Annotated in this window: 92 protein-coding genes, 2 tRNA genes, 1 other RNA gene and 1 pseudogene; 84 read left to right on the top strand and 12 right to left on the bottom strand. The window is 44.4% G+C overall.

The genetic code is table 11. The annotated features are described in order from the left end of the window. Positions 1–106: 106 nt before the first annotated feature. Positions 107–958: an Rpn family recombination-promoting nuclease/putative transposase gene (locus NBH03_RS11925; RefSeq protein WP_250799719.1), complete on the bottom strand. Its 852-nt coding sequence runs from the start codon at positions 956–958 to the stop codon at positions 107–109. 338 nt (positions 959–1,296) lie between these two features. Between NBH03_RS11925 and NBH03_RS11920 the strand changes: the two genes are divergently transcribed. From NBH03_RS11920 to larE, 3 genes are all read left to right on the top strand, one after another. Next, the gene (locus NBH03_RS11920; protein ID WP_015513131.1) at positions 1,297–1,515 is read left to right on the top strand and encodes a cation transporter; all 219 of its coding nucleotides are present in this window, start codon (positions 1,297–1,299) and stop codon (positions 1,513–1,515) included. Positions 1,516–1,634: 119 nt separating this feature from the next. Next, entirely contained in the window at positions 1,635–3,503 is a 1,869-nt protein-coding gene (locus NBH03_RS11915; protein WP_215690456.1) for a heavy metal translocating P-type ATPase, read from the top strand. Between the two features lie 188 nt (positions 3,504–3,691). Continuing rightward, a complete protein-coding gene (gene larE, locus NBH03_RS11910) occupies positions 3,692–4,501 on the top strand; it encodes an ATP-dependent sacrificial sulfur transferase LarE (RefSeq protein ID WP_250799718.1) in 810 nt (269 codons plus the stop codon). Between the two features lie 75 nt (positions 4,502–4,576). Here the strand turns inward: larE and NBH03_RS11905 are convergent, their stop codons facing one another. Continuing rightward, on the bottom strand, positions 4,577–6,694 hold the full coding sequence (locus tag NBH03_RS11905) for a PTS sugar transporter subunit IIABC (RefSeq protein WP_250799717.1): 2,118 nt from the start codon (positions 6,692–6,694) through the stop codon (positions 4,577–4,579). 311 nt (positions 6,695–7,005) lie between these two features. Between NBH03_RS11905 and NBH03_RS11900 the strand changes: the two genes are divergently transcribed. The 9 genes from NBH03_RS11900 to NBH03_RS11860 all read left to right on the top strand — a co-directional run bounded on the left by NBH03_RS11900 (position 7,006) and on the right by NBH03_RS11860 (position 16,381). Further along, positions 7,006–7,950, top strand: coding sequence for an alpha/beta fold hydrolase (locus tag NBH03_RS11900; protein WP_250799716.1), 945 nt, complete (start codon positions 7,006–7,008; stop codon positions 7,948–7,950). A 14-nt stretch (positions 7,951–7,964) separates the two neighbouring features. After that, positions 7,965–8,621, top strand: a complete 657-nt coding sequence (locus NBH03_RS11895; RefSeq protein WP_250799715.1) for a CatA-like O-acetyltransferase — start codon at positions 7,965–7,967, stop codon at positions 8,619–8,621. Between the two features lie 258 nt (positions 8,622–8,879). Further along, positions 8,880–10,670, top strand: coding sequence for a Na/Pi cotransporter family protein (locus NBH03_RS11890; protein ID WP_250799714.1), 1,791 nt, complete (start codon positions 8,880–8,882; stop codon positions 10,668–10,670). Between the two features lie 11 nt (positions 10,671–10,681). Further along, positions 10,682–11,365 carry a response regulator transcription factor gene (locus NBH03_RS11885; RefSeq protein WP_015513136.1) on the top strand — a complete coding sequence of 228 codons (684 nt, stop codon included), beginning with the start codon at positions 10,682–10,684 and terminating at the stop codon, positions 11,363–11,365. Between the two features lie 6 nt (positions 11,366–11,371). Then, positions 11,372–12,712 (top strand): sensor histidine kinase, encoded by a 1,341-nt coding sequence (locus NBH03_RS11880; RefSeq protein WP_227082401.1) that lies wholly within the window; start codon positions 11,372–11,374, stop codon positions 12,710–12,712. Positions 12,713–12,859: 147 nt separating this feature from the next. After that, positions 12,860–14,311, top strand: coding sequence for a L,D-transpeptidase family protein (locus NBH03_RS11875; RefSeq protein ID WP_250799713.1), 1,452 nt, complete (start codon positions 12,860–12,862; stop codon positions 14,309–14,311). Between the two features lie 15 nt (positions 14,312–14,326). Further along, positions 14,327–14,923, top strand: a complete 597-nt coding sequence (locus tag NBH03_RS11870) for a hypothetical protein (RefSeq protein WP_250799712.1) — start codon at positions 14,327–14,329, stop codon at positions 14,921–14,923. A 159-nt stretch (positions 14,924–15,082) separates the two neighbouring features. Next, a complete protein-coding gene (locus NBH03_RS11865; protein WP_117528466.1) occupies positions 15,083–15,787 on the top strand; it encodes a hypothetical protein in 705 nt (234 codons plus the stop codon). After that, complete coding sequence (locus NBH03_RS11860; protein WP_250799711.1) at positions 15,788–16,381, top strand: hypothetical protein; 594 nt, start codon at positions 15,788–15,790, stop codon at positions 16,379–16,381. 40 nt (positions 16,382–16,421) lie between these two features. On the opposite strand, the gene NBH03_RS11855 is transcribed toward NBH03_RS11860, so the two are convergent. Then, a complete protein-coding gene (locus tag NBH03_RS11855) occupies positions 16,422–16,682 on the bottom strand; it encodes a hypothetical protein (RefSeq protein WP_015513142.1) in 261 nt (86 codons plus the stop codon). Positions 16,683–16,908: 226 nt separating this feature from the next. On the opposite strand from NBH03_RS11855, the gene NBH03_RS11850 reads away from it, so the two are divergent. Then, entirely contained in the window at positions 16,909–17,691 is a 783-nt protein-coding gene (locus NBH03_RS11850; protein ID WP_015513143.1) for an alpha/beta hydrolase, read from the top strand. Between the two features lie 3 nt (positions 17,692–17,694). Continuing rightward, positions 17,695–18,624: an AEC family transporter gene (locus NBH03_RS11845; RefSeq protein ID WP_015513144.1), complete on the top strand. Its 930-nt coding sequence runs from the start codon at positions 17,695–17,697 to the stop codon at positions 18,622–18,624. Positions 18,625–18,781: 157 nt separating this feature from the next. Here NBH03_RS11845 and NBH03_RS11840 read toward each other — a convergent pair whose 3' ends face one another. Continuing rightward, positions 18,782–19,366: a DJ-1/PfpI family protein gene (locus NBH03_RS11840; RefSeq protein WP_250799710.1), complete on the bottom strand. Its 585-nt coding sequence runs from the start codon at positions 19,364–19,366 to the stop codon at positions 18,782–18,784. Positions 19,367–19,952: 586 nt separating this feature from the next. Between NBH03_RS11840 and tadA the strand changes: the two genes are divergently transcribed. From tadA to NBH03_RS11790, 10 genes are all read left to right on the top strand, one after another. Continuing rightward, the gene (tadA, locus tag NBH03_RS11835; protein ID WP_015513150.1) at positions 19,953–20,435 is read left to right on the top strand and encodes a tRNA adenosine(34) deaminase TadA; all 483 of its coding nucleotides are present in this window, start codon (positions 19,953–19,955) and stop codon (positions 20,433–20,435) included. Beyond that, positions 20,426–21,268, top strand: coding sequence for a histidinol-phosphatase HisJ family protein (locus NBH03_RS11830; RefSeq protein WP_250799709.1), 843 nt, complete (start codon positions 20,426–20,428; stop codon positions 21,266–21,268). The genes tadA and NBH03_RS11830 overlap by 10 nt, the downstream gene beginning before the upstream one ends. Positions 21,269–21,488: 220 nt before the next feature. Next, positions 21,489–22,712 carry an LL-diaminopimelate aminotransferase gene (locus NBH03_RS11825; RefSeq protein ID WP_250799708.1) on the top strand — a complete coding sequence of 408 codons (1,224 nt, stop codon included), beginning with the start codon at positions 21,489–21,491 and terminating at the stop codon, positions 22,710–22,712. A 198-nt stretch (positions 22,713–22,910) separates the two neighbouring features. Next, positions 22,911–23,690: an inositol monophosphatase family protein gene (locus NBH03_RS11820; RefSeq protein WP_250799707.1), complete on the top strand. Its 780-nt coding sequence runs from the start codon at positions 22,911–22,913 to the stop codon at positions 23,688–23,690. A gap of 101 nt (positions 23,691–23,791) precedes the next feature. After that, positions 23,792–24,640, top strand: coding sequence for a DegV family protein (locus NBH03_RS11815; protein ID WP_250799706.1), 849 nt, complete (start codon positions 23,792–23,794; stop codon positions 24,638–24,640). A gap of 1,356 nt (positions 24,641–25,996) precedes the next feature. Then, the gene (locus NBH03_RS11810) at positions 25,997–26,395 is read left to right on the top strand and encodes a hypothetical protein (protein ID WP_330621076.1); all 399 of its coding nucleotides are present in this window, start codon (positions 25,997–25,999) and stop codon (positions 26,393–26,395) included. Between the two features lie 77 nt (positions 26,396–26,472). Continuing rightward, entirely contained in the window at positions 26,473–27,240 is a 768-nt protein-coding gene (locus tag NBH03_RS11805; RefSeq protein WP_033121505.1) for an ABC transporter ATP-binding protein, read from the top strand. Continuing rightward, a complete protein-coding gene (locus NBH03_RS11800) occupies positions 27,230–29,302 on the top strand; it encodes an ABC transporter permease (RefSeq protein ID WP_250799705.1) in 2,073 nt (690 codons plus the stop codon). The genes NBH03_RS11805 and NBH03_RS11800 overlap by 11 nt, the downstream gene beginning before the upstream one ends. Positions 29,303–29,321: 19 nt before the next feature. Beyond that, entirely contained in the window at positions 29,322–29,999 is a 678-nt protein-coding gene (locus NBH03_RS11795) for a response regulator transcription factor (protein WP_085531196.1), read from the top strand. Further along, on the top strand, positions 29,996–31,021 hold the full coding sequence (locus tag NBH03_RS11790; RefSeq protein WP_250799704.1) for a sensor histidine kinase: 1,026 nt from the start codon (positions 29,996–29,998) through the stop codon (positions 31,019–31,021). Before NBH03_RS11795 ends, NBH03_RS11790 begins: the two co-directional genes overlap by 4 nt. A 49-nt stretch (positions 31,022–31,070) precedes the next feature. Here NBH03_RS11790 and NBH03_RS11785 read toward each other — a convergent pair whose 3' ends face one another. Beyond that, the gene (locus NBH03_RS11785; protein WP_250799703.1) at positions 31,071–31,319 is read right to left on the bottom strand and encodes a DUF6061 family protein; all 249 of its coding nucleotides are present in this window, start codon (positions 31,317–31,319) and stop codon (positions 31,071–31,073) included. 1,832 nt (positions 31,320–33,151) lie between these two features. Between NBH03_RS11785 and NBH03_RS11780 the strand changes: the two genes are divergently transcribed. The 41 genes from NBH03_RS11780 (at position 33,152) to thiW (ending at position 85,739) form a co-directional block, all read left to right on the top strand. Continuing rightward, a complete protein-coding gene (locus NBH03_RS11780) occupies positions 33,152–33,571 on the top strand; it encodes a YbjN domain-containing protein (protein ID WP_250799702.1) in 420 nt (139 codons plus the stop codon). A 125-nt stretch (positions 33,572–33,696) separates the two neighbouring features. Then, positions 33,697–37,047, top strand: a complete 3,351-nt coding sequence (locus NBH03_RS11775) for an AAA family ATPase (RefSeq protein ID WP_250799701.1) — start codon at positions 33,697–33,699, stop codon at positions 37,045–37,047. A 133-nt stretch (positions 37,048–37,180) separates the two neighbouring features. Continuing rightward, entirely contained in the window at positions 37,181–37,498 is a 318-nt protein-coding gene (locus NBH03_RS11770; protein ID WP_250799700.1) for a hypothetical protein, read from the top strand. Then, on the top strand, positions 37,498–38,742 hold the full coding sequence (locus NBH03_RS11765; RefSeq protein ID WP_250799699.1) for a hypothetical protein: 1,245 nt from the start codon (positions 37,498–37,500) through the stop codon (positions 38,740–38,742). The genes NBH03_RS11770 and NBH03_RS11765 overlap by 1 nt, the downstream gene beginning before the upstream one ends. Positions 38,743–38,798: 56 nt before the next feature. Continuing rightward, complete coding sequence (locus tag NBH03_RS11760; RefSeq protein WP_015513162.1) at positions 38,799–38,996, top strand: hypothetical protein; 198 nt, start codon at positions 38,799–38,801, stop codon at positions 38,994–38,996. Between the two features lie 343 nt (positions 38,997–39,339). Then, positions 39,340–40,116, top strand: coding sequence for a hypothetical protein (locus NBH03_RS11755; protein WP_250799698.1), 777 nt, complete (start codon positions 39,340–39,342; stop codon positions 40,114–40,116). A gap of 119 nt (positions 40,117–40,235) precedes the next feature. After that, the gene (locus tag NBH03_RS11750; protein ID WP_250799697.1) at positions 40,236–41,627 is read left to right on the top strand and encodes a VirD4-like conjugal transfer protein, CD1115 family; all 1,392 of its coding nucleotides are present in this window, start codon (positions 40,236–40,238) and stop codon (positions 41,625–41,627) included. A gap of 177 nt (positions 41,628–41,804) precedes the next feature. Beyond that, a complete protein-coding gene (locus NBH03_RS11745; RefSeq protein ID WP_250799696.1) occupies positions 41,805–43,046 on the top strand; it encodes a PDDEXK family nuclease in 1,242 nt (413 codons plus the stop codon). 57 nt (positions 43,047–43,103) lie between these two features. Beyond that, entirely contained in the window at positions 43,104–43,580 is a 477-nt protein-coding gene (locus tag NBH03_RS11740; protein ID WP_250799695.1) for a hypothetical protein, read from the top strand. A 1-nt stretch (position 43,581) separates the two neighbouring features. Further along, positions 43,582–43,737, top strand: coding sequence for a hypothetical protein (locus NBH03_RS11735; RefSeq protein WP_250799694.1), 156 nt, complete (start codon positions 43,582–43,584; stop codon positions 43,735–43,737). 228 nt (positions 43,738–43,965) lie between these two features. Next, positions 43,966–46,626: an AAA family ATPase gene (locus NBH03_RS11730; RefSeq protein WP_250799693.1), complete on the top strand. Its 2,661-nt coding sequence runs from the start codon at positions 43,966–43,968 to the stop codon at positions 46,624–46,626. 26 nt (positions 46,627–46,652) lie between these two features. Then, positions 46,653–47,456: a YbjN domain-containing protein gene (locus NBH03_RS11725; RefSeq protein WP_250799692.1), complete on the top strand. Its 804-nt coding sequence runs from the start codon at positions 46,653–46,655 to the stop codon at positions 47,454–47,456. A 36-nt stretch (positions 47,457–47,492) separates the two neighbouring features. Further along, entirely contained in the window at positions 47,493–48,413 is a 921-nt protein-coding gene (locus NBH03_RS11720; protein ID WP_250799691.1) for an ATP-binding protein, read from the top strand. 82 nt (positions 48,414–48,495) lie between these two features. Next, on the top strand, positions 48,496–50,268 hold the full coding sequence (locus NBH03_RS11715; RefSeq protein ID WP_250799690.1) for a hypothetical protein: 1,773 nt from the start codon (positions 48,496–48,498) through the stop codon (positions 50,266–50,268). A gap of 15 nt (positions 50,269–50,283) precedes the next feature. Then, complete coding sequence (locus NBH03_RS11710; RefSeq protein ID WP_250799689.1) at positions 50,284–53,403, top strand: P-loop domain-containing protein; 3,120 nt, start codon at positions 50,284–50,286, stop codon at positions 53,401–53,403. Between the two features lie 33 nt (positions 53,404–53,436). Continuing rightward, positions 53,437–54,366: a hypothetical protein gene (locus NBH03_RS11705; protein WP_250799688.1), complete on the top strand. Its 930-nt coding sequence runs from the start codon at positions 53,437–53,439 to the stop codon at positions 54,364–54,366. 11 nt (positions 54,367–54,377) lie between these two features. After that, the gene (locus tag NBH03_RS11700) at positions 54,378–54,632 is read left to right on the top strand and encodes a hypothetical protein (RefSeq protein WP_215690251.1); all 255 of its coding nucleotides are present in this window, start codon (positions 54,378–54,380) and stop codon (positions 54,630–54,632) included. Between the two features lie 239 nt (positions 54,633–54,871). After that, entirely contained in the window at positions 54,872–56,533 is a 1,662-nt protein-coding gene (locus NBH03_RS11695; RefSeq protein ID WP_250799687.1) for an anti-phage protein ZorA-like protein, read from the top strand. A gap of 69 nt (positions 56,534–56,602) precedes the next feature. After that, entirely contained in the window at positions 56,603–57,391 is a 789-nt protein-coding gene (locus NBH03_RS11690; protein WP_215690253.1) for an OmpA family protein, read from the top strand. Further along, entirely contained in the window at positions 57,388–59,535 is a 2,148-nt protein-coding gene (locus tag NBH03_RS11685; protein ID WP_250799686.1) for an FtsW/RodA/SpoVE family cell cycle protein, read from the top strand. Before NBH03_RS11690 ends, NBH03_RS11685 begins: the two co-directional genes overlap by 4 nt. Then, entirely contained in the window at positions 59,525–64,675 is a 5,151-nt protein-coding gene (proA, locus tag NBH03_RS11680; RefSeq protein ID WP_250799685.1) for an anti-phage protein ProA, read from the top strand. The genes NBH03_RS11685 and proA overlap by 11 nt, the downstream gene beginning before the upstream one ends. A 15-nt stretch (positions 64,676–64,690) precedes the next feature. Continuing rightward, positions 64,691–66,226: a hypothetical protein gene (locus NBH03_RS11675; RefSeq protein ID WP_250799684.1), complete on the top strand. Its 1,536-nt coding sequence runs from the start codon at positions 64,691–64,693 to the stop codon at positions 66,224–66,226. A gap of 20 nt (positions 66,227–66,246) precedes the next feature. Then, positions 66,247–67,794 (top strand): hypothetical protein, encoded by a 1,548-nt coding sequence (locus NBH03_RS11670; protein ID WP_250799683.1) that lies wholly within the window; start codon positions 66,247–66,249, stop codon positions 67,792–67,794. Next, positions 67,782–69,836, top strand: coding sequence for a hypothetical protein (locus NBH03_RS11665; RefSeq protein WP_250799682.1), 2,055 nt, complete (start codon positions 67,782–67,784; stop codon positions 69,834–69,836). The genes NBH03_RS11670 and NBH03_RS11665 overlap by 13 nt, the downstream gene beginning before the upstream one ends. Before the next feature lie 18 nt (positions 69,837–69,854). Continuing rightward, on the top strand, positions 69,855–70,364 hold the full coding sequence (locus NBH03_RS11660; RefSeq protein ID WP_227082537.1) for a hypothetical protein: 510 nt from the start codon (positions 69,855–69,857) through the stop codon (positions 70,362–70,364). Positions 70,365–70,378: 14 nt separating this feature from the next. After that, complete coding sequence (locus tag NBH03_RS11655; protein ID WP_250799681.1) at positions 70,379–72,007, top strand: penicillin-binding transpeptidase domain-containing protein; 1,629 nt, start codon at positions 70,379–70,381, stop codon at positions 72,005–72,007. Beyond that, positions 72,000–73,586 (top strand): protein kinase domain-containing protein, encoded by a 1,587-nt coding sequence (locus NBH03_RS11650; RefSeq protein WP_250799680.1) that lies wholly within the window; start codon positions 72,000–72,002, stop codon positions 73,584–73,586. The genes NBH03_RS11655 and NBH03_RS11650 overlap by 8 nt, the downstream gene beginning before the upstream one ends. A 26-nt stretch (positions 73,587–73,612) precedes the next feature. After that, complete coding sequence (locus NBH03_RS11645) at positions 73,613–74,407, top strand: vWA domain-containing protein (RefSeq protein WP_250799679.1); 795 nt, start codon at positions 73,613–73,615, stop codon at positions 74,405–74,407. 9 nt (positions 74,408–74,416) lie between these two features. Next, on the top strand, positions 74,417–74,971 hold the full coding sequence (locus tag NBH03_RS11640) for a hypothetical protein (RefSeq protein ID WP_250799678.1): 555 nt from the start codon (positions 74,417–74,419) through the stop codon (positions 74,969–74,971). 11 nt (positions 74,972–74,982) lie between these two features. Further along, entirely contained in the window at positions 74,983–76,323 is a 1,341-nt protein-coding gene (locus NBH03_RS11635) for a TRAFAC clade GTPase domain-containing protein (protein WP_250799677.1), read from the top strand. Beyond that, entirely contained in the window at positions 76,320–77,222 is a 903-nt protein-coding gene (locus NBH03_RS11630; RefSeq protein ID WP_250799676.1) for a hypothetical protein, read from the top strand. Before NBH03_RS11635 ends, NBH03_RS11630 begins: the two co-directional genes overlap by 4 nt. Before the next feature lie 4 nt (positions 77,223–77,226). Beyond that, positions 77,227–77,997: a hypothetical protein gene (locus NBH03_RS11625; protein ID WP_250799675.1), complete on the top strand. Its 771-nt coding sequence runs from the start codon at positions 77,227–77,229 to the stop codon at positions 77,995–77,997. A gap of 144 nt (positions 77,998–78,141) precedes the next feature. Then, positions 78,142–78,404, top strand: an RNA gene (gene ffs, locus NBH03_RS11620) — signal recognition particle sRNA large type. Between the two features lie 303 nt (positions 78,405–78,707). After that, positions 78,708–79,247, top strand: a complete 540-nt coding sequence (locus NBH03_RS11615) for an RNA polymerase sigma factor (protein ID WP_250799674.1) — start codon at positions 78,708–78,710, stop codon at positions 79,245–79,247. Beyond that, a complete protein-coding gene (locus NBH03_RS11610; RefSeq protein WP_250799673.1) occupies positions 79,244–80,509 on the top strand; it encodes a DUF4349 domain-containing protein in 1,266 nt (421 codons plus the stop codon). Before NBH03_RS11615 ends, NBH03_RS11610 begins: the two co-directional genes overlap by 4 nt. A 244-nt stretch (positions 80,510–80,753) precedes the next feature. Then, on the top strand, positions 80,754–81,296 hold the full coding sequence (locus NBH03_RS11605; protein ID WP_250799672.1) for a hypothetical protein: 543 nt from the start codon (positions 80,754–80,756) through the stop codon (positions 81,294–81,296). Between the two features lie 69 nt (positions 81,297–81,365). Next, entirely contained in the window at positions 81,366–82,529 is a 1,164-nt protein-coding gene (locus NBH03_RS11600; protein ID WP_250799671.1) for a CapA family protein, read from the top strand. A 98-nt stretch (positions 82,530–82,627) separates the two neighbouring features. Continuing rightward, positions 82,628–82,700, top strand: a tRNA-Thr gene (locus tag NBH03_RS11595). A gap of 393 nt (positions 82,701–83,093) precedes the next feature. Then, entirely contained in the window at positions 83,094–84,437 is a 1,344-nt protein-coding gene (locus NBH03_RS11590) for an ATP-binding protein (RefSeq protein WP_227083651.1), read from the top strand. A gap of 39 nt (positions 84,438–84,476) precedes the next feature. Next, positions 84,477–84,965, top strand: coding sequence for a hypothetical protein (locus tag NBH03_RS11585; RefSeq protein ID WP_250799670.1), 489 nt, complete (start codon positions 84,477–84,479; stop codon positions 84,963–84,965). Positions 84,966–85,208: 243 nt separating this feature from the next. Continuing rightward, the gene (thiW, locus tag NBH03_RS11580; RefSeq protein ID WP_331476125.1) at positions 85,209–85,739 is read left to right on the top strand and encodes an energy coupling factor transporter S component ThiW; all 531 of its coding nucleotides are present in this window, start codon (positions 85,209–85,211) and stop codon (positions 85,737–85,739) included. Here the strand turns inward: thiW and NBH03_RS11575 are convergent. Together NBH03_RS11575 and NBH03_RS11570 are read right to left on the bottom strand one after the other, a co-directional pair. Further along, positions 85,736–86,608: a hypothetical protein gene (locus NBH03_RS11575; RefSeq protein WP_250799668.1), complete on the bottom strand. Its 873-nt coding sequence runs from the start codon at positions 86,606–86,608 to the stop codon at positions 85,736–85,738. The genes thiW and NBH03_RS11575 overlap by 4 nt on opposite strands. Before the next feature lie 125 nt (positions 86,609–86,733). Beyond that, positions 86,734–88,092 carry a C-GCAxxG-C-C family (seleno)protein gene (locus NBH03_RS11570; RefSeq protein WP_250799667.1) on the bottom strand — a complete coding sequence of 453 codons (1,359 nt, stop codon included), beginning with the start codon at positions 88,090–88,092 and terminating at the stop codon, positions 86,734–86,736. Between the two features lie 175 nt (positions 88,093–88,267). On the opposite strand from NBH03_RS11570, the gene NBH03_RS11565 reads away from it, so the two are divergent. Together NBH03_RS11565 and NBH03_RS11560 are read left to right on the top strand one after the other, a co-directional pair. Continuing rightward, a complete protein-coding gene (locus NBH03_RS11565) occupies positions 88,268–88,741 on the top strand; it encodes a pyridoxamine 5'-phosphate oxidase family protein (RefSeq protein WP_250799666.1) in 474 nt (157 codons plus the stop codon). Positions 88,742–88,768: 27 nt separating this feature from the next. Beyond that, a complete protein-coding gene (locus NBH03_RS11560; protein WP_250799665.1) occupies positions 88,769–90,796 on the top strand; it encodes a molybdopterin-containing oxidoreductase family protein in 2,028 nt (675 codons plus the stop codon). A 148-nt stretch (positions 90,797–90,944) separates the two neighbouring features. Here NBH03_RS11560 and NBH03_RS11555 read toward each other — a convergent pair whose 3' ends face one another. The 3 genes from NBH03_RS11555 to NBH03_RS11545 all read right to left on the bottom strand — a co-directional run bounded on the left by NBH03_RS11555 (position 90,945) and on the right by NBH03_RS11545 (position 92,515). Then, entirely contained in the window at positions 90,945–91,193 is a 249-nt protein-coding gene (locus NBH03_RS11555) for a spore coat protein (protein ID WP_117539378.1), read from the bottom strand. 18 nt (positions 91,194–91,211) lie between these two features. Further along, entirely contained in the window at positions 91,212–91,397 is a 186-nt protein-coding gene (locus NBH03_RS11550; protein ID WP_015513177.1) for a hypothetical protein, read from the bottom strand. Between the two features lie 167 nt (positions 91,398–91,564). After that, positions 91,565–92,515: an AEC family transporter gene (locus NBH03_RS11545; protein WP_250799664.1), complete on the bottom strand. Its 951-nt coding sequence runs from the start codon at positions 92,513–92,515 to the stop codon at positions 91,565–91,567. 134 nt (positions 92,516–92,649) lie between these two features. On the opposite strand from NBH03_RS11545, the gene NBH03_RS11540 reads away from it, so the two are divergent. From NBH03_RS11540 to NBH03_RS11530, 3 genes are all read left to right on the top strand, one after another. Continuing rightward, entirely contained in the window at positions 92,650–93,219 is a 570-nt protein-coding gene (locus tag NBH03_RS11540; RefSeq protein ID WP_250799663.1) for an N-acetylmuramoyl-L-alanine amidase family protein, read from the top strand. Between the two features lie 177 nt (positions 93,220–93,396). Further along, entirely contained in the window at positions 93,397–94,374 is a 978-nt protein-coding gene (locus tag NBH03_RS11535) for an aldo/keto reductase (protein WP_250799662.1), read from the top strand. Between the two features lie 70 nt (positions 94,375–94,444). After that, positions 94,445–94,663 (top strand): response regulator, encoded by a 219-nt coding sequence (locus NBH03_RS11530; RefSeq protein ID WP_250799661.1) that lies wholly within the window; start codon positions 94,445–94,447, stop codon positions 94,661–94,663. Positions 94,664–94,788: 125 nt separating this feature from the next. Here NBH03_RS11530 and NBH03_RS11525 read toward each other — a convergent pair whose 3' ends face one another. Next, entirely contained in the window at positions 94,789–96,138 is a 1,350-nt protein-coding gene (locus NBH03_RS11525; protein WP_227083401.1) for an AI-2E family transporter, read from the bottom strand. A gap of 341 nt (positions 96,139–96,479) precedes the next feature. Here NBH03_RS11525 and NBH03_RS11520 point away from each other — a divergent pair. The 8 genes from NBH03_RS11520 to dapF all read left to right on the top strand — a co-directional run bounded on the left by NBH03_RS11520 (position 96,480) and on the right by dapF (position 104,358). Next, positions 96,480–96,552: transfer RNA gene (locus tag NBH03_RS11520), tRNA-Lys, on the top strand. Between the two features lie 434 nt (positions 96,553–96,986). Continuing rightward, positions 96,987–97,601 carry a hypothetical protein gene (locus tag NBH03_RS11515; RefSeq protein ID WP_250799660.1) on the top strand — a complete coding sequence of 205 codons (615 nt, stop codon included), beginning with the start codon at positions 96,987–96,989 and terminating at the stop codon, positions 97,599–97,601. 254 nt (positions 97,602–97,855) lie between these two features. Further along, the gene (locus tag NBH03_RS11510) at positions 97,856–99,133 is read left to right on the top strand and encodes a 2-hydroxyacyl-CoA dehydratase subunit D (RefSeq protein WP_250799659.1); all 1,278 of its coding nucleotides are present in this window, start codon (positions 97,856–97,858) and stop codon (positions 99,131–99,133) included. Continuing rightward, a complete protein-coding gene (locus NBH03_RS11505; RefSeq protein WP_250799658.1) occupies positions 99,133–100,812 on the top strand; it encodes an acyl-CoA dehydratase activase in 1,680 nt (559 codons plus the stop codon). The genes NBH03_RS11510 and NBH03_RS11505 overlap by 1 nt, the downstream gene beginning before the upstream one ends. 168 nt (positions 100,813–100,980) lie before the next feature. Further along, positions 100,981–101,904 (top strand): hypothetical protein, encoded by a 924-nt coding sequence (locus NBH03_RS11500; protein ID WP_250799657.1) that lies wholly within the window; start codon positions 100,981–100,983, stop codon positions 101,902–101,904. 627 nt (positions 101,905–102,531) lie between these two features. Continuing rightward, entirely contained in the window at positions 102,532–103,218 is a 687-nt protein-coding gene (locus NBH03_RS11495) for a hypothetical protein (RefSeq protein WP_117528903.1), read from the top strand. Positions 103,219–103,255: 37 nt separating this feature from the next. Continuing rightward, positions 103,256–103,399 carry a hypothetical protein gene (locus NBH03_RS11490; protein WP_015513188.1) on the top strand — a complete coding sequence of 48 codons (144 nt, stop codon included), beginning with the start codon at positions 103,256–103,258 and terminating at the stop codon, positions 103,397–103,399. Positions 103,400–103,434: 35 nt separating this feature from the next. After that, positions 103,435–104,358: a diaminopimelate epimerase gene (dapF, locus tag NBH03_RS11485; protein ID WP_250799656.1), complete on the top strand. Its 924-nt coding sequence runs from the start codon at positions 103,435–103,437 to the stop codon at positions 104,356–104,358. 68 nt (positions 104,359–104,426) lie between these two features. On the opposite strand, the gene NBH03_RS11480 is transcribed toward dapF, so the two are convergent. Continuing rightward, positions 104,427–104,732, bottom strand: coding sequence for a DUF1292 domain-containing protein (locus NBH03_RS11480; RefSeq protein ID WP_015513190.1), 306 nt, complete (start codon positions 104,730–104,732; stop codon positions 104,427–104,429). A gap of 178 nt (positions 104,733–104,910) precedes the next feature. Between NBH03_RS11480 and cuyB the strand changes: the two genes are divergently transcribed. From cuyB to NBH03_RS16220, 6 genes and pseudogenes are all read left to right on the top strand, one after another. Continuing rightward, positions 104,911–105,609 (top strand): cysteate racemase, encoded by a 699-nt coding sequence (cuyB, locus tag NBH03_RS11475; protein ID WP_215631865.1) that lies wholly within the window; start codon positions 104,911–104,913, stop codon positions 105,607–105,609. Between the two features lie 266 nt (positions 105,610–105,875). Further along, the gene (locus tag NBH03_RS11470) at positions 105,876–106,946 is read left to right on the top strand and encodes an ABC transporter ATP-binding protein (RefSeq protein WP_117539293.1); all 1,071 of its coding nucleotides are present in this window, start codon (positions 105,876–105,878) and stop codon (positions 106,944–106,946) included. An 11-nt stretch (positions 106,947–106,957) separates the two neighbouring features. Then, positions 106,958–107,821 (top strand): ABC transporter permease, encoded by an 864-nt coding sequence (locus NBH03_RS11465; RefSeq protein ID WP_117528898.1) that lies wholly within the window; start codon positions 106,958–106,960, stop codon positions 107,819–107,821. Further along, positions 107,821–108,627, top strand: a complete 807-nt coding sequence (locus NBH03_RS11460) for an ABC transporter permease (protein WP_250799655.1) — start codon at positions 107,821–107,823, stop codon at positions 108,625–108,627. The genes NBH03_RS11465 and NBH03_RS11460 overlap by 1 nt, the downstream gene beginning before the upstream one ends. Before the next feature lie 13 nt (positions 108,628–108,640). Further along, positions 108,641–109,759: a polyamine ABC transporter substrate-binding protein gene (locus NBH03_RS11455; protein WP_178440072.1), complete on the top strand. Its 1,119-nt coding sequence runs from the start codon at positions 108,641–108,643 to the stop codon at positions 109,757–109,759. 374 nt (positions 109,760–110,133) lie between these two features. Next, positions 110,134–110,204, top strand: a pseudogene (locus NBH03_RS16220) (IS200/IS605 family transposase); the annotation flags it as partial.

Genomic DNA, 110,204 nt, shown 5'->3' with positions numbered 1-110,204 from the left:
CATCATCTACCAGAAGAAATCCCTTCTTTTATTGTCCACTAACCAGGATTTTATCCCTTCTTCTTGTGTCCATTTTTAAGGAACCCTTCTTCTTATCGTGTCCATTCTATGGGGTATATTTTACTTCGAGGCCTTTTTGAAGCCCCTCTTCCAGACCTTCTTCCTGCAGTTTCCTTAAATGCAGTTCCCAGGCATATTCAGAGTATAACATAGTGAGTACCTCCGCTTTATTCCGAATCAGAAACTCTTTGAGAACGTTATTGGAGATGCATTCTTCAACGGCTATCTCTACAGCGCGTTCACGGGTATAGCCGGAAGATATGTAATGGCGAACAGTATCGACGAATAGAGCATAGTCATGCAGTGTCTGACATTTCTCCATGAGCGCTTTATTATGCCCATAGTTGATATTCAGCATAATAGCGCAGACTTCCAGATGATTCTCCAGGCCATCATCCGGGTATGAATCACTGAGTCGAAGTACCAGCCGGTCCGGCTGTTCCGTTGTCCCATTGTAAAATACAAAGAACTGGGCTTTCGGAAGCTTCAACAAAATTGACGAATAGACATCTAATCCGGTCTCCAGAATATAGCCTTCATATAATCGGGCCATATAGGTGAGACCGCGTATCGGCATATTCGGGTTGAAGGAACTCTGATGCTCATATAAATTCAGAGTCGTGCCAATGAGAAAAGAAACGTCATTGCGATATCCAAGGAAAAGCGCACCGCTGAGGGTTGTAATCGTCAACAGACCGGGGTCTGAATAGTTCGTCCCATTAATTGCATTGTAAAGGGATAGTGCTTCTGATGGGGAATTAAAAATCTGTTCGAACAGACTGGATAAAAAAGTTCTGTTCAGTGATTGAGAAGTTGCTGAAGCAGACAAGGATGCTGCGTAAGCAGCGGTATCTGCAGTTTTATCAGGTGTAAAGGTGGATGGCTGCCATTGTGCCATAAAATCTACCTCCATTTTACCATAAAACGAATTCATATACGAGTAATAAAAAACTTCAAAATATGATGCGCATCGTGTAAAAACATCATAACACATCAAAAACAAACTTCTCCTGAACGGAAATAGCAGCAATTTCGGTTCCATCCTTAAATCATTTTGGGTCTTTATTTAGAAGATGCAGTATCTGTATAGATGAAGATTATATAATGCAATAATAATTTTGAAAAAACAGAGTCTTCTATTGACATCATCTCTATCTGTGGTATACTTAAATTAACATATGAATAAATGAGCATATAAATGATTAAAAAAATAATATATTCAAAGGAGATTTTATTATGAAGAAGACGTATAAGATTGATGTGGATTGTGCCAACTGTGCGAACAAGATGGAAGATGCAGCGAATAAGACAGCCGGTGTGAAGAATGCGGTTGTCAACTTCATGGCACTGAAGATGAGTGTTGAATTTGAAGAGGGTGCAGCGCCGAAGGATGTCATGCAGGAAGTATTGAAGAACTGCAAGAAGGTTGAGGACGATTGCGAGATTTTCCTTTAAGACAGAATGAATACGGAAGTTGTGAGATACCAGGATTGGATGCGTCTGACCCTGGTATCCTGCCATAGAGTTTGAAGTTTGTTATAGATAGTATGACTGAATAAAGGAAGGTGAGCTGTGTGAATAAGAAGCAGAAAAAGGTTTTGACAAGAATTATTATAGCAGCTGTTTTGATGATTGCTTTTTCTTTTCTTCCGGTTGAAGACTATACGGCGTTTGTTTTATTTCTGATTCCGTATCTTGTCATTGGATATGATATTCTGATCAAGGCCGGCAAGGGCATTAAGAATCATCAGGTGTTTGACGAGAATTTTCTGATGGCGGTAGCAACCGTAGGCGCGATTGCCCTTGGTGATTATCGTGAAGGTGTTGCTGTTATGCTGTTTTACCAGATTGGCGAGCTGTTCCAGAGCTATGCTGTGGGCAAGAGTAGAAGGAATATCAGTGATCTGATGGATATTCGTCCGGATTATGCGAATATCGAGCGTGACGGTGAGATTGAGGAAGTGGACCCGGATGAAGTTGAGATTGGCAGTATCATCGTTGTCAAGCCGGGTGAGAAAGTGCCTATTGATGGCGTGATCATTGAGGGAACCACCACATTGAATACAAGTGCACTGACAGGAGAGAGCGTGCCGAGAGATGCATCGGAAGGTGATGAAGTGATCAGCGGTTGTATCAATATGACGGGTGTTCTCAGAATTAAGACAACGAAGGAATTTGGTGAGTCGACGGTTTCGAAGATTCTGGATATGGTGGAGAACGCAAGCTCAAGAAAGTCCCGTTCAGAGAACTTTATTTCCAAGTTTGCCAAATATTATACACCGGCTGTATGCTATGGTGCGTTGGCGCTGGCAGTGCTTCCGCCGATTGTCAGGATGCTTTTTATGGGTTTTTCACCGGAATGGGGAGATTGGATCATGCGAGCGTTGACATTCCTTGTCATCAGCTGCCCGTGTGCCCTTGTTATCAGTATTCCGCTTAGCTTTTTCGCCGGTATCGGCGGTGCCAGCAATGCAGGTGTCCTTGTAAAGGGTTCTAATTATCTGGAGACACTGGCCGGAACGAAATATGTTGTATTTGACAAGACAGGTACAATGACACAGGGGGTATTTGAAGTAACAGGTGTGCATCACAATACATTGCCGATGAATGAAATCCTTGAGTATGCCGCATTGGCAGAGAGCTTTTCATCTCATCCGATCAGTCGCAGCCTTCAGAAGGCTTACGGCAAGGCCATTGATCAGAGCAGAGTGACGGATGTGCAGGAAGTCAGCGGTAAAGGTGTCATCGCGAAGGTAGACGGCAGAACCGTTGCTGCAGGCAATGCCAAGTTGATGGAACTGGAAGGTATTCCTTATCAGGAGTGTCACAGCGTCGGTACAGTTGTTCATATGGCAGTAGATGGTGAATATGTCGGTCATATTCTGATTGCTGACCTGCTGAAACCGCATGCAGAAGAGGCTATCAGAGCACTGAAAGTGGCCGGTATCAAGAAGACCGTTATGCTGACAGGAGATGCCAAACGTGTTGCGGACAAAGTGGCGGCGAATCTGGGGATTGATGAAGTACACAGTGAATTACTCCCGGGTGATAAGGTTGCTATGGTGGAAAAACTGCTGTCACAGAAGAATGAGAAAGAGAAACTGGCCTTTGTGGGTGACGGTATTAATGATGCACCGGTACTTTCAAGAGCAGATATCGGTATTGCGATGGGTGCTATGGGATCTGATGCAGCCATTGAAGCAGCGGATATTGTTTTGATGGATGATGATCCGCTGAAGATTGCCAAGGCTATCAGGATTGCCCGGAAGTGTATGAGAATTGTTTATGAGAATATTTATTTTGCCATCGGTGTTAAAGTCATTTGTCTGATTCTCGGTGCCTTGGGTATTGCCAACATGTGGGTTGCGATTTTTGCGGATGTAGGTGTGATGGTTATTGCCGTGCTGAATGCGATTCGTACATTGTATGTGAAGAATTTGTAAGCAATTACTTTTGCCTATATAGTGGGGATGTATGTCGTTTTACGTAAATAGGTAGTTAAAAAAGTGTTCATTGACATTGATGGGACATGCTGATATAATGATTTCATATTAATCATACGAATATGATATGAAAAGTTTGCGGAGCAGACTTGCATTTTATAAAATCATAATCGGAGGTGTGGACGAGAATGGATCAGCTACATGAAAAATATGAAAATTTAAAGGTGTATCTGAAATCTCTGGGCAGTGTGGCCGTGGCTTTTTCAAGCGGCGTGGATTCTACATTTTTATTAAGGGTAGCACATGATGTGCTGGGGGACAAGGCCATTGCGGTGACGGCAGCATCCTGTTCTTTCCCGGAAAGAGAGTTGAATGAAGCAAAGAAATTCTGTGCAGAAAATGGCATTCAGCATATTGTTTGTGAATCAGAAGAGCTGGATATCGATGGTTTCAGACAGAATCCGAAGAATCGATGCTATCTTTGCAAACATGAGTTGTTTGAGAAGGTTTGGAATATTGCCAAAGAGAGTGGGCTGAATGCGGTGGCAGAAGGTTCCAATATGGATGATAATGGAGATTACAGACCGGGTCTTGTGGCTGTCAAAGAGCTGGGGGTCAGCAGTCCTCTTCGTGCAGCAGAACTGAACAAACAGGAGATTCGTGAGTTATCAAAGGAATTGGGACTTTCCACATGGAATAAGCAGTCCTTTGCATGCCTGTCTTCGCGTTTTGTTTATGGAGAAACCATTAATGAAGAAAAGCTTGGTATGGTGGAGAAAGCTGAACAGCTCCTGCTTGATCTGGGATTCTATCAAGTGCGTGTAAGAATCCATGACAAAATGGCAAGAATCGAAATTCTGCCGTCAGAGTTTGAAAAACTGTTGGCTGAGGGGATCCGTGAAAAAGTTTACAACTATTTCAAAGAACTTGGTTTTACATATGTAACACTGGATCTGGGCGGTTACCGCACAGGCAGTATGAACGAAACACTTCATTAGACGAAAAACGGGGCTGCATTGCAGCTCCGTTTTTCAGTCAAGGTAGACAGATAGAATTTGCGATCCGGATGAACATTAATAATGGACTTTAAGAACAGCGTCTCCGATGTGAACCGGTCCTGTTTTAAGAAGTTCGACGGATTCAGCGCCGCCGGCACCGGTGATGATAACAGGGGTGACGGTTCTGCAACCGGCTGATTGAATACCTTCCAGGTCAGCTCGCAGGATCAGATCCCCTTTTTGGATTTCCTGGCCTTCTTGGACGAATACTTCCAGATGCTGGCCGTTTAATTTGACGGTATCCAAACCGACATGAAGGATCAGCTCTGTATCATTTGCAGTGTGCAGTGCGATGGCGTGATGTGTATCAAAAACCATGGCAACGCTACAGTCAAATGGTGCATAGAAACTGCCGTCAACAGGTTCGATGGCTAATCCTTCGCCGATATAACCTTCAGAGAAAACACCGTCATTGATTTCTGTGAGCGGAATGACAGTGCCGTTGCATGGAGCATAGACAATATCAGTGATGGCGTCGGCAACTGATAAATTGTCAGAAGCTTTTGCCTCTGCGGAAACAGCAGGATTTGAGACTTCTGCTGAAGTTGTTGGAACTGCGGCGGAATTATCCGCTGTCGATGATGAAGCAGGAATGATCTGAGCGATATAATCCTGCAGACGGGCATGGATAACCGTGACTTCCGGGCCGTAGACAACCTGGACGCCGTCACCATTGGCCACAACAGCAGCAGCGCCTGTGGCGAGAAGCTTTTCTTTGTTGAGCTTTGAGGGCCGATGTAAAGTGACACGCAGGCGCGTCGCACAGCAACTTAAATCGGAAATGTTCTCAAGACCGCCCAGACCGTCAAGAATCTGTTGACTTTTGTTGTCAGCGTTATTGACAGGGGCGGCATTGTCCTTTTCATGTCCCGGTGTCTGATAGTTAAATTTCAAAATCATTACCCGGAAAATGATAAAATAGACAATGAAATAAAGGATACCTACAGGAATGACATGCAGCCAGCTGGTTTTGGTATTGCCCTGGAGAATGCCGAACAGGAAGAAATCCAGGAAACCGCCGGAAAATGTCATGCCGATACCAACATTCAGCATATGCATGAGCATATAGGAGAGGCCGGCAAATGCACAGTGAATGGCATATAGCGGCGGAGCGACGAATAAAAAGGCAAATTCCAGAGGCTCTGTAATTCCAGTGACAGCGGAGGAGATGGCTGTGGACAGCAAAAGGCTTCCTACAGCTTTTTTATTTTCAGGGCGGGCACAGGTATACATAGCCAGGGCAGCGCCGGGAAGACCGAACATCATCAACGGAAATTTACCGCTCATAAAACGTGTGGCTGCGACACTGAAATGTGAAGTATCAGGGCTGGCAAGTTCTGCAAAAAAGATATTCTGGGCACCTTCAATGAGCTGGCCGTTTACAAGTTCACGACCGCCGACAGCGGTTTGCCAGAAAGGCATATAGAAAACATGGTGGAGCCCAAAAGGAATCAGGGCGCGTTCCAGAAGCCCGTAGACAAAAGTGCCGCCGTATCCGGACGTCAGCACCAGTTTGCCTGCATCGTTGATCAGAATCTGGATCGGCGGCCAGATATAGAACATAAGAATACCGATGCCGACATAAGTGATTGCGCTGATGATCGGGATAAAATGTGTTCCGCCAAAAAACGAAAAAACCTTGGGCAGTTCAATTTTGTAAAAACGGTTATGCAATGCGGCAACGCCAAGCCCGACAATGATGCCGCCGAAAACACCCATCTGCAGGGATGTAATGCCGACAATTTCGGTGGTTGCACCGGTGAGAAAAGAATGGCTTCGACCCGTATAAGTTATCAGACTTCCGATGGTACTGTGCATAACAAAGAAAGCAACAATACTTGAAAGTGCGGCTGTGGCTTTTTCGCTCCGGGCCATACCGATAGCAACGCCGACAGCAAAAAGAATCGGCAGATTGTCAAAAATGATCGAACCGGCACTGTTAAGCAGTGAAAACAGGATGTAAGGAGCTGTTCCGGGCCCCATGAGCCCTTTCAGGTGATAGGCGGCCAGCATATTTGTATTGGTCAGAGAACTGCCGATGCCGAGAAAAATACCGGCGATAGGCAGAAGAGCGATGGGCAGCATAAAAGACTGACCGATACGCTGCAAAAGACTGAAGAGGTGTTTTTTCATAAAAAATCCTTTCGGGACGGTGGGAGTGGAAATTCTGTCTTCAGCTTAATCCAGGGTAATAGACAGAATTTCCTACCCACCTGCCTTTGAATGTCATATGTTATATTTCATAAATTTATTTACCTTATTTATGATAACACACATTTGTATAATAGGGATAAAAAGTTGTTGGCAGCTTGTGTGTATTTCTGGTGTTTTATGTGATATTCGGGTATAATAGATGTTATAGAATAATCGGCTTCAAGCGGGGAAGGGTGGAGTCGGGATGTGAATTGATGATGTATGATGAGAAACGAACTGGGGGCGCAGGTATGGTAGAGAAGGAAGAGTTTTATTTGAATTCAACGAACGGGGTGAATAAGCTTCATGTGATCTTGTGGCATCCGTTGGAGGAGATCAGGGCGATTGTTCAGATTTCCCATGGCATGTGTGAATATGTGGATCGTTATGACAGGTTGGCGACATTCCTGGCACAGCATGGTATGATGGTGATCGGCAATGATCATCTGGGCCATGGGGAGACGGCGAAGAGTGAAGAGGAACTGGGATATTTTCCGAAGGCGAAGGACTCTGAGACAGTCGTGGATGACTTATATAAGGTAACGAAGTCGATCCGTGCAAGATATCCGAGAATACCGTATTTCCTTCTGGGGCATAGTATGGGATCTTTTATGGCCAGAAGATATCTGATGACTTATGGCAGCCAGCTGGATGGTGCGATACTGATGGGGACGGGTTCACAGCCGCCGGCACTGTTGAGTGCGGCGAAGACCACAGCCAACAGCCTGAGTGTTGTCAGAGGTGAACATCACCGAAGTCAGCTGATGATGAAAATGGCATTTGGCTCATATAATAAACAGTATCCGTCTGTCAGAACAGAGTATGACTGGCTGTCCCGGAATGATGCGAATGTTGACACTTATCTTGAGGATCCGTATTGCGGTTTTATGTTTACATTGAACGGTTATAAAGTTTTATTTGATGTGTTGAGCTTTATTCAGGAGCCGGCCAATATCAGCAAACTGCCGAAAGAAGTGCCGCTTTTATTTGTGGCGGGAAGTGATGATCCTGTGGGACATTTCGGTAAGGACGTGCCGGAAATCTGCAGAATTTACCGTGAGGCAGGGGTTAAGAATGTCGAAATGAAGATTTATCCCGGAGACAGACATGAAATACTCAATGAACTTGATTATGAACAGGTACAGATGGACATACTTTCCTTTATAGAAAAGCGTCTTGAGGCGCTGGAGGCATGACAGGAGGAATAGAAATGACATTTGAACGTATAGACATGGAACAGTGGCCGCGTCGGGAACACTATCGATATTATAATGAACAGATCCGCACCAGTTATGAGATGAATGTGGAGCTGGATGTGACGAAGTTGAGGAAACGCTGCCTGAAAAAGGGGATTTATTTTTATCCGGCGATGATGTATGCCATTATGTACAGCATTAACCATCATGAGAATTTCAGAATGGCCCTGGATGAAGAAGGCCATCTGGGCGTATATGATATCTGTCATCCGTCCTACACGATTTTTCACAAAGATGATGAAACATTTTCAGATATCTGGACAGAATGGAATGAGGATTTCAGCATATTTTACAAAGATATCTGCAGAGATATGAAGCAGTATAAGGATAGCAAAGGAATTAAAGCCAAGCCGGATCGTCCGGATGCCTTTACGCCGGTATCCTGTGTACCTTGGGTTTCTTTTACATCTGTGGGACATGACACACCGGGACCGAGGCAGATGTATTTTCCGATCATTGTTTTCGGACGTTACCATGAGGTTCATGATCGCTGGATGCTGCCTTTCAGTATAATGGTCAATCATGCCGTGGCGGATGGTTATCATACTTCTATGCTGATCCATGATATACAGGAGCAGTGCAGTCATTGCAAGAAGTGGCTGAAGAAATAATAGAGAAGAACTGGCAGATGGGAGTTGTCCATCATCTGTCAGGTGCTGTGCAGAAATGCGGGCAAGATTATGGGTTTACACAGAATTTACGTAGATAAAGCTCAAAAAGTCCAAAATACACCTGAATGTAAATGAAATTTTACATTAATTTTACATGAAATGCCTTTAGCCTTTACATAGTCATCGTATAATCGGGAATGAATAGGGAAACTATTTATGAACAGATGAATGTTATGAAGACATGTAAAGGAGAAATTTATGAGTGTATTTGATATTTTAACGATGATTGGCGGCCTTGCCCTCTTTCTGTATGGTATGGAAGTTATGGGCAACGGTCTGTCAAAGGCGTCCGGCGGACGTATGGAACGTATTCTGGAGAAGATGACAGACAACATTTTCAAGGCTGTACTGTTAGGCGCCGGTGTAACAGCTGTCATCCAGTCATCGTCAGCCACAACGGTTATGGTTGTTGGCTTTGTTAATTCCGGTATTATGAAGCTGTCTCAGGCAGTTGGTGTTATTATGGGTGCCAATATCGGTACAACCGTGACATCATGGCTTTTGAGTCTGACAGGTATTCAGGGGGACAATTTTATTCTGACATTGATGAAGCCGTCCTCTTTTTCACCGATTCTGGCCGTAATCGGCGTCGGATTTCTGATGTTTTCCAAGAATGAGAAGAAAAAGGATATAGGTACCATTATGATTGGTTTTACCGTGCTGATGTTTGGTATGGAAACCATGAGTGATGCGGTGAAACCACTGGCGGATGTGCCTGAATTTGCGAATATTCTGCTGATGTTCAAGAACCCGCTGCTGGGTATGCTGGCAGGACTTGTCCTGACGGCAGTGATCCAGAGCTCATCGGCATCGGTCGGTATTCTGCAGTCTTTATGTGTGACAGGGGCCGTCAGCTATGGTGCAGCTATTCCTATTATTATGGGACAGAACATCGGTACATGTGTGACGGCACTGCTGTCCAGTATCGGTGCATCCAGGAATGCAAAGCGTACAGCATTTGTCCATTTGTATTTCAATATTATCGGTACGACGATTTTTATGATTGGTTTTTATGCGCTGAATGCATTTGTCCATTTCAGTTTTATCGACAATATGGCCAATCCGGCAGGTATTGCGGTCATCCACAGTGTGTTTAATATTTTCGCAACAGCTATTTTACTTCCTTTCCACAGGGGACTTGAGAAACTGGCGATCCTTACTGTCAGAACATCTGATGAAGATGAGAAGCAGTCTGTACAGCCTGCAGAGGAAGGACAGGATATGCTGCTTCTGCTGGATGATCGTTTCATTGAGAAACCGGGTTTTGCCATGGAGAATTGTTATTCCGTTACATCTCATATGGCCGAGCTTTCCAGACAGGCATTGTTTATTGCCATGGAGCTTCTGCAGAAATATGATGAGACAAAGGCAGAGAATGTTCTGAAACTGGAGAATAAAGTGGATCATTATGAGGACCGTCTGGGTACGTATCTGATTCGACTCAGCAGTCGTGATCTGTCGGAAAAAGACAGCAAGAGTCTGTCTATGCTGCTGCACTGCATCGGGGATTTAGAGCGAATTTCCGATCATGCGGTGAACATTATGGAAAAGGCCCAGGAAATGAACGAGAAAAACCTGTCATTTTCGGATAAGGGTGCTCAGGAACTGGAAGTTTATTCCAGAGCAGTGAGAGATATTATGAATATGTCTATTGAGGCATTTAAGAATGATGATATTCATCTGGCACGTCAGGTGGAACCGCTTGAGGAAGTGATCGACTATCTGAATGATGAGTTGAAGCAGCGTCATGTCAGACGACTTCGCAGCGGCGAATGTTCTGTGGAACTTGGTTTTGTTTTATCAGATATCACGATTAATTATGAGCGAGTGGCAGACCATTGTTCCAATCTGGCCGTTGACCTTTTGAGAATCCATGAGAATGTATTTGATGTCCATGAATATCTGGAAGGCCTGAAAGAAAACAAAGATGCAGCATTCCGTGAAGCCTATCAGAAGGATAAGGCAGTTTATGCGCTGCCGCAGTCATAAGGAGGACAAAAATGGCAACAATATATATTCTTGAGGATGACCTGAATATTCAGGAAATAGAGGCTTATGCTCTGAAAAACAGCGGATATCAGACAGAAGGTTTTGATAATGCCAGAGAATTTTTTAAAAAGGTGTCGGAGAGAGTGCCGAGCCTTTTGCTGCTGGATATTATGCTTCCTGATGCGGATGGACTGGACGTTTTGAGAAAGCTCCGGTCCATGCCGGAGACAAAGAAGCTGCCGATTATTCTGGTGACAGCCAAGACATCAGAAATCGACAAGGTTAAAGGACTGGATGTAGGGGCAGATGACTATATTACCAAACCCTTTGGTATTATGGAACTGATTTCAAGAGTCAAGGCATTGCTGAGAAGAAGTGCTTATGTGGAAGAAAAGAAATTCCTGACGCTGGGCAATGTATTTATGGATGATGAAAAGCATGCCGTATATGTCAGTGATCAGGTCTGTGAGCTGACCTATAAGGAATATGAGCTGCTGAAACTTCTGATGTCCAATGCAGGGATTGTGACTGCGAGAGATACGATCATGGAGCGTATATGGGGCATTGATTTTGAGGGTGAATCGAGAACTTTGGATATGCATATCAAGACCTTGCGTAAAAAACTCGGTGAGGCCGGTTCTATGATCAAGACTGTTCGAAATGTCGGCTATATTATGTCGGATAAGGAGAATTAGAAGGCCATGCGCGGAAAAAAGATGAAGCACAAAATATATCTGCAGTTTTGTCTGATCGCGGCCCTGGCCATCCTTATTACCACAACCATTGTGACGGCACTGTTTTATCAGCGTTTTAAAGCACAGGTTTTCAGTGATGTGAGAACATACGCCTATGTTTTGACCAGTGTGGATACATATGATGAAGCAACGCTGATTCAGGAAGTGCATCAGCTGGATAATCTTCGTGTCACGATTATCGACAAAGAAGGCAAAGTCCTTTTGGATACCAATGCGGATATCGGCGGCATGGAAAACCACAGCAACCGTGAGGAGATCAAGGCGGCGTTTGAAACAGGTGAAGGTCAGGCTGTCCGTCAGTCTAAAACAGTGGCAAAATCTACATTTTATTATGCTGTGCGCATGAATGACGGCAATGTGCTCCGTGTGGCGACGGAGACAGGCAGTGTTCTCAGTATTGTGCAGGGAATGCTGCCGATCATCGCGGTGATGGTGGTTATTTTGTTTGTTATCTGTACATTCCTGGGACGTCTGCTGACAGACAGTCTGCTCAGACCGATTGAACAGATGGCTGAAAACATGGATTATGTCAACGAAATTGCGGTTTATCAGGAGATGGAACCATTTATTGATACGATTCGCAGACAACATGAAGATATTTTGAAAAATGCCAGTATGCGTCAGGATTTCACAGCCAATGTATCACATGAGCTGAAAACGCCTCTGGCGGCTATTTCAGGTTACTCGGAACTGATTGAAAACGGGATGGTATCGGAAAAGGATATTGCCCGGTTTGGTGGTGAGATTCATAAGAGTGCAGATCGTCTGCTGACATTGATCAATGACACGATTCGATTGTCAGAGCTGGATGCAACGACGCAGGATGTGGTTCTGGAAACGGTAGATTTGTATCAGGCGGCGGAAAACTGTATGGATACGTTGGAGATGAGTGCGAAAAAGCATGATGTGACACTGAAGCTGGAAGGTGAGTCCTGCAAGATTCGTACAGAGAAGGGAATGGCTGATGAGGTAATCTACAATCTCTGTGACAATGCCATTCGATATAATAATAAAGGCGGAAGTGTGACCATTTCTGTCATGCCGGTGGATAATCAGATTGTACTGTCGGTCAAAGATACCGGTATTGGCATTTCCAAAGAGCATCAGGAACGCATTTTTGAACGTTTTTATCGTGTGGATAAAAGCCGGTCAAAATCTACAGGCGGAACCGGTCTTGGACTCGCCATAGTGAAACATATCGTGGCCAGAAACGGTGCACGGATGGAACTGGCCAGCGAGGTTGGAAAAGGAACAGAAATCAGGATTTATTTTGATAAGGCTGCATGATATATGCGGCCTTTTGCCGTATCAGGAGAGAAATCATATTTGTTTATAAAAAAGACAGATTATTTAGGTAAAATATGGTATGATAGGAACGTAATGCATAGATAACGATGAATAGATGAATGATAGATAGATGATGGAGGAAGAGGTATGGCAAAAAAGAAGAAGTCGGTCAAAAAAGGCCTGATCATTGGAATCAGCTCTGTTGTTGTATTGCTGGCAGCGGCCTATGCAGGTGTGGGATATTATTTCCATGACCATTTTTATCCGGGAACCGTGATTAATGAGACAAATTTTTCCCTGGGAACGGTAGAGGCGGCAGAAGCGAAGATTAAGGAGGAAGCAGAGGATTATCTGCTGGCTGTCCACGACAGAGAAGACCGGGTCTCTTATATCAGTGGATCGGATATTGATTATCATTATGAATCCGATGGCAGCATCCAGAAGATGATGGATGATCAGAACAGTATGCTGTGGCCTTTACATATAGGCAAGGAGCATTCTCATACAGTAGAGGTAAAAATGACGTATGATGAATCAAAGCTGGTGACATTGGTTGAAGCCATGGATTGTTTTAAGGAAGAGAACATTGTTAAGCCGGAAGATGCCTATTTGAAGTATACAGAGAATGGTTATGAGATTGTCCCTGAGAAGCAAGGGAGTCAGCCTCTTGAGGAGCAGATTATGTTGGATGTGAAGGCGGCCATTGACAGCCGTCAGTCTGTCTTACGGCTGAGCGACAACGACTACGTTCAGCCGTCAGTGACATCAGATGATCCAAAATTGCAGGAGAAGCTCCAGGTAACAGAGAAATACAAGAATATGTCGATCACTTATGAGATAGAAGGCTCAGAGCAGGTTCTGGACGGCACGACCATTTTGTCATGGCTGACGATTAATGATGATCTGTCCGTTACGGTGGATTCCGATATGGCGGCCTCTTATGCACAGCAATTGGCTTCCAAGTATAATACATATGCGGCAACAAGGTCCTTCGAAACAACTGCAGGGGATACAGTCAAAATCGGCGGCGGTGATTACGGCTGGGTTATTAATAAGAAAGGGGAGGCTGCACAGATTGTTGAGGATATCAAGAATGGTGAATCTGTGACAAGAGAACCGAAATACGAGCAGAGAGCTTTTGTGGAAGGCGCAGATGATATCGGCAATACATACATAGAAATTGACTATACAAATCAGCATCTCTGGTATTACAAAGATGGCTCTCTTGTGGTAGATTCAGATATTGTTTCGGGTAATCTTAATAACGGCAATGGTTCACCGGACGGTGTTTTCAAGGTTATCAGCAGACAGAGTCCGGCGACATTGAAGGGCGAAGATTATGAATCGGACGTTACGTATTTCATGCCGTTTGCTTACAATGTGGGGTTGCATGACGCAAGCTGGAGAAGCTCTTTTGGCGGCAGTATCTATAAGAATGGCGGTTCACATGGCTGTATCAATTTGCCATATGATGCAGCGGACACGATTTATAAGAATGTTGAGCTTGGTACACCGGTGGTTGCTTATTACCGGGAGGATGTGAAACTGACTTCCAATAATGCTAAGGTTTCCAATGCATATTCTTACAGCAGTAAATAACAGGAGGGAAGATACATGTACTTTCTAATTGGTCTGGGAATCATCGTAATTATTGTCTATGGCAATATGCTTTATGATCGAATCAAGACAAAGAAGAATAAAGATACGATAGATGTCGAGAAGTCTGCAGGTACAGCGGATAACCATTTTGCTGAGCAAAAGGAGACGAAAGGTCAGAAGACTGAAATCAATAGGCAGGCGCCGGATCAGGATCAATCCGGGAGCATGGTCAAAACAGCAGCGAATATTGCTTTTTCAGGCCCAACGCTGACACAGATGATTGCGGATGATCTGAAACAGAAGAAGCATATATTCGGCCTGCCGTTAACTTTGTGTGAAGAGCGGGGAGACGGTCAGCTGATCGCTTTGGATCGTGAGGACAATATTTATGTCATTGAGACTGTTCAGAGGGCAGATTATGAGGAGTTTTATCTGCAGATATTGGATGATATGGCGGTTCAGAGAAAACGTATTCAGAAAAATGCAGCAGACCGGAAAGTCTATGCAGTTGTGTGTGTGACAACTTTGCCTGAAACATTGAAATTGGCAGCAGAAAAGGACAATGCGATTCGAATTTTCAGTTATGAATTGAATTTTCGAAATGTCATGTAGAAAAATGTTGCTAAATTGTTAATTAAAAATCTTAAAAAACTCTAAAATCTATTGCGAAAATATTACAGATATATTACACTTAGCGGGTGCCGTGTGAAAACGGCAGCTTGGGATTTGTTTTCAAATCCGGAATATTAAATTTTGCGAGGTTTTTAGAGAATGAAGAAATGGATGCTTTTGCTGAGTCTGGTGTTGATGATCGTCATTGTAAACTGCGGTCAGGCTCAGGCGGCAGAGGAAACAGCCACGAAAGATATTACTTTTGAAGAATTGAATGATGAAAATGTATTTATCAAACAGTCAAGACGGGGAACCTGTACACTGGCGTCTTCGGCCATGATTATGCGCAGGGCGGCAATGCTGGCAGGTTTTGAGAACTGGGAAGATATTACGGAGAGCAGTGTAGGGAGCGTTGCATGGAGAGAAGGCGTCGGTATTTCATGGACATTTACGTATGATGGTGTGACTATGACGCATGATTATGTATCCTCTGTAGAAGATTTGAAGAAACTGTTGGAAGAACATCCGGAAGGAATTGTTGCCTATGATTCCAATAAGCCTCATGCCATTGCGCTGACGGACTATGATGCAGAGACAGATACTTTCTACTGCAGCGACCCTGCTGAGTGCTGTGCGAAAGCGAGAGTGCCGGTTTCAGAGGCGATTATTTCACTGGAGAATGTGGATGTGGTCTGGTATGTGACAAGCCCATCGAATCTGAGTGCACCGGTTATGGCTGCTGCAGAAGCGAATGAGGCGGAAGAGAATACAGAAGCACAGTCAGTGATTCCGGAAATCGAAACAGCACCAGTGACAAGTCTTGACAATTTGAGTCATACAGAATTGAAACTGGAGATGAACTAAATGATTAAGATGATACTGGCCATTGGCCATATTAATTACGATAAATTTCTGAACAATATGCTGGAGATGGCCAAACAGCATCCGGAGCAGATGGGCGGTATGAAACTGCCGCCGTTTACGACTCAGATGATCAAACTGCTGCCTGCTCGTAAGAAGAATGAAATGGTTGCCCAGGCATTAAACAGCAGTAAAGGCAAAGTGGAGCCTCAGATTGAACAGCTTCTGGCCCCGATTACAGGTCCGATCCAGCTGAAGAATTTTGATATTCAGTGCGGCGGTAAGCGGGATGCGGATGAAGTGACTTTGACGGTGGAATTTGCAGGTTATGACTGCGGGTATGTGGCAGATCACATATTGCCGTTTTACTATATGGAAGCAACAGCACCGGCATTTCTTGGTCCGGAATATAATGGACCGACGGACCTTGCGTCTGTGCAGGCTTATATTAAGGCTCAGGATTATAAGAAAGCACAGTTCCTTATTGCAAAGAGCATGAGCGTCAATAAAGCCTACATTATGAACTTGCTGCAGGACAAAGCGAAGCTGGCAGAGATTGAACTGCAGGTGAATAATTTACGATTGATGATAAAATAAAAAGAAATAGCATCTACTTGGGGATGCTATTTCTTTTTTTTTAATGAATAAAGTCCTTCATGTTCGGACGGACAGTTTCTTCATAAACCAGCTCGGCCATGCAAGTAGCGAAATACTTACGATTGGCGATAAGCAGCTTCTTCTCATCATCGACGCCGAGTTTCTCAGCCAGCCAGTCTTTCATCTGGGCTTTTAATTCGGCGCGTTCCGGTTCATACTGGAAATCGTCTGTCTTCTTGCCTTCCCATGCAGCAATACGTGTACGAAGTTCTTTTTTATAAATATCTTTCATCAGGTCCATTATGTAATCCCCCTATTTTATAGATTCCATATTCAAAATGCATGGCACTTTAAATGTTTATCAATATACATATCTATTTTAATATGAATATTCTGATAATGAAAGATATATTTGTATTTTTTTGAAAAATCTTTCGATAACAGATATTATATGGTATGATGGAATCTGTAGTTTGAAAGCAGATGATTTTTGATATAGAAATAGATCATGTAATCGGAGGATGAAAATGGTTATTAAAGAAATGGTACATATTACTCCATATCATTTGGACAGGATGCTGCATATCTACCTTCCGGATGATTACGAGGAAAGCGAAGCGCGATATCCGGTCATGTATATGTATGATGGGCACAATCTTTTTTATAATGAGGATGCTACCTACGGTAAATCCTGGGGACTGCAGGAATTTATGAGGCAGTGGGAGAACCAGCTGATCATTGTCGGTATTGAATGCAATCATGAGGGCAACAAGCGTCTGGAGGAGTTTTCGCCCTATGATTTCAAGGATTTTGACGGACAAAGGATTCATGGAACGGGCAAAGTCTTTATGCAGTGGGTGGTCGATGAGCTGAAACCGCTGATCGATACGCATTTCAGAACAAAACCAGAGCGGGAATATACCGGTATCGGCGGCAGCTCCATGGGCGGATTGATGGCTTATTATACAGTTGTGGCCCATAATGATGTTTTTTCAAAGGCAGCTTGTATTTCAAGTGCGGTCGGATTTTGTTATGATGCCATGCGGGAAGAACTGACATCGGCCGGACCGCTGCTTCCTGATACCAGGGTTTATATGAGCTGGGGAAGTAAGGAATCAGGACGTAAACCGGGACTGGTCAAATATACTTGCACGAATCTGGAGTTCAGTCATCTGCTGGTAGAGCGGGGAGCCGTGACGTATCCGTATCTTCAGGCCTTTGGCGGCCATTGTGAGGCCGACTGGGAGAAGCAGAATGCAATCTATATGCCATTTCTGTGGAACGGTGTATTTGAGGATGGGATGGAATAAGGAATGAGTGCAATTTTTGCGGTGGCAGGGAAACTGGTGACACTTTTTATTTATGTTCTTGTGGGATATGTTGTCAGCAAGAGAAAGATGATCAGTGAGGGCTTTTCTGCTGGTATCAGTCGGTTCTTGCTGGTGGTTACGATCCCTTGCCTTATATTGTCGACTTTTGAAACAGATTATACCTTTGAGAGGCTGGTCAAGGCTGGAGAGGTGTATGTCATCAGTTTGATCATATTTGGAGCGAGTATTCTGATCGGGTATCTGACAGCCTGGATTTTCAGGATTTCCGAAGAGTCGAAAAGCGTCTGGATTTATTCAGTGACTTTTACAAATCATGCATTTATGGGATGGGCGGTGATGGATGCCGTTTTTGGCGGAGAGTCCATTTTTTATGCGACATTTGCCAATCTGGCATTTTCCACCTATGCCTATACTTATGGTGTCTGGCTCATGCGGAGTACCGGAACGGAAGCCGGAAAGAAACATTCTATGAAAGAATATATCTTAACACCGGTGAATGCAGCCATTGTTGTTGGGTTGATCATGTTTATTTTTCAGCTGCGCTTTCCGGCACCGGTGGATAATGCAGTACAGGGAATGTCATCCCTGACAACACCGATGGCCATGCTTTATGTAGGAACGATTCTGACAAAAAGCAGCATCAAAGATGTTTTCAGTGACTGGAGAACTTATGCCTGTTCTTTTGTAAGGTTGGTGTTGATTCCGTTGTTGGTGTTGATGATTGCAAGGCCGCTGATTCATGACCCGATGATTTATGGAGTGCTTGTGATTGGACATGCCATGCCGGTGGCGGGTTTCTGTGCGATTTTTGCAGGAGAATACGGCAATGATGTGGTGCTGGCGTCGAAATTTATATTTATTACAACGCTGCTATGTATTATTACGATTCCGATATTCGTGATGCTGCTGTAATTTTTTTAAAGAACATTCTTGCTTTGCAGAATATGCTGCATAGAAGGATAAAAACTCAAGGCTGTCGGAGAAATCCGGCAGCCTTTGCTATCTGGTTGGATATATTATGGGATGCCGGGCGAAATACCCGACATCCCATGTTTAGAATGAGGAGTTATCAGAGTTCAATCTTGGCACCAAGCAGTTTGACGAATTCTGCAAGAATCGCTGTATCGCCAGGCCAAGCAGGTGCTGTAACGAGCTGAGCAGCTTCATCAACAACAGCCTGGTCTGCAGGAACTTCAACATATGTACCGCCTGCAAGGGTGATATCAGGGCCGACAGCCGGATAAGCAGTCGCTTTCACGCCTTTAAGAACGCCGGCAGCAGTCAGAATCTGCGGGCCGTGGCAAATGGAAGCAACAGGTTTCTTAGCTGCGAAAAATTCCTGAACAATTTCAATGACTCTTGGATTCAGACGAATATACTCAGGAGCACGGCCGCCTGTAATAAAGAGACCAACATAATCAGCAGTATTTACTGTATCAAAATCAGCAGTTAATGCGAAATTGTGTCCCGGCTTTTCGGTGTAAGTCTGGTCACCAAGGAAATCATGAACGGCCGTCTTAACAACGTCACCGGCTTTCTTATCCGGGCAGACAGCATCAACCTGATAGCCGAGCATAGACAGTGCCTGGAAAGGAACCATTGTCTCATAATCTTCAGTAAAATCACCACAAAGCATTAAAATTTTCTTAGCCATAAAGAAACCTCCTTCAACATTTGTTGAGATAATATAGGTGCAAAATGTATTGACTGCTTAAAATTAATTCATGAAATGTCACATAATTATGCATCTACTAAATATTATATCATATTATTACATGGAAAATGATTAAATATTTATAAAAATATTGGTGATAAGAAAAAGGCATCCTGCCGTTCGGATGCCTTTTCTTAAGAGAGAGGATTGTTATGTTCTAATTGTTTTCTGGCTATAAGGCTTTCTTAACCTTATGCTCATACTATACACGAGAGTTCTAAAAATACAATAGATGTTTATTAATAAAGTCTAAAGTATTTCTAGGATTTTACGAAATAAGGTATTAAAAATTTTTAGTACCTTATGGTATAATTAATAAAAAAGGCATCCTGCCGTTCGGATGCCTTTTCTTAAGAGAGAGGATTGTTATGTTCTAATCTTTTTCTGGCTATAAGGCTTTCTCAACCTTATGCCAATACTATACACGAAAGTTCTAAAAATACAATAGCTAATTATTAATAAAGTATAAAGTATTTCTGAGATTTTAGAAAATTGCATCTAAAAAATTTGGAGGAAGTGATAGAGGATGACAGAAGATGAGAAGTTTATGAAAGCAGCGCTGGCGCAGGCGAAGAAAGCGGCGGCCATTGATGAAGTCCCGATTGGCTGTGTGATCGTCTATGAAGGGAAGATCATTGCCCGGGGATATAATAAGCGCAACAAGGAGAAGAATACCCTGTCCCATGCGGAGATGAATGCTATTCGCAAGGCCAGCAAATATCTGGGAGACTGGCGCCTGGAGGGATGCACGATGTATATTACACTGGAGCCCTGTCCGATGTGTGCCGGAGCAATTGTTCAGGCCCGTGTGGACAGAGTGGTGATCGGCAGTATGAATGCCAAAGCAGGCTGCGCAGGTTCTGTGTTGAATGTGCTTCAGGAGAGAAGGTTTAATCATCAGGTAGAATTGACGAAGGATGTGCTGCATGAGGAGTGTTCATCCATGCTCAGCGGATTTTTCCGTGAATTGCGAGAGAGAAGAAAGAAGGAAAAAGAGAAATGTATTTAGCAGATTATCATATGCATTCTAAATATTCTTTTGATGGTTCAGAAGAACTGGATACGATCTGTCAGACGGCGATCCGGAGAGGACTGTCGGAAATTGCGATCACAGACCATATGGATATTTATACAGGGCTGCCTTACGATGAGCAGATGAATTTTGAAGTGCCCGGCGGTGAACAGCATCATATGGATGTTTCAGGGTTGTATGCCGGACTTGTTCAGATGAAGGAAAAGTATGCCGGACAATTGAAGGTGCGCATCGGTGCGGAGCTTGGACAGCCTCAGGTGAATCCGGAAGCGGCGGCGCTTTTTATCAGGGATTATGGTGATGTGTTGGATTTTGTCATCGGTTCTATCCATAATATGGAAAAAGATCTGGATGTCTATTATTATGATTTTACCAAAATCGATGTGGCGAAAATGTATGATCATTATGTGGACTGGCTGCTGAAATTATCGGAAATGGGCGATTTTGATGTGATGGGGCATCTGACCTATCCGCTGCGCTATATGTTTGAGCGTAATCAACTGCGTCTTGATCTGAGACCTTATGAGGAGAAATTCCGTCAGCTGTTTAAGAATCTGACAGAGAAGGGACGGGGCATTGAGTTGAATGTTTCCGGATATTATAAGGCCATGCAGGATGCCATGCCGCCGATGTCGATTTTGAAGTTATACCGGGAATGCTGCGGTGAGATCATTACCATAGGCAGTGACGCCCACAAAGCAGAATATATCGGCTTTTATCAGAAGGAAGCCCATGAAATGCTGGAAACGGCCGGGTTCAGATATCTGACGGTCTTTGAGCATAGGAAGCCGGAATTCATTAAACTGTAGGGTTGGAATCCGAAAGGAGCGGGCTATGGCAGACTGAATGGATGAAAGATGTCAATATATTTTTGAGGTTGACTTTGAGCAGCTATGAGTACATTAGACAAAGAGAGTCGAATGAAAACTATTGCATGAAATGCTTTCATGAGTTACAATGGTGAACAGAACCATAAATTCGTTAGCTTATACTAAGAATGCGGACGGATAAGATGAGGAGGACACGAAGATGTTTAAAATCAACGATAATTATCTTAAATTACCAGGCAGCTATCTGTTTTCAACAATCGCGAAGAAAGTAGCTGCATATAAGGAAGCTAATCCGGAGAAGAAAGACCAGATCATCAGCCTTGGTATCGGCGATGTGACACTGCCATTGGCACCGGCTGTTATTGCAAGACTGCACAGCGCAGTTGATGAAATGGCTGTTAAGGAGACATTTAAGGGCTATGCACCTGATCTGGGTTATGAATTTCTGAGAAGCGCGATTGCACAGCATGATTACAAGGCTCGCGGCGTTGATATTGCCATTGATGAAATCTTTATCAGTGATGGTGCCAAGAGCGATTCCGGCAATATCGGGGATATTTTTTCAGTTGATAACCGTATTGCGGTATGTGACCCGGTTTACCCTGTTTATGTTGATACGAACGTTATGGCAGGCAGAGCAGGGGATTACAATTCTGCAACAGAGAGATTTTCCAATGTGATCTATATGCCTTGCACAGAGGAGAATGGCTTTGCACCGGAACTGCCGGAAGAAACACCGGATATCATTTATCTTTGCTTTCCGAATAACCCGACAGGCGCAACGATTCCGAAGACAGAGCTTCAGAAATGGGTGGATTATGCCCTTGAAAAGGGTGCAGTGATCATCTATGATGCAGCTTATGAAGCCTACATTTCAGAAGATAATGTGGCCCATACGATTTATGAGTGCGACGGTGCGGACAGATGTGCCATCGAGCTTCGAAGCTTTTCCAAGAATGCAGGTTTCACAGGCACACGTCTTGGTTTCACAGTTATTCCTAAGGCGCTTAAGTGCGGCGATGTGACATTAAACAGCCTGTGGGCAAGACGTCACGGCACAAAGTTCAACGGTGCACCTTACATCATTCAGCAGGCCGGTGCAGCTGTCTATACACCGGAAGGTCAGGCTCAGACACAGGAACAGATTGCTTACTATATGAATAATGCGAAGATTATCAGAGAAGGCCTTGCAGCAGCAGGATTTTCTGCTTCAGGCGGTGTGAATGCGCCATATATCTGGCTGAAGACACCGGACAAGATGACTTCATGGGAATTCTTTGATTATCTGCTGGATAAGGCGAATGTTGTGGGAACACCTGGTTCAGGCTTTGGACCAAGCGGTGAAGGTTATTTCCGTCTGACATCTTTCGGCTCTTATGAGAACACACTTGAAGCGGTTGAACGTATTAAGAAACTTAAATAATGTGCAGAAATTCGGTCGGGAAGTACGTCTGCGCAGCAGAGCCGAATTCCGCATCAGAACTTATAGGCAAGTTCTGAATACTTATGATACAGCGGTTCAGAGATGATTTCTGAACCGCTGTGGTTTCTGATGAAGATGAAAATGCCGGCAGTTAGTTCAGAAGAATTATCAATGCCGGAATGTAAAGGGGAATGAGAAATGCTGGATGAAATAGTGACGGTGGTCAAAAAATGCGGCGATATTATATTGTTCGCAGATGGTGCCGAGAGAAATGTCAGTTCCAAGGAGGGACGGGCGAATTTTGTGACAAAATATGATGTGGCGGTTCAGGCCTATCTTGAGGAGGAATTGCTGAAAATTCTGCCGGAGGCGGTATTTATCGGTGAGGAAGGAGAACACAGCAAAGCAATTGGTGAAGGTTATGCATTTATTGCGGACCCTATCGATGGAACGACCAATTTTATCAAAAATTATCACAGAAGCTGCGTGTCTGTGGGACTGGCACTTCATGGGACTATGGAAATCGGCGTTGTTTATAACCCATACAGTAATGAGATGTTTTATGCGCAGCGAGGAAAGGGAGCCTTTTTAAATGGTCAACCGCTGCATGTATCTTCTAACCGACTGGAAGAAGGACTTGTATGTTTCGGGACATCACCTTATTATGCAGAATTAATTGATCAGACCTTTGATCTGGTGAAGACACTGCATAGGGCAAGTCTGGATGTGAGACGAAGTGGTTCCGCTGCATTAGATTTGTGTGATATTGCCAGTGGACGTTGTGAATTATTCTTTGAGTGCCGTCTGTCGCCTTGGGATTATGCGGCCGGTTCATTGATCGTGCAGGAAGCCGGCGGCCGTATCAGCCGTATGGATGGTACGGGAATCTCCCTTGATAAGGGGTGTTCGGTACTGGCCGGCGGACCTGCAGCATGGAAAGATTATTTTAAAATGGAAGGTCATATGGAGCTGGCATAATAGGAGAAAATAGTTTAGAAGATATTTTTGAAAACGATGTACTAGCAGCCGGTTTTCAGAGTTAAATTCAGGAATAGACCCAAGATGGTCGGGAGTAGCGTATGAGTAAAGTAAAGATTATGAGTGATAGTACCTGCGATTTGTCAGCAGAATTGCTGGCGCAGTTTGATGTTGCAGTTCTTCCGCATCCCATTGTCAGAGATGGCGAGCTATTGCAGGACAATGTGACCATTACCCCGGATGATATTTACAGACATTATGAGCAGACAGGCAGATTATGTACGACATCTGCGCCGAATGCCTATGACTATGAGATGTGCTGGAAACCTTGGCTGGATGAAGGTTATGAGATTGTACACTTTACAATCAGTTCAGAGATGTCAACAGCCTATAATCAGGCCATGCTTGCGGCGGAGGAAACCGGGCATGTTTATCCGGTAGATTCAAGAACTCTTTCAACCGGTATCGGTTTGCTTGTACTGGAAGCCTGTGATCTGCGGGAACAGGGGCTATCAGCGGAGAAAATTGCGGCAAAAGTGCGTGAGGACGCAGATAAATGCCAGGCCAGTTTCCTTGTGGATGTCATAGAATATCTCTGGAAAGGCGGCAGATGCAGTTCTGTGGCGGCCATCGGTGCCAATATTCTGAAGCTGAAACCACGTATCGACGTATTAAACGGCAATATGCTGTCCACGAAGAAATATCGCGGCAGGACGACGAAATGTTTTGCGGCCTATGCCGATGATATGCTGAAAGGCAAAGACAATATTAGACAGAACCGGATATTTATTACCCATTCCGGCATTGACCCAGATATCATTGAGCTGGTTCGTACCAAAATCAATGAATGGCAGCCGGATATTGAGAATATCTATGTGACCCGTGCCGGAGGAACCATTTCCTGTCATTGCGGGCCGGGAACTTTGGGAATCCTTTATATGTATGAATAAAAATCAGACTGAAGATATGAATGCAGCAATTGACTGCATCGATATCTTCGGTTTTCTGTAGAAATTTAGAGTTGGACATTCAAACAGGAGATTGCTAAAAATTCTGTAAAAAAGTCGGTGAACCTCCAGGGCAGTAAAATCAAGGCTTCCAGAACAAAAACAGCATGGAAAAGTGCCGAAAACAGCCAAAAAACGGCTGAAAAGTCGGTGAACCTCCGAGCCAATTTTGACAAAAATAAAAAAGCCAGTAGAATCAAGGCTTTGCGGGAATTTGCTATGAAGAGGTTGACCGACTTTTTTGGAGAAAAAGGTTGAAAAACAGGGAAAATGGGGTATAATGAAAACAGAAAACGCAGTAAATACGGTTGTTGAACCGTACCTATGAGGGATTGAAACTATTTTTTGCTCTTTTTGACAGCACTATTGTACCAGTTGAACCGTACCTATGAGTGATTGAAACAAGACAATGTGTCTGAAGCATCTCCAAAGCATGCGCTACACCGTATCTATGAGAGATTGACACATTTTATTGCTTTCTTTCTGTATCGTTTTAAATTTATTGCGTGTTACATCGTACCTATGGGAGATGATTTCCTTTTGTTGAATTTATTGTTTTTGCATGAATATTTCGAATGCCTCAGCTCATAAAGAGTTGGGGCATTTTTGATGTACATTTCCCCATTTTTTGATATTTTAAACCGCTGGTTGAATGACAAATACTTCATCAGCGTTTATAATGATTCTTGTCAGCGGGGGACAGCGATGAAATACAGAGTATCAGAGTATCGTCTGGTCCGCTGACAAATGACAATTTCATATTTGAATATTTGAATCATGTCTGCAATCAACTCGATGAATAAAGTACGCCAGTGCTTCGAGGTGTGCGGTAAAATCTCCAATAGCCGGAAGGGTGAGGAGGTCCGGGTGACCGGAGCAGGGATACCTGCTCCGGGAGGCCGTCGGGGTTCAGTGATGAATCCCGGGGAGACGGAAACCGTCAAGGAAAACGCATATCGCAGAGATGTTCGCACTTAATTGCACGGAACTTCCGGGTGCAGCAATAGACGCCTGCGGTGCAGGAATAAGCCTAAGGGGTATCAGTGTGGCAGCTGGTATGACAGAGGTAAAGCCAATAATGCACTCTGCTTTGACGGTGGAGAAATCCGCCTATAACGGAAGTAGCCGGTGAAAGTAGCCGTATGGCAGAAATAGTGAGGAAAAATCTGAATGGACGGTGAAATTTGCAGGTAGCCATTCCTGTGCAGGCTTGGGCGAAAGCCGGGGTAAGAAGTTAGGGGTCGCTCCCCGAAACTCAGACTTATCTTCCTGGTGGCAGAATATAGGTGAAGGACATGGATGTACGGCGAAGGCCGGATTGCGGGTGTGATTGAGATATTCAAAAGAGGCTTCAGTTTTTGTGAGAGGACTGGAGCTTTTTCTTTGATTAAAACAAAAGAGCTTCTGGTTGCCGAGGGTGCTATCCATGCAGTCCGGCTGAAACAGAAATCCAAAACCAAGCGCAAAAAGAAAATCACCGCCGCAATCTACGAATACCAGGCAGACTGCGACGGCGAATGGGGCGAAATATCAGTTGATTTTGAGAACGGCACAGCAGAAATCATTCGGCTTGCTGATTGGGATACAATTAAAACGAACTGGTTTGCCAATGAGGCGATCCGGTATATTTTATCATTGTCGCCTGATGCTCTTAAAAAATATATGCTCGTCCCCCTTGAGCCGCCACTTATATCCTGAATCCTTACAACAACTGTAAGTGGTATTTGCTGTGTTCCCATGCTATCATTTTATTACAAATGATAGGAGGTATTCACATGAAACCCATTTTGAATATTGAAAATTTAACAAAAATCTATGGCAATGTGCCAAGTCAAACAAAGGCACTGAATGGGATCACCTTCCAGGTGATGCCGGGAGAGTTTCTCGGCATTATGGGAAGCAGTGGTTCCGGTAAATCCACGCTTCTCAACTGTATTGCAACTGTGATTCAGCCCACCGGTGGGAGCATTCAGGTGGAAGGCGATACTCTGCAATCCCTCAAGGGAAAGGCTCTTGCAGAGTATCGTGGCAAAAAAGTTGGTTATCTATTCCAGAACTTTGAATTGCTGGACAACCTGACTGGCAGGGAAAACATCCTGCTCCCGACTTCCTTGCATGGGGTATCCGAAGCAGAAAGCAGCCAGCGGCTGAAGCAGTTGGCTGACTATCTGGAAATCACTGATGTTCTGGATAAGTTTCCGTCCAAGATGTCCGGCGGCCAGCGTCAGCGTGTTGCGGCAGCAAGGGCTCTGATCTTACATCCCCAAATGATCCTTGCCGATGAACCGACGGGTGCGCTGGATTCTAAGAACGCAAGAAGTCTTATGGAGAAGCTGTCCGGCCTGAATCGTGACGAACAAGCTACGATCCTGATGGTAACCCATGATTCCAATGCCGCCAGCTTCTGTAAGCGCATCCTGTTCATCCAGGATGGCGTGATCTTTCATGAGCTTCGGCGTGGAGACGAAAGCCAGCAGGAGTTCTACGGGCGCATCCTGAAGGTGATGGCGCAACTGGGAGGGGGCAGCGCAAATGTTCTCTAATCTCATTCTTCGGAACAGCCGCCGCAGCCGAAAGGAAAACGGTCTGTTTTTCAGCTCCCTGGTGATTTCTATTGTTGCCTTTTACATGATTCTTTCCATCTCCACTCAAGATGTGATGCTCTTTTTGCAGAAAATGGAGAGTGACGCAGTTGACAAACTCCTGCTTCTGATTCCTGCGTTTTATGGGATGACCCTCGGTATTCTGTTCTTTTTGATCTATTTTGCCTGCAAGTATCAGTTCGAGCGCAGACGGCATGAGTTTGGTGTTTATCTAATGTTGGGGATGCGTAGAAGTAAACTGTTTGGTATGCTTCTGGCGGAAGATTTCCTGACCAGTATTCTTGCCATGCTCATAGGCTTACCTGTGGCTGTGGTGCTTTCAGAAATTGTCAGTCTTGTCACCGCCAAGCTGGTAGGCATGGGGATCATCGGTCATCAGTTTTCTTTATCCTGGTCTGCGATTGAATGGACGCTGGCAGGATTTCTGGCAATTAAGCTGACGGCACTTCTGATTTTGAGTGGACGAATCAGCCGCCAGGAGATCGGTACTTTGCTATCCCAGCCAACGAACCGCCCCAAAAAGCAAATGCCATCTGTTATCTATGGACTGGCTGCTATATGCGGAAGTGTGATGTTGGCAGTGGCTTACTACATGGCGATTCAGGGAATTGCATGGACAAAGGTAAGTATGATGGGACTGACTTTGCTGTTGGGCATAGTTGGTACGATGCTGCTTTTCTATGGGATGCGTGCGCTGATTGCTTTGATTGTTAAGAAAGGAAAAGGAAATAAGCAGCTTCATGTATTTACCTTCCGGCAGATTCAGGAGAATGTCATTCATCAGTCAAACTCCATGGCCATCAGCTCCCTGCTGATTCTGGCGGCGCTGTGTTGTTTTGGTGCGGGCGTAGGAATTGCAGGAACGAATAACCTGTCTTCTGGCCATGTAATCGACTATACTTTTGAAGATCATACTGCAGAAGATTCATCGCAGGTTCTTCCGAATATAAAGGCAGTCCTGAAAGAAAACAGGTTGGAAAATCAATTTTCAGAGCTTTTTGAAATGAGGGTTGGGCGTATTCGCACCACAGAAGATTATGATAATGCCTACAGCATGGACGCTGTTATGGACTCTCTTCGGAGCCTGCCCCAGTCGGAAGACCGGGATGTCCTTCTGAACAATCTTGGTTATGCCACATACCCATATTTGATTTGTTTATCGGACTATAATCGTTTGTTGGAATTGTCCGGCAATCCGGCTCTCCAATTAGGCGAAAAGGAGGCCACTGTCTATATTGATACAGAGTTTACTACGGCAAGCCGTACCGCAATGCTGAACCAAGTATTGGCCGGGCAGCCCAAGGTGGAACTGGATGGTAGTCCGATTCATCTTACAGGAGAGGTTCAGTCTGTGAATTTGGTCACGGACCGTTCTATAACCTTGTCCTTTGCATTGATTCTTCCGGATGAAGCATTCCTATATTATAGTCAGGGAATGTATGATACCTATGTCAATGCGGTGCTCAGTGAGCAAGCTCTGAATGGAAATAGCCTTATGACTGCATATTTGGATTTGAACGAGAAGCTGGACGAAATTGACATTGAATATGAAAGCTATCTTCAGAATATGGGTCGTCAGCTTTTCTACACCATAGCATCCAGTTATATTACCCTCTATCTTGCGATTGTTTTCCTGGTAGTTGCCAACACCATCGTGGGTGTTCAGTTCCTGATGAGTCAGCAGAAAACCGGGCGCAGATACCAGACTCTGATCCGCCTGGGAGCTACTTACGAAACCCTTTGCCAGTCTGCTGGAAAGCAAATTACCTGGTTTATGGGACTTCCTGTATTGGTTGCGGCTGTCAGCAGTTTGTTTGGAGTCAGGGCGTTATTTACAGGGATACTCTCGTCCCGAACCCGTGGGACAGTGTCTGAAATGCTGCTTGTATCTGCTGCTATGATTTTGCTGCTTTGCGTGATAGAATATATTTATATGAGAGTGGTCAAGCACTCCAGTGATCGGTATTTGCTGACACTGATGCAGCCGCAGAGAGAAGAATAATTTGGAAGGAGGTGCTGTCGTGAAAAGAATTGCTGTTGTGGAAGATGAAGTCTATATGCGGGAAGAACTCTGCAATATGCTCCAAAAGGACGGGTATCTTGTGGAGGCAATCACCGAGTTTGAAGATGCCGCTCGGCTCTTGGCAGCCCTCCGTCCTGACCTCGTGATCTTAGACCTGAATTTACCAGAAATCAGTGGCTTTCAAATCTGCCAGGAGTTAAAGAATAAAACCGCTATCCCCATCCTGGTGCTGACTTCCAGAGATCAGGTAAAGGATGAACTGCAAGCGTTCCAGTTGGGTGCAGATGAATATTTGACGAAGCCGTGCAGAAAAGACCGACTTCTCGCCAGGGTATCCAATATTCTCAAAAGGTATGAAGGTCGTACCAACCTCATAGAGGGATTGGACTTCTTGTTGGACCAGCAGACCTACACACTTTATATTCATAACACCTCTGTGGTGCTTCCAAAAAATCAGGGAAAACTGTTGGTTGCTCTTTTGGCAAGTGGTGATGCACTGGTTACAACGGAGCAGCTTTGCATGGCACTGTGGGGAACTACGGAATACATAGATGAAAATGCCTTGCAGGTTAACCTGACCCGGCTGAAAAAAACGATGTCCGCCCTTGAAATGAAGCAGCGAATCGTTGCAGTTCGAGGAATGGGCTACCGTTTGGAAGCGGAGGTGTCTCTATGAAGCAGCTTTGGCACATGATAGAACGGTACTACCCCTGGCTTCTGTTGCTGCTGGGCGTGGATTGCTTTTGCGCTGTCATTCTTTGGATTTCTGACATTCAGGCATTTCAAACCTTGATCGGGTTAGTAGTTCTGACGAGCATCCTTTTGTTTTCAGTGATTCTGTTTGTACTAAACAAGAGGGAGAACACCCACATGGAACTGTTCCGGGATTTCCTCAGTGATCCTACCATCTGCAATGAAGAACGGCTGCTCAGTGCCATTAGTCAGAAAGAAGGAGAATCTGTCCGATTTTTGGCTTCGGTTTTACGGGAATACAAAAACGAGAGTAACAATATGGCGGATGCCCTACGGGACTATGAAGAATACGTGGAGGGCTGGGCACATGAAGCGAAAACGCCCCTATCGTTGCTGACCATGCTCTTGGATAACCGGAACGATGAAATCTCTCCTTCCCTGCAAGCAAAGCTGGATTATGTCCGCAGTCAGCTTCAGGAGGATGTCACGCAGATGCTGTACTATGCCCGGTTGAAGAGCAGTACAAAGGATTACCGATTTGAGGATGTCAATTTGAATGACTGCTTGGGTGAAGTTCTGGAGGACTATGCCCCACTTCTTGAAGAGAAGCAGTTTGTCATTCTCAACAAACTGCAATCTGAAACAGTCTATACAGACCGTAGAGGACTTCAGTTTATGTTGGGACAAATCGTTAGCAATGCCATCAAATATAGCAGCGATAGTCCCATGCTTACAATTTCCATGATACATTCGGAGACCGCAGATATCCTTTCTGTTGAAGATAACGGCATTGGCGTAAAAAAACATGATCTGCCGTACATTTTTCAAAAGGGCTTTACCGGGGATTCTACTGACAGCAGAAAGAAGGCTACCGGTATGGGACTTTACCTGGTTAAGAAGATGGCCGACGATCTAAATCTTCATCTGGAAGCAGCTTCCCAGTGGGGAAAGGGCTTCAAGATTGTCATCTTCTTTCCTAAATTGAGATCCAGCGGAGGAAAATAATATAAACAGAAAAACGCCCGCAGGATTTTCTCCTGCGGGCAGCGTGTTGTCAGCTATCCAAAGGCTTGTTTTCTGTTACAGTTTTCAAATAGGTTTCGGGATCGCCGTTCAAGATAAGGTCTGCATACTCCAAAGGAGCGTTGTAGATCAAATAATCCAGCTCTGACCGCTGATACATATTGTCAGCAATCTCGTTCTCAACGGTGATAGTGTCAATCGCAATCATACTGCCGTCGCTGAATTTCAGTTCCACACAGCAATTATCCATATTGTAGGCACAAGATATTAAGGTTTTCATGGTATGTCCTCCATAATTCGTAATATAAAGCGAAAATCCCGTCTGACTTCCTGTTAGAAATCAGACGGGATTTGTCCGTATGCACCCCGGAAACCGTCAGCTAACAGTTGATAAGTAAATTAGTTCCTTATCACTGTTAAGCCAAGGCTTTGCAGGAATTTACTATGAAGAGGTTGACCGACTTTTTTGGAGAAAAAGATTGAAAAACAGGGAAAATGGGGTATAATGAAAACAGAAAACGCAGTAAACACTGTTGTTGAACCGTACCTATGAGAGATTGAAACATGATAGTGAGTGTCATAAAATCTCCTCCTAAAAATGTGTGTTGAACCGTACCTATGAGAGATTGAAACTCATTGTCTTCTCCAAAATTTAGTGTTGAGAGTGGTGTAGGTTGAACCGTACCTATGAGAGATTGAAACCTATTTGAAGAATTCTTCAGCCACAAAAATATAAGTTTCGTTGAACCGTACCTATGAGTGAGCAATGTGCTCTATACACTGTAATAAATGTGGATGAAAAAGAGCGTAAACCTGAGCAATTGATGTCAGTTAGACAGATATGAATAGTTCGGGTTTTTATTTTTTTGTTGCGTTTATGCATTGTGTATTAATTGTAAAAATCTGCCGTTACGGGAATAGATTCGGAGACGGAAAATGCTATGATAGATACATCAAGAGAGCTTGAATAAAAATCTTCATTGTCTGAGTTTTTTCGGACAGCGAGCAGATATTATAGAAGCAGAATAAAAATAATGGAATTTAGCTGTTATTGATGATAGCAATGCCGGAAAAGTTACCATGAACCTAGTGCTGAGAATGGCGTCCATCATTGATGATGCTTATCCCGTCATCAATAAAGCCATCTGGTCATAGGCGGCAGCGGGTCTGCCGGCAATACGGCGGGCCCAATAAGTAAAGGGATGTTTTAAACCGCTGGTTGAATGACAAATACTTCATCAGCGTTTATAATGATTCTTGTCAGCGGGGGACAGCGATGAAATACAGAGTATCAGAGTATTTGCTCCATCCGGTCTGCTGACAATTGACAATTTTATACTTGAATATTTGAATCATGTCTGCAATCAACTCGATGAATAAAGTACGCCAGTGCTTCGAGGTGTGCGGTAATTTCCAAGAGCCGAAATGGTGAGGAGGTCCGGTTGACCGGAGCAGGGATACCTGCTTCGGGAGGCCGTCGGGGTTCAGTGATGAATTCCGGGGAGACGGAAACTGTCAAGGAAAACGCATATCGCAGAGATGTTCGCACTTAATTGCACGGAACTTCCGGGTGCAGCAATAGACGCCTGCGGTGCAGGAATAAGCCTAAGGGGTATCAGTGTGGCAACCGGTATGACAGAGGTAAAGCCAATAATGCACTCTGCTTTGATGGTGGAGAAATCCGCCTATAACGGAAGTAGCCGGTGAAAGTAGCCGTATGGCAGAAACAGTTGAGGAAAAATCTGAATGGACGGTGAAATTTGCAGGTAGCCATTCCTGTGCAGGCTTGGGCGAAAGCCGGGGTAAGAAGTGAGGGGTCGCTCCCCGAAGCTCAGACTTATCTTCCTGGTGGCAGAATATAGGTGAAGGGCATGGATGTACGGCGAAGGCCGGATTGCGGATATGATTCAGATATTCAAAAAGAGCTTCAGTCTTATAGGATATGTAATGACTGGAGCTTTTCTTTTTTTGAAAGACATTGCATTTATACAATTTACACGATGTGGACTAATTGCAAAAATATGCCACCGTGGTAACAGCCATCAAAAAGAGATGTGTTATGATAGCAGCATCAGAAATAAAACAGCTGCAAAGAACAATGGAGGTAGACATATGCTTAAAACAACAGAATTATTTATCAATGAACTGAAGGAACGCGATCTTAAATACAGAGACATCAGAACGCTTCAGGATGGGGATGATCTGGTGGAAGTGGGATTTAATCTGGACAGTACCCGGATACGGATCATGATTTTCTTTGATGCATCGGAAAAGTCGGTGGCCCTCAGATGTTTTGAGGTGACACGTGTGACAGAAGAGCAGTACCCGAATGCACTGCTGAGCTGCAATGAATTGAATAACAAGATGCGCTGGGTTAAATTCTGCATTGGACAGGAAATGAATGTCCATGCAGAGGCAGATGCACTGGTTGATGAGACTACCGCTGCAAAGGTGACGATGGAACTGATGATGCGGATGGCATCTATCGTAGATGAGGCGTACCCGATGATCAACAAGGCTATCTGGTCCTAGGACATCGTTATTTACGAAACGGCGTGGTGAGCCGCGCGGCAGCCCGCCGCTTTACGCTATAGGCAAGCGGCGGGCATGAAAAGAGAAAGAGAAGCCTGATACAGTGATGACAGATGAGGAGGAACATGATGCAAACAGAATTATTAACATTGATATTTGAAGAAGCAAAAAAGCAGTGTGAGTCAAAAAACGATTCTGTCGGTCTGGGGGCTATGTACAGTGCAATCGTTTCAGTAGGAAGAGACAGCCATGTACTTGAGGGGAAAACCTATGATATTCAGGAGTATGAAGCGCTTCGGAGAGCTGTTGCCAGGGATGAACCAGAAGGAACAGCGGTGCCGCCTGTGAAATCTGAAGACAGTCTGACAGGGCAGGAGAAGCAGCTCTGTGCATTCCGTATCTGGCTGAACATGAGCATACGCTCTGCAGTGGATGCGTATCAGTATCTCCGCAAGCAGGTAAAGACGGCTCGGGAGACTGGGCACTCGGAGAAGATGACTGCGGGAACGGAACGGCCGATTAAGGCAATGACAGAGACAGAGCATCCGGTTAAGGCAGCTGCAGAGAAAGAGCATTCCGTGAAAAAACCGACGATGGAACAGCTGGCAGCAAAGACGGTTCAAATCCGCGAACAGTTGATGCAGAAGGTCATTGGGCAGGACAATATTATCGCAGAATTTGCCAATGGTTATTTTGAGGGAGAATTGTCCGCCTTTACGGAGAAGAACCGCTGCAGACCGAAAGCCATTTTCCTGTTTGCGGGAAGTCCCGGAGTCGGAAAGACTTATCTGGCGACAGAAGCGGCAAAGGCCCTGGAGCTGCCTGTGAAACGCTTTGATATGAGCAGTTATGCCGACGATGTTTCGGCTTCTGAATTAACGGGTGCCGGAGCAAATTTCAAGTCACCGAAACCCGGTGCATTAACCGGTTTTGTGCATGACCATCCATCTTCAATGTTGATTTTTGATGAGATTGAGAAAGCACATCCGAAAGTTATCAATCTGTTTCTGCAGGTGTTGGATGCCGGTACACTGTATGATAATAAATATGAAGCCAATATCGCTTTTGGTGAAACCGTGATCATTTTCACAACCAATGCCGGCAAATCCCTGTATCAGGATACGACAAAACACAACTATTCGGATGTACCGAAAAAGGTGATTCTGGATGCTCTGGAGAAAGAGTGTCATCCGGTTACCGGAAGACCGGTTTTTCCGCAGGCAATCTGTTCCAGATTGGCCACAGGAAATGTTTTACTGTTTAATCATCTTACGGCCCATCAGCTTTCGACGATTGCAGCGAGAAAGCTGATGGAGCAGCAGGCGTCTCTTTATCAGGAGGCTTCCATTTTGTCGGAAGATGCTGAATCACTGGCCACAACCCTTCTCTTTTCACTGGGCGGACATTGTGATGCAAGAAATATGACTGCAGCGGCCAAACGCTTTTTCTCTGCAGAGTTATTTGAACTTTATCGTCTGGCAGGAACTGACAGAAAAGCAATGGCAGCAGGCGGCATTCAGAAAATCCGATGGCAGCTGGATATTGACCGGGCTGAACCGATCATCCGGCAGTTATATCATGTGCCGGAGGACAATACTTTCCTGTTTTTCGGCAGTGAAGAAGCGCGGATGCAGGCACAGCAGATGCAGGAAAAGGGCAGGATGCTGTATGCATCGAATCTGGATGAAGTGAAACAGATTCTTCAGGAGCATGAACTGAGTTTTGCAGCCATTGATTATTTTCATGGACGTTCAGAGGAAACGTCTTATCTGAATGCGGGAGATGTGCATTCAGAGGGCAAAAAATGCTGGGAGGTTTTGCAGCAGTATGAACCGGAACTGCCGGTTTTTATCTGGGAAACAGATAATTATCAATATAATCGTGAAGAAGTACTCTCATTTCTGGGGAAAGGAGCCGAGGACATTTTACATATCTCATTTTCGGACAGGAATGCCTGTGAAGCAACGCTTGACCAGCTTCAGATGCAGCTGTGGCAGCAGAAGGCATTGGATACCCTTGCATTTAGGCATCAGGTATTGAATTATGAAACAGCCCAGTCCTTAAGTGAAGACGGCACCATTGGCACCATCAAGATTTTTGATCTGCATCTGGCGACGGCGGTAGATGCGGATGATCAGAAAGACGTTTTATCGGCAGAAGAAAAACCGGATATTCACTGGTCGGATATTGTGGTGTCGGAGGATGTAAAATCAGAATTGCAGTATTTTCAGTCCTATCTGAAAGATGCCAAAAGCTTTCTGAAGAAAGGTGCCGCAGCACCAAAGGGTATTTTGCTCTACGGACCTCCGGGAACCGGAAAGACTTCTCTGGCCAAGGTGATAGCGGCGGAATCCGATGTAACCTTCCTGACAGCTTCGGCTGATCAGTTTATCAGCAAATGGGTTGGGGAGGGACCGCAGGCCGTGCATAGAATATTTTCGATTGCAAGAAAATATGCGCCGGCGATTTTGTTTATCGATGAAATTGATGCCATTGGCCGCAGAAGAACGGAGGAAGCTTTTCATGACGGCAGACAGGAAATCCTGAATGCACTGTTGACGGAGATGGATGGCTTCAAAACATCAGTTAAAAAGCCGGTGCTTGTGATGGCCGCCACCAATCTTGGCGGCAATAACGGCAGTACAGGCGCATTGGATTCGGCGCTGGTTCGGCGGTTTGACCGGAGTATCTGCATTGATTTGCCAGACAGAGCGGGCAGGATTCAGCTGTTGAAGATGCTTCGCAATAAGCATCAGATACTCAGGATCAGTGATGATATGCTGCAGAATCTGGCAGAACGTTCGATCGGCATGAGTTCGGCATTGCTTGAGGGTGCAGTGAATGCAGCCATCCGTGAAGCCATTCGCAGCGGCGCAGAAGTGTCAGACAGCATGATGGATGAGGCTTTTGAAAAGTATAATCATGGCGAAGAAAAACATTGGAATCGTGCTGATCTTATTAAAACAGCCCGCCATGAAGCGGGGCATGCCGTTGTGTGCAATTATTTCGGAGAAGAACCGTCTTACCTGACAGTGGCGGCCCGGGACAACCACGGCGGATACATGATGTACAGTGTAGCCGAAGGTAAGGGCGTTTATACAAAAAAAGAACTGCTTCGTCAGATTGCTGTTTCTTTGGGCGGCCGGGCAGCAGAACTGGCTTATTACGGCGAAGAAGAGGGACTGTCCACAGGCCCATCCTCCGATCTTGAGACAGCAACCGCCATTGCACGAAAAATGATCTGCAATTATGGCATGTACCATGAAATTGCCGCCGGAATCGTCATGCAGAATGAAGTGTCTGAGACGGTTTCACAGAGCATTGAACAAAAGGTCAATGCCATTATTCAGGAACAGCTTAATTTGTCGGTTGCGATTATCAAAGAAAATGCAGATAAGATGGCACAACTGGTGGATACGTTGATGGAAAAGACACACCTGAATAAACAGGAGATACAGGAAGTGCTGAATGATTAGGAGGTGTAGGATATGAATTTTCAGTCTTGACAAGAAAAACTAACCATTGGGGAATAGGTATTGCATAAAATCCATCGTACAATGTATGTACGGTGGATTTTTCACGTGGTGAATAATAAAAGAAACTTTCAGTATGCGTTTTATGTTGATGGACAATCCGGCAAAGCAGCTGGGATACAGTTCTATTGAGGAGATGCGTGTGCAGGAACATGAAATCATTGTGTCGGATAATAGTGATAATACGGTTGCCGAGGGGTATTGGTATCCTGACGGAAACAGGAACAGCCTGACTTATATCAAAATTCAAAGAGATACGCTTTATTGGTATGAATTTAATCCGGAACAGGGAGATGTGCAGGTGGGGGAAGCAGAAGAAAGGAGAAATGCTGGTTATGACAGAACAAAAATAGTGATGCAAATTATCAAAAGTAATGTGAGGAGGAAAGTGTGATGAAAAAATGGAAAAAGTATGGGGCCTTTATGTTTGCAATGGTGATGTGTCTGAGTCTTGCTGCCTGCGGAAGTTCTGACAGTATAGCGGCATCATCGGAGGAAACGGAAAATGTAGAGGGTGACAGTGAGGAATTGGTGACAGACGCAGCGTCCCTCGATGGCATGTGGAGCATTAATGGCGGCACGAAGCTGTATTTTGACAGTGAGGGCGGATATTATATCTATCGTTCCTATTATGGGGTCGGCGGACGTGGTGAAATGTCGGAGTCCCCGGAAGATGGCAAGCCGACGATGACATTCAACGGTTTCATGTATGATTTTGTTTTGCGTAGTGACGGTGTGCTGATGCCGAATCAGAATGGTGACGGTGATGGACTTAACATTCACCGCAATACTTTCAAACGGGATGATACGGCAAAACTTGCAGAATGGGAGGCAAATAACTGGGACGGCATGTGGCAGAATGCAGTGGGTGAAACCATTGTTATTGACACGGCGAACATGATATATACAGCTTCTTCACCGGATTATTCCATGGACGGAACCCTTGGTGACGAGGGTGAGGGAATGGGGCTTTATCTTTACGACAATGAAGACCGTGCTTATCTCTGTGCAAGTGAAGACGGCAACAGTTTTACTTTGTCCGGTCAGTATCCTGGCCGATACAGCGATGATGGACATTTTGACGGTGTCTTCTACAGAGACGGTGACATTGCGGCTTATACAGACCTTGAAAAAGCAAAATTCTACTATGGCAATGGTTCTGATACATGGCTGTGGTACAATGACGGCGTAAATGAGTACTTTTTGGGGGATGAGTATAAGATTGGCGATGATGGACTTGCCTATTATGAAGCGGATAATAAGGTCTATCCTGGAGGATGGATTTCTGATGAACCCTATGACCCTTCCGTTGATTGGGGTGAAAATGCGCAGGAAGAAACTAGCATTAATTTAGAAAATGATTTCAGTCATTTTGAGGGTATCTGGTATTATGACGGTGACCTTTCAGCGGAAACGTATATCGTTATGGATGCTTCTGGAAACTGGAGTTATTATCAGCGTGCGCCAGGTGCTGAGCCGGCGGAGATGGATTGTGGTACATTGACACAGGATGCAGATGCAGCGGATATTTATTATGCAGAGTCTACGATGTATGATGGTGTGTCACATCAGGTCTTTGCAGGGGACGGAGATGTTTTTCTTTGGGATGAAGAAGGAAATTACTATCTGATGGAATAGGGAAGTTGAGAAAATAATAAAGAATAGATGGTGGGGCTGAGAAAGGAGATAAGTGCATGACGTTTGGTATGGCAGCAGTACTGTTGATTCTGATTATTGCAGGAATTATTTTGGCAGTGCGGGGACTGCAGCAGAGAAAAATCCTTTGTATAATTATCATTGTACTGCTGTCTGTGTTTGGGCTGGCCCTGGCAGTTTACATGGGACTGACGATGCTTTTTGTGGATGCGGTGCGGAGCCAGCCGCCTGTGTAACAGTGCAGAATAATAGAAGTTGCAAATATAGGAAGCCTTCCTGGAACTTGTACCAGCGATAAGGCATTTAACAAGGAAACGGAATAATCCGGGTTATTCTATCGGTCATGATGATATGAATACCCGGGTTATTTTTTATGGGTTTTGAGGAAATATGAACTTGATGACAGATAATAAACAAAGAATCTTTTTTATCCATCGGATGAAAGTCCGAAAAGGATGGAAAGATTCTTTTTTGTTTTTGTACGAAATTTGTGAGGAAAATTCCAATCACCAGCAGATATAAATGATAGAACGTCAAAAGTCGTGATTATGTGTTTTAATCTATGAAAGGTGAAGCGGTATGTCGAAGTATAGAAAAAATGAAGAAGCAATTATCAGACGAGTGAAGCAGCTGAAAGGGCCGCGCCCAGATTTTTATATTATCGGGCATTCGACTTCGGCGATGGAGCGACTGGGATTAAAAATTGCCGAGGTGATTGATCGGCAGGAAATGCTTCCTTTTAAAGGATTAGTGCGGACTTTTACCATCAAAATGCCTTATTATGAGGACTGGCAGGGCGCCGGTGCTTTCATTCAGCATCTCTGCGACAGCTACAGTATTGCCAGAGACTGTTATGATACTTACATTGGCACCATTGTGGTTGAGCTGGCAGAAGAATGGGGAAGAAGCGGCTATAATTCGTCTCTGAGAGTGTTTCTGGAGTATATCGCAGAACATTCAGATATCTGCTTTATACTGCTTGTTCCGGCCGGTCAGAATCAGGAAAAGGATGACGCCTTATTTGCTGAGTTTGTTCGATATGGGGTGTGGATGAGAGCCTATTCTCAGACACCATCTGTTGAACAGTGTGTAAAACATTTTGTGACGATGGCAGAAAAGGAAAGCTGGCGTGTTCAGGCAGAAGCTGAGCAACTGTTGGCAGAAAAGCTAAAAGAGAGAAGTGAATCAGAGACAGAAAATATCATCGTTGTCGAGCAGCTTTTCAGGCAGATTTATTTTGAACAGTGCATGCAAAATGGCAGGAGCAAAGTCATCAGAGCCAGGGATATCGGTCTGATGCCGGGAATTCAGAAAAGAGAAGCTGCCAGAACCATTGGTTTTGTGTCGGAGCAGTGATGACGAAAACGGGAAAGGATTGGGATAAATTCAGGAAGGAAGTCTGGCGTAAATTCAGGATAGAGAACAGAAGTCGATGCAGGGTAAAAGAACAGGCTAAAGAATAGGGAGAAATACAGATGTTTGAAGATGGTCTTAGATATCAGGATGCCAGAATGGCATCAGAAGATGAAATGAAGCGTGATTTATATGGATTTCATATCAATGATTCACGGCGGATACCCAAGGGCGGTCCGATTCTTTTCAGGGAATCGGACATGGCCTATGTTGATCCGAGTGAGGTGCACAGTCTTATTGTGGGAGATACAGGCTCCATGAAGACACTGCGTTTTGTCCTCCCGTTGATTTATTCCTGTGCAAAGGCAGGAGAATCCATGGTGATTGTAGACCCGAAGGGAGAGCTGGTTAGAAAAACAAAAGGCTTTTTGTCGGAAGCCGGATATGCTATGCCTATCATTGATCTGCGCAGACCTCAGGATTCACCGGACAAGTGGAATCCTATGGGATGTGTGGAAAAATCCTTTGCTCAGGGAAAATCCGGTGAGCAGAAGGCGATTCTGGAATTAAATGACCTGATGGAGACGTTATTTAATTCCAGATCAAAATCAGACAAGGACAGATATTGGAATGAGAGTGCGGGTCAGCTGGCTCTTGGCTTATGTTGCCTCATGCAAAAAATAGGCGAAAATCTGAATATGAAGAACCTTCTGAAATGGCGTTACGAAAGAATGGAAAATGGCGATTTGGATACGATTTATCAGGAGCTGCCAAAGACTGGCGAAATTTATCAGAATCTGGCAGGCTATATGGAATTGACGGCCTCCAATACTCGTTCCTGTATTTTATCAACCTTTGACCAGTTGGTGCGTCTTTTCAAGGCCTCACCGGCATTAACTGATATGTTATCCGAGTCTACCTTTGAACTGGGTCAGATAGGACTTCGAAAAACGGCTGTTTTTCTTATTGTACCGGATGAGAAGACAACTTTTCATTTCCTGGCTACGTTATTTGTTACCCAGTGCTATCAGGCGTTGCTGGAAACGGCGTCAGACTATCAGGACATATTGCCGCGCCGGGTGAATTTTATACTTGAGGAATTTTGTAATATGCCGATTCTGCCGGATTTGATTTCCATGCTGACAGCTGCAAGAAGCCGAAATATCCGGTTCCACCTGGTTATCCAGTCCTATTCCCAGATGATAGAAAAATATGGTTTGAATGCCAGTCAGACGGTATTGGATAACTGCGGCAATCTGATTTATCTCCATTCAAGAGAAATGTCGTTTTTAAAGTATATCTCGGAACTGGCAGGCTGCAATGAATATCATCGGCCGTTACTCTCCCCGTCCCGGCTGCTGCATTTGAAGAAAAACGAAACCGTTATTTTTCATGACAGGTGTTATCCCATGGTTGTGCGTGATATTCCGCTGATATTTGAATATCCGGTTAGCTCTGAACAGTTACGATTTTTTTCGGAAACTCTGAGGAAAATTCCATCTGACTACAGATAATATAAGTAAAGTGAAAATTATTAAAGATACAATATTAATAAAAAATGTCGAATTTAAATAACTTTTTTAATAAAATATATATAAAAAAATGACCTGCTATTAGTATGTATGGTATACTGAAGATAGTATATTTTAGCGCAATAACGCATGAAAAATATGGATGGAGAGGGAAGAAATATGGTTGTGATAGAGTTTTTTAGTGAGACCCCCATTGACAATATGATCAGTACATTGACAAGTCATCCGGACAAGGTGATTCTTGTGGGACAGTCCAAAATCATCCGGAAGAATGGCAAAGCCTACGAGAAGTTTCTGGCTTCTGGCGGCAATGATACAACGCAGATTGACTACTGCAGTGTGATTCCGCATGATCTGGGGAATATTGTAACTGCATTGGAGAAAATTGTCATGGATTATCCGGACTGCCATTTCGATTTGACTGGCGGGGATGAACTGGCTATGGTGGCCATTGGCATCGTTTATGAACGACATAAAGACAAAGGTATTAAGCTGCACCAGTATAATATCCGGACCGGTGTTGTCTATGACTGTGATATGGATGGACGTGTTTTTTCATCAGAAATTCCAAGCCTGACTGTGGAACAGAATATAATCCTGCACGGCGGCAGTATTGTGACGGATACCCAGCGGGCAGGCTGTACCTATCCGTGGGTTCTGGATGAAGAATTTACCGCAGATGTGTTTGCCATGTGGGAAATTTGCCGAAGAAATTGTGCCCTGTGGAATTATCAGATTACCATGCTGGCAGAAATGATGACATTTAACAGTGTGATAGATGATGATTTGCAGTTATGTGCCAATATGGAAGATGTCCATACCTGTCTCAGGGCCCGGGACAATACTTTGAATCTGGATGGCATATTTGGGCCGCTGACAGAAGCAGGCATGATTCTGGGATTCGGCAGAGATGATGAGATGCTGCAGTTCAGATTTAAGAATGAGCAGGTGAAGCTGTGCCTGACAAAGGCAGGAACATTGTTGGAGCTTGTGACGCTGCTGACAGCGAAGAATATGAAGAAATCAGACGGCACGCCGTATTTTAACGATGTGCGAACCGGCGTTATGATTGACTGGGACGGTGTTGTTCACAACAATAAAGACGGCCTGGTGGATACTGAAAATGAAATCGATGTTATTTTGATGAAAGGTGTTGTACCGGTGTTTATCTCCTGCAAGAACGGTATAATTCCAGGTGATGAGCTGTACAAACTAAATACAGTGGCGGAACAGTTTGGCAGTGAATATGCCAGGAAAGTGCTGGTGGCGACAGACATGGGAAAGGCTGCCAAAAGTAGAAAATATTTCCTTGAGCGTGCTAGGGATATGGGGATTCAGATTATTGAGGATGTTCATAAGAATGGATTTGGAAAGCTTGAAAATATATTGAAAACCATATAAAAATTTGAGTGAAAATGTGAATAAAGCCAGATAGAAATAATAAAGGGGTTGTGAGGGGTGCAGTTAAAAATCAGGCATACACTTTCAGAGGAGCTGGCGCTGCCGCTGAGCTATCATCATATCATACAGAGTATTATTTACCGTGGTCTTGCAGATGAATCGGGATACAGTCGGCATATGCACAACAGCGGGTATGCGGCCAACAATGTCAATAATGTCGGACGCCGCTATAAGCTGTTTAATTTCAGTCTGCTGCGGGGAAATTCTCGGGTGATAAACCGGCAGATTATTTTCAGAGATTATGTAGAATGGGAGATCAGAAGCCCGGATATTTACATGATGCGTCTTCTGGAAAGCTTGTATGAGGCAACAAATGCAAGCCAGGGGAACAGAGATGCCTGGTGGCAGCTGTGGATTGCAATTGGGGCGATTGTCATAATAGATGTAATTGTCAATATCATTGCGATTGTAGCGGACCATGGGTGGAGTGGGATGCTGCAATGGCTGTATAATATTCTGGGAACGGGAGTGTAAAATGCAGACAAAATTTCTTTTTATAGATGCAGAAACCGATGGCCTTTACGGTTCATCTCTGACAGTAGAGCTGGTTGTAACGGATGATGCGGGAAATATGATCGAGAAAGCCTATTATGGCGTCATTAGGAATAGAGAGAAGCTGTGCATTAAGTAGTTAGTGTATGGCTTCTTTTTGAATGGTCCGAGAGACTTAAAAATACTGCTAATATTCTGCTCTATGATATTGTTTTTTTGCAGGCATAAAATGTCTTTCTACGTTGGAAAATATCGTTTAGTCTGCTAAAATAAAAGATAAGAATAAACGGATGTTGATTGATACATTTGTATATTGATACGGCCATTGCTGTGTGAGAATCAACAAGAGGGACGGTGCGGGAAAACAATGGATTATGAGAAGATTTTTTTGGACTGGAAGACGAGAAGGACATTTGAGAATGAGATGCCGGAGAGTTCTGCAGATAGTAAGAATGATACGACAAAGTGTGCGGGAATGTCCGATACGCCTGATCGGAATGGGAGTAAGTTATCAACACTTTGTGAGCTGACGATAGAGGCGGGAGAACTTGAGAAGGCACTTCTGGATAAGGTCTACGGACAGGAGCATGCAGTCAGTACCTTTGTAACAGGGTATTTTCAGGCAAAATTATTGTCGATGACAGACCCATCCAGGCGAAAACCCGCGGCCTCTTTTTTGTTTGTCGGTGCACCGGGTGTCGGCAAAACTTTTCTGGCGGAGACAGTGGCGGAAGCACTGCAATGTCCTTTTGCCCGATTTGATATGAGTGAATATGCGGATAAGGATGCAGTCATTGAATTCTCCGGGGCAGATGGCGTTTATAAAGGAAGCAAGGAAGGCAATGTAACGGGATTCGTGAGAAAGCATCCGAGATGTGTCCTGATTTTTGATGAGATAGAGAAAGCACATATGAATGTTCTGCATTTATTCCTGCAGATACTGGATGCGGGACGGCTGCGTGATAGCTGTACGGACCAGGAGGTTTTCTTTGATCAGACCATGATTATCCTGACCACCAATGCAGGCAGTTCTATTTATGATGATGCACGGAACACCTCTCTGGACAGCGTGCCGAAGCGGACTGTGATGCAGGCTTTGCGTACGGAGTGTGATGCAAAAAGCGGCAGTCCGATTTTTCCGGCAGCATTATGTTCAAGGTTCGCATCCGGGAATGTCATTTTGTTTAATCGGATGGAAGTGCGCTATCTGAAGCAGATTTTGGAGTACCGACTGAAGAAATGTGTCTCCGATTTAGAACAGCAATTTCAGATACAGGTACATCTGGATGACAATATCAGCAAAGCGTTGATTTTTGCCGAGGGCGGTATGGCAGATGCACGAACCATCAGCGGACGTGGGGAGAAGTTTCTGAGTGAGGAAATTTATGAACTGTTTCAGCAGGTTGCCTTCGGGATAGGTCAGGGGCAAATCGACAGACTTCAGAAAATCTATTTCAGTGTTGATTTTAAGGATGCTGCATTGGAAGTCAGAAATTTATTTCAGATGACGGCGGATATGGAGAAGTCTGTGCGGCGATTGACCAGATATCATCAGGTTGTGGATTATAGCAGCAAGCGGCGGTTAGCAGAGGATGGGACATCTGCGGAAGTCGTTTTGACAGATTTTCAACTCCGCTATGCAGTAGAAGGTGTTGATTCCGGGCGTATTCTTGCTGAGACGGAACGGCCGAATGTGACTTTTGATGAGATTATAGGTGCAGAGGATGCCAAAGAGGAACTGCGTTTTTTCATTGATTATATGAAGCATCCGCAGCAGTACATAGAGAAAGGCTTTCATCCGCCGAAGGGGGTACTGCTTCATGGCTTACCGGGAACCGGTAAGACCATGCTGGCCAAGGCCATGGCGACAGAAGCGGATATGACATTTATGTCTGCGGAGGGCAGTCAGTTTTTGAAAAAATATGTGGGTGAAGGACCGGAGGCCATTCATGTACTTTTCAGGACAGCACGCAAATATGCGCCGACGATTTTGTTTATTGATGAAATTGATGCCATTGGCAAGAATCGACAGAGCGCAGGTGACAGCAACAGCCGGGCGGATATACTGAATGCGCTGTTGACGGAGATGAGTGGATTTAAGACAACAGGGGAAAGCCAGGTTTTTGTGCTGGCAGCGACGAATTTTGATGTGGAGGGCAAAGACAGATTTTCACTGGATTCCGCATTGCTTCGACGTTTTGACAGAAAAATTCTGGTGGACCTGCCAAACAGGGAGGAACGTTTGCGGTTCCTGAAGCAGCGCAGGGAGAAGAGCCCGGCGCTGGCCTTCAGTGATGAAGAAGCCGACAGAATTGCAGCCGGAAGTGCCGGAATGACATTGTCACGCATCAAACTGATTCTCGGATATGCCATGCGCTGTGCAGCGCAGCAGCATTTTGAGAAAGTCACTGATGACATACTGGATGAGGCTTTTGCTTCTTTTGATGATGGTCAGACAGAGGCACTTTGTTCGGAGGAAGAATTAAAGCGGATTGCCAGACATGAGGCAGGACATGCCTTTATATGCTGGCAGAATCAACACACACCGGCTTATCTGACGGTGATGGGCAATAAAAGTTTTGGCGGTTATATGCTGCAGGAGAATGAACGCCGAGCATATAATCTCACCAGGAAACAGGTTTATGAACGGATTCGGGAAGCCCTTGCCGGGAGAGCTACAGAAATTGTCTTTTACGGCAAGGAAAACGGAGCATCATCCGGGGCAGCGGATGATCTGAAAGTAGCAACACAGCTGGCTGAGAAGATGATTGGCCAGTGGGGAATGGATGACACCTTCGGAATGGCCGTGATTCGGGAAAAGGATGCTGTATGCAGTGACGTGGAAAGCAGGCTCCGTGAAAGAGTGAATGCCATATTACGGCAGATGCTGGGTGAGACAGTGGCACAGATTAAGAATAATAAAGAAAGTGTTGATTTGCTGGCGGAAGTGTTGATTTTGGAAAACCATATGGACGGCAGGAAAATCAGAGAACTGTTGGAATCAAAGGATAAATATACGGTACGGTAGATACGGATTTAAAGGATAAATGTGTGATGCATGAGATAGGAATTGAATGGATGACTCAGACGGAAGTCAACGGCCATTTTCTGGAGCTGAGAGGTATACCGGATGAAAAGCTGGAATGGGAACGAATTCCGGAGGCGATTGCAGGTGCTAATTATTACAATATACAAAACATTCCCGGTCAGTTGATGGTTGAACCGGATTCCGGAAAAATATATTTAAAAATTCAGTATGTCACAGGCGCAGATATCAGAGAGACGACAATAACGGATGCACTGGGACGGTATCTGGAAGAAGAAATGGCGAAAATCTGTCAATGGGTGGCATTTCTGAATCAGACCGAAAAGATCATAGGAAGTCAATGGCTGCCGCAGGCGGCCGGAAAGATCGGCTATTCTGTGGAAGACAAATTTTTGATGGTCTGTGAAATGGAAGAAAAGTTGATGGCGGTATTAGATACTTATACTATTCCTTACATGGCAGATTCGGAATGTATGGGGGTCTGCTGTGAATGGCATCGGGAAGGTCAATCCCAGAGGTATCATATTACCATCCGATCTGCAGAGATGATGATGACAATATCAACAGTATTATCAACACCTATTTCGGAAGAACAGATTCCGGATACCCTGGAAACATGTATGGCCTTAAATCAGGAAGCCTGGGGAAGTTTTTATCTGGATGATGGTACGGGATGTGTCGGGTATCATTTGACAGCGGTTTATGGCCGACATGTGGATAAGGACTGGATAGCGGCACAGATTGCCTTAGCGGAGGCTGCTATCGGAGACTGGAAGAAAAAGGAAGATGATTGGCGTGCACAAGCGCGGTAAAAGCAGATTTTATATGGAGAGAAAGGGGAGAAAGCTATGCATGTGAATCAGGTACGTCTGGCAGAAAAAACGGATAGTATCTCATGGGAGGAACAGCCTTCCGAGTGGACAGCAGCAGATACAGGCAGTAATGAGATTGAAAATATGATACATCAGATTCAGGATTTTGGGCGGATTGCTGCAGCTGACGGAGAAAATTCCAAAGCATTGCGTCAGATGCTTATGACGAGACAGGGGTATCTGAAAAAAGGTGCAGCTGTTTTCTTTGACGAACCGGGTCTGTGTGAACTGCAGATGGCTGTTTGTAAGGATGGAACAAGACATAAGATTACGGAGTCGCAGCGCGCGCAAGGTGCGATTTTGCAGGTAATTCGGGCAGCTGAGCGTTTTATTTTAGAACGAACAGAGGGGTATTCAGAGAAAATACTGCATGAATTGCTCATCAATGCTTTTGTACATAGAGATTTCAACAGTACCCAATGCAATGAAGTGTTGATTTTTGCGGATCATATCGAGATATTTAATCCGGGGGCCTTTCCGGAGGGATATGAAGTGGAAGATTTTACGAGCAGAGAACAGAGGCCGGTGCCGCGAAATCCTCTGATTGCCCGCATTCTTTATTATATGGGCTGTACAGATGGCATAGGAAACGGACTTCAGAAAGTATCGGATGTTTCATGGCAGTTGGACAAAGGCGGTGTGACAGTATGGGTGTTCGGCGGCAGGATTAAATCAATACAACCAGCGGATGTTGATTTTAATAAGAATGAAAAAATGATTCTGACCTATCTGGAAACACATGACTGGCTGACGAATGCGGCTGCCAGGGAAATCGTCCATGTGGGGACGACAGCTGCCAGAAGCCTGCTAAATGGGCTGGTGGACAGAGGTTATCTCAGGGCCGAAGGCGAAAACCGGGGAAGAAAATACTATCTGGCAGCAAAAAGACCGAGATGAAGACATTCGGAGGTGAATACATTCGAATGAAAAATAAGAGCGTCTTCAATCAACAGACGCATATGAGAAAGAGGAAAGAAAAATGGCCGGAGATCGGATGATGCGCTATATTGTGCCTTTTTATTTTGATGGGGCATATGAAGAGGTTTGCAGGAAATTGTCTGAGGCCTCAGATGAATGGGAACCGGGACAAGTGGCCTGCCGATATGTTTATCGACATATTTACCAGACGGTTAATTATGCAAAAGGTGAAAAAGAGAAACAGGGTGGAGTCTGGAGACAGAACAGACAATCAGCTAAAATTAATTTATGGCTCAAATTGAGAGAGAATGAGGCGAGATATGCGTCCATTTCAAATAGTGGTATTTACTTATTCCGGACCGGAATCGGTTTATTCTGGTATGAGATAGATTTCAAAGATACAGAACTGCCTGTAGATACACTGATTGAATATGAAGATCAACTGCAGACCTTTGGATTAAATAAACGTGAGCATTTTATTTATCGTGTGGCAGGCAAAAAAAGTTTTATTGTTTCGGATCATCCAAATTTGAAAGAAGAAAACAGCGGAAAAGAAGAGGGAAAACAGCCGATACTTCAGATAAGAGAAGAGAAAGCACCAATAACCGGGCAACTAATTGAAGTTTATCATCGTGTGCCGGCGCTTTCAGGTAAAAATGTTTATCTGTGTGCGGATTTTGAGAAGCACACCGAGACGCCTGTATTGGAGAAGAAAGAAAATGAGCGGATTGATTTTTGCCTGACCAGACTGGAACAGAACGAGTCAGAGGTAAAAGCATATATCAGTTTCAGGGAAATAGAGAGTTTTTCAATTCCGCAGTGGATGAATGAGAAATTGCAGGTACTGGGCTGTGGAATTTCTTTCTGTATGATGGAAGGGATTAAGAGTAAAAGGGGCAAAAAAGGGCAGAGTGAAACAAATGGACCGCGGCGGGCGCTGCTGTACAATTATTTTTCCTTTGAACAGGAAGCAGAGGCACAGTCAGATGAAGGACAGCGCAAGCAGATGCTCCTGGACAGAGCGGATTTTCTGACAGCAGGGCATAATAAGAATTTTCTGCGTTCACCGGATGTGTCAGAATATGTTTATCAGCCATTTAAAGATGCCTATTGGTATGTATCCAATAGCGGATGCGGATGTTATGTGTACAAAAATGAGGAGAATCGGCATTATTTAAAGACAAATCTTTCAGATAACGTACGAAGAGATTATTTTATGATTTACATATTGCTGCTGTATCAGCTCTATTCACTCATTCATTTTTCGGAAAAAATCGAGTATGAACTGTCGGCAGATGCGAAGGACTATCTGAAGGCACCGGAAGCTTATAACTTAAAACTGAAAGAAATACAGGCAGAAATCAACACTTTTTTATTAAAGAGCGTACATACTTCTGTCAGTCAGATGCAGACGCAAAACGATTTTTATCAGTTTGCCAAGAAAAATCTGCGTTTGAGGGAAGAAATACAGAGTCTGACAGCCGGTGTTGATTTCCTGGAGGAATTGCTGGAAACCCAGGAGGAACAGCGCAGGCAGGAGAAGGAAAATGCGGAGCTGCTGCAAAGACAACAGGAAGAAGATAAATTATCTGTGGGTGTTGCTGTTCTGTCGCTGCTGGCCATTTTATCTGCCTTTGCGGATGGCATTGGATTTCTCAATGAAATTAAAGAAGCAGGCAGTCTGATGAATTTGTGTCGGGAAAATATCGCATATCCTATCATTCTTGTTATTGTTGTGTTGATTGGCTTTGTGGCGTTGGTTGTATGCAAAGATTCAGCGGTCAGATACTGGCGGAGCAAAAGAAAAGCGCTTGATCGGAATGTCGGCGAATAAAGGAGAAAACAAAAGATGAACAAAGACAGAATTATGGCCTATATCGACAATCAGTCAGAAATCAAAAAATGTGTGGAAACACAGTTCCCGTTTTTTATCGCACATGAATATCATCGTTTTTATGAATTGTTGGAAAAAGGCCAGCTCTTTGGCGCGTTTTTTGAAATGAAGGATGTGCTGGAAGTCCTTCTTAAGTTCCCGATACTTGTTGGTACGGCTTATATCGAAAGCAAAAGGGAGCCGGAGGAAGGAAAGCGCTGTCTTGAGACATTGATTGCACATCCGTTGAGTCTTGGCCAGTGGGCAGCTTATGGGAATGATCTGCGCAAAATCCTGCAGAAGGATGAGGCGGCAAAACCGCTTTATCAGGTACTGAGGAGTATTTTGCAGTTATATAATCGCACCGGTGTTGTGAACTGGCGTAATACAAGGATTGGTCACGGTGCTGTGGCCGGAGATATTATGCAGTACGCAGAAGATTTCAAAAAGTATTCGACAGCCATCAACAAACATTGCATGGAAACGGAAAGTTTTTATACAGAATTGAACATCATGCTGGGTGGAAAAAAGCTGAAAGGGTATTCGCTCCCTAAATGGGACGAAATAACGGTGTGCAGTTTTGAAGGACAGACGCTGGAGGCATCCTTTAGTCAGTTGATCTTTGATCTGCGTCCATACATATTTGTTCAGGAAGGAGACATATATTTCTTTGATAGTATGAATTCCTGGCGTCTTGTGATAGATGCCCTGGATTATGTGAAGGGAAGAAAAATTGTCGTGCAGTCAGAGTTCTTCTTAAAAAAATATCGCGAATTAACAGGAGAAGGGAAATATTTGCCGGAAAATTCGGTTTCAGATGTTGTTTTTTCATCAGATAATCAATATCTGAACGAGCTGAATCTTGCGGAGAATTTCACATCGATGGATAATCTGGATGGGTGGCTGGCGCATTGCCTGAATGATTATGACCGCGGCGTCTTTATGTTGAAGATGGAACGAGGCATGGGGAAAACCGCTTTTGTCAGCAGCATTGATCAGTTGATTCATGGTGATGACAGCCGGGACGAATGGATGGATGTGGTGGTACGATGTTATTATTGTAACCGTCTGGAATTTCGCAGTACCAATGATTTTGTCGCAGTCTGCAATACGGCCTTATTTTCTAAAAACAGAGATGCACAAAAGAATATTGAAGGCAGTGAGAAGGAGTTGCGTACATTGTCGTTGACGGGTAAAAATCCGGCACAGCAAATGTCAGATTATCTGGGATTTTATCAGGAAATTTATGATAAAATGCAGTTTAAGGAAAAACTTTTGCTGGTGATTGATGGTCTGGATGAGATCACTGCCGACCGGATTTTGGAAACGGGACATACAATCTTTGACTATATTCCGGCACCGCAGCAGCTGGCAGAGAATGTCTATATATTATTGACCTGCAGAACCGGTGAGGAGGAACCGTTGAGTCAGTTTGTCAGTCAAAGGATAGAACATTTAAGTTTGACAGAAAGCTATACTGTGGACAGAAAAAGCACAGAGCACGAGGAGAATCTTCAAAGATATCTGAAAAAAATACTGCCTTCCACAGCGTATGATCAAGTAGAGGCGATTATCAACCGGACAGGCAGAAATTATGTCGGCTTGAAGCTGTTTGTCAGTCTGATGGGAATGGAGATCAGTATTAAAGATTTGTTGGAAATGGACAATGAATATAGACTCAGTTTATTTCTTCAGAAGCTTCAGGTGATTTATGGTGAAAAAGTGTTTAAAAAGACAATACAGTTTCTGACATTGATTGTTAATGCGTATACACCGCTTTCCCTGAGTCAGATTACTTTTCTGATGGGATACAGAGAAATGCCAATGGAAATGTTGACGATTATGTATGAACTGGGGTGTCTGCTCGATTTGAAACGCACAGAAACCGGCACAAAAATCCGTTTGGCCAATGAAACATTCAGACAGCATTTGCGGGAAAATTATGCGGATGTGATGCAGGCACAATTGTCGGACTGGATTCAAATGATACTTGTACAGGGCAGCAAGGAACTGGATAATGGTGCTTCAGCAGATTTATATAAGAATGAAGGGGCCATTTACCTGTATGGCAATATCATGAAGTATGTGGAAGAATGGGCTGCAGAAGCACAAAAAGCGGTTGTATATACGAATGCTTTTGCCGGTGCCATTTATCAGTTTGAAGGAAAAGTAGACGGCAGGAATCATGGTTATCAGGGGGTCCTTCTGGATATCGGCATGACCTCCGGTGCGATTCAAATCTATGGGCGTCTGGAAGCAGACAAGCAGAAAGTGGATTGGTTAAATTATGCGTATTGCTATAATAACAGAGCTTATCATAAGGGAATTACTCTATCCGATGCAGAGGGTGGAGAAAGGGATTTGGCTCGGGCTTATGAGATTGTATCCGGCATGCCGGAGAAGAATGCAAAAGTTTTGTCGGCCATGGGTACTTTTTCCAATAATATGGCAGCTTTGATGAGCAAATGGCACTACCCATTAGCGGAGGCTTCTGTGTGGAGCCATCGGTCTATAGAGGCAAGAAGACAGTTGATGTATCTGGATTTTGCGGAAAATGCGGAAAATTATATGCAGTCGTTGTTGAATTATGCAGGACTTTTATGTAAATATGGAGCAATGGACGAATTAGCGTCTCTGTATCAGGAAATCAACACCATCTGTGATGAAAGCAACGCACAATATCCGGATGCATATGGAATGTTGCGGCCAAAGGGCAATCGTGTGAATTTTGGTTATGTATTTCAAAGGGCAAGTATGCGGACGAAATATGCACAAAGCCTTGCTGAGAAAGGGAAGACAATGGCAGGTGATAGCGATTGTTATGAAAAGGCAGCAGGACTTTATGAGGAGAGTCTGACAGAGTTGAGAGAACTTCTGGCATTTACAGGCGGCGAACAAATGGCAGTCCATGAAGCGTTGTATAAAGCCTGTTTTTATCTTGGCAGAATATATGTCCTTCTGGAGCAGCAGGAAAAGGCCGATGCCTGCTGGAATGAGTCTTTTATGCATATTCATAAACTGAAAAGCCGCGGTAAGTTATACCAAAATGGTGTTTTAGAGGAAATCAAAGGGATGTTTCCTGAAGCGGTGCAATGATAAGGTCATTTTGACAACAGGAGGGATGAAGAAATGAGCAGCAATAAAATGGATGAACAGGAAGAAAGATGGGGAAAGCGCAATAAGGAAAAAGCTGAGATTCAGCAACTGTATGAATGCAATGAGAAGCACTTTGATCAGGGCAGTGAAGCGTACGGTCAATTGATAGCAGCAGTGGAAAACTATTCATCAAAGGCTATCTGGGCGGTTTTGAATAACTCACCATACAATACCAGAGAGGACTACGAAGATGTAATTATGCGGGGACGTGAGAGTTTTCTGCAGGAAAACAACAATGTTTTCTTTAATTATAAAAACAAGGAAGATGTCCGGAAGACAGTGATGTTTTCGGATTATGCCCGGGGAATGTATCAGAAAAAAGCATTTGATCATATTAAGAAACGCAAAAGAAACAGTGAAGTAGATCCTGTGCCTGAGGATATTTATATCGAAAACGGATATAACAATCAGATACCAAGTGCCGGAGAAGTGCTGATTGATTATTATGCAAAGGCAGTGATGAATTCAGACGCCAATCCGTTTCATATTATTTTCCTGTGCTACTCGAAAATGCTGCCGGTTGTGCTGGGAGAAACTCGATGCAATTCTGCGGATGGATGGGCCTGGGAGCATATGCAGGGAAAGACGATGTTCCGGCTATCGGATCTTTTTGTCAGAATGTTTAATTCGGCTGTTCGGATGATTCGTGTGACTTTCGGAAAGCCGTATTGCGATAAACTGGAAAAGCCTTTTAAGGATGATAAAACCGGCCAGTTATATGAAAAACTGGGTGAGGTGATACTGACCAGTCTGTATGAGCAGAGCAACACCAAAAACTGGGTGGCCAGATTAAATAAGAAAATCATGGTAAAGGTCGTTTCTGAGATTATGAATGCAGCAGATTCGGATGAAGATGCGAAGCGTGCAGCGACCGAGGCAATCGCCTATACAATTGGGAGATAAGGAGGCATATCATGTTAGATCAGCAGGTATTGGAAGAGATATATACAATTGCGGAAAAGGTTGGAGCCCATCAGGTACTGACAGAACGAGAACAGGCGATGTATGATGACATTTTGGAAGATGCCGGATATTATCAGGTGTTCTGTCTTTATACAGCCATGATTGATTTTCCGACTTTTTACGAACAGTCTGTTTCCGAAGAGAAACAGAAGGTGAAAGAGTGGCAGAGTGAAAAAATCCGGGAGATAGAAAAGCATAAAAATTAAATAAGTCGTATCATACAGAAAAAAATCGACAGTCGTCAAAAACTGTCGATTTTTTTGTTCAAAAAACAGGTATAAAATGCGTAGCATTTTGGAGGTTAGCTCTGAACAGTTACGTTAATTTAACGTTTATTCGAAAATGAACGATATTGGGACGAAGTCGTGAGGGAAAAAGATGTATAGTAATGATATAGATTGAAAAAGGCTTAAATTTATAAAAAATAAAAACGAGGAGACATGTTATGAAAAAATCAGGGAACAAAAATATTCTTTATGCAGTGTGGATTATCTTGTGTGCGGCGACAGCCTTTTTGGGTGGATTCGGTCATAGTATGCTGATCAACTATGCCTTTCTGGCAGTTATGGGCCTGCTCATTTTGATTGTGGACAGGCACGGACTCAGCAAAATCTGCCGCATAACGAAGGATTTGAAGGGGATTACAGAGACTTTTTCAGAGGCAGAAGCGAAAGGAACGCAGGGAAATGAAGCCTATCTTTCTTTGATGGAGAGCATGCACTTTACATACCCGGAAACAGAAGGAGACTGGATGCGGCTTCAGGAGAGCTGGAAGAGTTCAGACGGGATGGATTGCGATGTGGAGGACTATATTTTTGAGAGTGAACTTCTGGAATCCTGTAATTACAATGTGTGTACGCAGGTGGCCGGTATTTTAACTGCATTAGGTATTCTGGGAACTTTTCTGGGACTGGTATTAGGACTTCGCAGTTTTGATTTTTCCAATGCAGATCAGATGACATCTTCTGTTGAAGCACTGGTAGGCGGTCTGAATGTGGCTTTCTATACATCAATTTATGGTGTTACCTTATCTATTCTTTATAATATCATTTTCAGAAGAATCACAACAGGACTGACACAGGGGCTGAATCATTTTTATGATGCTTTCAATAGTGCCTTAGAACCGGTTTCACAGAAAGCGATGGCCGAACGTATGGACAGCCGTCAGGCAGAGAACAATGCATTGATGCAGGAAATCAAAGAACTTCTGGATGTGCGCCTCGGTGAACGTCTGGGATATCAGATGTCAGAGACATTGACACCGGTATTTGACAGGATCATTCAGTCCCTGGATTCCATGATGCTGGATTTTCATAAGGAACAGGCCAATTCCCTGGAGAAGATTGTAGATGCCTTTGTTGACAGGATGGGCGGGGCCCTGAACAGTCATGTGAAGGCACTGGGTGAAAGTGTCGATGAGTTAAGCCAGGCGCAGAAGACAATGAGTGTTGAGCTGCAGCGGCTGATTAAGCAGATTGTCAAGACAAGTAAGGATACTTCTCAGATCAATGAACATGCCAGTATTATTCTGGAACAGTTGAGCGGTTATATTCCGCTTCTGACGCAAACTTCCCAGGATTCTGCAAAAGTGATTGAAAATATGACCCAGTGGTCGGAAGATGTTCAGAAAATGACGGATACCCAGCAGAAGGTGATGAAGGAAATGGCCGTTGAACAGAATGAACTTCTAAAAACCATGGCGGAACATGAAGCACATCTGGATCAGACATGTGAACAGATCAATCTTAATCAGCAGCAGTTGAGTGACAGCCTGACTGAATTTACAAAGGCAGCTCAAATCATCGCTGAGCGCGAAGAGGATCCGCTTCAGCTTGATGGTATCAAGGATATGCTGTCCGGTTATATGACCACTATGCAGAAACTTCAGCAGGAAAGTGCACAGAATATTGAAAATATCCAGAGTGCAGGTACCGGCAAAATCCAACTGCCGTCAAAAGGGCTGCAGCAGGATGAGGAAAAATGGAGCAAAGTATTGAACGAGAAGATGGAAGCCTGGATCAGAGAGCAGAAAGCTTTCCAGGAAAGACTGCTTCAGCTGGAAGAAGAGAGAAGTCAGCCATTTTGGTCCAGATGGGGAAGAAAGTAGTCAGAGAATCCTGTAAAATGTAAGTGAGATCGTGCACCTGGATATAAGAGGAGAGAGTAAAAGATAACTATGCGGAGAAGAGATCATGTAAAAAAGGAAGAGAATGTCAGTTACTGGCAGAGTTATTCAGATATGATGGCAGCACTTCTGTTGATTTTTGTACTGGTCATCGCAGTGGCCATCGTGGCATTGAATGATTACAAGGAAAAACTGGCAGAACAGAATGAAGAACTGCTGGCCAGACAGGATCTTCTTGAAAAGCAGGCAGATGAGTATTTGAAATTAAAGGAGGAACTGGAGGAGAAACAGGCAGAAATCGACAAGATTATCGGTGTTAAGCAGGAGATTATAGAGGCATTGAATCAGGAATTTTCAAAAGAGGAGATTGCCATTAATATCGATCAGCAGACAGGAGCCATTGTTTTTGACGCCAGTATTTTATATGACCGAAGTAAATCCGAATTAAAGGGCGAAGGTATCCAATTTCTGGATCGTTTCCTGCCGATTTATATAGGTGTTTTGTTCAGCAGTGAATTTAAAGATGATATCGCCGAGATTATTATTGAAGGCCATACAGACACGGATTCCGGCTATATGTATAATCTGGGGCTCAGTCAGGACAGGGCATTATCTGTTGTGGAGTATTGTCTTTCTGACAGCAGCCTGAGCAAAGAGCAGAAAGAACAACTGCGTTCAGTCATTACAGCCAATGGACGCTCTTTCAGTAATCCGGTTTATGATGCGGACGGTAAAGTGAATCTGACGAAATCCAGACGTGTGGAGGTCAAATTCAGACTCAAAGATGAAGAAATGATTCAGGAACTGCAGGGTATCCTGGAAAGGGGAGATACACAATGAGTGCTAAACGGAAGATGAGTGAATGGGTGAAAAATTATAAAGAGCTGCTCTTATTTCTGCTGTTCAGTTTGTTCTGTGCTTTTGAGGCAGCCGGAAAGGGGGCTCTAAACGAGTTTGGCAATATTGAATTCTGGCTGATGTTGTCTGCCGTTGTTCTGCTTGTGGCTGCAGAGCAGCTGGGGGCTAATAAGAGATTTCTGATGGCCGTATTTATGTTGGCAACGGTGGGTAATCTGATCCATGCCTGTCAGGAAGTCTATTATTATCATGCAGATGAACTCAGGGAAGCCGGGCAGGCGATAAAGATGGATTATAAGTCTGTAAATACGGATTATATTCTTGGCTTTCTGGCAATTTTGGCCGTCCTGGTGATTTATCCACGTTTTCATAAGATACTCAGCAATGATTTTGCCGTTTTAGGTATGGCTGTACTTACATTTGCTATTTATGGATTACTGTTGGTGGCCGGTCAGTCTGTTGGCGGTGTCAGAGCATGGTTTCATGGCATTCAGCTGACAGAATTTGTCAAAATTCTCTTTGTCTTTGTCATTGCAGGTCTGTTGAGCAAACAGCAGATGAGCAGGAGACAAAGCTTCATACGCGCCGGTCTGGCTGTTTTGTATATGTGCGGCAATATTGTGTGCCTAGGGATTATTTCCGAGTTCGGTACGCTGATTGTGATGGGCATTGTTTTTCTGATTTTCCTGTTTATTTTTCCAAATAAGTTATGGTGGCTCGGCGGTGTCCTGCTGGCAGGGGCAACGGCTATAATTGTTCTTTTATCTGTTGGTTCCGGCATTTACCAGGAAGCTTTGGCGAAAGCACCGGCAGCATCATTTACCAAAATGTTTGCTGGTGAGCTGAAAGAAGTGACAGATGATGAGGGCAATCGTGTCTCCGGTGTTGAAATGACACGTCAGTTGGCAGAAAAAGTTCTGGAAGATATGAATAATGCTGAGAAAGCGGCGTTTGAAGCAGCCAGTGGGCAACTGACAGGTGATAAGGTGCCGGAGGAGGTATTGACAGTACTGGTAGGAAATTCGGATTTCCGAAGTGCCTACTTACAGACTTTTTGCCACGATGATTTCTGGGGCAATACAGCGGAAATATTATATGATGAGACAGGTCATGGCCTTGTCCATAAGGTGAAAGGGGCTGTTCTGAGTTTATACAATAAATGTGTGCAGCGTTTTGTTCTTCCGATGCTTCCAAAGGATCTGCAGGAGAAATTTCTGGGTGTCAGAGACATGAATAAGACAGATGCTGTTTATCAGACCAATCAGGCGTCCAGAGCTATGCAGATTGGCGGTCTGACCGGTTCGGGCAGTCATGAATTTATGTATATCGCCGTTATGGAATCTGATATGATTTTCGCGTCGATGGTCAGCTTCTTTGGATTTGCTATGGGATTTTTTGTGATTCTGTTGAATATGATTTTGCTTCGTGAGGGAACCCGTATTCAGAGAAGTCTTGAGACGACATCTTTTCATCATGGGGTGGCCATGGGCCTGACGCTGATGTTATTTGTGCAGGCGATGTTTATTATCGGCGGCAATCTGGGGGTTTTTCCGTTAACAGGTATTACTTTGCCATTTATTGCGGTGGGTACGACTTCTATGCTGGTTTGTTTTGCTATGGTCGGGCTTTTGATGACTGTTTCTTTTATCAATGTGACGGAGCAGAACAGACAGGCGGATAATAAATTTAAAACAATATGCTTTATGATCTGCGGTATGTTGAAAAAAACAGTTCGCAACACCGGCAGGGGATTGGGCAAAGGCGCCGGAAAAATGTATAAAATTGTAAAAGCTGATCTGGATAAAGCTGATTTTGATGACAGTATTGAAGAAGATGATGATACTGTGGAGGCGGATGATGATACATGGGAAGCAGATGATGATATCGAAGCTGACGATGATATTGAAGAGGACGATGATATCGAAGAGGACTATGAGATTGAAGAAGATGATGATACCGTGAAAGTTGATGATAATAGTGAGACAGCAGATACCAGCATGAGCGAAGCAATTATGAAAAAAACGGCTAAAGATGAAAGAGCCCGGATGCGTCGTGGCAGAGACAGCGGAAAAAATACGATTTTTGACAATTGGGATGACGAAGGGGAGGATGAAGATGGTTTATAAATTCAGAGTGGAGATGACCTATGATAAGAAATTAAACTATATTCGTCATTTGAATGATCTGGATAAGATATGGAAAATAAAAATTTTCAATGACGGGGAAGAGACGGTACGCGGGCTTCAGATTAAACTGTCTTTTGTCCCGGATTTTGCGGAATCATGGATCGGTCATATCGATGAGATCAAGGCTGGTGAACGTGCAGATATCAATGAACCGAATCTGGTAATTAATCCTGAAAAACTGCTGAGCTACAATGAGAAACTGGAAGGCAATATTATCGTGGAACTGATGCCGGCGGATGGTCAGAGTGAGGCCGTTTACAAAGAGGCGTTTCCCTTAACAGTGCTGCCCTATGACCAGTGGTTGTCCAATGATCATCCGGAACTGCTTGCGGCTTTTGTGACACCAAATGACCGAAGAGTATTGGAAATTCTTGCAAAGGCAGGCAAGCGCCTGGGCGTTCAGGAGGGGATTGCATTCAGCGGATATGGCAGTAAACAGGAAGTGCTGCGTCAGATGCAGGTCATTTTTGAAGTCATTCAGGAAGAACAGATCAGTTACTGTTATCCGCCGGCTAACTGGGATCGTGGCCAGCGTGTACGTATGCCGGGATTTACATTGGCGAATAAGCTGGGATGCTGCATTGATATGGCTGTTTTGTATGCGTCCTGTCTGGAAGCAGCCAGTCTGAATCCCCTGGTGATGATCCTGCATGGACATGCAGTTGCGGGATGCTGGCTGAAAGATGCTTCCTTTGAAAAGACTGTTATTGATGACCGGGCCAGTGTAGAAAGCCGTTCTTACAATAAACTGGGAGAACTGGCCATGGTGGAATGTACACTGATGGACAACTATGCCGGCAATACATCCTTTACATCGGCGATGAATTGTACGGATAAACACTTTGCCAGATTTGAATATGTGGTGGATATTAAGCGGGCCCGACAGGGCGGTATCCGGCCGATGCCGCTGAAAGAAATTCATGATGATATGTCTGAGGAAAATGGTGGAAAACTGCCGGGGCAGGGAACAGAAGCGGTGGATAGTGATGCTTTTTATGAAGAGGATGATCTGGATATTCTTCCTGAAGAAGATCATACAATGACGAAGATGGATTATTGGGAACGCAAGATTCTGGATATGACACTTCGAAACACTTTGCTGAGTACTTCCTTTAAAGGTAAACAGCTGCCGGTGATGGGAACGATGCCTCAGATGGCTGCTTTGACAGCAGGTCTTCAGGAGGGCAGATGCTTCCGAATCCTTGAAGCACCGGATGAACTGGCATTGAAAAGAAAACAGGTGACAGAGCCGGATGAACAGAACCGGTTGAGTCAGCAGTTTCAATCTCTGACAGCAGGTGAACTGCACAGCGGGCGTATTCGTGTATTTTTGAATCGGGAGACCTATGCTTCCTATGTGAAATATTTATATCGTCAGGCCCATACCTTTATGGAAGAAAGCGGCGCAAATGTTCTGTATCTGGCGGTTGGTTTTCTGAAATGGCGTCAGAAAGATGAAACGGCGGACCGTTATGCACCACTGGTATTGATGCCGGTGTCCCTTGAGCGTGGGCGTGCGGATACGGATTATACATTGACGATCCGGGATGATGAGTGGCAGATGAATATTACACTGTTTGAGATGCTCAAACAGAAATATGGCATCGATTTGACGCATCTGGATACGGTGCCGATGGATGATGAAGGAAAAACAGCGTATAAGGCTCTGTTTAAGACAGTACGGGAAGCAATAAAACTGAAAAAGGGCTGGGATGTGGAAGAGAGAGCCATGATCGGCATCTTTTCCTTTGGACAGTATATGCTGTGGAAGGATTTGCATGACCATGGTGATCAATTTGCAGCGCAGCCATTGGTGGGCAGTTTGATGAATGGTCATCTGCTGTGGAAACCGGAGCATGTTTTTATGAGCAGGGCACAGCTTGACAGGGAAATTCGACCGGACGAGTTGGTGACACCGGTCAGCGCAGATGGCTCTCAGTTGACTGCTATTGAAGCAGCCTCCCGGGGAGAAAGCTTTGTGATGCATGGACCGCCCGGAACCGGCAAATCCCAGACGATTACCAATATGATTGCCAATGCCCTTTATCAGGGGAAAACGGTATTGTTTCTTGCCAAGAAAATGCCGGCGTTGGAAGTTGTTCAGAGTCGGCTCCAGGACATCGGACTTGGACCGTTTTGTCTGGAACTGCATGCCAAAAAAGCCAGCAAATCTCATGTGCTGAATCAGTTCGCAAAGACACTGAAACTGGCGGATGAGAAAAATGTGCCGTTGTATGCACGGACTGCAGATCAGTTGATGGAGAAACGCAAAATGATCCGGACATTGATTGAGAGACTGCATATCCCTGCAAAGTGTGGCAAATCGCTGTATGAGTTAATGAGAATCCTTGAAAAATATCAGGATGCACCGGACAGCGTTCATTTCGATATTCCGACGGCAATGCTTGCATCGGAGGAAGACCTGGCGGACTGGGAACGGCAATTGGAAATTCTGAAACATACCGTGGCTTCTCTTGGTACAATTCCGTCCCGGCATCCGCTGCAGCAGATTCGTACAAAAGAATTTAAACGGCATGAGAAACAGCAGCTGCGTCAGGAAATGCAGCAGTGGTTCAGTTGTATGGCGCATCTTCGCGAAGATGTGGCCGGCATGAAGCAGAAGGTTGGGATTGCTGACTGTGACACCGTGAACTTCAAAGTGTATATTTCACTGGCAGATATTTTGTCTCATGCAGTGATCTATCCGGAATATATGGCAGAACTTCTGGATAAAGATCATTCTTTTGAAGATATTGAGCAGGCATATGAGAAGACTGCGGCTATACAGGAAGTTTTGAGAACCGTTGACAGTCTTTACGACAGGGAAATTTTCTCTGAGGATTTGGCGTATGAGAAGAAAAAACTGCAGATAGCCGGAAATGGCGATGGCAGATTGGCGCGTATGCAGCGTTCAGGTGTTTTGAGAATGTTGAGGAAATATGCCAAAGACCCGGAACAGGTTACAGCGGAGAATTTGCCTGAACAGTTGGAACAGCTTATGGCATTGCAGGAACAGTATCATGATGTGGGTAAATTATCTGCACTTGAAACGGAAGTGTTGAAAAACGGAAGTAAAATTGACTGGACATTGTGGCAGAAAGCCGACAGAAGAATGAAGCTGGTGATGGACCGGTTGGATACACTGGCCATTGATGAAGAAAGTTACGGTATTTTGCAGAACTATATTGAAGAGGAAGCATTGGCTCCGGATGAGACATTTCGTTCAGACCGTTTGTTTTATAAAAAAATTGCCAATCAGTATCTGGGTTTGAAACAGTGTACAGAAAATATCATGCAGATGGCAGACTATGATCATGACGGTCGGAAAGACAATATTTCAGAAATTATGCTCAGTGATGCATGGGAAGGAATGCTTAAAAACTGGCAGGCCAATTACCAGGATTTGGATGCATGGTGCAGCTATCGAAAAGAAAGCCGGCAGGCGCAGGCCATGGGCCTGTCTGCGGTTGTGGCAGCCATTGAACAGGGGCTGCAGGCAGAAGAGATGATTCCTGCTTTTTATAAGGGGTGGGCAGGCACTTACGTGAAACGGACGATTGAAAAAGAGCCGCAGCTTCAGTATTTCAGCGGTTTGGCTTATGAACAGATCATCGAGAAGTACCGTAAACTCAGCGAGGATTTTGAGGAAATGAGCCGTCAGGAAATCCGTGCAAGATTACTGGAGCGGCTGCCGGACCGCATGGATGGCAGCGATTCCAAAGACCTGAGTATTCTTAAGAAAGCCATTATGGGTGCCGGGTCAAAAATGACGATTCGACAGCTCTTCTCCAAAATGCCTGAGGCTGTACAACTGCTGGCACCGTGTATGCTTATGAGTCCGGCTTCTGTGGCTCAGTTTATTGCTCCGGATTTTCCAAAGTTTGATCTGGTGATCATGGATGAAGCTTCCCAGCTTCCGACCTGTGAAGCGGTGGGCGCCATTGCCAGAGGGAAAAGTGTGGTTATTGCCGGGGATGAACAGCAGATGCCGCCGACCAATTTCTTCAAAAAGAAAAGTGCCGGAGAGGATATTGAAATGGATGATCTGGAGAGCATTCTTGACGATGCATTGGCGCTGAATATGCCGCAGTGTTATCTGAGCTGGCATTACCGCTCAGCCCATGAGAGCCTGATCACGTTTTCCAATACCTATTATTATGACAGTGAACTCAGAACATTTCCGTCGGTGGATGCATCTGTTTCAGCTGTTCAGTTTATCAATGTAGGTGGTATTTATGATCGTGCCGGGACAAGAACCAATGAAGCAGAGGCAAAAGCTGTTGTGGATGAACTTGAGCGGCGTATCATGGCCGGAAAAGCTCAGTCCATCGGTGTGATGACCTTGAATATTCAGCAGAGAGGATTGATCAATGATCGGCTGCAGGAAAGAATGGACCAGAATCCGGCCTTCCATGAAGCAGTTTCCGGGATGAATCCGCCATTGTTCATCAAAAATCTTGAAAATATTCAGGGTGATGAGCGGGATGTGATTATTTTTTCCCTTGGTTACGGACCGGATGAAGAGGGGCATATGAGCATGAATTTCGGACCGGTGAATCAGGAAGGCGGACACAGACGTCTGAATGTGGCAGTGACAAGAGCCAGACAGGAACTGTTGGTTTATACATCCTTTGAACCATCTGCCATGCGGACAACAGAGCACAGTGCCAGAGGGTTGAGAGATTTGAAAGCTTTTCTTGAGTATGCCAAGCAGGGGGCGGCAGTTTTGGATTGTCAACCTGGTTCGGCATCGAAGGAAAAAGAAACAATTAATCGACAAATTGCAGAAAAATTGAGGGAAAAAGGCTGGAAAGCAGATATAAATATTGGAACAGGAAAATTCCGGATTGATGTGGCGGTGCATCATCCGGAGAAAACAGACGAATATTGTCTGGGAATTATGTTTGATGATGATGCCTCTGCACTTCAGGATACTGTGCGGGACAGAAATCTTCTGCAGAAGAATGTTCTGCAGAAAATGGGATGGAACATTCTGAATTTATGGCTGCTGGATTGGTATGAGGACAGCGAGACGCAGATTCAGCGTATTGAAGATACGCTGAAGAATATGACAGGATAATGACAGGAGGAAAAGATGGAACAGTGGGTTTTTGTGCTCCCCGGGGCAGACGATCAGTCAGAATGTACTTTTTTTGCGAACCCCTCCATTGCCGGTTATCATGTAGACGACGGCACAGATATTCAGCTCACAGTAACTTTCAGAGATGAGAAAGGGGACCATGTATATGATGTCGTGCTGACAAAAACAGCTCGGAAAAACTGGTATGCCAGTGAGACGTATGACATTGCAGCAAGAGCATGGAAGAAAGACTACAAAGTCCAGGCGGAGATAACTCAAAAAGATGGAACAGCGGAAACTGAAGAACTGTCAAGTGAGGAAGTAACAGCTGCATGGCCGACATTCAAAGAAAAAACAGTGAAACTTGAAAAAGACAGCGATGGGCAACTGCAGAAAGAGATTTCGCTGAATCAGTGGATTCAGGAGGAAATGACCAGTCCACTGTTTGAGTATAAAGTAGAAGACCAAGCGGGATGTGAGATTATTCTGGATACACAGAAACAGTGCGTGAGCATAAACAATGCTGAATCAAAGGGAGAATTTACCCTTGCGATTGTAGATCCGGCGGGAAATGAGGAGGTTACAGAAATGAGTATCATAGCGGCAGCAGGAACGGAGAAAGGACTGGGCATCGGAATTGTCGCATTGGCAGTGATTGTTGTTGCGGTGATTGCTGTGCTGCTTCTTAAAAAGAAGACAGGTTCAGTCGGAGCAACAGCCAAAACAACAAAAATTTTGGCGGCGCGTGAAGAAGTGGACAAATATTGCAAGCGTCTGGAACTTCTGACAAGAAAAACAGAGAATACCATGCATGAGATACGAATGGCCGCACAGGCAGCAGAAGAACGCATCCGCCAGGATGGAGAAGCCAGTGCCTATGATGTTGATGATATCCGGACAATGACAGAGGAAGCTGAGAACCTGTTTAAGGAGCCGTGCTGTGAAAATATTCATACGATGCGGGTGATCATGGGTGCAGTCAGTCAGAATCTGTTGAAAATGCAGGGAAACGCCAGTATTAAAGTGGATAGCGGCAGTCACAGTGGCATGGAGAACCCCAAAAATTATCTGGACCCTGCCAAAAGACAGGATATCCTGTCAAAAATTGAAGTGGATGCCGTCAGTGTTGAAAATCTTTGCGCTGAAATGAGTACAATTCTGAATACATTGAAGGAAATTGCTTATCGGGAAGAAGTGCCTTTTGAAAAAGATATCAGTATCACAGTGACAGACGGACATGGAGAATATGAGACGCGAAGAGCCTACAAAGAAGCTTATGGTGCAATGGCCTCCGGTGTTTTTTCATTGGATACGCTGAAATTCCTGTCAAAAAATGAGGTCTGGATGATGCTGCCGGAAATTATCGGGCAGAAAACGGATATTCGTATTTTTGCTATTGATGACAATCGGATGCGGGCAATCGCAGAAAAGCCGATATTAATCTGGCAGGGAAAAAATCAGCGCATTTTGGAATTTACATATGATGAAGACGTGGTTTTCAGACTGCGGGATCATGCTTATGCAGAAATCAAACTGCATTTTGAAAGATAGAGACAGAGGAGGAGATGGACATGTCGTGCTGTTGCCCGTATTGTATGAGTGAACTGGATATAAACAAAATAAAATATTATGTAAAGGTTGAAAATGAGCCCAGTCAGCCGAAACTGAAAGCATTTTTGGCAGTGAATAGAGAAGACCGTCATTTTTACAATTTCTGGTCACGGTATAATAGGAAACTTTCTCCGGAAACACTGGAGAAGCGAATTGTGAAATCTCTGGAGGAAATGGAGAATGAGCGGGCCAGACTGGCAGCGGATGCAGAGCAGTATGAACGGAGAATGGCTGCAAAGAACCATTCCGGGGAGAATGATGAGGAAATTCGTCCGGGCCAGGGCATTGATAATACGCTGAGTGATGTGCCATCTGATCATTTTGTTGTATGTGAGATTATCAAAGAAATGAAGAATCGCAAACCGACACAGTTTACAATCAGGGAAGATGGTCAACGCATTGCCATTACCTATCCGGTGTGCCCGAGCTGCTATAACCGTATTCCTGAAGAAATATTTGAACTGCCGTTGATTAAAATTGCACTGGCAGCCAGTAAGTCCGGCGGAAAAACCTGTATGGCTTTATCCTGGTTCAGAACATTGAATGATGCCAGGGGCAAAGGTTTGAACAGTCATGTGAGTCAGATGGATTTTATTTCCATGCTGCAGGATCATCTGGGCATGGAGGATGATTTCGGGAAAATGCTCCAGAAATTTAATCGGGAAAATATCTGTCCGGGCGGTACGCATAAACAGTTTATTCCACCGATTTTCCTGAAAATGAACTGGCACGGCAAACAGGAGCGGCAGGCACTGGTTGGTATTTATGATGCGGCAGGAGAAGTCATCACGGAATCTCAGCGGGATGCAGAGCTTGTTTATTACATGAAGTATATGGATGGTGTCATTTATATGATAGAACCGGATAGAACCGGGTTGAAAAAAGGACTCACGAATCAGTATTTGTGCATACGCAATGAGGATATTGATGCCTATTATGAAAGGGCAAGAATGCTTTCCGTGGAGGAACAGAGCAGCGTGCAGGCCAGAAACTTTAAAAAGGAAACGCTGGCACAGATTATGAATGTCCGGGATGGGGATATGAAGATATTCCGTGAAAATTCAGCCATGGAAGTGCTGACAGCATTGCGTTCTTATGTGGAAGATATGAAACTTCAGCAGATGCATGTGGCGCTGGCAATTTCCAAATGCGATGAATTGCGCAGCAACCGTGAGATTGCAGAATACAACAAAGGCAATTTGTTTTTTATGGATGAGGAAAAGGTGGACAATAATCTGAGGAATATGAGAAACCTTGCCATTCGTAAATTATTTGAAGAGAAGATATTTAATATGCAGATTTTTGACAATGTCTTTAAATCCTGTTCTCTTCATATGATTGCAGCCCTTGGATGTCCGGCGGAAGTACCTGCTGACAGTGAGAAAAAAGGTGATTGGGAGGAAAGCCGTGAATCCAGATTAACCGGAGATTTCAATCCGATACGTGTGGAAGAGCCATTGCTGGAACTGATCTTCAGATATGCGGAGGAACATGGATGGAACGAATAATACATTTTGAGCAGTTTTATTATACGAACTATGGCCAGGGAATGCGTTTTGAAGGCAATAGTACAGAAACAGCCCGGACGGCATCCGCACTGGAGCTACTGGCTGCAAACTGGATGAAGCAGGAACTGAATGAGCCGGTAGAAATGGTATTATATAATAGTCATCTGGGGTGCTATGTGTCTGCAATGACCGTGCCGTGTACACAGACAGGAGATGCCAGGACAAGTTACTGGATACATGCTGTGATGCCTGATGAAAAAGAAAGTGATGGATTTATGGACTGCCTGTCATGGCCGCTGCAGGATTATGTGACAGAAGTTCATTTGGCACAGCATCTGTCGCCGGTGACTGTTAGAACAGAGACCTGTGATCTGTCTGTGATTTGCCGGAAATACTATTTGACGGGTGAACGCCTGACACAGTTTTTATATCAGGTACTGCAGAATGTCTGTGATAGTTCAGCGCCTTCGTGTCTATGTTTTGTCATGGGGGAAGAAGAGGAGGATTATAATGCAATAGCCAGAGAAATCATGGCTGTTGTGTATCATCTTTTGCCAAAGCCTTATAGAAAGAAGGCAGATTATCTTGCAAAAGCCGGAAAGGATATGGATAATGTCCGTTTCTATTTGCGAACTTCCTCACATCAATCCTGGCAATTTGACATGAATCCGGCACATCCGTGGATAAGGTCGGAGCTGCCGGAAGAAGAAACCGTATTTCTGAACCGGATGACGGAATTATTCCAGCAGAATCCGGCTGAATACGAACAGATGATGGAACAATTGTGTCGGCAGGAGACAGACGATTATGATGCGATTGTTTGGAATTATTATACATACTGCCTCCGGGAAGGAGAGAGGCTTCCGTTCTCGCAGGAAACATTGTTGAGAATCCAGCCATTTCTGGAAGAAAGACTGAAGCAGGATGAGGGCTGCCGGCAGTTGCTCTGTCAGTGCATGCATCAGATTAACACAAAAGATAAAACCAGAACCTTTGTCCAGACACTGATGGAAAAATATATTTCGGCAGCGGCCGGCTTGCCGCAAAGCGGCAGCAGCGGTTATAAGCAGAGCCTGGAGAGAAACTGGCAGTTGATGGATCAGCTCAGTGCAGGTAAGACAAAAATTGTGGCTTCTTATCTGAAGTGGATGAAAGACATTTCAATACCGTATTATCAGGATTTCGTTGAATATGGTTCAAAAGAGGGGCGGGACTGGCTGATGGATATGCAGTTTGCAGATGAAGCGCCGCCGGGTTGTCAGGAATTACTGAAGATGGATGTCCGACAAATGAATGCACAGAGGGGCCATCAATGGGTGAATGCCATGGCACAATGCATTCAAACAGATATCAATCTTCAAAATTCATCGGCAGCAGCGAAAGCAATCTGGAATTATCTGATCAGGCTGGTGGAATTTATGGTACCGGAGCCCAATGCCGGTGGGGATGCCGGCCAAATGCTGGAAACAACGATTCAGATGCAGCAGTTGCTTCAATTTATCTGGAAACATCGTTCGATATTTGATGTGACAGAACGTGTAGAAATCTGTGGTGTAGCCAAGGCGTATGGCGGTTCGGTTTTTGATGTTTTCAGCAGGGATTTCTGGCGGGAAGTCCGGACAGAGGATTTTGAGACACTGTATGAAAAGAAAGGCATTACCAGGCTGTTTGCCAATTGCCCATATGATGCCTATCATGATTATCGTCGATATGTTGGGCGCAGACACAAGGAAGAAAAAACGGGCAAAACACACAGTCAGACGCTGCCGGAGAAATCCGGAAATATTTCTGATAAGTTATCGGAGAAAGAAAGCAGCCCATCTGAAATAGATACGCAGAATCTTCCCGGGATGATGAATCAATGGGTGCCGGATGCGCTGGCTGATTATGGATTGTGGGGTCTGGCAATGGGAACAGGTTTCCTGGCGGGACTGGTATTTGTCTGGTTTGCCGGTTATGGTGTCGTGACGCTGATTGTGGTTATTCTGGTGATTCTGTTGACAGCGGCGGCAGGCATTGTGTATTTTAAATGCAAAAAATAGAGAACAGGGGAGGATGTTATGGATTTTTTTACAGATCTGATGGGGTTGATTCTGCTGATTGTATGTATTCTGATTGTCTTGATATTTTTGAAAGATTATATACGGTTGGGCGGGAAAAAGACAACTGTTAATAAGAAGCAGAAGATGATTGTTTACGAAGTACATCAAAATAATAAACGGATTCAACAGGGGTGGATTACGGATGATCAACTGCCTTTCCAATTTGGAAGAAATGCCGGCAGCGGCAATGATGTTGTGGTTGTTCCGGAGGGAACACCGGCTGATGAAGCGGCCAGTGTCAGCAGAGCATGGTTTTATATTCAGAAAGATGCTCTGGGCAATTACATGGTGTATAGTGCAGAATTGTCCGGTGATGGTAAAAAGAGACAGTCAGAGAAGAAAAAACTGGTGGTTGAGAACGGCAATACCTGGAAAGCAATGCACACTGTAAAGCTGCAGTCAGAAGTCCGATTAAAAGCAGATCAGTTCCAGGTTATTCTCGATGTGGAGAATCCCGGTGAGTCGTAAAATGGAGGAGTACAATGATCAGGAAACTGATAAAATTTCTAAAGAAATGTTGGGGAAAGAAGGCAGCTTATGCTTATGCAGGCCTGATGCTGACAGCCTGCATTCTGACCTATAAGCTGTACTTTGCGTCCGGAAGCAATATTTTTAAATCGGAAGAAGAAAAAGCTTCGGTTGCCAGCAGTGTGGCAGAAGGTAAAATAGCATATGGAGAAAAAAATATTATTCAGGGCGATATCACGGATCGAAACGATACGGTCATCATGACTTCCGATTCTGTAGATGGTTATGCACATTATAAAGATGCGGAAGCTTATACCCAGGCCATCGGCTTTGCGTCTAAAGATGCCAGCTATCTTCTGGGAAAAACGAGTAAGGCATGGTTATATGATGCGCTTCCGGGTACAAATAAAGGATGTACGATTCAGACAACATTGGATTCGGATCTTCAGGAATATTGTTACAGTAAGCTGAAAAATGTGTGTACGGGCAATGGCGCCGGGGATGAAGGCTCTATTGTTGTTCTGGAAGCAAAGACAGGACGTGTGCTGACATGGGCCTATACACCGTCCTTTGATGTGACGGAGCTTCTGACAGCTTATGCGGCGGCAAATCATAACACAACAACCTGGGAAAACATTGTGGAGAATACCCTTCACAGTGAGACTTATCCGATGCTTCATCCGCGTATGCCGGGCAGTGTATTTAAGATTCTGACCAGTATTGGTATTATTGAGAAAGGCGAAAGCTGTCTGAGTGAGACGGTATATGACGGTACAGGTTATCTGCAGCTGGAGAACAGTGTGCTTCCGAATGCAGGCGGACAGGTCTATGGTGAGATTGGATTCAAACAGGCCTTTATGGATTCTGTCAATGTTTATTTTGCGAAGAAAGCCATTGAAGATGTCGGAAAAGACAGGATGGATGAACTGGCGGAAAGATGCAGTATCGGCACACCGCAGTACTTTGACTTTGGAATGATGCTTTCAAAATATGACTTTAATAATAATGATGAAGAACTGGCCAGGACAGCCATCGGGCAGCAAAATGTCCAGATGAGTGCCATGCATGTGGCGATGTTGACCATGGGAGCTGCCTGTGACGGACAGATTGCAAAGCCACATATGATTCAGCAGGTTTACAGAACCAAGGAGAAAAAAACTGCAGAGGGAAGCACATACAGCAAAGGTGAAATTGTTCAGGAAGAGAAAATAGACACCGGTTATATGCATATTATGAGCCCGGGGACATCCGAGGTTATTCGAGACGCCATGGAAGGCAAAGGTGAGGCGCTGAAGCAGGAATCCGGGATGGATCTTGTTGTGAATGGTCAAAGTATCGGCATTGGGTGCAAAACCGGTACAGGCCAGATTGACGGTTCTTTCGGCGGTTACAGCGGTTATAACAATATCTGGCTGACGTCTTACGTACCGGCAGACGATCCGCAGTATATTATTGTTCTGAATAAATATAAGGTGGACGGCAGCGGCACATCCAGTTATGGTGCGACGATGTTTGAGGATCTGATCGATGTCTGCAATAGAATTTATAATAACAATCATCTTAATCCGACGGACAATGCCGATGAAACAGAGACAGATGAGAGTGATGCATCAGCAAAAGAGGAGGCAGCAGCGCATGTTTAAAAAGGGAGACGTTATCAATGCAATTCCGCCGAAGGAATATGGAGAATGGTCCTGCCTGATGTTTACAGAAGATGCGAAGCCGGTACATGGCAATCCGCTGAAATATATGGGAAAAGCCCGTCCGGTTTGTCAGGCTTATCAAGATGAGCCGGAGCTTGGCAGAAATCTGTTTTGCCATTCCTGCAGACATCAGTGTCCGCAGAGAGAATACATGGTGAAATATGTGGGGCGCTTTGAACCGCAGGAGGCGCAGCCGCAGACAGCGGCAAAGATGGTTGAAAAAACCACAAAACACAGCGGCGCAGAAGGTGAAACACATAATGGTGATCTTGAGACGCTGATGAGTCAGAGAAAAACCAAAAAACAGGTTTATGATGGCAGTACGGTCACTGAGAAAAAGAAAACATCCTCAACAGAAAGTAAGAAAGCAGAAAGGGATCTGCAGCGCGAGCAGACATTGCTGCAGCAGCAGGCAGAAGTCAATATTGTTTCTCCTTTTTTGATGCAGACCATTACTTCCGGAGAGGCTATATGCGGCAAAGTACCTGTGTTTTTTGTTGTACTGGAATTGGTGGAAGGCCAGGAGTTGGGCGAGTATATAGCCGCCATCCACAATCTGTCCGACAGAAGTGATACCAGTTGGCGCTGCCTGGACCTGATCCGTCAGCTGCTTCTGGCCATCAGGGCCTATGCGAAACCTTACAACAACAGGTATTATGTTCATCGTGATCTCAAGCCGTCCAATATGATGGTGAAAATAGAATGGGAGAACGGTATGCCTTTCCAGCAGTTGAAAATCATTGATTTTGATATGCTGATTGCGCAGAATCATATCCGGGAAGATAATGTGTACCTGGGCGGAACGCCGGGTTATGTGCATCCGGAGGCTTATCGACTTAAAAATCTTCCGAAAGATACAAAACGTCAGTTCAGCCATCAATGGGATCTTTATGCAGCAGGCCTGATTATATATGAAATCATGGAGGGACATCCATATTTCAAAGACGACAGTTATCTGTCTGATCCGGAGAAAGCCTTTGTATTGGATATGGGTGAAAAATCGGAGACAGCACTGGAGTATTCTGAACTGGTGGAAATCATGCGCAAACTGTTCACCAATACGGCAGAGGGTTACACCGATATCGATCAGGTCATTGAAGATTATCAGCAGTTTCTGGAAATTGTGGACACACAGTGGTACAGAGATTACTTTTTAAGAAACTGGCTGGAGTGCGGGCATGATTTTGATAAAGGTCTGGCTTTTTGCAAAGTATATTGCCATATCAGCAGTGAAGGCCTGAAAGATGTCCGTCAAAATTTTTGTGTGAATGCCAATTCAGCAGTTCCGCTGGTTTATGGTAAAAATATCATGGGTGCAGATTGTTTATCCGGCAGTCAGATGGTGCAGAAGGAAATTGGCGCTTTTTATTATATTATTCGACCGGATGGCCATTGTGTTCTGCAATTTATGCCTTTGAATGAAAACTGCAGGGTGCGCGGGGCATCAGGAAACAATCTGGAAGAAGGAACGGAAATCTATGATGCAGATGTCAAAATTGTGATTGACAGAATTGAATAATCAGATTTTGAAAGGAAGAATGGACGATGAGAGAGGAAAAATGGGGAACAGAACCAATCAGAGGACCGCAAAGACCTATGAGCCGGCCGGTACGGAGAGGCGGACGTCCCGGAGCGGATACCAATCCGATATTTAACCCGGGAGGCAGTATTCGACCATCTGGAAACAGTCATCGCAATGTTAAAATCGGTCTGCAGAATGACACAACCATCGATTTTGTATTTGATTATACATCCTCTGCGAAAAATATTTTGCCGGTCATTTACATATTCTGCAGGGATGTGATGCAGGCCTGTCAGTCCGGAACAGGGCGTGTCCGCTTTGGTGTGACTTTTTTGTCGGATGAGGCGGAAAGTAAGCAGTGGAAGAATAAAGATTTTACATCGGTATCAACAGATGTATTGGATGCAATGCTGACACATGAGGTGAGCGGCGGCGGTGTAGACAGTTATGAGCGTCTCGGAACAGCAGTCAGAATGTCTCTGGAGAAGCTGTCTGCAGTGACGGCGGGAGAAAGAGTTTTAATGTTGTTTACGGACAGCAGTCCTACAGACGAAGATTTAGAACGTGTCTTCTGCAGAAATGAGACACCCATCAGGTCAGCGGTATTATTTGTTCCAACGGCTTATTCGGGCAGTGAATACATGTTTCGAATGGTGGATGCAGATGGAAAAACAGACCGTGGGAAGACGGCGGTTGTATTTGATATTGAAGATGTCATCAAAGAACGGTATTTGAAGACAGTAACAGAGAAAAACGGCAGACAGGTCATGGATGACAATCAGTTGTTGAAAAACCAATTGTTGATGGCGCTTGCATAGGAGGAAGTCATGGAAAAAGAAAAATCAAATATACAAAATCTGTCTGTGTGTTATTGCCTGATGAAGCGGGAAAGTTCAAATCAGACAGGCACTGTCAGAATGTCTCCAATGACAGAAATGCTGAATCATGTGCAGGCTTTTTATGAAAATAAGGGAGCGGCAGTATACAGCCAGGCCTTTGTGTACGGCAATCAAAATGCTTTTGCCAGAGCTTTTGAGCAGTATCCTTTTGGCTTTCGTGCCGGGTTGGATGAAAATGTTGAGAAATATGACCTGACAGAGATGTTAGTGCTCTGCTGCGGACTTTTAGAGGATTATTTGCCGGGAAGTGAGGAAAATAGGTGGGAAGAAGAGATAAAGGATGTATACCGCCTGGTTATTATCAGTGATTATCCGTTGAATACAGACAGTGAAGCAGTTGAACAGTTGGTCAATCACATAAAGGCATTGAAGCGCAGGTGCGATTTTAAGATTGTCTATGTGGATGTTGCAGGCAATCAGCGACCGGGCAGCCTGGAGGAAGTCATTGATTTTTATGATTATGAAGAGGATACGGCGGTCTGAAAGGAGTGCTTATGGGCGAAAAAGAATTCAATACAAATGAAGTGGAAGAGGAGATGTCTTTGTCCGGCCAGTTAAGCCGCAGACGCCGCCAGCGGCGAATGACAGAGGAGAGTAATTCTTCGGCTGTCGGTGCAGATGAAAAAAATGCCGACAGCACCGGGGATGCATCGGAGATGGAAGGTGTTTCTGATCAGGATCATGGTGCTGACCGGACAGAACATGTGAAGGCCGAGACGCAGGAAGATAAAAAAATCAGAATTACGATGCTTGGCATTTCCGGTTCGGGAAAAACTTCGTTCTTATCCGGTGTGTATCAGACCATGATTATGGATAGTTTTCACGGCTTATCACTGGTGCCGTCCATCGATTCCGGCAACAGTTATCAGCAGATTGGTCAGATTGCGGATATTGCGTTAATCAATCGAAAAGATTTTGATTTTGCAGATGGTACATTGGAGACAACGATTTTCCCGCTGACACTGCAGAACAGAGGCAAGGAAATCTGCCGCTTTGATTTTACAGATTATGCAGGCGGCGATGTCCTGAATATTCTGAATGCCCGGGGAGATATGTCTTCCGGCGCTAAAGCCTTGAAAAATCAGCTTCTTGGCAGTGATGCCGTGTTGGTTTTTGCAGATGCTACGGTGCTGTGTCAGGGAAAAAATGTTGTTGAATGGCAGCAGATGACCGGTGCCACAAAGATTAATCCGCTGTTTAACCTGTTAAACCGTGAGATGGGAGATCGTCCACTGACGGTATTATTTGTATTGACAAAAACAGACGATGAGCGTATTCCGAAAGAAATGAAGCGCAATAACTTCGCTGTTTTATCGGAGAGAGCGGTGCAGACGTTCGGAATGATTTATCAGATGGTACAGAATCATGTGCAAGATGGCTGGAGTTTTGGGGTAATACCTGTTTCGGCAATTGGCGAAGGCAACTATCGTCTGAACAGTACCTGTGATTCCGAGGGTAAACTGATTATACGTCCTGTAATTAAAGATGGGCATGCACCTCAGCCTTACAATATTGAGACTTCGCTTGTCTATGCGGTGGCCTGTATTTTGTCTCAGTGGAAAGAAGAGGTGAATCGGGAAAAAGAAAGCCTGACCCAGCGTCTCATTGAAGAGGGACGAAACAACACAATTATCGGTAATCTTTTTTCTCAATGGAAAAAGAGACCCCGTCCGGAAGAAAAAGTGACAGGCATTTTAAATGAAATTGAAGAGAAGAACAGAGAAATAATGACACTTAGTGAGCAGATGAATGACCTTGTGGAGCAGGCCGGCATCAGACAGCGGATTCAAAGATATCGTGATCATTTGGATGAAAGCGGAGGTATCAGCGGATGAAGGTAGATATTTTGCTTCGAACACGGGATTATGACAGGGATTATCGATGGATTTTTAAACCGGAGTATGTTGACCGGGTGACCGAAGACAAGATGTCCTTTCTGATTCAGATGATGCAGAAATCAGAATTGAAGCAGTATCTGGAGAATGAAAGTCTGTATAATCTTTATTATCTCTATGACGAGAATGGCAGTGCGCTTGTGCGGAGCGGATTTTCCGGCAGTATGGACAGACAGGGAAGAAATATTTATGCGGTGGAAGGCATTGCCTGTCCGGCTGAAATGAACCGTCTTTTCTGGTATGCACTGCCGTATCTGGTGGACTGGCTTTTACAACAGCCTATGCTGCGTGAGCAATGGCTGCGTGAAAATGGTCCGGAAGAGAATGCTGACGTGGAACATCATATGGAGGTGGAAGGCCTGACAGAAGATATGATTTTTGAGGGCAGCGCCGAAGAAAACCGGATGTGGCAGTGCATGAGAGATCACAGTGCCTGCATGCGCAGACTTTATGAAGATATTTATCAGTCGGCAGAAATGTACAGTTTTATATACGGCACGCGGCCTCAAAGTTTTTATGAAGGACAAATACTCAGATGTTATACACCGGAAGCAATAAGCAGTCTGGCGCCTGTTCCGGAACAAAATAAAATAGTGATCCCGAAACCTGTCCTCAGGGAAGAAGATCATCTCTATAGAGCGGAAATTCAAATTGAAAAGAAAAACCGGCGGTATGCGGCGTATCTTTTGGCCAGGGACGGGACCGGTGAGGCCATTGCTGAAACAGAGGATATGACCTTTGGCAATGATGGCATCGGTGTGGCTCAGATTGCGAGAGCACTGATCGCATTGGATCATAAAATTGCCCCATTAGGCTACAGTCGCGGCAGCAGGGGGTGAGAACATGAAAATCCGGTATACGCCTTTTTCTGAAAGAATGGTCATTGACCAGCCGGTCAAAGGAATGGATTTTGCAAATAACATGATTCAAACGTATTTTATGATGTCGCTGCGTTACAGGGAGTGTTATTATAAGCAGCGGCCACAGGGAAATACCGTTTATTTTATGAATTATCCGGAGGCCAGTCTGCTTTTTTATTTTGCAGCCGGTATGCGTTCCTACAGGGTCAATGGTTTTCGGATTGAAAAAGAAGAGAGAAGAAAAGCATGGATTTATATGCTGCCCCTCATTCAGTCTTTACGGGCATACGATTTTGGGAGAAAAGAGGGAACAAAGCAATTGGAGGATGATTTTCTGGATCATATGCTGGATATGGAAGAGGTCCTGTCAGGAGCATTGGTGCCATTTCATTTCATTCTTTCCTCTTTACCGAAGGAATGTTTTCCTGTTTGTCCGGAGGTCCGACTTTTTAATCGTTGCTCAGTTGAACATGCTGAAAAAAATTATTTACTGGTAACAAAAAATGATATCAGGCAGGCAGAGATGCCGATAGCGGTTTATAATAAGCTTTCTGAGATTTTCTGGGTGCCGCCGGATAACAGACACAAAGGATGGATGTTTGAATATTACACAGGCATTATGGAAAACGAAAGCAGGAAAAGAAAAAACTATCGGGTGATCCGCAGACCAACTGATCTGCCGGACAAGGATGGACGCTGTACCTATGGGCAATTGTCGAAGAAAGTGATGGCATTGCTGGATGAAAATGGATAGACGAAGCCGGATGGAAAATGGCAGTTGGAAACAGCCGATGAAAGCAGATGAAAGCAGGGAAGGTTTCGCTTGACAGAGTGCCCTTTTTCGGGGTATAATGAACAAACATGGGCTGACCATGTGCTGAAATATGTTATAAAGCTTCCGTGCAGCCGGGGAGATAGCGGTGCCCTGTACCTGCAATCCGCTACAGCAGGGGTGATGTTTCAGCCGAGGGTCTTGATTTGTAGAGCAGCCCGCTGTAAGTAGCGTTGACGTTTGGGTCTCGCGCAACGGGAACCAGTGAACCGTGTCAGGTCAGGAATGGAGCAGCACTAAGCTGGACCTTCCGTGTGCCGTGAGGGTGCCTGGGCTGAGCCAACTGCAGCGGTAACGTTTATGGGTCGGATTCGAAGCTAAACGCACGGATTTAATATTTTATAGCGTTATGAATGCCTGTGAGAGCAGACATAAGCGTTTACAGAAGAATAATGAATAGACAGTTGAAGGCTGCAGACATTGAGTTGTTTGCAGCTTTTTGTGTTTTTGTGGAATGTATTTGGTGATTGATCATTGTATTTTGATAAAAAATCAAAAAGTCCCCATAAAAAATGGATTTGAAATCGTATATGATGATAGAAGGCAACTTAAGTAATGAATTTAACAAATCGGATGATTACATAAAGAATGGAATGTGTTTGAGCTGAATGAGATGAAGGTGAGGTGGCCGTGTGAATAATCGGGAATTTGACCGGTGTATGCGCCGTATGCAAAAGGGTGACAAAACGGGTCTGAAGGAAATATACGAAGCGTATATTTCGTATATATATGCAGTAATTAGGGGTGTTGTGAAGAATAAGGAGAATGCTGAGGACCTGACAGCGGAATTTTTTATTAAGCTGTGGAATATGGCTGATCAGTATAAGGCCGGGAGTGGTCATAAGACATGGATGACTGTGATTGCCAGAAATATGGCCATTGATTTTATGAGAAAAGCCGGACGGGAACAGCTGACAGAAGAAGTACCGGAGGCATCAGCTGCTGATACAGCCGCGGGAATAGCTGATTCTATGGAAAATGAAGTAGTCGGTCGGATGAATTTCAGAGAGACGGTAGAAAAACTGCCGGAGACAGAGCGGCAGATTATGACAATGAAGCTGGCAGGACAGATGACATTTAAGGAAATTGCGGAGGTTTTAGGCATTCCTATGGGAACAGTGACATGGAAATATCAAAACAGTCTGGAAAAGTTAAGGAGGGTCGGCGTATGACAGAGAAAGAAGTTGAAAAAGCTTACAAGAAAATGACAGAATCCGATGCACCGGACCTGTGGGCAAAGATTGAAAGTAATCTGCCGGAGAAGGAAATCCAGCCTGAGATGAAGGTGAAGAAAGGCTTTTTTGCGAAGATCGGACAGGTATTTTCCGGCGGCAGTACATGGAAGACATCCATTGCACTGTGCGCAGTCTGCATCATTGTATATGGCGCTGCTCAGGGTGCAGGCGGTATGTTCGGTATGTTCAGAGCAGGCGCATCTAATGGAACAGCTTCGGCAGCATCAAAAAGCAGTTATGGCATGGATGCTTATTCAGTGGACGGAGCAGAAGCTTATTCAGCAGAGGGCGATGGTGAAGAAGCTGCACCGGCCGACTATAACGGCATGAATTATGCGGCCGCTGCAGCGGGTACCGGAGCGGATGCCGATTCATCAGGCGGAGCTGTCGTGTTCAGTGAGAATGAGGCTTCAGCGGCGGTAGGAACTGAGGTTGCAGAAGCATCAGCGGATGAAGCGGGGACGGCAGAAAATGGCAAAGAAATGGCAAACAGTGCAGATACAGAAAATGGTCAAAGCAGCCGGAAGCTGATTCGTACATTTAATCTTGATGCGGAGACAACAGATTTTGACAATCTGGTGACACAGCTGCAGCAGGAGACACAGAATCTTGGCGGATATGTGGAAAGTTCTTATGTCAATGGCAACAGCTATTATACAGAGAACAGTCGATATGCTTCTCTGACACTGCGGATTCCAAAGGATAAAACTAATGATTTTCTCGGAACGGTTGGAGAAATGGCCAATGTGACAAGTAAATCGGAGAATGTGGAGGATGTAACGCTGACTTATACAGATTTGAAGAGTCATGTGGAAGCACTTCAGGCAGAGCAGGAGCAGCTGATGAAGTTGATGGAGCAGGCGAAGACAGTGGAGGATACCATGAGTATCCAGTCCCGTTTGACGGATGTGCGTTATGAGCTGGAATCCTATATGTCTCAGCTGAAAGTTTATGATAATCAGGTGGATTACGACACCGTGAATATCAGCATTCAGGAAGTGAAGAATGAGACACCGACCGGTGAGCTTTCTATCGGACAGAAGATGCTGAATGGTCTTGAAAACAGTCTGAGAGCCATTGCGGAGAGTGCAAAGAATCTGTGCATCTGGTTTGTGGCCAGTATACCGTACTTTGTGATTTTGTTTGCAGTGATATTTGCGGTGGTTAGTATTATTAAGAAGATACGTAAGAAGAAATAAATACGAGAGGTGCTGTGCAGGAGTGCCCTCAAATAAAAACGATTGCGTTGAATGAACAGCAGCCGGCAGGTATTGGACGATAAGGTCAGATCACTGCCGGCTGTTTTTACATTTTATTGGCCTTTTCGTATAAAAATGCATTGACATTTGCTTTTGGATATATGATGATAATAGAGAAGCAGATGAGCACAGTTCAGAGTGGAAGACAGAGACAGGAGAAGATTTCACTCAGTAGGAGGCTTTCATGAAAATAGGAAAATCAGAGACGGATAACGTATATGTATGCTACTGTATATTGCGGGAAATGCATCCGGGCAAGCATCAGGCAGAACGTCTGCGGGAAATAACAGAAGCCCTGTGGGATGCACAGACTTTTTATGAGAAGATGGGGGCTCTGATGTTTGGGCAGGCTTTTGTTTATGGCAGCAGAGAGGTCGTTGTCCGTCCTTTTACTGTTTATGAAGAAGGATTCAGAGAAACACCGGAAGAGTTTGCAACCACATACAGCATCAGCGGGACATTACTTCGCTGTTACGATCTGCTGAATGATTTTATGCCCGGGGAGGAAGAGCAGATGGAGGCGGCAGGCCTGAACAGCGAGATGTACAGACTGGTGATTATTAGCGATTATGCGCCGGAAGGCAATAGCCAGGCTATGGAGATACTGACCAGAAGTTTCAATGATCTGAAGAAAAAATGTGATTTTAAAATTTGTTATGTGAATACGGAAGATGCGCATCGTGTAGGCAATCTGGGCAAGATGGTGGATGTTTGCGGGCTGGAGTAGTCAGGTATTGTGCCGGACAGACATTTCTGCTCAGTGTTAGCGGAAGAAAACAGACAGAGGTATAAGAAATTGAAAAAGAATACAACAATCGCCTTTACCGGCGATATCGGTTTTGATAAATATATGGAGAAGAAATGGGAGGACGAAGACCTTCTGGCTCCGGAGATTACAGAATTTCTGACCAGTGCAGATCATGTGGTGGCTAACGTGGAAGGCCCCTTAGTGGACAATACGGCGACACTGACACAGGCAGCTGAGATGCGTCTGATGCATACGATCCATCCTGATGCAGAAAAGGTTTTGAGAGATATTCACGCAGATATCTGGAATCTCTGCAACAATCACATTATGGATGCCGGACAGGACGGGTTGGCCCTGACACTTCAGGAAGCAAAGAAATTTGGTGCAAAGACCATTGGTGTCGGCATGAATATGACAGAAGCGGCCAGACCATTGATACTGGATGAAGCCGGAGGTATCGGCCTTTTTGCCGTGGGCTATCAGCGCGGCTGTAAACCTGCCGGAGAAGACAAGGGCGGCTGCCTTAGTTGGAGCGAGATGGAGATCATTCGCAGCACCATTCAGGAGATTAAGACAAAATGCCGCTGGTGTGTGGTGGTAGCTCATGGCGGTGAGGAATTTACAGCAATTCCCTCTCCGTATACAAGAGATCGTTATCATGCGTATCTGGAGATGGGGGCAGATCTGGTTGTCTGCCATCATCCGCATGTGCCGATGAACTATGAGACCGTCGGGGATAAGATGATTTTTTATTCTTTAGGTAATTTTATCTTTGATACAGATTATCAGCGGGCACAGTTTAATACGGAAAAGGGCATTTTGCTGAAACTGCATTTTACAGAGGACAGCTATTCATTTGAGGCCTTTGGCTTGAAGATCAACCGGGAAAATGAGCATATAGAGTCTGCTCCGCTTCCGAGAATTTTTGCAGATATTCAGGAGAATGACTACAATAAGTTGGAACCATTAGCGGCGAAGATGTTTCTGGCGGCAACAAAGCGGCAGCAGCTTTTCCTTTATCCGGATAAGTTCAAGGATGCCACGGAAGAACAGTGGAAAGCACATTTCTATGAAGAGAAGCGCAGCGGCCGTGTGCCGGGGGAAGCATTGGACTTCCAGATTATCTATCCGATTGCCCAGGAAGAAGCAAAGGGTGCCTGGAAAACCTGCAAACTGGAGGATGTGAAAGCCTATATTCTGGAACAGATGTAGCAAATACATCCGGTTCCGGACGATGGTAAAATATTGTGAAATAATTAAAAAAATAACTGTTGCCATTTTCAAAATAAATGATATAATGGAACAGGTAGGCTAACATGGCTCAGTCGGTAGAGCGACGCACTCGTAATGCGTAGGTCGCGGGTTCGATTCCCGCTGTTAGCTTCAAGCCGGAAACTCTGGAGAATTGAGGGTTTCCGGCTTTTTTTGTGTTTTGAAAAATGTGTAAAAAAAGGGGCTTTTTTTGAGGTTTGTCTACTATTTGTCTACTACGCGTGAAAAAGTTAAGGTTATTTATTGTAGCTGGAATACAAACTGCATGGAGAGAATCTTACAAAGTAAGATAAAAATACCTTTTGATAGTCATATGAGGTAGTGACCATCAGAAGGTATTTTTGTCTGCATATGTTTTTAGAAGAGAAATATAATTTTATAATAAGGGTTGTATTTTTTTTAACTTCAAAATATAATAATAATGTGATTACTGTACACTAAAATATTAATAATAATGTGATTGTAATACACTAAAACAATAATAATTATGTGAGAGGTGAGCGCATGGAACGGTTTATTTTAAAAGAATTACTGGAGTGGAAGAACTCTCCCTATCGTAAACCTTTGATTCTGAAAGGTGTAAGACAGGTGGGAAAGACATGGATTCTGAAGGAGTTTGGAAGATGCTATTATGAGAATACGGCATATTTTAACTTTGATGAAAATGAAGAATATAAACAGTTCTTTGAGACGACTAAGGATGTTAGCCGTATCTTACAGAATTTGATGCTGGCAAGTGGTCAGAAGATCGTGCCAGAAAAGACACTTATTATCTTTGATGAGGTGCAGGACTGTCCGAAGGTTATTAATTCTATGAAATATTTCTGTGAGAATGCTCCGCAGTATCACATTGCCTGTGCAGGTTCACTTTTAGGCATTGCTTTGGCAAAGCCTTCATCTTTTCCTGTTGGCAAAGTTAACTTTATGCAAATTAATCCTATGACTTTTTCGGAGTTTTTAATTGCTAATGGTGACGAAAACCTTGCTGTATATCTGGAAAGTGTAGATGCCATTGAGCCGATTCCTGATGCATTCTTTAATCCTTTGTATGAGAAATTAAAGATGTATTACATTACAGGCGGTATGCCAGAATCTGTTCTGATGTGGACGGAAGCACGAGATGTATCTGCTATGCAGGAAGCTTTGTCAAATATCATTAGTGCCTATGAGCGTGATTTCGCAAAGCACCCGGATATCAAGGAATTTCCAAAAATCTCTATGATTTGGAAGTCTATTCCTTCGCAGTTGGCACGAGAGAATAAGAAATTTCTTTACAAAGTTGTCAAAGAAGGGGCAAGGGCTCGTGAATATGAGGATGCATTACAGTGGTTGGTTGATGCTCGGCTTGTTCATAAAATTTACCGTAGTTCTGCTCCTGGTCTTCCTGTGGCAGCTTACGATGATCTGTCAGCCTTTAAGATTTATCTTGTAGATGTTGGTCTGCTTCGGCGTCTGGCAAAGTTAGCGCCTACAGCTTTTGGTGACGGAAATCGTTTGTTCACGGAGTTCAAAGGGGCATTAACGGAGAATTTTGTACTTCAAACTTTAATTACACAATTTGAAGTGACGCCGCGTTATTGGTCACAGAGTAATCCTCCTTATGAAGTGGATTTCCTGATTCAGCGAGAAAATGATATTTTTCCTGTTGAGGTTAAATCTGAAGCTAATATATCCAGCAAGAGTCTGAAGAAATTTAAGGAGATTTTCCCGGATAAAGTAAAGCTTCGTGTGCGTTTTTCTCTGGATAATCTAAAATTGGATGATGATATGCTGAATATTCCGCTGTTCATGGCAGATCAGGCAGATCGATTAATTGGACTTGCTTTAGAGCAGAAAGTTGCCAATTAAAAATGTCACATATACAAGCAAAAAGATAAAGCAGCCGGAATGTATCGGACCATTCAGTTCAACGCATTCCGGCTGTTATTGTTTTATTTATGCAGAAAGTCTGAAAGAAGTCTGTTTATTCCCGATATAAAACACACTTCCGTCCGGCACTTCGATGCTGGTATTGGCAATGAGCCGTTCTCCATCCGTGTTGTAAGTGCCGTTGGCGGAGTAATCTGTGATGACAAAAGTATGTTGGGCGGCATGGTAGCAAAGACAGATGTGTTTTATGGGAATCTCGAGGAAACCACCGGACTGGTACATAAGACGGAATTGCCGCAGTATTTTGGGGATGATTCCATTGGAATCTATGTATCTGCTGATGATGTGTATAGCGGGGAAATGCTCTATACAGCCAAGAATCTTTTTGAGGAGGACAGCAATACGATATGGATTGCCTCACTGGACAACCATATGTATCATGATTTGAGAAGCAATACCATAGAAAATACAATGATACCGCAGGATTATACCGGAATTGTTAGATAGCTATAATAATATGTTGAAAGAAATCAGGCAATGCATAGACGTTTTCAGGGGGAAGAAATGTATGACGAGATTGTAAAGGCAGAATGAAAGTGGCAGAGAAAATTCAGGCATGGTATGATGTATCGGATGTTTTGTAAAATTGGCGGGTTTTATTTACAAACGATTGCGGCAAAGGTATAATATACAGGAAATCCGATTGTTTTATAGAAATAGCTGTCGACGGATGTCAGGACAGCTATTTCTATGTGTACAAAAGAGAGGAAAAGCGTTATGAATATCAAAAAATTGACATTAACTGCCTTTTTTGCGGCCATTGCTGTTGCAGGAAGTTTATTTTCATTTCCGGTTCTGGGGTCGAGATGTTCACCGATTCAGCATCTGATGAATGTAATGTGTGCCATTTTATTAGGCCCATGGTATGGACTGGCGGCAGCCTTTCTGGCAGCATTGATTCGTAATATTCTGGGACTTGGAACACTTCTGGCCTTCCCGGGAAGCATGTGCGGAGCCCTATTATCCGGTCTGCTGTACAAGTGGATGAAAAAGCTGCCGGCAGCTTATATCGGCGAAGTGGTCGGTACAGGTATTATCGGCGGCATGCTGTCTTATCCGATTGCCGCAGTGCTGATGGGCAATCAGACGGCAGCTTTATTCACCTTTGTTGTACCATTTCTGATCAGTACTGTTGGTGGCACAATCATGGCCATCGTGATCACAATGACAATGAAGAAAACAAAGGTGTTGGCCAGGATTCAGCAGCAGATCAACAGCTAACCGGAAATATTGCCGGTCACAGTTACCGTTGCTGTGCCTGGGGTCAGTGTATAGGCGCCGGTTGTCTGGCTTTGTACATATGTGGCGGCCGGTATATTGATGACACCTGCGTTGGTGGAGAAAACACCGGTTACCTGATCGTAGCTGTAGTTTGATGTCGGCAGAACTGTTCCATTGTAGGTGACGGAGATATCCGAAAGAATCGGTGTAAATGTGTCTCTAATCTGAACCAGATCATCATCGGTGGTGGCGGTATTGCCATAATTCTGAATACTGAAAGTATAAGTGATGCGGCCGTTTTCGGCAATCTGAGCAGGACAGATACCTTTGACAATGGACAGATTAGGTACAGTGGCTGTTGAAATTGTGTGTGTGGCTGTCAGCGGTGCAGCCAGTTGAGCGCCGGTGACACGGACAGTGTTTATCACGTTGCCCGCTGCAGCAAGGGGTGCATAATCATTGATATCAGCCTGGTAGATAAATGCAGCATTGCCGCCGGACGGAATAGAGACACCGGTTATTGTGATGCCATCTGCGGCGGTGACGGTTGGTGCAGGCTGTAAAGTGCCGTTAATAAGCAGCTGCATGGAATTCGGAATGTAAGTGAGTGGGTACAGGGTGATAGTTTCCGGTGTATCCGTTGTAAAGCTGTAAGCACCGAGATTGTCAGTGACGGTCAAGTCGCTAAAGGCTGTTGTGCCGGAATTGACAATACTGAAGATATAAGTGATACGGTCGCCGGAGGCATAAGTGTCAGAAAGTGCTGTTTTTGATGCGGCTAACACTTCCAGAATCTGACCGTAAGCGATATTGGAATTGGCTGTGATGCCATTATAGGAAAGTTGTGCCTGATTGGAAAAAGTAGGCATAAATAAGACTCCTTTCAAATGAGTGTACTGGGAAATCATGTTCCCTGATATATCATATGAAAAGGAGTCTTTATTGTTCTTGTCAAATCATTATTCATATACAGCAGAAAGGCTGATACAGAGATTTATTTGAGTGCATCGCCCACAATGGCGTCCTTTCTGCTGAGGATATCATCACTGAGCAGCTCTTCCGTCACTTTCTCAAAACCGATGCGATAGATGGTATCGGAGAGACGTTCACCCTTCTGTCCCTGTTCCGCGAAGAAGAGGATTGTCTTCTCGAGAGTAGCAAGAACTTCTTCCTCTGTGGTAAAAATCTTAGGGATCCGTTTGCCCATAGCCACTTTCTTGCCCCAACGGCCGCCGATGACGATGGAGTAACCGGCGATATAATCTTCGTTCACATGGAATGGACATTTGTGGAGGCAGCGTCCGCAACGATTGCACTTGTCAGGGTCAATAAATACCTTGCCGTCAACAACCTTTGGCAGACTGATCGGACAGGCAGCTTCAATCTGACATTTCTTACAGCCTTTGCAGAGATCTGTGTTTGGCTGAGGAACACGCTGACCGTAGATACCAAAGTCGTTCAGGGACGGTTTGACACAGTTGTTCGGACATCCGCCCACAGCAATCTTGAACTTGTGCGGAAGTGTTAATCCGCGGTAGCCTTTGTAGAAAAGGTGATGGATTTTCTCAGATAAAGCATATGTATCAATCAGTCCGTACTGACAGGTGGTACCTTTACAGGAGACGACAGGACGGATTTTGGCACCTGTACCGCCGGTTTCAAGTCCTTCTTTGGCAAGATAAGCGATAAAATCAGGAATCTTGTCGTATTCGACGCCGATGACTTCCTGTGAGAGACGGGTTGTCATGGTGATCTGGCCGCTGCCGTAAAGGGCTGCAGCATCGGCAATACATCTCGCCTGGGCAGTTGTGATCCGTCCGTTGCCGGTAACGACACGGGCGTTGAATCTGTTCGTCCCTTTATTATTCAAAAAGCCAAGGCCTTTCAGACGTTTAATCTCATCCGCACTGACAGGTGTCTCAGACGGTGCATCGGAAGCAGGTTCACTCTGATGGGATGCAATAAATGCCTCCAGAACATTAGCTGCCTTTTCTACTGTGATCAGGCAGCGATGGTCATCATCCTCCGGATAACGATAGCGCGCCTTCAATTCCTCACAGTTGTCACTGCCGAGGGAAGCCTTGAAAGTGTCAACATATTCTGCACAGAGTTCCTTGAAGCCTTCTGTTTCATGGGCCTTGTCACCGCAGAAAAGCAGGCTGAGCACAGACATGGCAGCTGAAAGCGCACCGCACGTATTGCCGCAGCCCATACCGGCGCCGAATCCGGAAGCCAGCTTTAATGCGCGTTCATCAAGACCGAGATCATAGGCCTTGTTGGCAGCGCGCAGGATGCATTCCCCGCAGTTATAATTCTGATTCATATAAAAATCATTTGCAATTTCACGTAACATATAATACCTCCTCGAGTGTTCGCATAATTTAATTATACTATAGACATTTCATAATGTCTTTAATTGTTTTGCAATTAACAGGACTTCGTGCTACTATTAAATTTATAAGGGGCAATGAAGAATGCCAGTTATGGTATGATATAAATAATATAAAAGGATCCGGAGGGAATATGCGATGAGAAGAGCTGACAGAGAAGTAACAGATGTGGATGGGATGATCGATATTATCGACCACTGCAAAGTGTGTCATATTGCGTTGATGGACGGTGAGTGGCCGTATATTGTGGCTATGAATTTTGCGTACAGCTATGAAAATGATCAGTTAGTGATTTATCTTCACAGTGCCAAAGAAGGAAAGAAACTGGATCTGCTTCGGAAGGACGATCATGTTTGCTTTGAAATGGATTATGATCATGAAATGATCCCGGCAAAGTATGCCTGTGCTTACAATTTCCGATATGCAAGTGTTGTGGGCCGGGGACATTGTGAGATTATTACGGATGTGGATGAGAAGATTAAAGCCCTGGAACTGCTGATGAAGCACCAGACAGGGGAAGATTTTGTGATGGAAGCGAAGCATACACTGGCGGTTGAAATTCTGAAGATCACTGTTGAAAAATTTACCGGCAAGAGACGTTTTAAGAAATAGATATAGATGATAAAGGACGGATATAAGATGGCGACAACAATTCATAAAATGTCCTGCCCGTATGACTGCCCTTCCACCTGTGGACTTGAGGCAGAGATTGAAGACGGCAGATTGATCAAAGTGAAGAATGATAAGACACATCCGGTGTCAAAGAACGGCATTTGCCGCAAGATGCAGCACTATGAGCAGGATATTTATTCAGCAGACAGGCTGAGGACACCTCTGCGTCGTGTGGGCAGAAAGGGTGAAGCAAAGTTTGAGCCCATTAGCTGGGATGAGGCAGTAAGGGAGATTACAGATCAGTTTAAAGCAATTATAGAGAAATGGGGTGCCGAGGCGATTTTACCCTGTGTCTATTCCGGCGTCATGAGCGATATTCAACGTAACTGCGGAGATGCTTTTTTTAACCGCATGGGTGCGTCGGAACTTGTCAAAACACTGTGTTCATCGGCAAAAGGTGCCGGCTATGATGCGGTTGTGGGCAAAACCGGATGTCTTGAGCCGACAGAGTTAAACGACAGTGATCTGTATCTGATCTGGAGCTGTAATATGGTAGCCACAAGACTGCAGACTCTGGCGGATCTGCAGAAACCGGCCAACAGACATAAGAAGAAAATATTGATCGATGTGTATCCGAACCCGACGGCAGCGTACTGTGACCAGGTGATCACCATCAAGGCGGGAACAGACGGGGCACTGGCTTTATCCATGATGCATGTGCTTAAGAATGAACATTTGGTGGATAAATCTTTTGTGGAGAAGTATACCAGTGGATATCCGGCATTTGCAGAGACACTGGATGTCTATACCCCGGAATGGGCTGAGAGTGAAACCGGTATTCCGGCAGAAGTGATCCGGCAGCTGGCCAGAGAATTTGGTCAGGCCAAGGCACCGGCCATTATACTGGGCAGCGGCAATTCCCGCCAAGGCAATGGCGGTATGACGGTGCGTCTGATTACGATTTTATCCGCGCTGACCGGGGCATGGCAGCATCCTGGCGGCGGATTATGTGGCTGTACGCCGATTGATACGGATTATGTGAATAAATCGCTGATCACCCGTCCGGATTTCCGAAAGAAGCCGGCAAGAAAGATCAATATCAATCAGATCGGGCAGGCCCTTGCCATGGAAGGCAAAGAGGCAGTTCGGGGATTTTATGTGTATGGATGCAATCCGGCCAATACAGTCAGTGATCAGCAGCTGATTATCCGGGGACTTGAACGGGAAGATTTATTTACCGTTGTGCATGAACGCTTTATGACAGATACTGCCAGATATGCGGATATTGTACTGCCGGCCACATTTTCTGTGGAACAGACGGATATTTATCGGGCTTATGGGTATTGTACACTGAGTACAGGCCGTAAACTGGTGGATGCACCGGGAGAATGCAGGAGCAACTGGGATACATTCTGCCTTCTGGCAAAAGGTATGGGGTATGCGGATGATTATTTTGACCGGTCAGAGAATGAGATGCTGGATATTTTGCTGAGTCATCCGACCAGGGCGATTGCAGAGACTTCCGATGAGGCGAAGGAAACGCTCCGACAGGGCGGTTCTATTGCGTTGCCATTTTCAGATCATCTGGCCTTTGGCACTGAAACCGGCAAAATGCTGATCGTCAATGAGAAACTGGCAGAACCGATGCCGCATTATACGGCAGGTTACAGCGGAAAATGTCAGGACTATCCGCTGCATCTGGTGGCCGCTCCAAGTGTGTGGAGTCTTAACTCTACATTCCTTGACAGAGAGCATCTGATGGCATCCCGCAAGGAAATGACGCTGTGGCTGAATCCGGAGGATGCTGGTACACGGCAGATCACAGACGGTATGCCGGTGATGGCCTTTAATGAGCTGGGTGAAGTGCAGTTTACAGCCCGGGTAGATGACCGGGTGGCCGCGGGCAATGCGGTATCTGAAGGGATTTTTGCCGGCCATCAGACGCAGAACGGCAGCGGGTTTAATACACTGACCCATGGCAGACTGTCAGATATCGGTGCGGCAACAACCATGAATGATAATCGCGTAGATGTACGTCCGTTACAGCGCATTTAAAGAAATTAAGCTTCAAAAGAGAAAACAGTCTGATCAGACAGAAAGAAAAAGAAAAGCTCCGAAGACAGGTGTTGGATGACTGCGCACCTGAGTTTCGGAGCTTTTTTTACAGCACGGCAGGATTTGGAATGATCAGGATGAGATTAGATTATCCCTGTGTCAGAATATTCTTTACATGCTGGATTTCCTGAGTGCTGGCCTTTTCAGCCGGCACATAATACTGATGGGCTCTTGCCAGCTGATAGATTTCCTCCTGGGAAGTCTCGCAGGCATTTCTAAGCTGTTTTAATGTCTGTTTCAGCTGTTTGTTTTCTGTTTGCGGAATCATTTCACCAAATCGTGTTAATTCGCCATTGATGCCGGCCAGTGTGTCGGCAACCATTGTTTTTTCATCGATCATTTTCAAAAACCTCCTTTAATGGAAAAACTGCATGAGCTGCTGTTTGTTCTGCATGGCCGACTGGGCAGATTTCTGGAAAAACTGCTTGATCTGAGGATCGGAAGCGCCGGAAGCATATTCCATCATTTTCTTGTGAGAGGTTTCGTAGCCGCCGATGAGATGGCGGAGATTCTGCAAATCCAATACTGATAATTCGTCCATAGTGTGACCTCCTGTGAAAAATTACATGTAATGAAAACGTCACACGAAACATTACAGATTGAATGCTTCAAAGGCATTATTTGCCATGCTGTGAAGGAATCATTACAATGTTTACGTATCTATTGTGCGCAGTGGCCGTTTCATTATGTACGGAAAAATTTTCAAATTCAGATCAGTCCCATGCTTTTTAAAAGGAAGATCCAGAAAGTCAGTGTGACGGAGGACAACAGAGTTGCCATGACAATGATACTGGAGGACAAAACACCGTCATTGCCCATGTTTTTGGCCATGATGTAACAGGTAACCGTTGTCGGAGAACCAACCATAATGAGGATGGCCACCAGAGCACTTTCGCGGAAGCCCATGGCAATGGCAAATGGAAAATAGATGGCTGGTAGGGCCACCAGTTTGATAAAGGTGGCGATCATGGTCGGTTTCAGTTTCTTGATGGCTTTGCGGCCTTCGAAACCGGCACCTACAGCAAGCAGTGCCATCGGCGTGGCTGTCTGGGCAACATTTGTCACTGTTTTTAATACCAGAGGCGGCAGCTCGATATTCAGCAGAGAAAAAGGCACACCTGCAGCGATGCCGAGAATGATCGGATTGGTCAGGATATTTTTGAAGGCGTGTTTGATGGTGGCCGCTTTGTCTGAGTGATCCTGATTGTTGGCGCAAAACGTCAGAATGATGACGGAATAAATATTGTACAGAGGTACGGCAGAAACGATCATCAGCGGTGTCATACCGGAATTGCCATAGATATTCTGGACAAAGGCAATTCCGAGAACGGCGGCGCTGCCCCGGGCGGAGGCCTGGGTGAAAGCGCCCACCATAGACTTGTCCTTCATAAAGATGCTTGTCAATGCCCAGATGCCCATAAACATGATGGTGGTGCCAACCATACAGAAAATGACAAATTTCGGGTCGAAAGCATCTCTGATCGGTGTGGTGGCAATGTCTTTGAACAACAGGACGGGCAATGATACTTTGAAGACAAACTTGTTGATGATATCAACAAAATTCTCGTTGAACATCTTTTTCTGCATTAAAAACCAGCCAAGAACAATAACCAGAAAGACCGGCAGTGTTGCATTCAGGCTGAACATAAAATTACTCATTGGTTAAAACCTCTTTTTCTTTGAAATATATCTCCTGATGTTTAGAGTAACATTCACGCTGTCTGATGTCAATGCACACAGAAAGTATCTGATGCATATGCTGATATATGAATTTGGAATGGTGGGTATAACAGATGGCCATAAAGATATTTATTGATCAGGGACATAATCCTTCGGGACCGAATACCGGCGCGGAGGGCTTTGGACTGAAAGAGCAGGATATAACTTATCAGGTAGGAAAAGATTTGGCAGCGCTTTTGCGGGCGGATGAACGTTTTGAAGTCCGCCTGTCACGGAATACCCCGGAAGAACGTCTGGGGACTAGCAATGCGACAAGTCTGGCGGCAAGGGTGCGAGCGGCAAATGCATGGCCGGCAGATTATTTTGTCAGTATTCATGCTAATGCCAATACAGATCCTGCTATTAATGGGACAGAGGTCTATGTCTACCGCAAATATACTCAGTCCTATTATCTGGCACAGCACATATTAAATGCCGTTGTTAATATTGTGGGAACCAAAGATAATGGCGTTCGGGCAAATCCGTCGCTGTATGTGCTCAGAAGAACCAACATGCCGGCGGTTCTGGTGGAACTGGCTTATCTGACCAATGCAGGGGATGCAGGGAAGCTTGAGACCATGCAGTCGGAATTCGCAAGAGGTATTTATGAAGGGATGCTCAGCTATTTTGGCATGGACCAGTAATTGGAGCATAAAAATAGGAAAAATAAAAATATGGCAGTGCAAAAAGTCGATAAAGATGCAAATATGATATAATGAGCGTTAGTGAGCGGGAGCAAGCAATGCTTGTTCATCGCGAACGGCGAATGGCGATCATAATATAATAGGAAACAAATGATAAGGCATTGAAGGAGGAATATCATGCGGTATAAGAAGTTTGGCAAAACAGGACTGGAAGTTTCCGAGATTTGTCTTGGAACATGGGGCATCGGTGGCGCCGGTTGGGATGCACACTCAGATGAGGAGAGAATGGATGCAATCAAAGCGGCTCTTGATTGTGGCATTAATTTTATTGATACAGCACCGGCGTATAATGCAGGAAGAGCAGAGCAATATATCGGCGAGACACTGCATTGTCTGGGGGCCCGGAAACATGTTATTCTAACGACAAAGTGCGGCAATAAATATGTGGACGGTAAATATATCCGCTGCGGCTCGGAAGCATTGATCCGCAGACAGTGTGAGGAGTCTCTCAGAAATCTTCAGACGGATTATATTGATTTGTATCTGGTGCATTGGCCGGATCCGAATGTATCGATGGAGGAAACCATTGGTGCGGTGGCTCAGTTGAAAAAGGAAGGCAAGATCCTGCATGCTGGTGTTTCCAATTTTACAAAAGAACAGATAGAAGAGGCGGGAAAGTATTGTGAAATCGAGGCCTATCAGCCGCAGTACTCCATGCTGGACGGGGATAATGAGGCAGTCATCCGGTGGGCTGCGGCGCAAGGCATGGGAATTATGAGTTACGGGACCCTTGGCGGAGGTATTTTGACAGGAACATACAGGGAAGTGCGAACATTTGGCGAGACGGATAATAGGAATCGCTTTTATCCATATTTCAGGGAGCCACTTTTTTCAAAGGTCATGGAACTGTTGGAAGTGATGGATGCCATAGCGTCGGAAAGAGGCGTTCCGTTGGCTCAGATTGCTGTGAACTGGACATTGCAGCAGCCTTTTATCACGTCATGTATTGCGGGGGCTCAGAGCCGGAAGAAGGTGGAGGAAAACTGTGCAGGACTTGAATGGCAGCTGACAGAGGATGAAATGCACAGACTGGATCAGGCAATACAACGATATCAATTTTCTGTCCAATGCGGTGAAGTTTACCAAAGAAGGTGAGATTATTGTGGAGAGCGTTCCGGATAAGGGCTCTGATTTTTAGGTATTTCTTCGTTTGCCGGAGGCATCCATGGAAGAACATGCGGATGTGCAGACACAGACAGCCGTGAAGACCGAAGAGGCAGATTATGAGGATGCTTTCCGAGGTCGCCGCATTCTGTTAGCGGAAGATAATGAGATCAATGCAATGATTGCCATAGAGATTTTGCAGGAAATGGGTGCTTCTGTCAATCTTGCTGAGAATGACTCGTGCTATGAACAGGTCAGATGCCGGCACCTTTGGCGGTGATGATTCAGAAATAAGAAAAGCCGGAGACAGGTTTTCATCCAATAAAAAGGCTGTGAAGAATGAATCAGAAACGATTCATCTTTCACAGCCTTTTTGTCGACTAGTTTTAAAGGCAATTTGCCTTTTTAGTGTGAGTTTTCTTTGCTCGATGAGGTATCAGAGGCATCAGAAGCTGCTTTTGGGTCATTGGCTTTTGAGGCATCAAAGTCTTTTGGTATGAAGACATTATCAGGATTGATCTCCGGAATGATGACATTAGACAAATCAGTCTTCAGGTGCTTTTTATAGAGCATATAATCAAAGATATGATTCATCAGATAAACAAGTACGGCGATAATCGGAACACCCAGGAACATGCCCACAACGCCGCATGTAGCGCCGCCTGCTGTGATGGCAAAAATAATCCAGATTGGGGAAAGTCCTGTGGAATCTCCGAGAATCTTCGGACCGAGGATGGTTCCGTCAAACTGCTGCAGCAGGAAAATAAGAATCAGGAAAATTAAAGCCTGTTTCGGAGAGATGATCAATAAAATGATCAGTCCCGGAATAGCCCCGATAAATGGACCGAAGTACGGGATCATATTGGTAATGCCGACGATGATACTGATAAGCAGTGGGTACTGCAGATGCAGAATGCACATGAGTACAAAGCAGATAATGCCGATGATCAGCGAATCCAGTGCTTTGCCGATGATATACTGACCGAAGATGTGGTTGCATTCTTTAATTGTGAAAATGACCTTATAGGCGGTCTCCTGGTCAAATAATGCATAGATAATGCGTTTCATACCGTGGATGATCCGATGCTTGCTGGACATCAGATAACACGAAATAACAAAGGCCAGAATGATATTGATAATCCAGCTGATAATGGACATACCGGCATTGTAGATCATCGGTACGATGTCGGTCATCACTGCCTGAACCGAATTGATAGCATTCGGCAGCGCATTGTTGATGGTGTCGATGATATAAGCAAAATCAATATTCGGGTAACGTTCATTCAACAGATTCAGATTCGTCATGATCGTGTCATACAAAGAGGATGACTGACGAATCAGTTCCAGAATACTTTCAACAATCTGTGGAATAACAAATGTCAGCACAAGGGCAATAAAGCCGATGACAATGACATAGGCCAGCAGCAGAGAAAGGAACTTGTGCAGCTTTGCAAACTTCTGAGAGGCTGTCCGGCTGAAAAGGATGTGGTCAATCCTGTTTACCAACGGGTTGATAAAGTAAGCAATCAGAAATGCAATCAAAAATGGTGACAATGTCGATAAAATCGAAGATGTATAGATCTGCATGTCTCTCCAGTTGTTGATAAACTTGAAAATGATCAGGCAGATTGTAAAAGTTGCAACTACATAAGTACATATGGAAAAGTATTTGTTGTTGGATTCAAACTTCTTTTTCTTTCCGGAACTTTTCTCGGAATTAGGAGCGGGCTGCCGTGTGTGTTCTGGTAACGCCATAATGTGTGTTTCGCCTCCGGTAAAATAAATATAGGGACAGAACCAGGCATCTGTTGGGATGCTTTGGTCATCAAAAGATACTGTTTCTATTATATGCGCTTTGATATGCTAAATACAAGATGCAAAATAAATTTTTGCCAAAAACAGATAACTAACAGATGATGAAAGCGATGATAGAGGACGGGCTACGGTCAGAAAAGGGTGCTGTGCCAACAGGAAAAAGGAAACTCTGAAAAAAATTTGAAAAAAACAAAAAAACTTTAAAAAAGTTGTTGACAAAAAGAGATTTCTGCGGTAAGATTAATAGCGTCGCTGAGGTAATCACTTCGGATGACAGGTAAGCGCTTTTAGCTCAGTTGGTAGAGCACCTGACTCTTAATCAGGGTGTCCAGGGTTCGAGCCCCTGAAGGCGCATCAAAAGCACTGTTTTTGCAGACATAGGAGCTGCGGGGGCGGTGCTTTTTTCGTGTTTGGAAACGATTGAGCAGATTTTGTTACAAATCTTTCAGAATGTCCACTTTATAGACAATCTTGGCAAAAGTTTGTCGGAATAATATGATGCATAAGACATGGTGAAACCTTGATTTTACCGTGTATTATCTGCTTTATGTAACATTTTTCAAAATAATAAACCAGGAATCAATTGTATAAATATCAGTACATTGTTAATTGCGGTGTCAACAATAGACACATTGAAGGCTGTGTCTGATTTGGCCAAATTAGGTGTTCCATCCTTCTTGAATCGTGCTATAATGATTGTACAGAAAAAAATACATAAGTAACGGCCATTACTTCTATGCAATATCTACTGAATAAAAATAAATTGTAGTAAAAGCGGAGGTAAGATTATGATTAAAGTGAATTTACAGAATACAGCAGTTCAGAACATGTTAACAGGACAGAACACATTAGACAGTGTATTTATCGATGGCAATTCAATCTTATTTATCGAGAAGCCGGAGTATCTGAAACAGCTTTACAGAGATGAGATCAAAGCCAGAGCAATCAAAGTCAACCTGAAGGTGGCAAGGGAAGAAATCCACAAGAGGACTCAGGATGACAGATACAACAATCTGGATGATATGGAGACCTTGAAGAAGTTCAGAGCACAGACCGATGAGCTGAGAGAGACAGAGAAAGAATACAGACGAATGCTCGGTGAGTGCGAGAATGTGAAGATGATTCCTGTTTACAGCGGCACGAAGCTGGATGTTACAACCGGTGATAGTGTTGAAGTGAAACAGGCTGAGTTTGAAGATTATATTGAAACTGAGGGCAACAAGGCGAGAATGGTACTGGATATCTTGGCGTTGGATGCTGACAGACTTGAGAGAGACTGTCAGTGGCTTCAGACAAAGGGATGCGGCATCAACATCATGACAACACCGGGGGTTCCGCTGGCAGTTGAAGGCGGTACACTGGAAGAGGCCATTGCGGCATTGATTGAGAAAAAGGCAGCATAAATAATATGTTTGCAAAACAACCTGAATAGTTACCTGAATTTCATATTAGAATCCATAAACATTGGGCGTAATGAAGATATAACAGAGGTGTCTGTGATTGGCAGAAAAAGTCAGTCACGGGCATCTTTTTTGCTGTCTGGATGGCCTGGAGCATTACTGGAATGGCCTGCAGCCTCAGCAGAGCCATTGACTTTACTCAGTGAACATGCTACCATATGAAAAGTATTTTTACTTTTAATATCAAAGGAGTTTGTATGGATTACGTTAAAAAATATGGCGAATTGATCAAGGATAAAGCAGGTGTAAAGCCTGAACGTGCGCGCTCCATGATTCGTCTGGGTCTGCGTGCGGAGAATGCAAGAACAAAACTGCTTCCGAATAAAGAGATGCCGAAGGCTTTTCGTATGCTGACCCATTTGGCGATGGAAAGTGTGTTAAAGGCTCTGGATCATCCGGAGAAATCCTGTTGGACGAATATTTTTGCCCCGGTGGAGATTATGCAGTGCTTTGGTCTGCAGTGTGTGTCCATGGAGTGTCTGTCATCATTTATGTCCGGTTTTAAAATAGAAGATTATCTCATTGATTATGCACAGAATGAGGGCATTGCTTCAACACTTTGTTCCTATCACAAGAATTTTATCGGTGGTGTGGATTCCGGTGTCTTGCCGAAAGCAGCCATGTCAGTGACTACATCCATGATCTGTGATGGCAATATCAACACATTTCGGCATATGGAACAGAAACATCAGGTGGAAAGCTATGTGCTGGATATTCCGAATACTTACTCGCCGGAAGCAGAGCGTTATGTGGTGGGACAGCTTCAGGAGCTGATCGAATTGCTGGAGACAAAAACCGGACAGAAGCTGGATATGAATGAGCTGAAGGCGGCAATCCAACGTGAAAATGAATCAAAAGAATATTACAAAGCCTTTTTGAAAGAACAGAAGCACAGATATTATCCAAATACCATGACATTGGATCTGTATATGCTGTTTGCCTCACATTTGAATATCGGTGCCCGGGAAACTCTGGATTTCTTTAAATGTCTGGCAGAAGATGTCAAAACTTATCCGGAATTTAATGGAAAGGGCATTTTGTGGGTACATCTGATGCCTTACTATCAGGAAACTTTACAGCAATATATGAATTATCAGGAGAAATACTACATTCAGGCCTGTGATCTGAATCTGGATTACATGGAACCGTTGGATGCAGCGCATCCTCTGGAAGCACTGGCAAAAAAGATGATTTTGAATATTTATAATGGCCCGTATGAGAGAAAGGTTGAGATGATACGTCATCTTGTCAAAGAATTTCAGTCGGATGCGGTGATTCATTTCTGCCACTGGGGCTGCAAGCAGTCCTCCGGCGGCGTGATGCTTTTAAAAGAAGCCATGCGTGAGGAAAATGTACCGATGCTGATTCTTGACGGAGATGCCCTGGATCGAAGAAACAGTCATGACGGACAGATCAAGACGCGTCTGCAGGCATTTCTGGAGCTGATTGACAATATTGAGGAGGACAAGGACTGATGATTGGATATGTATGTAAATATACACCGGTGGAAGTTTTTGAGGCCATGGGTGTCGAAATCAGACGAATTCAGCCGGAAGTGACCAATTTCAACCAGGCAGATACATTGATGCATCCGAATATCTGCTCATTTACCAAGTCAGTGCTGGAGGATGTGCTGGCCGGGGATTATGAAGGAGTTGTGCTCACCACATGCTGTGACAGCATCCGACGTCTGTACGATGTGCTGAAACAGCAGTGTCCGGATAAATTCCTGTATCTGTTGGACGTGCCGAGAAAAGTAAATGATTTTTCCACGGATATGTATCGCGAAAATATTCTGGATATGGTGCATGCCTATGAAGCGTTTTCAGGGAAAACTTTTGATGAGATTGTATTAAAACAGCTGCTGGAACGCCGTGAAGCGGGGCAGAATCTTCGAACCGCACCGAAAAATAATGCTTCCGTGCATATCGGTCTGATGGGTGCCAGATGCAGCAAGGGCATTATTGATTTGTTGGAAAACAGAGGCGTGGATATTTTATTTGATATGACCTGTACAGGTCTTAAGCGGGAATTTCATGTAGAACCGGACAATCTGCTGCAGGCTTATGCATGGCAGCTGCTGAATCAGGTACCTTGTCTTCGTATGGTAAAGGCGGTCAACAGAGAGAATTATATGGAAGGTTTCAGGGATCGGTTAGACGGTATTCTTTATCATACAGTGCAGTTTTGCGATAACTATGCCTATGAGTACACAGATTTGAAGCATCGTTTGGATATCCCGATGTTGATGGTGGAGACAGATGCCACCAAGCAGTGTGAGGGTCAGATTCGAACGAGAGTGGAGGCCTTTATTGAATCTCTGAAAATTGCGAAGGGTGCCTCAATTGGCAAAAAGAGTCTGAAAAAAGCGGAGGATGGAAAAATGTATGTACTTGGTATTGACAGCGGTTCGACATCAACTAATGCTGTTATCTTAAATGAGAATAAAGAAATCGTGGCTTTTGATGTTGTCCGTACTGGGGCGAAAAGCGGCGAGAGTGCGGAGAGAATTTTGTCGGAAATTCTTGAAAGAGCCGGATTAAAGCGGGAAGATATTTCTCTGATTGTGTCCACAGGTTATGGCCGTGTCAGTATTCCTTTTGCAGATGAAAATGTGACAGAAATCAGCTGTCACGGACGGGGCGCACATTATTTTAATCCGGATGTGCGGACGATTCTCGACATCGGCGGCCAGGACAGCAAGGCCATTCGGTTGAATGAAAACGGCGAAGTGGTGGATTTTGTTATGAATGATAAATGCGCTGCCGGCACAGGACGTTTCCTCGAGATGATGGCAAGAACACTGGAAATGGATATCAGTGAAATGGGGCCGGAATCCCTGAAATGGAAGGAAGACATTGATATCAGCAGCATGTGTTCTGTTTTTGCGGAATCGGAAGTTATTTCTCTGATTGCTTTAAATAAAGAAAAAGCGGATATCGCTCATGGCCTGCATAAAGCCATTGCCAATAAATCCTATTCTTTGTTGAAACGTGTCGGATTAAATGAGACATTTATGATGACGGGCGGTGTTGCTAAAAATCCCGGTGTTGTCAAAGCGGTGGAGGAAAAGCTTGGCAGTAAACTTTTTATCTGTAAGGAACCGGAGATTGTGGGCGCCCTGGGTGCAGCACTTTTTGGATTAGATAAGTAATGGTAAAAATCGCAGCGATATTTGAGAAGCTCGAATACGCAGTGAGAAAATGACCGGCGGTATTTGAGATGCCTGAATATGCAGTGCAAATGGTTGCAGTGCATTTGGAAACTTGATATAATGAATGGACAGTCAGTGACTAATAATAGAATATGTGGGGGAAATGTTATGAGTCAGGCAAAGATATTCAAACTTTTGTCAGAAGCTTATGGGTTGACATGGAGCGGTGGTATTGCTGCGGAAGTGATTGACGGCTGTCCGGTGACATTGAAAGAGGACAGGTATTATGTTCAGGTGAGTGCCTATATGCCGGAGAGGGTATATGAGGCGAAACATGAGATCTTCAATGAGCAGATGAAGGCAGTCAAAGGGGTCAAGTGCGGGTTTGATAAGAAAACAAGCCGCATAACCACAGTATTGTCACAGCCGAACCGTGTGGTGGAGCAGTATGGTGCGCTCCGCGAGATTATCAAACAGTACGCAGCTCCTTATGTTGAGGAAGACAAGTGTCCTTACTGCGGACAGGGCGAATGTGATATGGCAGCCATTTATAATAATCAATACAGGCGAGTCCATGTGCGGTGTCATCAGTATCATACAGACAGGACGAGGGATGTTGTGTTGTCCGGTCAGGGCAATCTGGCCATGGGAATCATCGGTGCTCTCGCAGGTGCAGTGCTCTTTATGGCGATTGCACTGGCAATCGGCATCTTTGCAGAAAGATCTTATGGTTGGTTTTTTGTCCTGGCAACGTTCGCAGCGTTAGGCGGATACAAGCTGTTCCATGGGCCTTACGGAAGGACCGGCATGGTGACAGTTACCCTTTGCAGTATTCTGTCAATGGTATTGTATCTGTTTTGTGAAATGGTCTATCTCATTGCACAGTACTATGAGCTGGCCATCGGAGAAGTGCTGAAGCAATGGCCGGCAGTCATTCAGATTGCCTTCTCGCCGGATAACCTGGCAGAATCCTGGTTCCAGCTTATCTTCTTCCTGGGTGGTCTGGCCTGGTTCCTGATCAAGCGGCCATTGTCCAAGCAGAAGGTTGTGGGCACAATGGATGTGAGGGATGATTTTAACAGGGCTTTATAGAAGTGCAGAAATTCGAATAAGAAACAGGTCTGCACAGCAGACTCGAATTTCGCTCAGGACTCACCAGAGAGTCTTGAAGATTACAAAAGATAAACACCATGACGATTGGAAGCGCCATGGTGTTTGTCTTTTGTGCATGTAAAAACTTGTCTTTGGTAGTTTGATAAAGTAGATGTCTTTGGTAATTCATCTTTTGTGTTTGCTAATGAATCATTTGCAGCTTGCAATGTATCTTTTGTGGTTTGCAATGGATCATCAGGAGTGAGATCTTTTGTGTTTTATGAGAAGTCTTTGTCTTTCGTGTTCTAAAGAGGATAAAGGGATTCTCTCATGGTAACTGCAAAGTGCTTTATCTTTGGTGTTTCGTAGAAGTTTTATCTTTTGTATGATTGAATTATAGCACAGGTTTCGTGACAAATAAAGTCAAAATGTGTAACATAGTTATGTAAAAGTTGTAACATAGGCGAAAAGGTGACAAACATTTCGCTGTGTTTTAGGCTTGTGTCAGGTAGACTGAAAATGGTATACTAGATGCGTGATGTCCTGCACATTGAAGTGTGGGACAGGCAAAGAGAAAGAAGTTTTTAACGGTGATGGATGGCAGATTGCGAAAACGGAGGTGACAGGATGCCGGGATATGTGATTCATCTGGCAGAGGCAGAATTGATATTGGACAAGATGCGTAAGCTCAGGCAGACTGATGATGCCTTTGAGCAGGCTTTTCTTACGGGTACCCTGCTTCCGGATACCAGATTAAAAGGGGAAAAGCGTTTTTCACATTTCTGGGACCCGGATAAGCTGGAATGTCTGGCACTGGGACCGGATTTGGCCCGTTTTACAGATAAATACGGACAGCGGCTGAATGAGCCGGTGATGCTTGGCTATCTGGCGCATTTGCATCTGGATGCCCGTTATGTGACGGAATATTGGCCGACAGTCATGGCCTTTTATGGCTGTACCGGGGAACCGGAATATAGGAAAGCCCATATTGCGGAAGTGGAGATCAAACGGCTTCAGAAGTGCGTGCCGGTGAGTCAGTTTTTTTCCATTGATTATTATTATGGAGATTACACAAAACTCAACGGTTACTTTATTCATAAATATCACCTCAGAGTACCAAAATGGCAGAGCATTCCGATGTCGCCGCCGGAGGAAGTTAACCTGCAGGATATGCAGATGATCTGCAGAGAACTGGATCATTTGAAGAAGGAATGCCATGCCGGCGACGAGAAGAGAATACAGGTCTTTGAACTTGGATCATTGGAGCGGTTTATGGCAGCCTCGGCGGAGGAATTTTGTGATAGCTACATTTAACGATTAACCAGGATGAAGAAATCAAGGAGGGAAGATAATGAATTATATTTTGACAGCTGCAACGGCTGTATCCAAGGAAGCCGGTTCAATGAGCGAAATGCTGCCGAAGTTTGGTGTCATTGCCCTTGTGGTAGTGATTATTTTAATCGGCATGTTTATTTATGCGAAGAAAAAGAAATAAACATTAGAACCAATTGCCGCAGCATGCATAGAATAATGAAAAAGGGTGAAAATATGCGCCTTTTCTTCACAAAAATGCATGGATTGGGCAATGACTATATTTATATGGACGGCTTTGACAGTCGGATGTCAAAGCCTGCAGCATGGCCGTCGGAGCAAAAAGGACGGCTGGCGGTTATGATGAGCCGGAGGCATACGGGAATCGGTGCCGACGGCTTAATTTTTATTCAGCCCTCAGAAGAAGCTGCTTTCCGGATGGAAATGTATAATGCTGATGGTTCAAGGGGTGCCATGTGCGGTAATGGTATCCGGTGTGCGGCACGCTATGCCTATGACCATGGCATTAGCACGAATCAGTCTTTTCAGGTGCAGACTGACAGCGGCATAAGGTCCGTTTATATCAGAAAAACGGATGAAGGAGACCATATAACATCTGTTCGGGTAGACATGGGTGTAATGGCTAACCTTGGGGAGCAGAGAGTCCTGTTAAAAGCAAAGGAAGAATGGACAGATTTTACAGGCGGCAGCTTTCCGGTGCAGTATGTATCGGCAGGCAACCGTCATTGTATTTTCTTTGTAGAAAATGTCGAAGCATTTCCGCTGAAGAAGGCAGCGGAATTGATCCATACCTTGCCTGGTAATGAAGACGGCGTTAATGTCGAAGCCGCAGCCGTTGAAAAAATAGCCGTCACCGGAGAAAAATACATCAAAATGAGAGTCGTTGAGCGTGGATCTGGAGAAACTATGGCCTGCGGCACCGGCGCCTGTGCCGTGACAGCGGCGGCCGTATGGCAGGGATATTGCAGATATGATGAAAATGTGGAGGTCAGGCAGCCCGGAGGCATCTTAACCACAGCTTATCTTGCCGATGGGCGGATGCTGATGGAGGGGCCGACGGAATATGTTTTTGAAGGATATTTTGACATTCCCATCGCTTCGTTTTATAATGGCACCAGATAATAAATAAAATAACAGGGAAACTGTGATTCAGTGGTGGAATCACAGTTTCCTTGTTGCCTTCATATGAATTAATCGACAAAATTAAAATCGTCTTTGAATCTCTCTTTGAATACTTCAAATACCTTGTTCAGTGTAGTTGCATCCTCAATGCTGAGGTATTCTTCGTTTTCTTCATCCAGAGGGTGGACTTCAAGGATAATTACTTCACCGTCTGCATTTTCATCTTCGCTTTCAACCGGAAGAAGAACAACATATTCCTTATCATCTAAGTCAATTAAATCCAGAAATTCAAAATCCTTGTCTGTGCCGTCTTCATCGGTCAGTGTAATAATATTCAGTTCTTCTTCGTTGAGAGTTTCATCAAAATCGCTCATGTTCAGTCCTTTCTTCTGAAGGCTGTGGCTTCAGAACCATCAATAATTAAAATTTCAGGCTGTTTCACAGGTATTATACCATGGCAGAACAAAATACATCAACTGATTTTATTGCTATTTTTTTGTAGTTAGAATATAATGATAATATTGTTCAGAATGTTCGAGAGGAGGACATGGATTGAAAGACGCAATAGGAGTCATTGGCGGAATGGGGCCGCTGGCCTCACAGCTTTTTTATAAAATGATAACAGAACATACGGCGGCAGAATGTGATCAGGATCATGTGCCGTTGCTTATTTTAAGTGATGTGACGATGCCGGACAGAACAGGGGCTATTCTGGATGGGAAATATGATGCACCTTATAACAGACTGATGGAGGATGCGAAGTTTCTGGAGGAATATGGCTGTACGGCGGTGGTTGTGACATGCAATACCGCACATTTCTTTATGGATATGATTGAACATGAACTGAGAATTCCTTTTATATCCATGATCAGGGAATCGGCCAAAGAGGTGGCCAGTCTACATCCGGGCAGTGTCGTTGCGGTACTGGCAACGGATGGAACAGTGAAAGCAGGACTGTACCAGCGTGCATTGGAGGCTGAAGATCTGATTCCATGGGTACCTGATGCAGATATTCAGAAAGAAGTCATGCATCAGATTTATGATCGTATTAAAAAAGGGCTGCCATGTGACAAGGCAAGCTGGCAGAAGATAGAAGATGCCTGTCTGGAAGCCGGATGCAGCCGTGTGCTGCTGGCCTGTACAGAGCTTTCTGTGATTAAGAATGATGAAAAACTGTCAGACTGGTATATTGACCCGATGGAAATTCTGGCAAAAAGAGTAATAGAATTCTCGGGAAAGAAATACCAATAAACACGATGTGGAAAGTTTCTGAATAATCATTGCGTGATAGGTGAATTGTCAAAAATCTATATGGCAATTTTTGACAGGATAGGGCAAGTTTATTTTAAATTATGTTGCACTTTGGCCAAAAAATTGCTACACTAAAGAGTAGAGTCGTTGCATCATATTAAAGCGGTAACCCGTGCTTAAAATGTAACTGTTCATAGCGCTGTGAGGCATTTGGAAGCAGGGTTTGGACGGTCGATTTGAAATAATTAAATGAGGTGGAAAAAATTATGAACAATCCGATTATTTCTCTCGAGGGAGTCGAGAAAAGATTCGGGTCCAATCTGGTTGTTAAGAAAATGAACCTTGAGATAGCTGAAGGTGAGTTTCTGACACTTTTAGGGCCATCGGGATGCGGAAAGACAACAACACTGCGTATGATCGCAGGTTTTGAGGAAGCATCAGCCGGTGTAATCAAGGTCGAAGGCGAACGTATCGAAGACAAGGAGCCGTTTCAGAGAAACGTCAATACTGTTTTCCAGAATTATGCATTGTTCCCACATATGACGGTTTTTAATAATGTAGCATACGGACTGACGATCAAGAAAGTACCAAAGCCTGAGATTCAGGAAAGAGTCATGGAGATGCTGAGACTTGTTCAGCTGGAAGGGTTTGAGAAGCGTAAGCCGGATGAGCTTTCCGGCGGTCAGAAACAGCGAGTGGCGATTGCAAGAGCACTGGTCAACAAACCGAAGGTACTGCTTCTGGATGAACCTTTGGGTGCGCTTGACTTGAAGCTGCGTAAGCAGATGCAGATTGAATTGAAGCGTCTTCAGAAGAAACTGGGAATTACATTTATCTATGTTACCCATGATCAGGAAGAGGCATTGACCATGAGTGATCGGATTGCGGTTATGCATGATGGCGTTCTGGAACAGTTAGATGTACCGATGGAGATTTATGAGCATCCGAAGACAAAGTTTGTAGCCGGATTTATAGGCGAATCCAATATTTTTGATGGTAAGGTGACAGACAAGAAAGACAATGTGTTGACTGTTCAGACAGAGGCTGGTATGATGCAGGTATGCGGGGCTGATTTTGAAGTTGGCGAGGAAATGCATGTGGCTATCCGTCCGGAATATATGGATGTGAGCAAGACGCCTGTTGAAGGATTTGATTTGCCTGGCACCGTGAAGGATTTTATTTATCAGGGAACGGTTGTCAAGACAGCCCTCGATATTAAGAACGGTCAGGAGATTAAGTATTCTCGTTTTGAGCAGGATACAGATATTGCAGAAGGCAATCAGGTTTATGTTTACTGGAGACCTGAGAAGGCCGTTGCCATCAAGAAGAGTATGTAGGGGGCGGTCTGATGAACAATAAGAAAAAGAAGAATATGCTTCCGGCATTGGCCATGGCAGGCCCGGTATCTGTCTGGATGATTTTGTTTGTGACCATTCCGATGCTGTATATTATTTATATCAGTTTTATGTCCAGAGGTGTATTCGGTGATGTTGTTTATAAGTTTTCGACAGAAAGCTACAAAACGATTCTTAATCCTACATATTTTAAGGTTATTTTGAAGTCGCTGAAAGCAGCAGGGATTACGACGATTCTCTGTCTGCTGTTGGGATATCCGTTGGCTTATATTATTGCCCATAAGCCGAAGGATACAGCTGCGAAGTTGATTACGCTGATCATGATTCCGTTCTGGACGAATTCATTGATGCGTTTGAACAGCTGGCTGCTTTTGTTCCAGACAAGTGGCCCGATCAACAATTTCCTTGTGGGAACAGGCATTGTCAAGGAACCGATTACATTTATTTATACAGATGGGCTGGTGCTGATTGGTCTGATTACCAACATGCTGCCATTTGCGGTGCTTCCGCTTTACAGTACCATTGAGAAGCTGGACAAGTCTCTGATTGAGGCATCCGCAGACCTGGGTGCCAGTGCAGCCACTACATTCATGCGTGTAACGCTGCCAATCACATTTCCGGGTATTTTTTCAGCGATCATCCTTGTATTTATCCCGAGCCTGGGTATTTACACCGTTACTGATATGCTGGGCGGCGGCAAGATCTTATACATTGGTAATATTATCAAGAACCAGTTCGGTTCCATCCGAAACTGGCCGCTGGGTGCAGCACTGTCTGTAATGCTGATTGTTATTACTATGCTGCTTATCTTCATTTATACAAGATTTGCGAAGATTGAAGATATGGAGGTAGTATAATGTCGAAAATTGCCAAGAAAAGAAAAAGACTGAACATCATCAGTAATGTGTATGCATTTCTGGTGTATGCCCTTTTGTATATTCCGGTGGCAGTTATGATGGTTTTCTCTTTTAATGATCAGAAGTATAACTATTACTGGAATGGTTTTACCACACAGTGGTACGCCAAGCTCTTTACCAATTCTACATTGGTAGACAGTTTGATCTACAGTTTAATCATTGCGGTACTGAGTACTCTGATTTCCGTATTTATCGGTACCATCGGTGCCCTCGGTTTGAAGCGATATGAATTCAAGATGAAGAAATTCATCGACAATATGCTGTATATTCCGATCATCGTGCCGGAAATTGTTCTGGCGGTGGCATTGCTGATTATTTTCCTGAAAGTCGGCGTGTCTATGGGGATAGGAACCATTCTGATCGGTCACTGTACATTCTGTATTCCATATGCCATCGTCACCATCAAAGGACGTATCAGCGGCGACAACGAGACTTTGGAAGAGGCCAGCATGGATCTTGGTGCTAACCGGGTACAGACCCTGCTTCGTGTGACCCTGCCGAATATTTTCCCGGGTGTCATGAGTGCGGCATTCCTGTCCTTTACAATGTCATTTGATGACGTTGTCATGAGTAATATGCTGGCAGGTGCCAAACAGTCCACATTGCCTGTCCTGATCCTTTCTATGAACAAGACAGGTGTAACGCCGGATGTTAATGCATTGGCGACAATTATGGTTCTTATCATCGTAGCAGCGATGATTTTGAATAATATTATTCAAGGGGCCCTTCATAAAAGGGTAAAATAAGGAGGTTTTCATTATGAAAAAGAGATTACTGGCAACTGTCCTTGCCGGTGCCATGGTTTTATCAATGGCAGCATGTGGCAACAGTAATGCCAACAAAACAGAATCCGCAGCAGCATCCGAAACTGCGAATGCTTCAACAGAAGCCGGAGCAGAAAGCGGTGAAACACAGGCAGCTGCTCAGGACGGCGATGCAAGCTCTGAGCTGAACATTTATATGTGGCAGCAGTACATTTCTGATGATCTGATCAAGAACTTTGAGACGGAGAACAACTGTAAGGTGAATCTTTCTTACATGAGTGATAATGCTGATGCCATCAATAAACTGACAGCAGGCGGCGGTGATGAATATGACCTGATCATGACATGTGATGCTTACATGAAATCCCTGATCGCAGGCGGTTATGTTGAAGAACTGAATCTGGACAACATTCCGAATTCATCCAACATCAACGATACATACTGGGTATCCAAGGGTTACTGTGTACCTTATCTGATGAACTACATTTATGTTGTATATGATTCAGAAACATGCCCTGTTGAAATCCACAGCTACAATGATCTGCTTCAGTCCGGTCTGAAGATTTCTACAATTGATGGCGCAAGAAATCTGTTCCCAATCGCACTTGTTGCCCTTGGTTATGATCCTAACTCCACAAATGAGAGTGAAATCGCAGAAGCTTACGAGTGGTTGCAGAAGTTCAATGAAAACGTTGTTGCTTATGGTAATGCAGAACAGAACCTGACAAATGGCACAGCGAATGTTGCTGTTACATACGATGGTAATGCTTCATGGGCTATGAAAGAAAAGAACACAATCAAAGTTGCAGATTTCACAAGCGATCCGATCCAGCTTGGTATTGACCTCTTTGTTATGCCTAAAGGTGCAAAACATGTAGATCTTGCAGAAAAATTCCTGAACTACATCTGCACAGCTGAAGTTATGGCTAAGAACCTTGAAGAGTTCCCATACTCCTGTCCGAACGATGCAGCCGTTGCAGCAGCATCTGATGATTACAAGAACGACCCTGCAAGAGATTTCTCTTACAAGGAAAATGTATTCTTCCAGGAAGATGTTGGCGATGCGCTGACAATCTACAACGACTACTATCAGAAACTTAAAGTTGGTGAATAAGCCGATTTGATGATAGGGTGGACCGTTCTTCTGATTGAGGTGGAGTGCGGTCCACTGAATGAATAACAGAAAACGAAAGGAGCTTATCCTTACGCTGGAATAAGCTCTTTTTGTTTTCTTTTTTTGTGTTTTTCGGCCGCACGCCCTCTTGGTCCATTGAACAGTCAAACTGGCATCAAAGGGAGAGGGATTAGGGTGAAAGAACAATTCATTATTTTGTCCATATTTCTAAGGTTTTTAATAAAAGTTAGCAAGAATTCTCCTTCCTCTACAGGTGGGAGATGAATTGCAGAAAAAAGAAAATAGAACGCTTGTTCTTCGGTACAAAGTGTGGTATACTATAATCAGTCGAAAGGATAGAAAGGACTGATTATATGGACAAAATGGATCATAATGCACATTCAGTATATTTGATGTATTATCATCTGATCATGGTTGTAAAATA

The organism is Coprococcus intestinalis, from assembly GCF_023656595.1.
In the GTDB taxonomy this organism is placed as follows: Bacteria; Bacillota; Clostridia; order Lachnospirales; family Lachnospiraceae; genus Coprococcus_A; species Coprococcus_A intestinihominis.
Note: the sequence above shows the minus strand (reverse complement) of the source record. Positions and strands in the feature narration are given on the sequence as shown.

What these genes read in the sequence shown, in the direction of transcription:
- NBH03_RS11925 (WP_250799719.1), bottom strand. Translation starts at nt 958, where the DNA reads ATGGCACAATGGCAGCCATCCACCTTTACACCTGATAAAACTGCAGAT.
- NBH03_RS11920 (WP_015513131.1), top strand. Translation starts at nt 1,297, where the DNA reads ATGAAGAAGACGTATAAGATTGATGTGGATTGTGCCAACTGTGCGAAC.
- larE (WP_250799718.1), top strand. Translation starts at nt 3,692, where the DNA reads ATGGATCAGCTACATGAAAAATATGAAAATTTAAAGGTGTATCTGAAA.
- NBH03_RS11905 (WP_250799717.1), bottom strand. Translation starts at nt 6,694, where the DNA reads ATGAAAAAACACCTCTTCAGTCTTTTGCAGCGTATCGGTCAGTCTTTT.
- NBH03_RS11900 (WP_250799716.1), top strand. Translation starts at nt 7,006, where the DNA reads ATGGTAGAGAAGGAAGAGTTTTATTTGAATTCAACGAACGGGGTGAAT.
- NBH03_RS11895 (WP_250799715.1), top strand. Translation starts at nt 7,965, where the DNA reads ATGACATTTGAACGTATAGACATGGAACAGTGGCCGCGTCGGGAACAC.
- NBH03_RS11890 (WP_250799714.1), top strand. Translation starts at nt 8,880, where the DNA reads ATGAGTGTATTTGATATTTTAACGATGATTGGCGGCCTTGCCCTCTTT.
- NBH03_RS11885 (WP_015513136.1), top strand. Translation starts at nt 10,682, where the DNA reads ATGGCAACAATATATATTCTTGAGGATGACCTGAATATTCAGGAAATA.
- NBH03_RS11880 (WP_227082401.1), top strand. Translation starts at nt 11,372, where the DNA reads ATGCGCGGAAAAAAGATGAAGCACAAAATATATCTGCAGTTTTGTCTG.
- NBH03_RS11875 (WP_250799713.1), top strand. Translation starts at nt 12,860, where the DNA reads ATGGCAAAAAAGAAGAAGTCGGTCAAAAAAGGCCTGATCATTGGAATC.
- NBH03_RS11870 (WP_250799712.1), top strand. Translation starts at nt 14,327, where the DNA reads ATGTACTTTCTAATTGGTCTGGGAATCATCGTAATTATTGTCTATGGC.
- NBH03_RS11865 (WP_117528466.1), top strand. Translation starts at nt 15,083, where the DNA reads ATGAAGAAATGGATGCTTTTGCTGAGTCTGGTGTTGATGATCGTCATT.
- NBH03_RS11860 (WP_250799711.1), top strand. Translation starts at nt 15,788, where the DNA reads ATGATTAAGATGATACTGGCCATTGGCCATATTAATTACGATAAATTT.
- NBH03_RS11855 (WP_015513142.1), bottom strand. Translation starts at nt 16,682, where the DNA reads ATGGACCTGATGAAAGATATTTATAAAAAAGAACTTCGTACACGTATT.
- NBH03_RS11850 (WP_015513143.1), top strand. Translation starts at nt 16,909, where the DNA reads ATGGTTATTAAAGAAATGGTACATATTACTCCATATCATTTGGACAGG.
- NBH03_RS11845 (WP_015513144.1), top strand. Translation starts at nt 17,695, where the DNA reads ATGAGTGCAATTTTTGCGGTGGCAGGGAAACTGGTGACACTTTTTATT.
- NBH03_RS11840 (WP_250799710.1), bottom strand. Translation starts at nt 19,366, where the DNA reads ATGGCTAAGAAAATTTTAATGCTTTGTGGTGATTTTACTGAAGATTAT.
- tadA (WP_015513150.1), top strand. Translation starts at nt 19,953, where the DNA reads ATGACAGAAGATGAGAAGTTTATGAAAGCAGCGCTGGCGCAGGCGAAG.
- NBH03_RS11830 (WP_250799709.1), top strand. Translation starts at nt 20,426, where the DNA reads ATGTATTTAGCAGATTATCATATGCATTCTAAATATTCTTTTGATGGT.
- NBH03_RS11825 (WP_250799708.1), top strand. Translation starts at nt 21,489, where the DNA reads ATGTTTAAAATCAACGATAATTATCTTAAATTACCAGGCAGCTATCTG.
- NBH03_RS11820 (WP_250799707.1), top strand. Translation starts at nt 22,911, where the DNA reads ATGCTGGATGAAATAGTGACGGTGGTCAAAAAATGCGGCGATATTATA.
- NBH03_RS11815 (WP_250799706.1), top strand. Translation starts at nt 23,792, where the DNA reads ATGAGTAAAGTAAAGATTATGAGTGATAGTACCTGCGATTTGTCAGCA.
- NBH03_RS11810 (WP_330621076.1), top strand. Translation starts at nt 25,997, where the DNA reads ATGTACGGCGAAGGCCGGATTGCGGGTGTGATTGAGATATTCAAAAGA.
- NBH03_RS11805 (WP_033121505.1), top strand. Translation starts at nt 26,473, where the DNA reads ATGAAACCCATTTTGAATATTGAAAATTTAACAAAAATCTATGGCAAT.
- NBH03_RS11800 (WP_250799705.1), top strand. Translation starts at nt 27,230, where the DNA reads ATGTTCTCTAATCTCATTCTTCGGAACAGCCGCCGCAGCCGAAAGGAA.
- NBH03_RS11790 (WP_250799704.1), top strand. Translation starts at nt 29,996, where the DNA reads ATGAAGCAGCTTTGGCACATGATAGAACGGTACTACCCCTGGCTTCTG.
- NBH03_RS11785 (WP_250799703.1), bottom strand. Translation starts at nt 31,319, where the DNA reads ATGAAAACCTTAATATCTTGTGCCTACAATATGGATAATTGCTGTGTG.
- NBH03_RS11780 (WP_250799702.1), top strand. Translation starts at nt 33,152, where the DNA reads ATGCTTAAAACAACAGAATTATTTATCAATGAACTGAAGGAACGCGAT.
- NBH03_RS11775 (WP_250799701.1), top strand. Translation starts at nt 33,697, where the DNA reads ATGATGCAAACAGAATTATTAACATTGATATTTGAAGAAGCAAAAAAG.
- NBH03_RS11770 (WP_250799700.1), top strand. Translation starts at nt 37,181, where the DNA reads ATGCGTTTTATGTTGATGGACAATCCGGCAAAGCAGCTGGGATACAGT.
- NBH03_RS11765 (WP_250799699.1), top strand. Translation starts at nt 37,498, where the DNA reads ATGAAAAAATGGAAAAAGTATGGGGCCTTTATGTTTGCAATGGTGATG.
- NBH03_RS11760 (WP_015513162.1), top strand. Translation starts at nt 38,799, where the DNA reads ATGACGTTTGGTATGGCAGCAGTACTGTTGATTCTGATTATTGCAGGA.
- NBH03_RS11755 (WP_250799698.1), top strand. Translation starts at nt 39,340, where the DNA reads ATGTCGAAGTATAGAAAAAATGAAGAAGCAATTATCAGACGAGTGAAG.
- NBH03_RS11750 (WP_250799697.1), top strand. Translation starts at nt 40,236, where the DNA reads ATGTTTGAAGATGGTCTTAGATATCAGGATGCCAGAATGGCATCAGAA.
- NBH03_RS11745 (WP_250799696.1), top strand. Translation starts at nt 41,805, where the DNA reads ATGGTTGTGATAGAGTTTTTTAGTGAGACCCCCATTGACAATATGATC.
- NBH03_RS11735 (WP_250799694.1), top strand. Translation starts at nt 43,582, where the DNA reads ATGCAGACAAAATTTCTTTTTATAGATGCAGAAACCGATGGCCTTTAC.
- NBH03_RS11730 (WP_250799693.1), top strand. Translation starts at nt 43,966, where the DNA reads ATGGATTATGAGAAGATTTTTTTGGACTGGAAGACGAGAAGGACATTT.
- NBH03_RS11725 (WP_250799692.1), top strand. Translation starts at nt 46,653, where the DNA reads ATGCATGAGATAGGAATTGAATGGATGACTCAGACGGAAGTCAACGGC.
- NBH03_RS11720 (WP_250799691.1), top strand. Translation starts at nt 47,493, where the DNA reads ATGCATGTGAATCAGGTACGTCTGGCAGAAAAAACGGATAGTATCTCA.
- NBH03_RS11715 (WP_250799690.1), top strand. Translation starts at nt 48,496, where the DNA reads ATGGCCGGAGATCGGATGATGCGCTATATTGTGCCTTTTTATTTTGAT.
- NBH03_RS11710 (WP_250799689.1), top strand. Translation starts at nt 50,284, where the DNA reads ATGAACAAAGACAGAATTATGGCCTATATCGACAATCAGTCAGAAATC.
- NBH03_RS11705 (WP_250799688.1), top strand. Translation starts at nt 53,437, where the DNA reads ATGAGCAGCAATAAAATGGATGAACAGGAAGAAAGATGGGGAAAGCGC.
- NBH03_RS11700 (WP_215690251.1), top strand. Translation starts at nt 54,378, where the DNA reads ATGTTAGATCAGCAGGTATTGGAAGAGATATATACAATTGCGGAAAAG.
- NBH03_RS11695 (WP_250799687.1), top strand. Translation starts at nt 54,872, where the DNA reads ATGAAAAAATCAGGGAACAAAAATATTCTTTATGCAGTGTGGATTATC.
- NBH03_RS11690 (WP_215690253.1), top strand. Translation starts at nt 56,603, where the DNA reads ATGCGGAGAAGAGATCATGTAAAAAAGGAAGAGAATGTCAGTTACTGG.
- NBH03_RS11685 (WP_250799686.1), top strand. Translation starts at nt 57,388, where the DNA reads ATGAGTGCTAAACGGAAGATGAGTGAATGGGTGAAAAATTATAAAGAG.
- proA (WP_250799685.1), top strand. Translation starts at nt 59,525, where the DNA reads ATGGTTTATAAATTCAGAGTGGAGATGACCTATGATAAGAAATTAAAC.
- NBH03_RS11675 (WP_250799684.1), top strand. Translation starts at nt 64,691, where the DNA reads ATGGAACAGTGGGTTTTTGTGCTCCCCGGGGCAGACGATCAGTCAGAA.
- NBH03_RS11670 (WP_250799683.1), top strand. Translation starts at nt 66,247, where the DNA reads ATGTCGTGCTGTTGCCCGTATTGTATGAGTGAACTGGATATAAACAAA.
- NBH03_RS11665 (WP_250799682.1), top strand. Translation starts at nt 67,782, where the DNA reads ATGGAACGAATAATACATTTTGAGCAGTTTTATTATACGAACTATGGC.
- NBH03_RS11660 (WP_227082537.1), top strand. Translation starts at nt 69,855, where the DNA reads ATGGATTTTTTTACAGATCTGATGGGGTTGATTCTGCTGATTGTATGT.
- NBH03_RS11655 (WP_250799681.1), top strand. Translation starts at nt 70,379, where the DNA reads ATGATCAGGAAACTGATAAAATTTCTAAAGAAATGTTGGGGAAAGAAG.
- NBH03_RS11650 (WP_250799680.1), top strand. Translation starts at nt 72,000, where the DNA reads ATGTTTAAAAAGGGAGACGTTATCAATGCAATTCCGCCGAAGGAATAT.
- NBH03_RS11645 (WP_250799679.1), top strand. Translation starts at nt 73,613, where the DNA reads ATGAGAGAGGAAAAATGGGGAACAGAACCAATCAGAGGACCGCAAAGA.
- NBH03_RS11640 (WP_250799678.1), top strand. Translation starts at nt 74,417, where the DNA reads ATGGAAAAAGAAAAATCAAATATACAAAATCTGTCTGTGTGTTATTGC.
- NBH03_RS11635 (WP_250799677.1), top strand. Translation starts at nt 74,983, where the DNA reads ATGGGCGAAAAAGAATTCAATACAAATGAAGTGGAAGAGGAGATGTCT.
- NBH03_RS11630 (WP_250799676.1), top strand. Translation starts at nt 76,320, where the DNA reads ATGAAGGTAGATATTTTGCTTCGAACACGGGATTATGACAGGGATTAT.
- NBH03_RS11625 (WP_250799675.1), top strand. Translation starts at nt 77,227, where the DNA reads ATGAAAATCCGGTATACGCCTTTTTCTGAAAGAATGGTCATTGACCAG.
- NBH03_RS11610 (WP_250799673.1), top strand. Translation starts at nt 79,244, where the DNA reads ATGACAGAGAAAGAAGTTGAAAAAGCTTACAAGAAAATGACAGAATCC.
- NBH03_RS11605 (WP_250799672.1), top strand. Translation starts at nt 80,754, where the DNA reads ATGAAAATAGGAAAATCAGAGACGGATAACGTATATGTATGCTACTGT.
- NBH03_RS11590 (WP_227083651.1), top strand. Translation starts at nt 83,094, where the DNA reads ATGGAACGGTTTATTTTAAAAGAATTACTGGAGTGGAAGAACTCTCCC.
- NBH03_RS11585 (WP_250799670.1), top strand. Translation starts at nt 84,477, where the DNA reads ATGTATCGGACCATTCAGTTCAACGCATTCCGGCTGTTATTGTTTTAT.
- thiW (WP_331476125.1), top strand. Translation starts at nt 85,209, where the DNA reads ATGTGTACAAAAGAGAGGAAAAGCGTTATGAATATCAAAAAATTGACA.
- NBH03_RS11575 (WP_250799668.1), bottom strand. Translation starts at nt 86,608, where the DNA reads ATGCCTACTTTTTCCAATCAGGCACAACTTTCCTATAATGGCATCACA.
- NBH03_RS11570 (WP_250799667.1), bottom strand. Translation starts at nt 88,092, where the DNA reads ATGTTACGTGAAATTGCAAATGATTTTTATATGAATCAGAATTATAAC.
- NBH03_RS11565 (WP_250799666.1), top strand. Translation starts at nt 88,268, where the DNA reads ATGAGAAGAGCTGACAGAGAAGTAACAGATGTGGATGGGATGATCGAT.
- NBH03_RS11560 (WP_250799665.1), top strand. Translation starts at nt 88,769, where the DNA reads ATGGCGACAACAATTCATAAAATGTCCTGCCCGTATGACTGCCCTTCC.
- NBH03_RS11550 (WP_015513177.1), bottom strand. Translation starts at nt 91,397, where the DNA reads ATGGACGAATTATCAGTATTGGATTTGCAGAATCTCCGCCATCTCATC.
- NBH03_RS11545 (WP_250799664.1), bottom strand. Translation starts at nt 92,515, where the DNA reads ATGAGTAATTTTATGTTCAGCCTGAATGCAACACTGCCGGTCTTTCTG.
- NBH03_RS11540 (WP_250799663.1), top strand. Translation starts at nt 92,650, where the DNA reads ATGGCCATAAAGATATTTATTGATCAGGGACATAATCCTTCGGGACCG.
- NBH03_RS11535 (WP_250799662.1), top strand. Translation starts at nt 93,397, where the DNA reads ATGCGGTATAAGAAGTTTGGCAAAACAGGACTGGAAGTTTCCGAGATT.
- NBH03_RS11530 (WP_250799661.1), top strand. Translation starts at nt 94,445, where the DNA reads ATGGAAGAACATGCGGATGTGCAGACACAGACAGCCGTGAAGACCGAA.
- NBH03_RS11525 (WP_227083401.1), bottom strand. Translation starts at nt 96,138, where the DNA reads ATGGCGTTACCAGAACACACACGGCAGCCCGCTCCTAATTCCGAGAAA.
- NBH03_RS11515 (WP_250799660.1), top strand. Translation starts at nt 96,987, where the DNA reads ATGATTAAAGTGAATTTACAGAATACAGCAGTTCAGAACATGTTAACA.
- NBH03_RS11510 (WP_250799659.1), top strand. Translation starts at nt 97,856, where the DNA reads ATGGATTACGTTAAAAAATATGGCGAATTGATCAAGGATAAAGCAGGT.
- NBH03_RS11505 (WP_250799658.1), top strand. Translation starts at nt 99,133, where the DNA reads ATGATTGGATATGTATGTAAATATACACCGGTGGAAGTTTTTGAGGCC.
- NBH03_RS11500 (WP_250799657.1), top strand. Translation starts at nt 100,981, where the DNA reads ATGAGTCAGGCAAAGATATTCAAACTTTTGTCAGAAGCTTATGGGTTG.
- NBH03_RS11495 (WP_117528903.1), top strand. Translation starts at nt 102,532, where the DNA reads ATGCCGGGATATGTGATTCATCTGGCAGAGGCAGAATTGATATTGGAC.
- NBH03_RS11490 (WP_015513188.1), top strand. Translation starts at nt 103,256, where the DNA reads ATGAATTATATTTTGACAGCTGCAACGGCTGTATCCAAGGAAGCCGGT.
- dapF (WP_250799656.1), top strand. Translation starts at nt 103,435, where the DNA reads ATGAAAAAGGGTGAAAATATGCGCCTTTTCTTCACAAAAATGCATGGA.
- NBH03_RS11480 (WP_015513190.1), bottom strand. Translation starts at nt 104,732, where the DNA reads ATGAGCGATTTTGATGAAACTCTCAACGAAGAAGAACTGAATATTATT.
- NBH03_RS11470 (WP_117539293.1), top strand. Translation starts at nt 105,876, where the DNA reads ATGAACAATCCGATTATTTCTCTCGAGGGAGTCGAGAAAAGATTCGGG.
- NBH03_RS11465 (WP_117528898.1), top strand. Translation starts at nt 106,958, where the DNA reads ATGAACAATAAGAAAAAGAAGAATATGCTTCCGGCATTGGCCATGGCA.
- NBH03_RS11460 (WP_250799655.1), top strand. Translation starts at nt 107,821, where the DNA reads ATGTCGAAAATTGCCAAGAAAAGAAAAAGACTGAACATCATCAGTAAT.
- NBH03_RS11455 (WP_178440072.1), top strand. Translation starts at nt 108,641, where the DNA reads ATGAAAAAGAGATTACTGGCAACTGTCCTTGCCGGTGCCATGGTTTTA.